Source organism: Nocardia cyriacigeorgica NBRC 100375 (assembly GCF_000308555.1).
In the GTDB taxonomy this organism is placed as follows: Bacteria; Actinomycetota; Actinomycetes; order Mycobacteriales; family Mycobacteriaceae; genus Nocardia; species Nocardia cyriacigeorgica.
The window spans coordinates 1-80,986 of record NZ_BAFY01000328.1 but is presented as its reverse complement, the minus strand read 5'-3'; the positions used below and the strand labels follow the sequence as shown (position 1 = coordinate 80,986).

Annotated in this window: 63 protein-coding genes, 3 pseudogenes and 1 riboswitch; of the genes and pseudogenes, 44 read left to right on the top strand and 22 right to left on the bottom strand. The window is 65.8% G+C overall.

Annotated features, from left to right (window positions below; all coding sequences use genetic code 11):
• The 18 genes and pseudogenes from sucB to RJ05_RS29065 form a co-directional block, all read left to right on the top strand.
• The coding region (sucB, locus tag RJ05_RS29135; RefSeq protein ID WP_036543550.1) for a 2-oxoglutarate dehydrogenase, E2 component, dihydrolipoamide succinyltransferase at positions 1-1,163 on the top strand (1,163 nt) is incomplete at its 5' end.
• Between the two features lie 15 nt (positions 1,164-1,178).
• On the top strand, positions 1,179-2,081 hold the full coding sequence (locus RJ05_RS29130; RefSeq protein ID WP_036543492.1) for a TIGR01777 family oxidoreductase: 903 nt from the start codon (positions 1,179-1,181) through the stop codon (positions 2,079-2,081).
• Positions 2,078-2,665 carry a GNAT family N-acetyltransferase gene (locus RJ05_RS29125; protein ID WP_036543489.1) on the top strand — a complete coding sequence of 196 codons (588 nt, stop codon included), beginning with the start codon at positions 2,078-2,080 and terminating at the stop codon, positions 2,663-2,665. The genes RJ05_RS29130 and RJ05_RS29125 overlap by 4 nt, the downstream gene beginning before the upstream one ends.
• 10 nt (positions 2,666-2,675) lie before the next feature.
• Positions 2,676-3,440 carry a lipoyl(octanoyl) transferase LipB gene (gene lipB, locus RJ05_RS29120; RefSeq protein ID WP_036543547.1) on the top strand — a complete coding sequence of 255 codons (765 nt, stop codon included), beginning with the start codon at positions 2,676-2,678 and terminating at the stop codon, positions 3,438-3,440.
• Positions 3,437-4,453, top strand: a complete 1,017-nt coding sequence (lipA, locus tag RJ05_RS29115; RefSeq protein WP_036543486.1) for a lipoyl synthase — start codon at positions 3,437-3,439, stop codon at positions 4,451-4,453. Before lipB ends, lipA begins: the two co-directional genes overlap by 4 nt.
• A gap of 185 nt (positions 4,454-4,638) precedes the next feature.
• Entirely contained in the window at positions 4,639-5,517 is an 879-nt protein-coding gene (locus tag RJ05_RS29110; RefSeq protein WP_036543484.1) for an ABC transporter ATP-binding protein, read from the top strand.
• The gene (locus RJ05_RS29105; protein WP_036543482.1) at positions 5,514-6,692 is read left to right on the top strand and encodes an ABC transporter permease; all 1,179 of its coding nucleotides are present in this window, start codon (positions 5,514-5,516) and stop codon (positions 6,690-6,692) included. The genes RJ05_RS29110 and RJ05_RS29105 overlap by 4 nt, the downstream gene beginning before the upstream one ends.
• A gap of 228 nt (positions 6,693-6,920) precedes the next feature.
• The gene (locus RJ05_RS32715) at positions 6,921-7,043 is read left to right on the top strand and encodes a hypothetical protein (RefSeq protein ID WP_255220980.1); all 123 of its coding nucleotides are present in this window, start codon (positions 6,921-6,923) and stop codon (positions 7,041-7,043) included.
• A 267-nt stretch (positions 7,044-7,310) separates the two neighbouring features.
• Positions 7,311-8,324, top strand: a complete 1,014-nt coding sequence (locus tag RJ05_RS29100) for an alpha/beta hydrolase (RefSeq protein WP_255220979.1) — start codon at positions 7,311-7,313, stop codon at positions 8,322-8,324.
• The gene (locus RJ05_RS29095; protein WP_036543478.1) at positions 8,324-9,736 is read left to right on the top strand and encodes a wax ester/triacylglycerol synthase family O-acyltransferase; all 1,413 of its coding nucleotides are present in this window, start codon (positions 8,324-8,326) and stop codon (positions 9,734-9,736) included. Before RJ05_RS29100 ends, RJ05_RS29095 begins: the two co-directional genes overlap by 1 nt.
• Before the next feature lie 150 nt (positions 9,737-9,886).
• Entirely contained in the window at positions 9,887-10,669 is a 783-nt protein-coding gene (locus RJ05_RS29090) for a coiled-coil domain-containing protein (RefSeq protein WP_036543476.1), read from the top strand.
• On the top strand, positions 10,666-11,751 hold the full coding sequence (locus tag RJ05_RS29085; RefSeq protein WP_036543473.1) for a hypothetical protein: 1,086 nt from the start codon (positions 10,666-10,668) through the stop codon (positions 11,749-11,751). The genes RJ05_RS29090 and RJ05_RS29085 overlap by 4 nt, the downstream gene beginning before the upstream one ends.
• On the top strand, positions 11,748-13,274 hold the full coding sequence (locus tag RJ05_RS29080) for a hypothetical protein (protein ID WP_036543470.1): 1,527 nt from the start codon (positions 11,748-11,750) through the stop codon (positions 13,272-13,274). The genes RJ05_RS29085 and RJ05_RS29080 overlap by 4 nt, the downstream gene beginning before the upstream one ends.
• A gap of 129 nt (positions 13,275-13,403) precedes the next feature.
• Positions 13,404-14,219 (top strand): AAA family ATPase, encoded by an 816-nt coding sequence (locus RJ05_RS32710; RefSeq protein ID WP_249040522.1) that lies wholly within the window; start codon positions 13,404-13,406, stop codon positions 14,217-14,219.
• Positions 14,144-14,698 carry an AAA domain-containing protein gene (locus RJ05_RS32705; protein WP_249040521.1) on the top strand — a complete coding sequence of 185 codons (555 nt, stop codon included), beginning with the start codon at positions 14,144-14,146 and terminating at the stop codon, positions 14,696-14,698. Before RJ05_RS32710 ends, RJ05_RS32705 begins: the two co-directional genes overlap by 76 nt.
• Before the next feature lie 45 nt (positions 14,699-14,743).
• A pseudogene (locus tag RJ05_RS33215) lies at positions 14,744-15,727 on the top strand (DUF8426 domain-containing protein); the annotation flags it as partial.
• Between the two features lie 112 nt (positions 15,728-15,839).
• Positions 15,840-16,823 carry an McrB family protein gene (locus RJ05_RS32055; protein WP_211357628.1) on the top strand — a complete coding sequence of 328 codons (984 nt, stop codon included), beginning with the start codon at positions 15,840-15,842 and terminating at the stop codon, positions 16,821-16,823.
• Positions 16,816-18,057 carry an McrC family protein gene (locus RJ05_RS29065; protein ID WP_036543468.1) on the top strand — a complete coding sequence of 414 codons (1,242 nt, stop codon included), beginning with the start codon at positions 16,816-16,818 and terminating at the stop codon, positions 18,055-18,057. Before RJ05_RS32055 ends, RJ05_RS29065 begins: the two co-directional genes overlap by 8 nt.
• Before the next feature lie 102 nt (positions 18,058-18,159).
• Here RJ05_RS29065 and RJ05_RS29060 read toward each other — a convergent pair whose 3' ends face one another.
• Complete coding sequence (locus RJ05_RS29060; protein ID WP_051017126.1) at positions 18,160-19,398, bottom strand: hypothetical protein; 1,239 nt, start codon at positions 19,396-19,398, stop codon at positions 18,160-18,162.
• A gap of 269 nt (positions 19,399-19,667) precedes the next feature.
• Between RJ05_RS29060 and RJ05_RS29055 the strand changes: the two genes are divergently transcribed.
• The 3 genes from RJ05_RS29055 to RJ05_RS29045 all read left to right on the top strand — a co-directional run bounded on the left by RJ05_RS29055 (position 19,668) and on the right by RJ05_RS29045 (position 23,636).
• Positions 19,668-20,051, top strand: coding sequence for a hypothetical protein (locus tag RJ05_RS29055; protein WP_036543466.1), 384 nt, complete (start codon positions 19,668-19,670; stop codon positions 20,049-20,051).
• 8 nt (positions 20,052-20,059) lie between these two features.
• Positions 20,060-21,286: a hypothetical protein gene (locus tag RJ05_RS29050; RefSeq protein WP_138445646.1), complete on the top strand. Its 1,227-nt coding sequence runs from the start codon at positions 20,060-20,062 to the stop codon at positions 21,284-21,286.
• 205 nt (positions 21,287-21,491) lie between these two features.
• Positions 21,492-23,636, top strand: a complete 2,145-nt coding sequence (locus tag RJ05_RS29045) for an AIPR family protein (RefSeq protein WP_036543538.1) — start codon at positions 21,492-21,494, stop codon at positions 23,634-23,636.
• A gap of 46 nt (positions 23,637-23,682) precedes the next feature.
• Here the strand turns inward: RJ05_RS29045 and RJ05_RS29040 are convergent, their stop codons facing one another.
• From RJ05_RS29040 to RJ05_RS29025, 5 genes are all read right to left on the bottom strand, one after another.
• A complete protein-coding gene (locus RJ05_RS29040; protein WP_211357627.1) occupies positions 23,683-25,227 on the bottom strand; it encodes a serine/threonine-protein kinase in 1,545 nt (514 codons plus the stop codon).
• 103 nt (positions 25,228-25,330) lie between these two features.
• Positions 25,331-28,498 carry a type I restriction endonuclease subunit R gene (locus tag RJ05_RS29035; protein ID WP_036543458.1) on the bottom strand — a complete coding sequence of 1,056 codons (3,168 nt, stop codon included), beginning with the start codon at positions 28,496-28,498 and terminating at the stop codon, positions 25,331-25,333.
• Between the two features lie 5 nt (positions 28,499-28,503).
• On the bottom strand, positions 28,504-29,436 hold the full coding sequence (locus RJ05_RS31230) for a restriction endonuclease subunit S (protein WP_162140664.1): 933 nt from the start codon (positions 29,434-29,436) through the stop codon (positions 28,504-28,506).
• 332 nt (positions 29,437-29,768) lie between these two features.
• Positions 29,769-31,760, bottom strand: coding sequence for a type I restriction-modification system subunit M (locus RJ05_RS29030; protein ID WP_036543455.1), 1,992 nt, complete (start codon positions 31,758-31,760; stop codon positions 29,769-29,771).
• Positions 31,757-33,760: an N-6 DNA methylase gene (locus RJ05_RS29025; protein WP_036543452.1), complete on the bottom strand. Its 2,004-nt coding sequence runs from the start codon at positions 33,758-33,760 to the stop codon at positions 31,757-31,759. The genes RJ05_RS29030 and RJ05_RS29025 overlap by 4 nt, the downstream gene beginning before the upstream one ends.
• Positions 33,761-33,931: 171 nt before the next feature.
• On the opposite strand from RJ05_RS29025, the gene RJ05_RS29020 reads away from it, so the two are divergent.
• The 6 genes from RJ05_RS29020 (at position 33,932) to RJ05_RS29010 (ending at position 38,212) form a co-directional block, all read left to right on the top strand.
• Positions 33,932-34,270 (top strand): hypothetical protein, encoded by a 339-nt coding sequence (locus tag RJ05_RS29020; RefSeq protein WP_036543449.1) that lies wholly within the window; start codon positions 33,932-33,934, stop codon positions 34,268-34,270.
• A gap of 12 nt (positions 34,271-34,282) precedes the next feature.
• Positions 34,283-34,417 carry a hypothetical protein gene (locus tag RJ05_RS32700; RefSeq protein WP_255220978.1) on the top strand — a complete coding sequence of 45 codons (135 nt, stop codon included), beginning with the start codon at positions 34,283-34,285 and terminating at the stop codon, positions 34,415-34,417.
• A 24-nt stretch (positions 34,418-34,441) separates the two neighbouring features.
• Positions 34,442-34,582, top strand: a complete 141-nt coding sequence (locus RJ05_RS31225) for a hypothetical protein (protein WP_156090879.1) — start codon at positions 34,442-34,444, stop codon at positions 34,580-34,582.
• A 43-nt stretch (positions 34,583-34,625) separates the two neighbouring features.
• Entirely contained in the window at positions 34,626-35,048 is a 423-nt protein-coding gene (locus RJ05_RS29680) for a DUF732 domain-containing protein (protein WP_051017124.1), read from the top strand.
• Positions 35,049-35,106: 58 nt separating this feature from the next.
• Positions 35,107-35,748: a DUF4352 domain-containing protein gene (locus tag RJ05_RS29015; protein ID WP_051017122.1), complete on the top strand. Its 642-nt coding sequence runs from the start codon at positions 35,107-35,109 to the stop codon at positions 35,746-35,748.
• 217 nt (positions 35,749-35,965) lie between these two features.
• Positions 35,966-38,212: a 3'-5' exonuclease gene (locus RJ05_RS29010; RefSeq protein WP_036543446.1), complete on the top strand. Its 2,247-nt coding sequence runs from the start codon at positions 35,966-35,968 to the stop codon at positions 38,210-38,212.
• A gap of 69 nt (positions 38,213-38,281) precedes the next feature.
• Here the strand turns inward: RJ05_RS29010 and RJ05_RS29005 are convergent, their stop codons facing one another.
• From RJ05_RS29005 to RJ05_RS32695, 3 genes are all read right to left on the bottom strand, one after another.
• The gene (locus RJ05_RS29005) at positions 38,282-43,234 is read right to left on the bottom strand and encodes a DEAD/DEAH box helicase family protein (RefSeq protein ID WP_036543445.1); all 4,953 of its coding nucleotides are present in this window, start codon (positions 43,232-43,234) and stop codon (positions 38,282-38,284) included.
• Positions 43,231-46,611 carry a hypothetical protein gene (locus RJ05_RS29000; RefSeq protein ID WP_051017120.1) on the bottom strand — a complete coding sequence of 1,127 codons (3,381 nt, stop codon included), beginning with the start codon at positions 46,609-46,611 and terminating at the stop codon, positions 43,231-43,233. The genes RJ05_RS29005 and RJ05_RS29000 overlap by 4 nt, the downstream gene beginning before the upstream one ends.
• 162 nt (positions 46,612-46,773) lie before the next feature.
• Positions 46,774-47,211 carry a hypothetical protein gene (locus RJ05_RS32695; RefSeq protein ID WP_249040520.1) on the bottom strand — a complete coding sequence of 146 codons (438 nt, stop codon included), beginning with the start codon at positions 47,209-47,211 and terminating at the stop codon, positions 46,774-46,776.
• Here RJ05_RS32695 and RJ05_RS33075 point away from each other — a divergent pair.
• Together RJ05_RS33075 and RJ05_RS28995 are read left to right on the top strand one after the other, a co-directional pair.
• Positions 47,113-47,436 (top strand): annotated as a pseudogene (locus RJ05_RS33075) (DEAD/DEAH box helicase family protein); the annotation flags it as partial. The gene RJ05_RS32695 and the pseudogene RJ05_RS33075 overlap by 99 nt on opposite strands.
• Positions 47,437-47,523: 87 nt before the next feature.
• A complete protein-coding gene (locus RJ05_RS28995) occupies positions 47,524-48,978 on the top strand; it encodes a DEAD/DEAH box helicase (protein ID WP_249040519.1) in 1,455 nt (484 codons plus the stop codon).
• Here the strand turns inward: RJ05_RS28995 and RJ05_RS32690 are convergent.
• Together RJ05_RS32690 and RJ05_RS33070 are read right to left on the bottom strand one after the other, a co-directional pair.
• Complete coding sequence (locus RJ05_RS32690) at positions 48,973-51,819, bottom strand: PDDEXK-like endonuclease domain-containing protein (RefSeq protein WP_255220981.1); 2,847 nt, start codon at positions 51,817-51,819, stop codon at positions 48,973-48,975. The two genes, RJ05_RS28995 and RJ05_RS32690, sit on opposite strands and share 6 nt — an antisense overlap.
• A 1,068-nt stretch (positions 51,820-52,887) precedes the next feature.
• Positions 52,888-53,487: pseudogene (locus tag RJ05_RS33070) on the bottom strand (AAA domain-containing protein); the annotation flags it as partial.
• A 978-nt stretch (positions 53,488-54,465) separates the two neighbouring features.
• On the opposite strand from RJ05_RS33070, the gene RJ05_RS28985 reads away from it, so the two are divergent.
• Entirely contained in the window at positions 54,466-55,992 is a 1,527-nt protein-coding gene (locus tag RJ05_RS28985; RefSeq protein WP_249040516.1) for an ATP-dependent nuclease, read from the top strand.
• On the opposite strand, the gene RJ05_RS31585 is transcribed toward RJ05_RS28985, so the two are convergent.
• Positions 55,946-56,827: a hypothetical protein gene (locus RJ05_RS31585; RefSeq protein ID WP_162140663.1), complete on the bottom strand. Its 882-nt coding sequence runs from the start codon at positions 56,825-56,827 to the stop codon at positions 55,946-55,948. The genes RJ05_RS28985 and RJ05_RS31585 overlap by 47 nt on opposite strands.
• Here RJ05_RS31585 and RJ05_RS28980 point away from each other — a divergent pair.
• A complete protein-coding gene (locus tag RJ05_RS28980; protein WP_081597616.1) occupies positions 56,810-58,360 on the top strand; it encodes a UvrD-helicase domain-containing protein in 1,551 nt (516 codons plus the stop codon). The two genes, RJ05_RS31585 and RJ05_RS28980, sit on opposite strands and share 18 nt — an antisense overlap.
• 26 nt (positions 58,361-58,386) lie before the next feature.
• Here RJ05_RS28980 and RJ05_RS28975 read toward each other — a convergent pair whose 3' ends face one another.
• From RJ05_RS28975 to RJ05_RS28965, 3 genes are all read right to left on the bottom strand, one after another.
• Positions 58,387-58,734, bottom strand: a complete 348-nt coding sequence (locus tag RJ05_RS28975; protein ID WP_051017115.1) for a hypothetical protein — start codon at positions 58,732-58,734, stop codon at positions 58,387-58,389.
• 208 nt (positions 58,735-58,942) lie between these two features.
• The gene (locus RJ05_RS28970; protein ID WP_036543523.1) at positions 58,943-59,146 is read right to left on the bottom strand and encodes a DUF397 domain-containing protein; all 204 of its coding nucleotides are present in this window, start codon (positions 59,144-59,146) and stop codon (positions 58,943-58,945) included.
• Positions 59,143-60,036, bottom strand: coding sequence for a helix-turn-helix domain-containing protein (locus RJ05_RS28965; protein WP_036543434.1), 894 nt, complete (start codon positions 60,034-60,036; stop codon positions 59,143-59,145). The genes RJ05_RS28970 and RJ05_RS28965 overlap by 4 nt, the downstream gene beginning before the upstream one ends.
• 125 nt (positions 60,037-60,161) lie before the next feature.
• On the opposite strand from RJ05_RS28965, the gene RJ05_RS28960 reads away from it, so the two are divergent.
• From RJ05_RS28960 to RJ05_RS28950, 3 genes are all read left to right on the top strand, one after another.
• Positions 60,162-60,800, top strand: a complete 639-nt coding sequence (locus RJ05_RS28960) for a DNA-directed RNA polymerase subunit beta (protein WP_249040515.1) — start codon at positions 60,162-60,164, stop codon at positions 60,798-60,800.
• Positions 60,797-60,997 carry a hypothetical protein gene (locus tag RJ05_RS28955; RefSeq protein ID WP_036543428.1) on the top strand — a complete coding sequence of 67 codons (201 nt, stop codon included), beginning with the start codon at positions 60,797-60,799 and terminating at the stop codon, positions 60,995-60,997. Before RJ05_RS28960 ends, RJ05_RS28955 begins: the two co-directional genes overlap by 4 nt.
• A gap of 171 nt (positions 60,998-61,168) precedes the next feature.
• Positions 61,169-61,363, top strand: coding sequence for a hypothetical protein (locus tag RJ05_RS28950; protein WP_036543520.1), 195 nt, complete (start codon positions 61,169-61,171; stop codon positions 61,361-61,363).
• 89 nt (positions 61,364-61,452) lie between these two features.
• On the opposite strand, the gene RJ05_RS28945 is transcribed toward RJ05_RS28950, so the two are convergent.
• The 4 genes from RJ05_RS28945 to RJ05_RS28930 form a co-directional block, all read right to left on the bottom strand.
• Positions 61,453-61,752, bottom strand: a complete 300-nt coding sequence (locus RJ05_RS28945) for an NIPSNAP family protein (protein WP_036543517.1) — start codon at positions 61,750-61,752, stop codon at positions 61,453-61,455.
• A gap of 249 nt (positions 61,753-62,001) precedes the next feature.
• Positions 62,002-62,745: a class I SAM-dependent methyltransferase gene (locus tag RJ05_RS28940; protein ID WP_036543514.1), complete on the bottom strand. Its 744-nt coding sequence runs from the start codon at positions 62,743-62,745 to the stop codon at positions 62,002-62,004.
• A gap of 124 nt (positions 62,746-62,869) precedes the next feature.
• Positions 62,870-64,138: a hypothetical protein gene (locus RJ05_RS28935; protein ID WP_051017113.1), complete on the bottom strand. Its 1,269-nt coding sequence runs from the start codon at positions 64,136-64,138 to the stop codon at positions 62,870-62,872.
• Positions 64,138-65,265 carry a hypothetical protein gene (locus RJ05_RS28930; protein WP_036543426.1) on the bottom strand — a complete coding sequence of 376 codons (1,128 nt, stop codon included), beginning with the start codon at positions 65,263-65,265 and terminating at the stop codon, positions 64,138-64,140. Before RJ05_RS28930 ends, RJ05_RS28935 begins: the two co-directional genes overlap by 1 nt.
• A 1-nt stretch (position 65,266) precedes the next feature.
• Here RJ05_RS28930 and RJ05_RS28925 point away from each other — a divergent pair, with 1 nt between their 5' ends.
• The 5 genes from RJ05_RS28925 (at position 65,267) to RJ05_RS28905 (ending at position 69,191) form a co-directional block, all read left to right on the top strand.
• Positions 65,267-65,923, top strand: coding sequence for a hypothetical protein (locus RJ05_RS28925; protein ID WP_249040514.1), 657 nt, complete (start codon positions 65,267-65,269; stop codon positions 65,921-65,923).
• A 76-nt stretch (positions 65,924-65,999) separates the two neighbouring features.
• The gene (locus tag RJ05_RS28920) at positions 66,000-66,314 is read left to right on the top strand and encodes an LSm family protein (RefSeq protein ID WP_036543423.1); all 315 of its coding nucleotides are present in this window, start codon (positions 66,000-66,002) and stop codon (positions 66,312-66,314) included.
• 432 nt (positions 66,315-66,746) lie between these two features.
• Positions 66,747-67,109 carry an NAD(P)-binding domain-containing protein gene (locus tag RJ05_RS32050; RefSeq protein ID WP_051017111.1) on the top strand — a complete coding sequence of 121 codons (363 nt, stop codon included), beginning with the start codon at positions 66,747-66,749 and terminating at the stop codon, positions 67,107-67,109.
• Complete coding sequence (locus RJ05_RS32045; protein ID WP_324191544.1) at positions 66,995-67,396, top strand: NAD(P)-binding domain-containing protein; 402 nt, start codon at positions 66,995-66,997, stop codon at positions 67,394-67,396. The genes RJ05_RS32050 and RJ05_RS32045 overlap by 115 nt, the downstream gene beginning before the upstream one ends.
• Positions 67,397-67,520: 124 nt before the next feature.
• A complete protein-coding gene (locus RJ05_RS28905; protein WP_234012299.1) occupies positions 67,521-69,191 on the top strand; it encodes a bifunctional metallophosphatase/5'-nucleotidase in 1,671 nt (556 codons plus the stop codon).
• A 185-nt stretch (positions 69,192-69,376) separates the two neighbouring features.
• On the opposite strand, the gene RJ05_RS28900 is transcribed toward RJ05_RS28905, so the two are convergent.
• Positions 69,377-70,072: a histidine phosphatase family protein gene (locus tag RJ05_RS28900; protein WP_234012300.1), complete on the bottom strand. Its 696-nt coding sequence runs from the start codon at positions 70,070-70,072 to the stop codon at positions 69,377-69,379.
• Between the two features lie 4 nt (positions 70,073-70,076).
• Positions 70,077-71,828: a UvrD-helicase domain-containing protein gene (locus tag RJ05_RS28895; protein ID WP_255220977.1), complete on the bottom strand. Its 1,752-nt coding sequence runs from the start codon at positions 71,826-71,828 to the stop codon at positions 70,077-70,079.
• Positions 71,829-72,805: 977 nt separating this feature from the next.
• Between RJ05_RS28895 and RJ05_RS33065 the strand changes: the two genes are divergently transcribed.
• From RJ05_RS33065 to RJ05_RS28875, 4 genes are all read left to right on the top strand, one after another.
• A complete protein-coding gene (locus tag RJ05_RS33065; RefSeq protein ID WP_036543412.1) occupies positions 72,806-73,129 on the top strand; it encodes an Rv3235 family protein in 324 nt (107 codons plus the stop codon).
• A 376-nt stretch (positions 73,130-73,505) separates the two neighbouring features.
• The gene (locus tag RJ05_RS28885) at positions 73,506-75,515 is read left to right on the top strand and encodes a UvrD-helicase domain-containing protein (RefSeq protein ID WP_051017109.1); all 2,010 of its coding nucleotides are present in this window, start codon (positions 73,506-73,508) and stop codon (positions 75,513-75,515) included.
• A 119-nt stretch (positions 75,516-75,634) separates the two neighbouring features.
• Positions 75,635-77,797, top strand: coding sequence for an elongation factor G-like protein EF-G2 (locus tag RJ05_RS28880; protein ID WP_036543410.1), 2,163 nt, complete (start codon positions 75,635-75,637; stop codon positions 77,795-77,797).
• 153 nt (positions 77,798-77,950) lie between these two features.
• Positions 77,951-78,126, top strand: a riboswitch (M-box (ykoK) riboswitch).
• 189 nt (positions 78,127-78,315) lie between these two features.
• The gene (locus RJ05_RS28875) at positions 78,316-79,026 is read left to right on the top strand and encodes an MgtC/SapB family protein (protein WP_036543407.1); all 711 of its coding nucleotides are present in this window, start codon (positions 78,316-78,318) and stop codon (positions 79,024-79,026) included.
• Between the two features lie 45 nt (positions 79,027-79,071).
• Here RJ05_RS28875 and RJ05_RS28870 read toward each other — a convergent pair whose 3' ends face one another.
• Positions 79,072-79,410, bottom strand: coding sequence for an ArsR/SmtB family transcription factor (locus tag RJ05_RS28870; RefSeq protein WP_036543402.1), 339 nt, complete (start codon positions 79,408-79,410; stop codon positions 79,072-79,074).
• Positions 79,411-79,489: 79 nt separating this feature from the next.
• Here RJ05_RS28870 and RJ05_RS28865 point away from each other — a divergent pair, with 79 nt between their 5' ends.
• Positions 79,490-80,710 carry an MFS transporter gene (locus RJ05_RS28865; protein WP_197731458.1) on the top strand — a complete coding sequence of 407 codons (1,221 nt, stop codon included), beginning with the start codon at positions 79,490-79,492 and terminating at the stop codon, positions 80,708-80,710.
• Positions 80,711-80,986: the final 276 nt, after the last annotated feature.

The window sequence follows — 80,986 nt, the reverse complement described above, 5'->3', positions numbered from 1 at the left end:
GCGGTTCGCCCGCCGCCACGCCGGCTCCGGCTCCCGCGCCGGCTCCTGAGCCCAAGCCCGAACCCAAGCCCGAGCCTGCGCCGGCCGCCGCTGCCCCGCAGCCCGCCCCGGCACCGGCTCCCGAGCCCAAGCCCGCACCGGCCCCGCAGCCCGCTCCGGCTCCGAAGCCCGCGCCCGCGCAGGCCCCGGCCGCGGCGGCACCTGCCCCGGCTGCCAACGGCGCCACGCCATATGTCACCCCGCTGGTGCGCAAGCTGGCCGAGGAGAACGGCGTCGACCTGTCCTCCCTCACCGGTTCCGGTGTCGGTGGCCGCATCCGCAAGCAGGACGTGCTCGCCGCCGCCGAGGCGAAGAAGGCCCCGGCGCCGGCCGCCGCCGCGCCCGCCAAGGCTGCCCCGGCCGCGAAGGCGCCGGCCGCCGCGAAACCGGAACTGGCCCACCTGCGTGGCACCACCCAGAAGGCCAACCGGATCCGCCAGATCACCGCGACCAAGACGCGGGAATCGTTGCAGACCACCGCGCAGCTGACCCAGGTCCACGAGGCCGACGTCACCAAGATCGCGGCCCTGCGGGCGCAGGCCAAGGCGGCGTTCAAGGAGCGCGAGGGCGTCAACCTGACGTTCCTGCCGTTCTTCGCCAAGGCCGTGGTCGAGGCGCTCGGTGTGCACCCGAATGTCAACGCCAGCTACGACGAAGGCTCCAAGGAGATCACCTACCACGCCGCGGTGCACCTGGGCATCGCCGTGGACACCGAGCAGGGCCTGCTCTCCCCGGTGATCCACAACGCCAGCGATCTGTCGCTGGCCGGGCTGGCGCGCGCCATCGCCGATATCGCCGATCGTGCCCGCAACGGTGGCCTCAAGCCCGACGAGCTGGCCGGTGGCACCTTCACCATCACCAACATCGGCAGCCAGGGCGCGCTGTTCGACACCCCGATCCTGGTTCCGCCGCAGGCGGCCATGCTCGGCACCGGCGCGATCGTCAAGCGCCCGGTCGTGGTCACCGATGAGACCGGCAACGAGTCGATCGGTGTCCGCTCGATGTGCTACCTGCCGCTGACCTACGATCACCGCCTCATCGACGGCGCCGACGCGGGTCGTTTCCTCACCACGATCCGGCACCGGCTCGAAGAGGCGGCGTTCGAGGCTGACCTCGGCCTGTAACCGGGAAGGTCACGCATGAAGGTCGTGATCGCCGGCTCGTCCGGATTGATCGGGACGGCGCTCGTCGCGGCATTGCGCCGCGACGGGCACCAGGTCGTCCGCTTGGTGCGCCGTCCGGCCGCCGCGGCGGACGAGTACGTCTGGGATCCCGCCCGTGCCGATCTGGACGAGCAGGCGTTGCGCGGCGCCGATGCCGTGGTGAATCTGTGCGGCGCGAGCATCGGCGGCCGCCGCTGGACCGGCAGCTACAAGCAGGAGCTGCGCGACAGCCGGATCACCCCGACCGACGTGCTGGCCGGCGCCATCGCCTCCGCCGGGGTGCCGGTGCTGATCAACGCCAGCGGCGTGCACATCTACGGCGGCGACACCGGCAACAAGGTGGTGGAGGAATCCACCCCGCCGGGAACCGGTTTCCTGGCCACCCTGTGCCGGGACTGGGAAGCCGCCACCCGGCCCGCCAGCGCCGCGGGCACCCGCACCGTGCTGTTGCGCAGCGCGGTGGTGCTGGCCCGCAACGGCGGCATGCTCGGCATGTTGAAGCCGCTCTACCAGCTCGGGCTGGGTGGGCGGCTCGGCAACGGCCGCCAATACACGCCGTGGATCTCGCTGGACGACGAGATCGGCGCGATCCTGTTCGCGCTGAACAACGACGCCGTCTCCGGGCCGATCAACTCCTGCGGTCCGGCGCCGGTCACCAATGCCGAGTTCAACCGCGCCCTCGGCCGTGCCGTGCACCGGCCGACCCCGATGGTCGTGCCCGCGTTCGCGCTGCGCGCGGTCCTCGGCGAATTCGCGCAGGAGGGAATCCTGCACGGCCCGCGTGCGATTCCCACCGTCCTGGAGGCGGCGGGCTATCAGTTCCAGCACCCCACCATCGGCGCGGCGCTCGCGGCCGCGGTGGGCGGTAATCATCGATGACGCTGGGCACCCGCTCCGACACTCTCATCCGGGACGCCACCGATGGTGATCTGCTGGCGATCCTCGACATCCACAACCGCGCCATCGCCGAAACCACCGCCATCTGGGACGAAGAACTCGTCGGCCTCGACGAACGACGAATCTGGCTGCGTGAACGCACCGGCGCCGGACGTCCGGTGCTGATCGCCGAAGTCGACGGCGAACTCGCCGGATACGCCAGCTACGGCAGCTGGCGGCCGAAGTCCGGATACCGGCACACCGTGGAGAATTCGGTGTACGTCGCCGACCGCTTCCACCGCCGCGGCATCGCCTCGGCGCTGCTGACCGAGCTGATCGCCCGGGCACGCGCCGCCGGTGACGTGCACGTCATGGTCGCGGCCATCGAAGCCGGCAACACCGGCTCGATCGCGCTGCACGAACGTTTCGGCTTCCGCACCGTCGGCGTGCTGCCCCAGGTCGGCATCAAGTTCGGCCGATGGCTCGACCTCACGCTGATGCAGCTGACGATCGGTCTGGGCGATCCCGCGTTGTGGCCGGCCGGCACCGACGACACGCCCGCGTCCGGCCCGCAGCGACTGGCGTAACGTCGTGATCGTGAACCACACGCGCTCCGTCACCCGGTCGGCTCGCTTCGACACCACACCCGTCGTCGTGGAGAACCTGGGGCTCATCGACTATCACCAGGCCTGGGATCGCCAACGCGAGCTGGCCGCTCAGCGCGCCGAGGGGCTCGGTGCCGACCATCTGCTGCTGCTGGAACACCCGTCGGTGTTCACCGCCGGCCGCCGCACCGAAGCCGAGGACCTGCCCATCGACGGCAGCCCGGTGGTCGAGGTGGATCGCGGCGGCAAGATCACCTGGCACGGGCCGGGCCAGCTGGTCGGCTACCCGATCATCCGGCTCGCCGAGCCCGTGGACGTCGTCGATTACGTGCGTCGCCTCGAAGAAGCATTGATCACCGTGTGCACCGGTCTCGGCGTCATCTGTGGCCGCGTCGAGGGCCGCTCCGGGGTCTGGCTGCCCGCCGCCGGCCCGCTCGCCGAACGCAAGATCGCCGCCATCGGCGTGCGCGTGCAGCGCGGGGTCGCCCTGCACGGCATCTCGCTCAACTGCAATTCCGGCATGGAAGGCTTCAGCGCGATCATTCCGTGCGGCATCCGCGACGCCGGTGTCACCACGCTCTCGCGTGAGCTGGGCCGCGACGTCACCGTCGACGAAGTACGCCCGCTGGTCGCCGAAGCGATTGTTGCCGCGTTGAACGGAGAAATTCCCGTTCAACCGCACGTTATCGAACATCTCACACCCGGGGATACGGCAGGCGCATCCGCCGATCCCACCGGCGTAAGGTCGAACTCGTGACCTCAGCACAAGCACCGGCAGGCCGAAAGCTGCTGCGCATCGAGGCGCGCAACGCGGAGACCCCGATCGAGCGCAAGCCCAAGTGGATCCGCACCCGCGCCACCATGGGCCCCGAATACTCCGAGCTCAAGGGCTTGGTGAAACGCGAAGGCCTGCACACCGTCTGCGAAGAAGCCGGTTGTCCGAACATCTTCGAATGCTGGGAAGACCGCGAAGCCACCTTCCTCATCGGCGGTGAACAGTGCACCCGCCGCTGCGATTTCTGCCAGATCGACACCGGCAAGCCCGCCGCGCTCGATCGGGACGAACCCCGCCGGGTCGCCGAGAGCGTGCAGGCCATGGGGCTGCGCTACTCCACCATCACCGGCGTCGCCCGCGACGACCTCGACGACGGCGGCGCCTGGCTCTACGCCGAAACCGTGCGCGCCATCAAGGCGCTCAACCCGAACACCGGCGTCGAACTACTGATCCCCGATTTCAACGCCAAGCCCGACCAGCTCGCCGAGGTCTTCTCCTCGCGCCCCGAGGTGCTGGCGCACAACCTGGAAACCGTGCCCCGCGTCTTCAAGCGCATCCGCCCGGCCTTCCGCTACGAGCGTTCGCTGGAAGTGCTCACCGCCGCCCGCGACGCCGGTCTGGTCACCAAGTCCAACCTGATCCTCGGCATGGGCGAGACCCCGGAAGAGGTCACCCAGGCCATGCGCGACTTGCACGAAGCCGGCTGCGACATCCTCACTATCACCCAATACCTGCGCCCCTCCCCCCGCCACCATCCGGTCGATCGCTGGGTGAAGCCGGAGGAGTTCGTGGAGCATTCGAAGGTGGCCGAGGAGATCGGTTTCGCCGGCGTCATGGCCGGGCCGCTGGTGCGTTCCTCGTACCGCGCCGGACGGCTGTACGCGCAGGCGATGGCGCACCACGGACGCGAGATCGCCCCGGCGATGGCACACCTCGCGGAGGAAGGTACGGCGTCGCAGGAAGCCAGCTCGGTGCTGGCCCGCTTCGGCAGCTGACCTCAGGCGCGCGTCGTCACCTATGGCCGTGGCAGTCAAGGCTTGTCGGCGGGCAGGCTCTCCGCCGCCACCTCCACCGGCACCCGCCCGGTCGCATTCCAGCGCCGGGCACACCGGATTCCACCCAGTACCCTCGAACTCGGAGTTCGTAGCGCCATCACCGGTCGACGAAGTGGGGATCCCAGATGCTGGAAGTCGCACACCTGGTGCGCAGATTCGGCGACAACACCGCCGTGGACGACGTCTCCTTCGCCGTCGCCCCGGGCACGATGTCCGGCTTCGTCGGCGCCAACGGCGCGGGCAAGACCACCACGATGCGCATGATCATGGGCGTCCTCGCCGCGCACGGCGGCGAGATCACCTGGAACGGCCGCCCGGTCACCGCAGATGACCGTCGTTCGTTCGGCTACATGCCGGAGGAACGCGGTCTCTACCCGAAACAACCGGTGCGCGATCAGCTCGTCTATCTCGCTCGCCTGCGCGGCCTTTCCGCATCGGAAGCCAGACAGCAAGCCGCTGATCTGCTGGAACGGTTCTCCCTCCAGGATCGCGGCACCGACAAACTCGAGTCGCTGTCCCTCGGCAATCAGCAGCGCGTCCAGATCGCGGCGGCCCTCATCGCCCATCCCACCGCGCTGATCCTCGACGAACCGTTCTCCGGCTTGGACCCGGTAGCCGTCGACTCCATGGCCGACCTGCTGGGACAGTACGCCGCCCGCGGCGTGCCGGTGCTGTTCTCTTCGCACCAACTCGACCTCGTGGAGCGGCTCTGCGACCACCTGGTGATCCTCGCGAAAGGCCGCGTCGTCGCGGATGGTTCGGCCGAGCAGCTGCGCGCCGCCGGCCCCGTCCGGCATCGGCTGCGGGTCAGCGGCGACACCGGCTGGCTGCATGAATTCGGCGGCGTGCGGGTCGTGGAGAGCAACGGTTCGACTGCCCTGCTGGAGCTGGACGGCATCACCACCGACGCGCTGCTCACCGAAGCCCTCACCCGCGGCTCGGTGCACGAATTGGCCGAGGTCCGACCGTCCGTTGCCGAGATCTTCCGCGAGGTGACCGCATGAGTACCGCTCCCCGACGCGCCTGGCGGATCGTCGCGCAGCGCGAGATCGCGGTGAAACTGCGTGACCGGAACTTCCTGATCTCGACCGTCATCACGATCGTGGCGATCGTGGCGTCGCTGGCCGTCAGCGGTTTCCTGACCAGCCGCACCGACAAGATCGAGGTGGCGATCCTCGATCCCGCCGCCGGTCAGGTCATCAGCACCGCCGACATCATCGCCGACCACGCCGACGCCGACGTCGACTTCACCGCACACCGCGTCGCCGACGAAGCCGCGCTCGAGCAGCAGGTGCGCGACGGCACGGTCGACGCCGGTTTGCTCGCCGTCCCCAGCGGCTGGCGACTGGTCGGCGACACCTCCGAGAACGACGACGTCAAGACCTACGTCACCGCCGCCGCGCAGCAGATCGCGTTGGAGCACAATGCCACCGCCGCCGGCGTCACCCTCGAACAACTCGCCCGCGGCAGCGCCGTCAGCTACGACCTGCTCGACGAAGCTGCCGTCGACGCCGGGCTCGCCACCATCGTCGCGTTCGTGTTCGCGTTCCTGTTCTACCTGTCGTCGATCCTGTTCGGCATGTCCATCGCGCAGAGCGTGGTGGAGGAGAAGCAGAACCGGATCGTCGAGATCCTGGCCAGCGCGATCCCGGTGCGCCAGTTGCTGATCGGCAAGGTCGCTGGCAATACCGTGCTGGCGTTCGCCCAGCTCACCCTGTTCGTCGTCGCCGGCCTGATCGGTTTGGCCGCCACCGGCCGGGCCGGGCAAGTCGGGCAGATCGCCGGTGCCGCCGGCTGGTTCGTCATCTTCTTCGTCGTCGGATTCCTGGCGCTGGCCGGGCTGTGGGCGGTCGCCGGATCGCTGGCCACCCGCAGCGAGGATCTCCAGTCCACGGCCACGCCGATGACCATGTTCGTCATGATCGTGTTGTTTGCTGGAATTTTCCTGTCTGGTACAGCGCGTGTCGTGGCGTCCTATGCGCCCATCGTGTCGATCGTTGCCATGCCCGCCCGGCTCGCCGAGGGAACCGCCGCCTGGTGGGAGCCGATCGTCGCGTTGGCCCTGATGGCGGTCGCCACCTACGGCATCGTGATCGTCGCGGAGAAGGTCTACCGCCGTTCCCTGATGCAGACCCAGCGCCGCCTCACCTTCCGCCAGGCCCTCGCCGTCGAGGACTGAATCCGCCGTCTGTGCCCCCAATTCATGGGGCGTGACCTGCTCTTCAGCTCGCTGAGCTGCCAGTACATCCCATGACCCGACAAAGTGTGAAACAACCCCTTGTCAACACAAACGGTCGCTTGCTATGTTGCCCACGTCACAGTAGAGACCTTTACGTGACCTACCTCTCGATTCGGTTCCGCATGCCCCGAGAGGTTTCGCACCAAGTCTCATAGAAGGAGATTCGCTATGGGTTCGCTCAGCGACCTGATCGGCGCAATGATTCCCGCGCTCGGCTCCGCCGTGGCCGGTGACGGCCTGCTCGACGTCTTCCTCGGCTCGCTCGAGGGCCTCAAGACCTTCATCGCCTGACCGCCAGGCATCTCACCCAACCGGGCCCACCGGGCTCGACCTGTACGAACGCTAGGAGAAGACCATGGGATCGCTCATCGACATTCTGGGCATGGGTACCGCGAGCCTCGGCGAGCACGGCACCAACATCGTGAACGCGCTGATCACCCTGAGCGGCGGCACGCCTGCCCCCGGCAAGTAATCCCCAGGCCACGATCCGGGGGCGCCCGCATACGCGGGTGTCCCCGATCTTCATGTGATCGGTAGTTGACGATGAACCTTGGCAGCATGCGCGGAATCACCTCGGCCGTATGCGCTTTCGCACTCATGTCGATGCCACTCGCCGTCGGCGGCACAACGGCGTCCGCCGCCCCGGGCGCGGTGGTTGTGAGCACCTCGGACGACGTCGGCCAGTTGGTCGAGATCAAAGTCTTCTCGCCGTCCATGCAACGCTCGATCGCGCTGAAAGTACTGCGCCCCAAAGACACGCACACTCCCGCGCCGACCCTGTACCTGCTCAACGGTGCCGGCGGCGGCGAGGACGCGGCCAACTGGTTCGGCCAGACCGATGCCGTCGAGTTCTTCGCCGACAAACACGTCAACGTCGTCATCCCGATGGAAGGCGCGTTCAGCTACTACACCGATTGGCTCGCACCCGACGAGGGCCTGGCCGAAACCCTGGAGAACAACGGCCGCAACATGTGGGCCACCTTCCTCACCAAAGAGCTTCCACCCGTAGTCGATTCGACTTTCGGCACCACCGGCGTCAACGCCCTCGCCGGCATCTCCATGGCAGGCACCTCCGTCCTCGACCTCACCATCCAGTCCCCCACCCTCTACCGCAGCGCCGCGGCCTACAGCGGCTGCGCGATGACCAGCGACCCCATCGGCCAGGCCTTCGTCAAAACCGTCATCGACATGGGCGGCGGCGAAGCCGAGAACATGTGGGGCCCCTTCGACAGCGACCAGTGGCGCGAACACGACCCCTACCTACAAGCCCACCGCCTGCCCGACATCCCCATGTACATCTCCAGCGGCAGCGGCTTCCCCGGCATCCACGACACCCTCGCCAACGCCCGCCTCGACAACGACACCCGCAAACTCCTCAACCAAACCCTCGTCGGCGGCACCATCGAGGCAGCCACCAACTTCTGCACCACCCGCCTGGCCCAGCGAACCGCCGAACTCGGCCGCACCAACATCACCTACAACATCCGCCCGATGGGCACCCACTCCTGGGGCTACTGGCAAGACGACCTGCACGACTCCTGGCCGATGATCGCCCAATCGATCGGGGCCTGATGAATCCCGTTCGCCCGCTCCGTTTCACCGCTGAACGGCTGCACCCCCGCGACGCGGTCTTCGTCTACGACGAAACCGACCGCCACCTGTCGAACATCGTCGCCGTCTACGCCTTCGACGCGTCCGACGCCGACCCTCTGACTACGGATCAGGTGCTCGATTGGGTCCAGGCCCGGCTGGGCCATGCCAAACTCTTCCACCGTCGGCTACAACGCCTCCCGCTGGATCTCGACCTCCCCTACTGGGTCCCCGATCCGATCCTCGACCTGCGCGACCATGTCACCCTCACTAATCCGGGCACGTGGTCCGATGTGCGCCATGCGATCGCCGAAATAACCTCCACCCGAATGGATCTCTCCCGTCCCCCGTGGGAAATCCACGTGATGGACCGAGTCCGCGAGGTTCCCGGCCTCGCTGGCGAAACCACCTTCGTAGTCCTGAAGTTCCACCACAGCGTCGGCGACGGCGTAGCCACCCGAGAACTCGAACTCAAACTCTTCGGCGACGCACCACTCCCACCACCCGCCCAACTAGACCCCCGCTGGCCCACCCCCACCACCGCCCTCAACACCGCCGACGCCCTCACCCTCGGCACCCTCCGCTTCGCGACCGGCCTGCACCGCACCCGCTCCACCGCCACCGAAACCCCCACCCACTCCATCGAACAACCCCTCCCCCACCGCCCCGCCACCGGCTTCAACCGCCCCATCCACCACCCCCTCACCTTCGACCTGGTCACCCTCCCCTTGGCGGAGGTCCTGAAAGCCAAAGCCAACAGCCCCACCCGCATCACCCTGAACGACCTGATGCTGGCGGCAATCTCCGGCGCCCTATCCACTTACCTGTCCGAAAAGGACGAACTCCCTACCGATTCCCTAGCCGCCATGGTCCCCATGTCCATGCGCCCCCTCACCACCTGGACCTCCGCCAACCAACTGGTCCAGATGTACGTCGACCTCCACACCGACATCCCCGACCCGGTCGAACGCCTTCAAGCAATCCGGGCATCCGCCACCGCGGAAAAGCACCGCAACTCCGCGCCGTCAACCCTCCGCACCGAATCACGAGTAGAAACCTCCCCCTCCTGGCTCCTCCGCCTCGCCGGCTGGGCCCGCGCGCAGCGCAGCTTCGAGGCCGCCGAAACCGTTCCGCTGGTCAACACCACCATCAGCAACGTCCCCCCGGTCGCCACCGCCCTCGAATTCTGCGGCCGGCCGGTCGTCCGAATCTTCGGCGTCCTTCCCACAATGGACGGTGACGGCCTACGCCACCTGATCACCTCACAGGGCGACGAGATCGTCATCTCCTTCAGCACGGACCCGACGACGATGCCCGACCCGGATCACTACGCTGCACTCCTGCTGGATTCGTTCCGCGCTCTCATCGCATCGTTCGCCGCTATCCAGCGGTAGTCCATCTCGCCCGATTTATGCGATCACGAAACAACCAGGCGAGTTCCACCGACATATCGAGCATGCTGCCGTGAGTGCGGCCCTCTCCCCAACACGCACAAATACTGGCAAATACTGGCATTTGCTGGAATCGCTGGATATAGTGCACCCGTGACCCTGTCAGCAGAACAGCTGGAGGCACAGATCGCGGCGTTGCGAGCCGAAGTCCGGCGCGCGGCAGCCACCGGCGATCGCGCCACGGCCCGACAACTGCGCGCCGAGCTACGGCGAGCCGAGGACTCTTGGGATGCAGTCGTTCTCGGCACCACGCCGGAGCCGCAACCTGTCGCCTCCACCGTGCCCGTGCGAGAACACGTGCACCGCGCGCTCACCCTGCTGTCGGTCCCGGCCGCGCCGAAGCTCGTCTTGGCCGTGCACGCGGGGTTCTTCTCGGGCGAGCTGGTGCCGGCCAGGTTGACCAGCCTGCGGCGCGACGAGGAACGCTCCTTCCGCACCGCGCCGTTCTCACGCCCGTACTACGTCTGCTCGGCACTCACAACCGATCTACTGGCCCCCGCACGGGGACTACTCGCGGTGAGCACCTGGCCGCTTGCCAAGCGGATGGTCGGGCCGCTGAGCCCGCGTGTCGATCTACTGACCGCCGCTATCCGCCTCGCCGAACACGTTGCTTCGCAACAGCACACCGCGGTGTCGGGCAAGCGTGTGCTCTGGCAGATTTCGACGTCGATACCCGGCATCAGCGGCGGGCCGGACCGTCTAGATCCCAGCGCCGTCATCGAGGCGGCTCGCGGTGAACTCGCAGTCCATCTCGATGAAGACTCCCGTCATCGTGCCGCGGCCGCCGAGCGCGCTGCCAGTCAGCTCGACGACGCGGCCGCGCAATTGTTCGGTGCGCGACTCGGCGTCGCCACCCGTCGTAGTGAGGCCGGATGACCACTCTCACAGCGAAACTCGACCAACTGCGCGGCACCGCACCGACTACCCGGCACAACGCCCGCACCATCGCGGCGTTGACGGCGAACCCTGGCTGCGCACGCCGCGCGCTGCTCGACGCCGCCGCCGTCGACAAGGCCGCGATCGCGCAGGCCCTCGGCCATCCACCGCGGTTCGGTCAGTCGCAGTTCGCCATCACTCGCGGCAATGCCTTCGAGGCGATGGTCAAGGCCAATGGTTGCGCCGAACTACTCGCCCTGCTGCGGGACAAGCTAGACCTCACACTTCCCGAGGTGGCCTACCACGATCTCGCGACCGTCGGCGACAACGCCGGCAACACGGTTCGCTACCAGCGCACTCGTCAGCTGCTGGCCGACGCCATCCGGTCCGGTCCGGGCACGTTGTTCGACCATCCGATGCTGCGCCTGGACATCGCGGGCGTCCCCGCCTACCTCGAGCCCGATGTGGTGGCGCTCCAGATCGAAGGCCAGTTCCACGTCGTGGAGATCAAATCCTTCCCGGTCGTGGACGGCCGCGCCGATCCCGTCCAGGTCGCCTCCGCGGCCCGGCAGTCCGCGGTCTACGTGCTGGCGCTGCGCGAGCTGATGACGGCGATCGGCGAGTCACCAGGTCTGGTCGCCGACACCGCGATCCTGGTGTGCACCAAAGACTTCAGCAACCGCCCCACGGCCGAGAAGGTGGATCTGCGCAAACAGCTCGCCGTCATCTCCCGCCAGCTTTCCCGGCTCACTGCCATCACCGCCCTCACCGACACGCTGCCACCGGATGCCACGTTCGAGCCCGGTGAGCACCTCGAGAGCACCCTGTCCGCCATTCCGGCCCGCTACGCGCCCGAATGCATGTCCACCTGCGACCTGGCGTTCGCGTGCCGCGCCGAAGCGCTGGCCGATGGCTCGGTCGATGTCCTCGGCCGTGGCGTCTGCGATGACGTCGGCGGCATCGACCAGATGGACACGGTTCTCGGCCTGGCCGCAGGAACTCTCACTCCGGGACCGGAGCACGCCGATATCGCCGAGAAACTGCGCATCGCGCACCGCCTGCGGTTGGAGATCGCCGGATGAGTGTGCTCACCGCCCTCGCCCGAATCGAGGCCGCGCAGGCGGGACGGGCCCAGCCCATCGCCGATGTCTGCCACGTCCACCTGTCCGACCGTCCACTGGTCATGGTTGCGTTGCGGCTGGCCGGGGAGGCTGCCGCACCGCTGGCCGTGCTCACCGGCACCGCACCTGATGACGTCGAATTCCTCATTGTTCCGCAGCCTCGCGACCGCGTGCTGCGCCTGCGTTTCATCGCGCAGCTCGCCGACCGTGTGCTGCCGTATATCTCGTCGTTCGCCGACGAATCCGACTCGTTCGAATTGGTGCCGATCAAGTCCCGCGGTGGAACCGAACAGCAGGCTGATGAGGACGCGCCCCAAGAGTGGAAGCGCTACAACGACGCCCCGCAACTGCTCGTACCCAACACCGGCGGCGTCGAATTCCTCCGCTTGCTCGGCCGCGCCGTCCGTTTCCAGCCCATCGAGGGCCCCAACGCCGTGCCCGAATCGGTGCCGCTGCTGGGCCGCTGGCTCACCTGGTTCGCCGACCGCGCCGAACATCCCGGTTCCAGCGCCCTACTGCCCCTGACGACCGTGCTCGCCATGCATTGGGCCACCGGCCAGTCCGCACTCGAAGACGCCAATCTCGCCGCCCTGCTCGGCTGGATCGCCCCACCCGACGGCCTCACCGGCCCACAGGCCGCCGCCCGCGCCGAGGACCCGCTGCGGTGCCCTCCCGCGGGTCCCGCCACCGACCCCGGCTTCGACAACGAGGAACTGGCCCCACTCATCGCCGCCTACGACAAGGCCGCTGGTGACGAAGCGAAAACCGTTGCCGTGCACCGGCTCGAAAGTGCGCTGCGGGCCCAACTCGAACCCACCTGGCAGCTCATGTGGCAGGGCATCGACTTACTCCGCGCGCTACGAGAAGGCGGGAGCGTCGCCCGTCGCTGGCTCAACGACCGCTCCGCCTTCTCCCGCTTCACCGCCGACATCCCCGAAGGGTTCCCGCAGGCCCGCCGCGATTCCGCCGTCCCGGCCGTGCGCCGCCTGCTCGACCGCGAACGCGCCCTCGACGTCTTCGAAGCCGAACGCGCCTTCGACGACCGGCGCGTCATGATCGAACGCCGCCTCGCCGGCGAAGCCTTCCGTGGCGAGGTGGTCGACAGCGAGCCAGACCGCATCGACACCAGCGGTTCCCGCCGCAAACTGCGCCCGCACATCCGGGTCCGAACCGACGACCCCTTCCGCGCTTCCCTTGACGAAACAGTGTTCAGCGTCGACCGGGTGAAACAGAAGGGCAAGGTCGTCGCCATCGAGGACGACAGCTTCGTACTCGAACTCGAAGGCGGCATGGGCCGAGCCCTCACCGCACCACCCGGTTCCGTCCCCGAAGTCGGCGAAGTCGTGAGTTTCGCCCGCTTCTCTCCCGCGAGCTTCAACGCACCGGCCAAACTGCCTGCGCGCGAAGAAACTCCGTGGACACACGGTGGGCCGCCGCCAGAGTACGTGCCGATTGCCGACGAGCCCGCCGAGGAGTGGTCATGAGGTGGTTCGCCGCGTTGCCGCTCGCCGCCGGCAACAAGCACTGTCCAGTGACGCCATTGTTCGGTGTCGGCTCTCCGATTCCCCGGCGCGGATCGTCGTCGCCCGCAGCTCACCGTCGGAGGCCCTAGCATGACCACCCCTGACCAGGTAGTCACCAACATCCTCGACGACCTGCGCGACCCACCTCACCGCGCCCTCGTCGTCGATTCCCCGCCCGGCGCGGGCAAATCCACCCTCGTCGTCCGCGCCGCCCGCCAACTCGCCGAAGACGACGCCCAAAAGATGATCGTCGCCCAAACCAACGAGCAGGTCGACGACCTCATCGACCGCCTCGCCACCGCCGACCCGGCCCTGCGCATCGGCCGCCTCTCCGCCGCCAATTACACCGAATCCGAACGCGTCCAACGCCCCAACGTCCGCATCGCCCAGAAGCACACCGACCTCACCGACCGCGCCATCGTCATCGGCACCGCCGCCAAATGGGCCACCGTCGACGACGGCACCTGGTCCTGGGCCATCGTCGACGAGGCCTACCAGATGCGCTCCGACATGCTGCTACGCATCGCCAACCGCTTCGACCGCGCACTGTTCGTAGGCGACCCCGGCCAACTCGACCCCTTCGCCACAGTCGACGTGGACCGCTGGGCCGGCCTGTCCTGGGACCCCACCATGAGCGCCGTCAGCGTCATGCTCGCCAACAACCCAGACCTCCCGGAACCCCACCGCCTCCCCGTCTCCTGGCGCCTGCCTGCCTCCGCGGCCTCCGTCGTCTCGGCCGCCTTCTACCCGTTCACCCCGTTCCGCGCCGGCACCGAGCCCGAGCAACGCCGCCTCGAATACGCGACCCGCGGCTCGACACGGCACTGGACGTGGCCGCCGAAACCGGCTGGGCCTGGTACGAACTCCCCGCCCGGCACACGCTGCGCACCGACCGCGAAGCGGTAGCCGCCATCACCGCCTTGGTCTGCCGTCTCCTGGAACGCGGCGCAACCGCCCACTCCGAACAGGGCACCCACGCGGTCACCTCCGAACGCATCGCCATCGGCACCGCCCACCGCGACCAAGCCGATGCCATCCGATCCGCCCTACGCGGCACGCCCGGCGAACCGATCACCGTCGACACCGCCAACCGACTCCAAGGCCGCGAGTACGACGTGACGATCGTCCTGCACCCCCTCTCCGGCCGCCGCGACGCCAGCGCCTTCCACCTCGAGGCCGGCCGGTTGTGCGTACTCACATCCCGGCACCGTCACGCGTGCATCGTCGTGGGCCGGGCCGGGATTCCCGAACTGCTGGATGCGCATCCGTCGGCGGAGCCGGTGCATCTCGGTGTGCCGGTGAAATTTCCGGATGGGTGGGAGGCGAATCAGTCGGTGTTGAGTCACCTTGCTGAGCATCGAATTTCCGTAGCACCTGTTCATTGATCGACTCACGTGTATTCATCGCTTTCGCCACATACAGAGGAACGCATGGACCTGGACACCGCCCTTGCCTCATTCGACCGCACCACGGTCGCCGAGCGAATTGCAGAGGGAGAGCAGCAACGCAAGCAGATTGTCGACCATTTCCCGCTGGAGCAATGGCCGACCATGCGCCTCGAACAGTACGCATTGGGCATCGACCGGACGGGAGAACCGACGTACTGCCGAATGCTCGAGTTCATCGCAACGGAATACGGCAGCCTGGGCGGCGGCAGCGCCGGAAAGCACATTATCTACCGACACAAGTCCGGCGAATGGCGATTGGCTGCGCAATTGGCCGGATTAGGCGTGAACGAGGCATGGGGACGCCTTCGCGGCGAGTTCGTCGCGGCCTTCGACGCTGCCGAACGGGAAGCCTTCGACGACATCGATGACCTCGATGTGCTCACCTCCGGCCAAGCCCTGGTGACCAAATCGCTGGCGGCCTATTACCCCCAGCATTTTCTTCCGATCTACTCCAGGCCACACCTGCGCGCTTTCATTTCCCTGTTGGGTGGCACGCCGGAACGGAACGCAACGGCGTGGCGGGCCAACAGGCATCTGTCTGTGCTCGTCAAGGACCATCCTGGGTTGAGCGAACTGACGTCCCGTGAAGTGGCACGGTTCCTCTACGCCTACTTCGACCCTCGCCCCAAGAGCCGAGTGGTATGGAAGATCGCGCCGGGCGAAAACGCCCGATACTGGCCGGATTGCTTGGCCGAAAACTACATCCGCGTCGGATGGGACGAGGTCGGGGATCTTGCCCAGTACACCAGCGACACTGAACTCAAGCAGGCGATCGACACTTACTGGCCTGATCGTCCCGGCGGCAACTTGGTCAAGGCCCGTAACCTCCTCGCTTTCCGCGACCTGGAGCCCGGTGATCGCATTGTGGCCAACCGCGGCAAGACCCACGTACTGGCCATCGGGACCGTTTCCGGCAGTTATTACTACAACGAGGACCTCCCCGAATATCGGCATATTGTCCCGGTCGACTGGGACACCTCGCTCAGCCAGGACCTTGCGGAACCGCAGAACGCTTGGGTGCCGACCTTCGCCAAGGTCCCCGAGAAGCTGTTTGCCCAGCTCACCGACCGTTTGGCTAATGGCGGTGGAGTACACGATCCGGTCCCAGCCGACCTACCGACCGAGATCATCCGCGTCCAGGAGGCATTGGCCAGGAAAGGCCAGGAAAGGCCAGGTCATCCTGTACGGCCCGCCCGGCACCGGCAAGACCCGGCTCGCGTTGCAGTCCGCGCTGGCCATGGACGGAGGAGCCGGATCCATCGGTACGGCCGCGCAGGAGTCCGCGATTGGAAACATGCTGCGTTCAGGTCGAGTGCAGCTGGTGACATTCCACCCCTCCTACGGCTACGAGGACTTCGTCGAAGGCTACAAACCAGTCGACGACCCCGCCGCCCACGGCCTGCGACTCGAACTCACCGACGGCCTGTTCCACAACCTCTGCACCGCCGCATCAGCGGCCCCTGACGAGGTGTTCCTGCTGATCATCGATGAGATCAATCGCGGTGACCTACCCCGCATCTTCGGCGAGCTCATCACCCTCCTCGAATCCGACAAACGCGGAATAGAGGTGCGCCTGCCGATCAGCAAACGCAGCTTCGCGGTGCCGAAGAATCTCCGCATCATCGGCACGATGAACACCGCCGACCGCAGCGTCAGCCACCTCGACGCCGCGATCCGCCGGCGCTTCGCCTTCGTCGATATCGGCCCAGACCCCGACATTCTCTCCGGTTCCGTCGGCCCGCTCGACCTCACCACGTTCTTGACGTCGCTGAACACCCGCGTCGCCGCCTGCCTCGACCCCGATCATCAGATCGGCCACGCCTACCTGCTCACCGACAGCGAGCCGGTCGCCACCGACGAAGAACTCGCCGCCGCCTTCTACCACGACATCGTTCCGCTGCTCGAGGACTACTGCGTCGGCCGAGTAGAGCTGCTGCGGGAACTGCTTGGCAACCTCGTAGACCGGAACACCGGCAGGCCCGCGCAGATCGCCGTAGCCGACCTGGCCGCGGAACTGGCCGCCGAGTTCACCGTGGCCACCAGCCGCAACGTCGATGCCTGACCGCACCGAAATCCGCGTCGCCGAATACGAATCGGTGTCGCTGGCTCTCGACCAACTCAGCGACATCGATCTCGACCGGCTCCGCACCCTGCACTCCCACCGCCGCTGCACTATCACCCCCGACCGCACCGGCTGGACCTTCACCGCAGGTGCCACAGTCGGTGTGCTCGCCCTCGACCGCATCCGCCTCATCATCACCCCGAAGGTGGCCTTCACCGGAGATTCCCTGCTGCGCTGGTTCTGCTACGCCACCGCCACCCCGGTACCCCACGACACCACCCTCCGCCGCTGGCAGCTCGACCGCCACGGCCTCCCCGACCTCGTCGCAGCAGCTCTGCTCGCCGAATGCCAAATCTTGCTCCGCGACGGCCTACGCCGCGACTACGTCCGCCACGACGTCATCGAACCGGTCCTGCGTGGCCGCCTCGACATCGTCGCCCAAGCCACCAAGCGCTACGGCATGCTCGACCAACTCCACAGCCGCACCTTCGACCGCGCCATCGACATCTGGGAAAACCAACTCTGCGGACTGGCCCTGCGAGCAGCCCGCACCGTGGTCTCCGACCCCCACCTGGCCCGCCAATTAGCCCAGACCGCAATCGAATTCCCGACCACCACCGCCGCGACTCGTGTCCTGCGAACCCTCGACCGCACCACCTACACCCGCCTGAACCGCCGCTACCGCACCGCCCACCTCTGGTCCGGCCTGATCCTGCGCGGCGGCGGCGTCACCGACCTCCTGGTGAACACCGGATCGAACGCCGAAACCCTGCTCTTGGACATGCCCGTCCTGTGGGAAGCGATAGTCCGCCGCCTGGTCAACGACGCCGCCCCCACCGGCGTGGACATCGTCCCCTCCACCGGCACCTCAGCGATCACCGTCCACGGCGACCTCTCCCCCCGCCCACCATTCCGCCCAGATGTCCTGCTGCAGCGCACCAACGGCATCCAAACACCCGAGCTGTACCCGATCGATGCAAAGTACAAGACCTACGCCGACCACACCGTGAGCACCGCCGACATCCACCAACTACTCACTTACACAGCCGGTTACGCCCCACCAGCCGCACCGGTGGCAGCCATCGTGCATCCCCATCCGACCGCGACATCTCAGCGCACAGTCCGCATCACCGGCAACCGACGCCATTTGGGCTCCGTGCACATACACGGCGTCGACACCGCCGCCTCCCCTGCCCGAGCTGCCGATGGAATCCGCGCGGCATTGTTCACGTGACCAGGTGGCTCATCCTGGCGCTCGTTCGCGGCCGTGAAGGCCCAAGCCGATACGACCGGGGATATCGCGACGCCCGGGAACTCTTCGCTCCCCCACCTCGTCTCAGGACTCACTGCGATCTTCAGCGGCGTCGACAACGGCTGGTTTCTTTGCGTCGGGATCGATCCACGCCACGATGCCGGCACCGCCGCGGGCAAGCTGGCGACGGCCCGAAGTCGCCAGCGCCGCCGCTTTTGCTTTCGCCGCGATCATTGCCTCGGCAATCGTCGCGTGGTCACGACCCTCCCAGGTGGCCAGCTGCAGGTTGCGGGCCTGAACGAACTGGTCGAGCATCGACTCCAGTTCCTGGCGGTGCTTGGTCAACGACCGGGAGACGAGCTTGTGATGTGCCTCGGAAGTCTTCAGCACCGCGTGGGTGGTCAGCAGCTCGCGCAGGCCGACTACCAGGTCGACGTCGGCACGATACTGCTCACGCAGAATATTCCGGGCGCTGGCGATGGTCTGCTCGAAGTGTTCCGGCTCGGTGACTCGCACCTGCTCGAGCCGCAGCCGCTGCCACAGGAACAACGATTTCTGTGCGACGACCAGCAGTTGCAGCGTTTCACCGAGCCGATTCTTACGGACCATCGCCTCGAGCTGCTCGGCACGCTTGCCGGGCCCGAGGCGACTGTCGAGGGTCTCGGCCTGCTTGATCGCATGCATCCGCAACCGCTCCACTCCGACTTCCAGATCCGGACCGAGGCCGGCCAGGGAGGACCAGTCGGTCGCCGTCAGCGCATCGCCGTCGGCCATCGCCCGAGCCTTCCGAGCCAGTACCCGATGATGGCCGTATATGTCGCCGAGCCGTTCGGCTGCTGCCAGCCGCAATACCTCGTCTACCTTGTCCTCTATCACGTCGAGGTGCTCGTGAATCTGGTCGAACTGCGCGGAGATCGCTGCTTCCACCGCCATCAGAGCCGCCATTTGCGGTGCGATGGCGGCAGCACCGGGTGCTGGGATCCTCGCATTCGAGCGGATCGTGCCGTTGCTATCACGCACCATCCGGTGATAGGTCACCGTAGTGCCCCGTGCACGACGGGCCGACTCGACCACGCTGGTCCCGACCAGGTATGCCGAACCAACCGCACGAGCGCCGAACAACCGCGGCGCGAGCGTCGTCACCGTCACGCCGGACTCAGCAGCCACCACCGGCAGCGAGAAACCCTCCTGCCGGGTGAACTCGGCAATCGCTTCCTCGGCCCCGACCAGTGCCGTACCGAATTCGTCCTCGATGACCACGAGATCCGCCGTTTGCCCCCCGGAGCCACCGTCGGTTGTCATCGGAGCCCGCTCTTCATCCATGCTCGGCCCTTCCTGAAGCCCACAGCCGACAGCTGGGGATCTCGATCGTCGTCTCGATCAGCATTGTGCCGCAAGCCTCCGACACCTGGGGCTATCGCAACCTGGCCGATTACCTGTGCACTCATACTTGTATCGACCTGACCATGCTGCAGCCCGCGTCCGGCAAGGGGATCCCCGACGTTTCCGGCGACGAACACAGCAAGTTCTCAGTACAAGACCTGCCGGGCGGAATACCATGAGCTACCACACAATCGAATCGAGGTGGGCACGTGGTAGATCCCGTTTCACTCGGCACCGCGGCAGCGATTCTGCTTGCCACCAAGTACGGCGAGGGACTGGCGCAGAGCGCCGCCGCCGGCTCCTGGTCCGCGATCGACCGGCTGCGTCAGCGAATAGCCGCCAAGTTCCGGGATGACGAACCGACCAGCGCAGCCATCGCACGACTGGCCAGCGAGCCGACCGACGCCGACAGGGAAATCGTCGCCGCACGGATCGAGGCCGCAAGCGTCGACGATGACGAATTCCGTTCGGAGGTCGACGAGCTCGTTGCGCTCGCTCGCGAGGACCGGAAGGTGGCCGACTTCATCTCGAACGCCTATGACAACGCGAAGGTCCTCAATATGCGGGACAATCGCGGCTCCATCTCGTTCTGACGAACGCCGTGTTCAGGTTCAAGGCTGTTGCGAGAGGCAACTCCAAGCAGATAAACATCTTCGGCGACAATCGAGGCGAGATCGACGCTACGACGATCAATCTGCTGTACGGATACGTCCAACCCAAGAATATTGCAATTATGGCGTTGGTCGCGGCCATCATTGCCGGCGGAATTATTTGGGGTATCACCAGGCCCTCGGGCAGCGTGGATTCACTGGCCGTAGCGCATGGGTCGGCGTCGACCGAGGGATGGGGACCTGACCGGATTACCTATAGCAATGGCGAGCGACCCGAATACAGTAAAGCACCGCAAACCCTCAACTCCGTCACCGATAACCCCATGCACGGGGACGAGCGCAACTTCTTCCAGATCCGGGAAGCCGGTGGCAATCACCATTGGGGCGATAGCGTCGAACTCCAGCCGGGCCGCGAATACGAGCTCTCGATTTTCTATGCGAACAACACCGCAGACAAAGCTATCGACTTCGTCCGCACCCGGGTGCAACATCCGAGGACGATCAAACACAAGGACGCGAAGGTTCACAAAGCCACCGCGTTTGTCACCGCCGCGCAGACTGTTCCGGCCGAGGTGTGGGACACCGTCGACCTGGTCAACAACACAAACGGCGACATCACGCTGTTGTACAAGGAAGGCTCAGCGCGGGTCACGGGCAATCGCGACCGGACACGTCCGGTCGAACCGTCGGAACTGTTCGGCGCGGGCACATTGGTGGGTGTAGCCGAGCAGCCGGGTACGATTCCGCCCGGCGGCGACGGTTTCGGCACAGTTGTCTTCACACTGAAATCTGTCGCACCTGGTTTCACATTCGAGTCTGCCGTACAACCCGGAACAACAGGAAATGACTTCCGTACGATCATCGAAGCACCACATGGAAGCCAGGTCCGGGTTCGGTTGACCTACTTCAACCACGGTACAACGGTGCAGCGGAAGGTCACACTGAAGGCGCTGTTCACCGAATCGGTCCAGTTCGTACCACACAGTGCGGTATTGATCAATGCCAACCATCGCAGCGGGGTACAGTTGAAGGACGGTATAGCGAACGGTGGTGTCCAAATCGGCGATTACAGCCCGAAGACCAACGCCGCACTGTACTTCACTGCCTTCGTGTACGGCCCACCATGCTCGCAGATAAGTCTGAAGTCGACCATCGCAACCCCAAATGGCGACAGCTACGACACCGTGCTGGTCAGAATCAGTGGCCAGAATTGTTGACCGATGCTCACGCATCGTTCGGCACGACCGAGCGGCGAACCGGTCTCGCAGAAACACCCTATCCGGTCTTCTGACCCCGCTATGCCGGCCAATTCCTGAACCGTTCGTCGCCCAAAAACGTTGCTGTTCAGGTACTCTGGCGTCACCCGGCAGAGGGCAAAATCCGGAGTATCGGCCGTTGTAACCCGTCCCAGAAAGGATGTGCGTGAGCAGCACCCCGCGTGGCGAGCACACCGACGTCCCCAGACAGGTGCGTCAAGTAGCCCGATTCCTTCGCAACACCTACATCGATCCCGGGCTGCTCGACCTCAGCGATCTCGATGACAAGCCGGAAGAAGAACGTTCACCCCGAGAGCTTTCCCGGGCATTGGCTGCGCAGGCTGTCCGCGTCGTCACGGGGTTCGGCCCTGAGCAGGCCGCGCAAACGGTGATCGACGGTGTGGCCGACCAGGGGATCGACGCACTTGCTGTCGTCGAAGGCCCCGACCCGCACATCTATCTCGTTCAGGCAAAGTGGAGCAAGACCGGACGTGCCCCGAGCGAACGGTCTGCCGTGCAGGAATTGCTACACGGGCTGCGTCTCATCGACGATGAGGACTACACGCCGTTCAATCCCCGTGGCCGGCACCTCGCCGAATACGCTGGGAAAGTAATGACCTCCGACGCGGTCTCGGTGACCCAGGTGATCGCGCTGATGCGAGCCGACGAGGTCACCCCGGGATTCCTGGATGCCATCGAACACGGGGAGAAGGAATTCAACCGGTATGGCGCGGTCCTGAACCACCGGATCATTCTGGCCCCCGAGATCTGGCAATCGGTGCGCGATGATCATTCGGCCGATCCGGTTGTCTTGTCGGTCGATCTCTTTCCGTGGTTCAGTATCGCGACGCCATACGAGTCCTATCAGGGAGTTGTCGACGCCGAGCAGGTTGCCCAATGGGTGGATGCCGGTTCGCACCTGTACAATCTGAACATTCGTAATCCGCTCGGTCGCACGTCGATCAACAACGGTTTGATCGAAACCCTCACCACCGAGCCGTCCGCCTTCTGGTATTTCAACAACGGCATCACGATCCTCTGCGATTCGGTGCAGAAGGCCCCTCAGTCGATGCGGAATCCGTACGGCCGTCCGCTTGCCCTCACCCTGCACAACGCCAGCGTCGTCAACGGAGCCCAAACCGTCCGGTCCATCGCGGAGGCGGTCGCCTGCGAACCTGATGCCGCCGCGGCACAAGTCGGTGTGCGCATCATCGTGACCGGCGAAGAGCAGGAATTCGCCAAGAAGACCACCCAGGCCACGAATCGCCAAAACCGGGTCGAGCAGCGTGATTTCATCGCACTGGAGTCGGTGCAGGCCGAAATCATGGCCGAGCTTCGCGCCGAACTCGGACTGGAATACGGTGTGCGGCGCGGGGAGCTCGACCCACCGCCGGAGACCGGCTGTTCGGTCGTGGAGGCGGCGTGCGCATTGGCCTGTGCCCATCCGGACAGCCAGTACGCGGCGCGCATCGCGACCGACCTCGATGTCCTGTGGGAACGCGGCCCGCAGGGCATCCATGACGCCCTGTTCCGCCCACGTCCGAGCGCCTACCTGCTGTGGAACGCGGTCAATGTGCTGCGGGAGGTACGCACCAGCCTGCACGCCTTGCGCTCTCGTTATGAGGGTCGTGCCATCGCACTCGCCGAGCATGGCGTCTACTTGCTCGCGCACCTCGTCTTCCGCAGTCTCGACACCGAGGCGATCAGCGAACCGGACCAGAACCTCACCTGGCTGGCAGGGGCTCGACAGCAAGTCCCGGAAATCGTCGGCCGCCTGCTGCCCGCCGTGGTGACGGCGATCGACGACCTGTACGGCGAACGCTCGCAAATACGCGCTGTCTGCGCCGATGTCGAGCGCAGTCGCGACGTGGTCGCGCGCGTCCTCGCGCCAAGCCCGGATCAGTCGGCGCCATCGGCGGGAAGCAAGTACAAGCGAACCCGCACGACCAAACGCCTGCGGCGCCCGACCGCGGTCTCGGTGTTGATCGACCGGAATGTCCTGCCCGAGGGCGAACCTCTGACGCTGGTCGCCGGCCATCCGTCCGAGGCCGAGGCGATGCGGGATTGGCTTGCCGAGGATCCTCAACGCGGGCGAGCGACGTGGGCTCTGCATCGGTTGAAGCCGATCCTGTGGGCCGTCGACGGCAAACAGTATTCGCCATCTGGCCTGGTCAGCCTGATGTGGGAGTGGGCAGGATGGGCGAATCGACCGGTCGCCAACCAGGGCACCCGGCGTTGGGTGACCTCGACCGGCGACACCTTGGCCGATCTGGCCTGGCGCGCGCTCGAGGAGCTCGAAGAGTCCGACTGATCGCGGCACGCGCCAGGGCTGCCAACCACCCGAAACCGCCGGACACTCAGAGTGCGGCCAGCAGCTCCCCCACCTCCACGGTGAAGGGATCTCGTGGTCCTTTGATCATCGTCAGATCCTCCAGCAGCGCTTGCAGCATCGCTCGGGCGGCCTCATGATCACCGATCTCGCGTTTCAGGTCGCCGATCTCGAAGCGCAGGTCCAGCGCGAGTTCACAGCCGCTGCCGTCGGCGGCGGTCACCTCGGCGAGCACCTCTTCGAGTTCGCCGAGACCGGCCTCGATCTCACCCAGCGCCATCCGCCCGCGGGCGGCGCCGGCGCGGCATTCCAGAGCAGAGCGGCTGAATCGGCCTTCGGCGCGCTGGTAAGCCGCGGCGAGCAGGTCGAATTCACGGCAGGCGCGGCGGTCTTCGCCGGCCAGTGCCCAAGCCGCCGCTACCTGCTTGCGCAGGGTGAGCACCTGGACGTTTTCCTTACCCAAGGCCGATGCGGCGCTATCGATCACAGCGTTCAGCGCGTCCGCAGCCTGGGCGTATCGCCCGCCCTCGAGTAGCGACCAGTAACGGCTCTCTGCATCGGATATCGCGGTCTGCAGGTGCTGCGCCGACATCGGAGCGGTGGGCGCCGAAGGCTGTGGGCGCAGCCGGGTGGGTTCGATCTGGCCAGTTTCCAGCGGGGCGTTCGGGCGCCGGAATATGCGTGTCGGATCGGGGAATCCGGGCAGGTAGAGCTCGGTGGGCGCCACAGGGGTACCTGGTCCGGGCAGGAACGGCAGGAGGCGCTCGTAGACGGTGAAGGCGTCGGCGGGGCGGCGCTGCGGGTCCTTCTGCACCAGATCGAGCACGAGCCGTTCGAACTCTGCCGGTACGTCAAGACCGAGTTGCCGAAGCGGCACCGGCGCCTGCTCGGTATGCGCCAGCATGATCGAGAACTCCGAGTCCGCCTCGAATAGCGGTCGTCCGCTGATCATTTCGTGAATCAGGCAGCCGAGGGCGTAGAGGTCGCTGAGCGGTGTGACTCGGCGGCCGTGGACCCGTTCGGGAGCCATGTAGCGCAGGGTGCCGATCTGCTGGCCGGTGACCGTCAGCTTCGGCGCCGAACTGTCGAGGATGGCGGCGATACCGAAGTCGATGACCTTCACCGCACCGTCGCGAGTGATCAGTACGTTCCCGGGTTTGAGATCGCGGTGGACGACCGGCAGCGCATGGGCGTACGAGAGCACGGTAGCGATCTGGGCCGCCACCGACGCCACCCAGGTCAGCGGTAGCGGGTGGTCCGGGTCGATGTAGTTCTGCAACGGAACACCGTCGATGAGCTCCATCACCAGGTACACCGTCTCGAACGACGCATCCAGCACGGCGTCGAACACCTGCGGCACACCGTGGTGCCGGATACGGGCGGTGACCCTGGCTTCACGGCGGAAGCGCTCGGTGAATTCCTCGGCTTGCTCCGCGGTGACCACCTGGTCCACGCGGATGGTTTTCACCGCGACTTCCCGGTCGAGCACGATGTCGTAGCCACGCCATACCGAGCCCATGCCGCCGGATGAGATCTGCTCGGTGAGCTCGTACCGGTTATCGATGCGCCGCACCCGCATGATCGTCCCCTGTTCCCCTACCCGACTATCGGCAGACTTCGCCGCGCCTGCGCCAGTTGCGACCCGGAAGGCAACCCCTCCGGACCACGGCACCCGGTCACGCTACGCCGTCCAGTCCGTGCTGTCGCCGGATCATCCGCCAGGCTGCCCGGCTCGCATGCCTGTTCAGCGTTTCCTTGAACGCCGGTTCGGAGCGGCTGAAGTACTTGTTCCCCAGGTCGGCGACAGTGTCGAAGTGTTCCATCATCTTGTCTTGGAACACCTCGACGAACTTGCCCTGGAATTCGTCTTCGCTCTGATTGGCAACGGCGGCGAGCTGGACTTCGGGATCTGCAAGCGCCTCCTGATACGGCTTGGCCAAGTCGCCCTCGTCGAATTCGGTGCCGAAGCGTTCGTTGAGCTGTTCGATCAGCTCGGACAGCAGTGACTTCTCCGGTTCCTTCGGCGCGGCAGCCGATTCACCGAATCCGGGCAGCGTGGCCGGGCCCTCCGAGGACAGGCCGAGATCGAGGTCCCCGATGTGCTGGACGCGGACGTGGCTCAGGTCCACCTGCCCGACGTCCACACCGCCGTCGCCACGCCGCGGCAGCACATTCAGCAGATGCTTGCCGTACAGGTGCAGCAGTTCGAGCTCGGCATCCCGGTACGGAACGATCTGGGCGAGGAATCCATACTTGCGCACGTAGTCACGCAGCTCAATGCGGAACTGTTCGGCGATGTCCGCATCCGCTTCTTCGTCGCTGTGCAGCAATCCAGCGAAGCGGTCGACCGCCGGATGCAGATGCCGGTACAGCTCGGCATGCAACTTTTGCCATTTCGCCTGCGATCCGGCGGCCTGTTGTTCAGCGGTCAGGTAGGCATCGGCGAATGCGCGCATCTCCGATTCGATGAGGATCGGTGCGGCCATGACCTTGGTCTGCGCGATATACAGCAGGTTCGGGTCGGTCGGCATCGTCTCGGCCAGTTCGTAATAGGGCCGGAACGATTCCTGGATGTCCTCGCCGTCATTGGCGAAGTCGAGGACGGCGAGATCGGACTGCGTCTTCAGTTCATGGGTGCGGTTGAGCCGCGACAAGGTCTGTACGGCAGCGATACCGTGCAGCTTCTTGTTCACGTACATGGTCGTGAGCAACGGCTGATCGAATCCGGTCTGATACTTCTCGGCGACCACCAGAATCCGGTACTCGCGTTGACCGGCACCACCGGACCGCGTCGCGAGATCGTCGGCGCGGGTGTAAGCGAATGCCTTCGGCAGCTGGGATTCGGGCAGGCCGCCGTTCTCCTTGGATTCGGTCGTCTCCTCGCCCTCGTAATCGAGAGGTCCCGAGAAGGCGACCAGCACACCGATATCCGGGTACTTCTTGTCGTACCCGATATCGGCCAGATGCCGCTTGATGGCCCGCGCCATCGCGACCGCGCTCTTGCGGGAATCGGTGACCACCATGGCTTTGGCGCGCCCACCAAGGAGATCGCGGGTGTGCTCGACGAAATGCTCCACGATCACCTGCGCCTGCTGCACGACCGTGGAGGGATGGGTGAGCGCGAACCGGGCCAGCATCGTCTTGGCCTTGGATTCGGGTACCTCACGGTCGGAGGGGTTCTCGTTGACCAGGCGATAGAACGTTTTGTAGGTGACGTAGTTGCGCAGCGGATCGAGGATGAACCCTTCCTCGATGGCCTGGCGCATCGAATAGGTGTGGAAGGGGCGGAAACGGTCGCCGTCGAGAGTTCCGAACGATTCGAGCGTCTTGGCTTTGGGCGTCGCGGTGAAGGCGAAATACGACAGGTTCGCTGCCTGAGCCCGTTCGGCGGCCTTGCGATCCAGAGGCTGTTCCAGCTTCAGCTCCGTCGCGCCGTCCTCTTCGTCGTCGGCATCGAGGCCGAGATCGCGCAGTGCGGCCCGCACAGCGGTCGCGGCGTCACCGGACTGTGAGGAATGTGCCTCGTCCACGATGATCGCGAACTTGCCGCCGCGCAGTTCGGTGGGATTGCGGCGCAGGAAATCCAGCAGCGCCGGGAACGTGTGGAGGGTGACGGTGATGATCTTGCCGGATTCTTGTGTGAGCGCCTTGGCCAGCTGTTCGGATTTCGCGCCCTGCTTGTCGTCGATCTTGACGACCAACCCGTGCACCCGCTCGAAACTACCGACCGTCTCGCTCAGCTGACTGTCCAGGTTGCGGCGGTCGGTGATGATGATGACCTTGTCGAACACAGGTGTCCCAGGCCTCAACCCGGCAGCGGGATCGAGGAGCGCCGGGTCTGCCGCGGTATGCAGATCAGTGAGCCGATGGGCGAGCCAGCCGATGGTATTCGACTTGCCCGATCCGGCCGACGCCATCACCAGATAGTTGTGCCCCGCCCCGTGCGTGGACGCATGCGCGGTGAGTTTCTTGACCACATCCCACTGGTGGTAGCGGGGGAAGATGATCGTGCGGCTACCTCGCCCGCCCGGCCCCTTCGATTCGTGGGTGTGCACGAACCGTTCCAGCAGATCCAGCCAGTTGTCCGGATGCCAGATCTGCTCCCACAGATACGCGGTCGCATGCTTGCCCTCGATGGTGGGCGCCGGGTTCCCCGCGCCGCCAGCCTTGCCCGGCCCCTCCGAACCGGTATTGAACGGCAGGAACCGCGTCTTCTTCCCCTTCAACTGGGTCGCCACGAAAACCAGATGCGGGTCGACCGCGAAATTCGCGATCACCCGCCGGGTGAAGATCAGCTCACTGGGATCGCGTTCACTGCGATACTGTTCCTTCGCGTGCTCCACCGTCTGCCCGGTCAGCGGATTCTTCAGCTCGGCCGTCGCCACCGGAATCCCATTGAGCAGCAAGGCCAGATCGAGCCGGTTCTTGGCGTCGGCTTGCTTCGTCGCGTACGGCAACTCGCGTACCACCGTCAGCCGATTGGCGCGGTAGTCCCGCAGATCATCCGGCGAGGTCACAAGATTCGGCTTGAAATACGCCAGCCGGATCCGCACCCCCCGATCCTTCACCCCCGACCGCAGGGTCTTGATCAACCCCTTGAGCCCGATCTGCTGATCCACCGCCCTGGCGAACCCCAGCTCGGCGGCACGCTGATCGCCGCCGTAGAAGGAGACCAGCTCATCCCACTCCTGCTGCTGGGTCGCACCGATGAAGGCGAGCAATTCGCCCAGATCCAAGCCGAGCTCGGGCTTGTACTCGTGCGGATTGCCTGCGAGCCAACCGTTGTCGAGCATGGCGGCGACGATGGAGTCGCCGAAGGTGAGTTCGTCATGGACCGGGCTCATTGCGGTTATACCCCCTGGGTTGTGTTTCGACCGCTGGCGGTTGATACGTCGAATTGGCCGGTTACGGCGGCGGTGATGAGGGCCTGGCGACGCTCGGATAGGATGTCCAGCATTCCAGCCAATAGTTCCCGCAGACTAGCGGACCTCGCGATCGAATCGCGTGTGATGCGAATAGCATCGTTACTATTTTCAGGCACAGGGATACGAAATCGACGAAGCTGCTCTCCAGTCAAGTGAGGTATAGTCGCCACGTTGCCTGTCGCTTCGAAAACACCGCAAGATTTTGCGTAGCGCAGCCAGTACATAAGCCATTCAACCGGCAAATTTGTTCGCGATCTCACACGATGCAACGACTTCTGAAAGTAGCATTCTTCTATCGATCCGTCCCACACTGCCGCCTCAGCAACGCCGGCGCCGCCCTCGCACACAAGAAGATCGCCAGATCGAAGTGAATAACGCAACACTTCTTCTGGCGAGAAATCCATGGTGGCGACATCGTTCAGGCTAATTCTGTACCATCCAACGTTGGCATTACGCAAATATGGCCGCTGATTGCGGCCGGCTGCGCGCTCCGCGTTGAGCATCTTCCCCAGCTCAGTGTCGTAATAGGCGTAAACGGGACCGATCGCCCAGCCCTCTGGTATCTCAGGTAGCCATTTCCAACCCGTTTTTCTCCTTCGACTCGCCTCGGTTCTTCCACCGAGCATCGCGCCAATTGTCGCGAGCTCGGACTCCTCGAGCAACGCCATCTGCCGTTTCCGAGCGGATTCAATTGTGCCGATGCGGGAGGTTTCGGCGTCGAGGAAGTCGGCGATGCGGCGCTGCTCGTCCAGTTCTGGAAGCTTGACAAGGATATCCCCAAGATCCTCTGCGTTGATCCTCGGAGTCCTCACGCCACCGTTATCCGAGCTACCGATGCCACGCAGCCGAGACGTCATCTCACCTACAAACCAGTGAGAACGGAATAGGTGGTGGGCAAACCGACTGTCCAGAGATTTTCCAGTTCTGATAACCAGGTAATCTGGGCTCACTAGTCCTGACTCAACGCTTTGGCCAACAGCACCGTGATACGCACTCATACGATTGAGGACGATGTCCCCTCTCGCACATACTTTGTAATTCCTCAGATCTTCAGCCCGCGACGGACCATCCACAATCGAGTCACGCCGCACCACTCCCAATCTCGACGAAACAGACAGCAATGGTAGCTCGCGGTCACCAGCTCGCTCGTCAACGGGCGTGTAGTGGAACTTTATGCGCGTAGGGATTGTCACCGCGTAACCTCCCCCAAAAGCTCCTGAATCTCCGCCTCCAACGCCTTCAACTCCGCATCGATTTCCTCCAGCGGCCGCGGCGGTGTGTATACGTAGAAATGCCGGGTGAACGGAATCTCGTACCCGATCTTCGTCCTGCTGTAATCGATCCAGGCATCGGGCACGTGCGGAAGCACCTCGCGGGCGAGGTATTCGTTGACGTCCTCGTCGAGCGGCACGTTCTCGTAGTCCCGCAGTTCGGCATCGGGCTCGGGCGAACCCTTGACGAGCTGCACCTCACCCTCAGGATCGCGCACGCCGAGGGCGTCGCGAAGGGCCTTGGCGAAGGGCGCGCCGGTGGGCCAGGGTTCGCCGGCGCCGGCCACGGCGTCCTTTAGCGCAGTGATGGCGTCGGTCTTGGTTTTCCAGGTGGAGCCGACGAGCGGGCGCAGCAGATTCGCGAAGACGGTGGTGTCGGTGTATTGCTTGCGAACCGGCGCCGAGGCGGCGAGCTGGTCGAGTGCTTCTTCGGTGAGTTCGAAGCGCAACCGCAACGGGCGTTCCACGGTGATGCGCTGGTATCCGAAATCGTTGTTGGCGAATACCTTTACCTTGCCATGCAGGGGATGGTCGGGGTCGGCAGCGATGTCGATGGCGTCGCGGTAGAGGCGGGTGACCTCGTCGATCTGCTCCTTGCCGACGTACTTGCGCTTGTCGCCAAGGGATTTGCGCATCTTCTGCCAATAGTCGCGCGCGTCGAGCAGCACCACTTTGCCCTCGTGCTCAGGGGACTTGCGGTTGCTGAGGATCCAGAAGTAGGTGGAGATACCGGTGTTGTAGAACAGCTGGTCCGGCAGGGCAACGATGGCTTCGAGCCAGTCGTTTTCGATGATCCAGCGGCGGATATTGGATTCGCCGGATTCGGCGGCGCCGGTGAACAGTGGGGAGCCATTGAAGACGATGGCGATGCGGCTGCCACCACCGTCGGGGCCGACGGGCTTCATCTTCGAGATCATGTGCTGCAGGAACAGCAGGGAGCCGTCATTGATGCGGGGCAACCCGGCGCCGAAACGGCCGGCGTCGCCGAGGTTTTTGTGCTCCCATTCGACGGCTTCCTTGACCTTCTTCCACTCCACCCCGAACGGCGGGTTGGCCAGCAGGTAGTCGGCGCGAAGATGCTTGTGGCCGTCGTCGCTGAAGGAGTTGCCGAAGACGATATTGTCCGGGTCCTGATCCTTGATCATCAGGTCCGAACGGCAGATGGCCCACGACTCAGGGTTCAACTCCTGACCGTAGACCTCGACGCGCGCATGCGGATTCAGGGCCTTGATGTGCTCCTCGGCCGCGCTGAGCATGCCGCCGGTGCCACAGGCGGGGTCGAGTACCTTGCGGGTGACGCCGGGCGTGCCGACCAGATCGGTATCGGGTGCGATCAGCAGGTTCACCATGAGCTCGATGACCTCACGCGGGGTGAAGTGCTCACCTGCGGTCTCATTGGACTGTTCCGCAAAACGCCGGATCAGTTCCTCGAACACGTAGCCCATGTTGTGGTTGGAGACGCGTTCGGGATGCAGATCCAGATCGGCGAACTTGCCGATCACCTGATACAGCAGGCCCGCGCCGTCGAGCCGCTTGATCTGCTGGGCGAATTCGTACTTCTCCAGCACCTCGCGGGCGTTATCGGAGAACCCGCCGACATAGTTGGTCATGTTCTTCGCCACCTGTCCCGGATCGGACAAGATGGACTTCAGTGTCAGCGGCGTGACGTTGTAGAAGCGCACACCGGAGGCCTTCTTCAGGAACGGATCCAGATCCAGGTCGCTGTCCTTACGTGCCTCTATCACCGCGCGCACCTTCTCCCGCGTCGGCTCCAGCACACACTCCAGCCTTCGCAGCACGGTGAACGGCAGGATCACCTTGCCGTAGTCGGACTGCTTGTAATCCCCACGCAGCAGATCGGCGACCGACCATGCGTGGTTGGCCAGCTCGGTGTGCTTATTGGTGTTCACTTCCTACCTTTCCGAGAGGTGGTTTCCGCGGTATCGGCGGAGTGTTGCTGCGGTTCGAGCGCGCCGACGGTGAGGCCGGCGGTGATCAATTCGGTCAGTCTGCCCGCGGTGGCGTCGGCGCGGCGGGCGGTTGTGCGTAATCGGTGCAACTGCCGGAAGGCCGCGCCATAGCGCTGTTGCTGGTCCATTGGCAGCAGTGGGATGCGCAGGCGGCCGGGAATGACCCGGATCGTGGTCGCGCCGACCATGGCGGCGGCATTGTCGGGTCCAGCGGCGAATCCGGCGAGGAACCAGGGATCGACGCGGGTCGGGTCCGGGCGCAGCAGGAAGACATTCGGCCCGAGCACCGCACCCGCATCGCCGGAGCCCGCGACCCGCGCGCCGAGCTGACCGTCGCGGGTGCCGCGCAACTGCGGGATCACCACATCACCGGCTTCGACCACGACCACCGAGCCCGACCACTCCGCATCGACGACCCCGGACGGCGGCGCGCCGGTAACGAGGTCGCGGCCAGTCAGCACCGGCCTGCCCAGATCGGATTCGGCCACCGGCCCGGCCTCCTCACGCGAACGGTGTGCGAGCACTCGCAGCGCGCCGCCCTTGTCGAGATCGGCGACCGTCGCGGTGCGCCACGCCCTCTCTTCGACGCCGGTCAGCTCCGGGAGCTCGTCGAACGCACCGCGCAGAGCCGCGATATCGCCCGCCAACTCGACCACCGTGGTCTCGACAGCGTCCACCGTCCGGGCAGCATCGACCGCCGCCCGGACATATCGTCCGGGCGTCAGGTCCACGTCCTCGTCGAGCACGTCCATCACCCGCACCACAGCCGCTACATCGGCGGTGGCGGCGGATTCGATATCACCGCGGTCGAATGCGCGCCAGGATTCGGTGATGGCCTCCGACAGCTCCTTCCACTCCCCCGCGTGATCGACCGCCGAATCGCGGGTGGTCGCGTCGATGAACAGCACGTCGGCGGCACCGCTGCCGTCGGGTCCGCGCAGCACCCATAGATGCAGGCCCAGGTGCCGCGGCGGGGCGGCACCCGCCGGTAGTCCGATGACCGCGCGCAGCGCACCCTGCCGCAACAACTCACCGCGGATCCGGCGGCCGGAGCCACGCGAGGCGACCGCCGGCGGTAGCAGCAGCACACCGGTTCCCCCTGGCCTCAGATGCGCCAGCGCATGCTGCACCCACGCCAGCTCCGACTCGCCCCGTGCGGGCACCCCGTATTTCCATCGGGGGTCGAGGGACAGTTCGTCGGTACCCCAATCACGCTGCTGGTACGGCGGATTGCTCAGGACCGCATCCACGTCCACGCCGGGGAACGCATCGGCGAGAAGGCTGTCGCCCGCGCGGACGGTGACCTCGGTGTCCGGGACATCGACCGATAACAGCATGGCGGCCCGCTGTGCCTGCACCGCGAGAACGTCCTGGCCGAAACACGCCTGAGCGCCGACCCGGGCGGCCGCGGCCAGCAGGCTCCCGCTACCGCACGCCGGATCCAGTACTCGACCGATGGCGCCATCCGCCCCGGGACGCGCCAGCTCCGCCATCAGATCCGCGACCGCATCCGGGGTGCGGTAGACGCCCGTCGTCGGACCTTCCTCCAGACCACGTTCGGCCAGCGCCTCCACCGTTTGCGCGATGCCCGCATCCGCCACCGCGGCCCGCATCGTCCGCAGGATCTCCGATTCGCCACGCGCGGACTTGCGCTCGCCCGCGGCGGCGAGCTCGTCCAGCAGCCTGGGAATGTCCTGCGGCGCCACCTGAGCACGGAGCAGGGTGCGCAATTCCCTCAGTGGCGAATCCGCCGATTCCACCCCGTGCTCACGCAACCAGCTGCGGACATCGCCGAGGTCGAACACCGGCCGCGACTCGCTGCCGCCCGCGGGAGGCGGGAAGTCGGGGTGGCGCCGGCGCCAGTTGCTCACGGTCGCTCGGGTGACACCGGCCAGCCGGGAAATCTCCGCGGCGGTGACCAGTGGGGCGGTGTCTGGCATACGCCTCCTCTCGTGTCCGGATAGCTTCGCCCGCCACGTCGTTAAAGTCAATCTTCGAAGTTTCGATTGACAATGTTTTCAGCGTCGTCCTACTGTTACATCGCACTCAGCGACGGCGGCCCGGTCGCCGCATCATCCATCCCGATCACGTTGTGTCACAGGAGGTTTGCCATGCGTCAGCACCGCAATCAGCTCGCCGACCGGGCACCGCACCGGGGCGCCAGGCGCCGGCTCGCCGCCCGCGGCCACCGGCCACTGCGCCTGCGGCACGGCAACGACCTGCGGGAACTGCCGCCGCTGCCACGCCGGTCCCGCTGCGAGGCGACCGGGAAGATCCGCTACTTCGACCCGGAGACCGCGGAGCTGGTGCTGGCGGGGATCGACCACACCGATCCCCGGCGGCGCGAACAGCGCACCTATCACTGCTCGCGCTGCGGTGGCTGGCACCTCACCAGCCAGCCACCGCGCAACGACCCCACCCCCGGCACCGGCCCGGCGCCGCTGCCCTGATCAGGGAGAACCATGTTCACTCGAACCCGACTCACCGCGACCGTCCTGACCGCCGCCGCCGCGGCAACCCTCGTCGGCGGCCTCGGCGCCGGCACCGCTGCGGCCGAAACCCACGTCCGCCACTACTCCGGCTACGACGCCGAATAGGCCTGCAATGCCGATAAGGCGGCCATGGGCAGCGTGCCCGGCGCGGTCGTGCTGTGCGACCGGCTCAACGGCGGCCGCTACCGGCTGTCGGTAGTCCCGCACGCCGAGATCCCGCTGCATCTGCTGACCCTGATGGCCACCGGCAGCTTCGACGGACTCTCCTGACCCGCTGACACTCGGCCTGCTCATCCCGCCCGGTCGGCCGTGATTGCCGCCGACCGGGCTCACCATTCAACCCACAGATTCGAGGTTCACCATTCGCAAGATCGCGCACTCCTTCGCCCTGCTGACCATCAGCGTCGCCCTCGTCGCGGGCGGCGCGCACACCGCCTCCGCCGCACCCGTCGACTCCGGATCCGCCAGCGGTAGCGCGGGCACCGGCAGCGCCGGACCGCAGCGCAGTGCCGCCGACCGCCAGTTCCTGCGCGACAGCTACTACGACGACGACAGCTACACCGTCCAGGACGCCGCCATCCGCCTGGCGCACAGCCAGTGCGGCTACCTCGACGCCTACGGCAACTCCGCGAGCAACCGCATCTATCTGGCCGAAAGCTCCAGCGACGCCGTCGATTACCCGTACACCTTCCTGCACGCCGCCATCGACGCGTACTGCCCGTGGCACCGCTACTGACCCGAATCCCGTCACCGCGCCCGGCACACCACCGGGCGCCCCAATCCGAGGAGTCACCGTGACCTACCCGTCCGGCCCCCAGCCCTACCCGCAACCGTTCCAGCCCCCGCAGCCGCCAAAACGCAAGATGCCCGTCTGGCCGTGGATCCTGATCGGCGCCGTCATCCTGCTGTGCGGCGGGTGCTTCGGAGTCCTCGGCGTCGCCGCCAACGATGCATCCGACAGCGACGCCACCTTCACCTCCGCCGCGAACCCGGAACCCGGAAAGCCCGGCGAACCCGGAAAACCTGCCGAAAAGGATTCCGACACCGCTCCCGCCGGCGCCTCAGTCCGCGACGGCAAGTTCGAATTCACCGTCACCGCGGTGGATCCCCCGATATCCACCATCGGCGACAACCCCTACATGCAGAAGACCGCGCAGGGCGAATACATCCTCGTGCACGTCACCGTCACCAACATCGGCGACCGCCCGCAGACCTACTTCAGCAGCAACCAGAAACTGTTCGACGACCAGGGCCGCCGATACGAAAACGACACCATGGCCGAAATCAACGTCAACGACCACCTCTCCACCCCGATCAACCCGGGCAACTCCGTCGACGTCACGATCGTCTTCGACGTCCCGGTCGGCACCGTGCCCGCCGCACTGGAACTTCACGATTCGATGTTCTCGGGCGGGGCGAAGGTCGCGCTGCGGTGAAGGCGAACAGACGGTTTTTCTTCGTCGGGCCCCGGTCGACCATGTTGTCCGCCGGGGCCGGCCTGCAGGCGCTCAGCCGGCCGAGCGCAGTGGCCGGTAACGAATCCACCTCGTACGGCGGTTCATTACGATGGACGGTCGGGCACGCGGGCGCACCGGGTACTTCTCCGCGGCGGCTCGGGGTGGCGCGGGATCTCAGGAGCGAAGGGGCGTAGCGATGACAAATGCGACGGTCGTATTGGCGGCCAACACCAAGTCGATGCCGAAGCTCGATGGCTCGATCAAGAACAAGGTCTACGACTTCTTCGAAAAGGTGCGGGCCGACCACACAGCACCCGGTCTGCATATCGAACCGATCAAAGGCGCCGTCGATACGCGGGTGCGCACCGGCCGCGTCGATCTGAACTTTCGCGCCATCATGTTCCGGATCGACGGCAAACTCGGTGACACCACCTATATCTACCTCGGCACCTGGAAGCACGACGTCGCCAACAAGCTGGCGCAGCAGTCGACACTGCGGGTCAACCCGGTCAACGGCGTACTCGAAGGAATCGTCGGTGAGTTGGACGGCCGCGACGATCGCAAGAAGCGGTCCAGGGTGCCCGACCCCACCGGCGCGCTGGCCGAGCTGGCTGTCCACTCCCCGGTCGGCTATCTGGCCCATGTCGGTTTCACAGCGGCGGAACTGACCGGACGGCTCGGTCTCGACCCGGACCTGGCCGAGCGGGCGCTGGCCGCCCCCGATCAGAACGGCGTCCTGGATGTCGCACAGTCGACCGATGTGATCTGGCAGCAGAACGCCCTGCTCGAGCTTTCGGTCGGACGCAGCATCGACGAGATCCGCGATACCCTCGGCTTCACCGAGCAGCCGGTCGACCAGAACCTCGACGACGACGAGCAGGTCCTCGCCGCCCTGGACCACCCGGCTACCAAGATGCAGTTCACCCTCGTCGACGACAACGACGAGCTACGCCGCGTCATCGAAGGCGGCGACTTCGCCGCGTGGCGTACGTTCCTGCATCCGAACCAGCGCAAGTTCGTCGAGAAAGATCAGCGTGGCGCGTTCCGCCTCTCCGGAGGCGCGGGGACCGGGAAGACCGTGGTCGCCCTGCATCGTGCCCGCCACCTCGCCCGGCTGAACCCCGGCGCGCGGATCGTACTCACCACCTTCAACAAGACGCTGGCACAGGATCTGCTCGCGAATCTGCGGTTGCTCGATCCGTCGATCACCATCGCGGACAAGCCGGGCGACCGGGGCGTCTATGTCGCCGGCCTGGACAAGCTGGCCGCCGCGGTCCTGCGGCAGGGCGGCGATCTGGGTCCGGCTCTGGAGTCGGTCTTCGGCGCGGGCGATACCACCCGGCGTCCTAGACGGGTTTACAACGACGACAATGCCTGGGCGGCAGCGGTCCGAGAGGCGAGCCCGTCGCTCGACCCGCGGTTGACTCACCCGTCGTTTCTGGCGGGCGAATATCTCGGTGTCGTGCTCGGCAACCGGATTACCACGCTCGAGCAGTACCTCAAGGTCCCGCGGGCGGGGCGGGGCGTGCGGCTGTCGCGGCCGCAGCGTTCGGCCATCTGGCAGGTGATCGAGCAGTATCGCAAGCAGAACCGCGCCAAGGGTGCGATGACGTTCCCGGAAGCGATGGCGGTCGCCGCCGCCCATCTGCGGTGCGGAATCGACACCGGCGCAGGGTATCTCGCCGATCATGTGATCGTCGACGAGGCCCAGGATCTGCACGCCACCCATTGGCAGCTGCTGCGGTCGCTGGTGGCGGATGGTCCGAACGACCTGTTCATCGCCGAGGATTCCCATCAGCGCATCTACGGCCAGCCGGTGGTGTTGCACCGGCTGGGCATCAATATCCGTGGCGGGCGGTCGAGCCGGCTCACCCTCAACTACCGGACCACCGCGCAGAACCTGCATTTCGCGGTGAGCATTCTCGAAGGCGCCGACTACCACGATTTGGAGGAAGGGGCGGAATCCACCGCCGGTTACACCTCCGCTCGGCTCGGTCCCCACCCGAGGCTGGTGGAATGCGATTCCAGTGCACAGGAATTGGATGCCGTGGTCGATCAGGTGGCCCGGTGGCTCGACAAGGATGAGATGAGCCCCGGCAGTATCGCGGTCCTGACTCGTGGTCACAAGGAACGCGACACTGTCGTCCGGACGCTCAATCAGCGCGGAATTGCCGCACAGGTGCTCGATGACGACCCGGCAACGCCCGATCATGTTCAGGTACTCACCATGCATCGCGCCAAAGGGATGGAATTCCGGTGCGTGATCCTGGCCGGTGTCGATCATGAGCATGTGCCGTTGCAAACGGTATTGCGCAACGTTCCCGAGGAGGAGCAGGCCGAGGCACATCAGCGGGAACGGTCCCTGCTGTATGTCGCGGCCAGTCGAGCCCGTGATCAGCTCGTCGTCACCTGGTCGGGTCAGCGCTCCACGCTCTTGCGCTGAACCGCTTACCTATCCGGTTGTACCGGCGCCCGCACATCGGTCCGGAACCCGTGCGGGCGCCGGTACGGCTCAGTGCCCGGCCAACAACGCGCCGAGCTGGTCGGCGTCGGCCCGCTCTACGGGCACCACGTGGTAGCCATCCGCCCCGAGTGCGGCGTCGCGCTCGGCGTCGAGGCCCTCCACCACCACTACCTTGGCGCCCGGCCAGGCGATCTCCACCGGCCAGTAGTACTTTCCAGCTTCGGTGCCGACCTCGGGTTCGGGCACGGGTCGTTTGGACAGCTCGGCGAGCAGGCGCCGTACCGCATCCGATACGAAGACCGCGTTATCGCCCCACTGTTCGGTGACCGGGGCGGCGGTGTCGACCAGCTCGAGCTGTTCGAAGACCTCCAGGGCACCGGTTCTCGTGAGCCGGTGATGGAAGCGTTCGTTGCGGAACGTCCGTAAGCAGCCGTAGCAGGAGGTTTCGATTCCGCATTCGCATCGATTCACCCGGTCGGCGGCAACCGGCAGGACGCGTTCGAGCTCCTGTGCGATCTGCTTGGCGGCACCGGCGCCCGCGGGGACCGTATCGAACAGCACGATGCTGCGCCGCCCGTCCGCACTCCACGACAATGTGCCATCGATATCGTCCCGGCTGATCTCCAACGCCTCGGAGGCGCCTTCGAGCAGGGCGTAGAGCATCGATAGCCACTTCGATTCCGAGTCCTTGTCGTAGCGGAAGAAATCGGAGAAGGTGAACTCGGCGACGTCGGTTTCGTAGCGATGCACCAGCGAGACGACCTGAAGTGGGCCGTCACAAGCCTTCCCGGTCGCCGGGCGGTGGTGCGGCTTCCCCCTCGTTCGTTCCTTGACAAACGGGTCCGCCCACCCGCACCAGTCGCAGAGCAAAAACCCTCCGCCCGTGCCCTCGCCGATGACGGCCAGCCGGGCCCGGGTGCCTGCCCGCGCGTACACCTCCACCCCGCCGGCCGATGACCACGGGAAGACATCGGAACTCTCACCGATGGATTCCACATAACTGGCGCCGAACCACGATCGCTGCGGTGGTTCCGAGCGCACGTCCTGCGGCACGCGGTCGGCGACGAAGCCGAATTCGGGCAGCACCGCCGTACGGATGGAACCGAAATCCTGCTGGCAATTCGGGCACACCGTCCCCGCCTCGAGGACGTGCCCGCATTCGAAGTGATTGCATTCCCGGCAGACCCGGTACTGCAATTGCTCGAGCTCACGTTTGGGCACCTTGTGCAGTCCTCGCGAGGTCCACAGCTTGCCGCCGGCCACCACTTGATTGCCCGGGGCATAGTCGTAGATGGCCTGGCTGAGGTCTCTGGACAGCTCGAGGCGGGCTCCGAGGTCACCTTCGCAGTGCGCGGTACGCAGCTCGACGGAATCGACCGGGAACCCATACTTGGGCAGGATGTTCTTGTTGGCGAGATAGCCCAGCAGCTCGCGGCCGCGAATGGTGTTGATCGTATTCTTCAGCTTCGAGCAGACCGAGTACTGCTGCGCCTCGGCCGCCTCGTCGAGCAACCGCTGAAAGGTCGCGATATCAGCGCGGATATCGCGTTCGGCGTCGGCGAGCGACGCACACAGCGCCTCCACCCATTCGTCAGCGTCGATGCCCAGCTCATGCGCTGTACGGGCGGGCAACACCGCACGCAGCGAGGCGCGAACCGCCGGTGGCACCGGGGTGAGGAACGCGCGCACCGCGGCTGCCGGGGAATCGCCCTCACCGTCGGTCGCAGCGAAAAACGATCCCGCATCTCGCCAGGTGCTGCCGTCGGTGTCGAAACGTTCACGCAGATAAGCCGCCAGGGCCACCGAATGCGCATGCCGGCGCCCGATACGGGAATTATCGATCGGGATCCGCGGGATGCGCATCCGGCCCGCGATCATCGACTCCGGCTTCTGGAACTTCGACAGATCATGGGAACTGCGTTTGGCATAGGTGACCACCAACGCTGCCGCGGCTGCGCGCCGACCGGCCCGCCCCGCCCGCTGGACATAATTCGCCGTCTTGGGCGGCATGTTCCGCAGCATGACCGATTGCAGTTCACCCACGTCGACGCCGAGCTCGAACGTCGTCGAGCACGACAGCACGTTGATCTGGCCGTCGACGAACTGGCGCTGCACCTCCGCTGCTTGATCGGCGACCCACTGCGCCGTGTGCTCGTGTGCCGACAGCGGCACCAGCTCCAAAGTGCGGTAGCTCGTTCGGTAGTGGTTGGTGTCGCGATCCAGATCGGGAATGGCGTATTCCTCCACCGTGCCGTCACAGGCACCGTGCGGACACAATTGCAGGATGTTGTGTGTGGTCAACCGACGGCAGGCCGAACAGCGGTACCACGTGCGCTCCGATCCGGGCAGAATGCGCAGGCAGGCCTGGTCGAGCCGATAGACGGTGCCCCCACCGGCACGATCGTTCTCCGCGGCGAAGAACGTATGGCAGGGACACGGTCGCAATAGGAATTCCCAGCACTTGTCGAGCACCGTCTCGGCTTCGACCGCGCTGCCCAGCGCCGCGAGCACCTTGCGCACCAGCAGGATTCGATTGTTGGTCGTTCCTGGCCGGTTTCCGGGACGCCAGCTGATAATCCTGCGCGCACGGTCGGAATTCATCGAGCGGATCCGAACGGTGATGTTGCGGGGCTCGAAGATCGTGTCTCGGATATCGACGCCGTCCAGCACGGTCATGGCACCCTGCAACCGGATCGTCTTCATCAATTCTTCGAGCAGACCCCAGAACTGATCGCCGGTCAATCCCAGCGCGGTGAACCCGCGCGGTACCTGCGCCTTGCGGCAGTGCACCAGCGTCACCGCCATCAGGCCGAGCCCCTCCAGTGACTGACGCTGATCCATCGACATGAGTTCGGCCATCACCCACGGATTCACTTCGCGCATCTTCGCGACGCGGGTTGCCTGCTCGTCGAAATGCCCTGCGGCCTGGGCGATTGCACGCGCGCCATCGGCCAGATCCTCGGCAGACAGTGGCTCACCGGCATTTCGGGGATCCTCGAGTGCCCGGAGCAGATACCGGCGGACCAGCATGCGGCCGTAGGTTGCGGCCAGATACGGCGCGGCGAACGCCGCCGACTGGCGTGAGTCCGAGAACATCAGCAGCTTCCGGCCGCCGCCGACGAAATCGGCGGATGCGTCATCGGCAGCCGGCAAATGCTGATACAACGCGGTGGTGATAACCGCAGGCGCGGCGTTGGTGTCGGTGCGCAACCTGCGGATCACCTGCGCGGAGCGAGCGCCGCATTCAGTGCAGGTGCTCATCACCCGCTGTGCGGCACGGTGCTCACGAACGTTCAATGCCGGTCCACCCGGACACCGCGGTGCGCAGCCCGACGCACCCCGACCGAGCGCACCGCACCCGGTGCACAGGATGCGCCGGCCGGTGCCGACATCAGTGCCCCGATCCGCCGCAAGGGTCGTTTCGTCCTCGTCTATGGTGTCGTCGGTGGCACCATCCGTCAGCACCAGCCATTTGACACTTGAATCCTGTTTGGCCGGCCGGAAGTAATGACGGCCTTCGACCGGGAAGAGCTCACCGGCCAGGTGCACGGCGCCACACCGTCCACAGGCACCGAACTCGAAGACCGCACGCCCGGTCTCCGGGTCGACCTCATGCCTGCTGAGCAATACTCGCGGTCCCTCGTCGGTGAAGCTGACGAACGCACCTTCGGTGGCGCGGACGAACAGGTGATAGCGCGCCGACAGTACGGGATTGTCGTCGCTGCCGAAGACCTTGGACCCGAGGGCTACCAACGCTTCCAACTTCGGCTTGGCCAACTGATCGCCGGGCCACAACTTGCCGGCCAGCGTAGCCACGTCCACCGGGCCCGCCAGTGCCGCGGCCTTGACATCGGCGATCCGGCGCTCCCGGTGCAATGCTTCGGCAAGGTCGGCACAACCGGATGCGGTGGTGATCCAGCCGAGGTCGGCCTCGGGGTCGGCGAGTTCGAGTAGCTTGTCGTCATCGATGGTCCAGGTCGGTGCGTCGCGGCGACGTAAGCGGGTGGCTGTCACCAAGTCCTGGCGACCGGGATCGTCGTCGACGAATTCGAAATCGGCATCGAAGAGCTTGCGAGCGAACGCGGTCGCCTCCCGGCCCTGATCCTGATCGGAAGTGCCCGACAGCGAAGCCGACGTGGCGATACATTGCACCGCACGATCGCGAGCGACGCGATCGCGCACTCGGCGCAGCAGCAAAGCCACCTCGCAGCCTTGCGCGCCGTCATAGACATGCGCCTCATCGAGCGCGATGAATCGCCAGTTGCCCGCATACTCGCCGTCGAAGAGTTCCATATCGTGCGGACGCAGGAGCAGATACTCGAGCATCGCGTAGTTGGTGAGCAAGATATGCGGTGGTGATTCGCGCATCTCCTCCCGGCTGAGCAGTTCGTTCGGCAGCCGTTCGGCACCCGGGTACGTGGTGTGAAAGGCTGATTCCGCGTCGGCCCGGCGTTCTTTGGTTTCGCCGGTGTATCGGCCGAAGGTGATGTCCGGGCTCGCCGACAGCAGATCGCGTAGTCGCTGGAGCTGGTCATTGGCCAACGCGTTCATCGGGTACAGCAGCAGTGCCCGCACGCCGGGGCCGAGCGTGCCTGCGGCACGCTGGGTGATGAGCTCGTTGAGGATCGGCAGCAGGAAGCTCTCGGTTTTGCCGGAACCGGTGCCGGTGCTGACGACCAGGTTGCGCCCGGCTACCGCTTTGCGTATCGCCACCTCCTGATGGCGATACAACGGCCGATCCAGCGACAGCGTGGCCTCGAACTCAACGAAGCCCGGATGCAGCACGCCCTCGGTCATGAGCTGGCGCAGCGAGGCTCCCGGCTCGTATGGCGGGGTGAGCTCGAGCAGCGGCCCCTTCGTCAGCAGAGACGTATCGTCGACCGCCTGGTCGAAGGCCGACGCCAGAGCCGGGTCGCGCGGCCCGATCAGCGTCTTCAGATACCGCCTGTAGGCTGCTTCGATATCGGCGGCGGCAGCCAAGGGATCGAGGCGGTCGGTCACGGCTGGACTCCGATCAGGTTGTCGTTCAGTTCAAAGCTTGCGAGCGCATCGGCGATGAGCACATCCGCGCCGACCATCGCTGGACAGAGTTCGGCCAGCCGCGCCCATGCCTCACGCGTCGAATCGGTCACAACCGAAGCGGGAAGCAGGCCGCGGGCGGTGAGCCGGGCCAGGGTTGCGAGCAGCAGCGATTGCAGCGACATCAGCAACCAGCGGTGCGTGGTGCAGTCGGCACCGTCGAGTACTTCGTTTCTGGCCCTGACGATGTCATGCACTCGCGGCGAAGCGCGCCATAACGGAGTGAACAGTCCGGCCGTGCCGCTGGCGAGCATCATGCAGCAGGGGTCGTTCTGCCAGACCATGCGTTGCGCGAATGCCTCGAACATGGCCGCCTGCCGAGTGCTGTCGTCCAGCAGCGCCTCCGGCACGATCTCGAGCTCTCGTTTCATCTCGTCGATCCGCTCTGGTTCGAGCGGATGCAGCACCACGCTCCCTGCCTCGAACACGCCTGTGCGCAGGCCTCTTCGGTTACCCATCAGCAGGTTCAGCAAAGTCTGGCCGCCCAGATTCCGCAGGCTGCCGACCAGCTCCCCGATCGCATCGGGAGACCGCATCTTCACCCAAGGCAGATCGGCAATATCCATGAGACACCCCAGCCACGGATTGGAATGTGCCGTGCCGAGCCGGATCGGTGAGCCGAAATCCTGTTCCACCAGGCCGGTTCGGATCAGCAATGCCGGAAAGGATTCCTGGGCGAGGGTGCTTCGTTCCAGCGCCTCCAGTGAGGACCGCGGATCCGCACGCAACACCCTGACCAGGCCTGCCTGGATTGCCCGCCCCGCATGATCGTCGTTCACCGGGCCGGCCAGCACCGTCCAGACATCGGTAAGTGCCGATGACCCGGCCGGCGGATCACCTCGCCCCGCCAGGAATCGCGACAGCTGTTCGCGCGCCGGATCTGGATCGGTCATCCATCCGGGCTGGTCGACATGAACAGCGGTGGAGTCCGGGTGTGCCGGCGTCGGCGTCACTGACCAGGGATCGTCGATGAAGACCTGAACTGTCAAAGGACCGGCGTCGATCAGATCCGCGGGCAGGTCGCCGTACCCATCAGGAGTAATCGGGACGAGCTCCGGTGGCCGCCAGGGCGCGGTATCGGCCCAGATGTAGGCGGCGAGATCGTCGGCGCCGCGCACCCCACAACATACGAGGCGGCCGCCGTCGACCGCGGCACCCGTGCACAGCAGCGGTGGCCGGATCACCGCAACGACGACGCGATGCGTTGTCGCATCGGCCGTATCGATCCGAGCCAGCAGCGCGGTGTGCTGCAACCGCCGGGCGGTATCGACGAATGCCCGGGTGGGCACGTGAAAGAGGTTTCCCCTGCTGACCTGCGGTTGCTCGATCTGGACGATCTCGCGGGCGTGGTCGGCCAGCACGATGTCCACCTCGACCTCACCCGGCACCCGTACCGCGACGACCGCGTGCTCGGCCAGGTCCTCCGGTGTCAGCACCGTCGCCGCGGTCTGCCAACGCGCCGGTGCACCGACCTTATCGACCCGCACAGCGATATGCGGCGGGCGCACCACCAGCCGCTCCTGCCTGGCACCGGATCGCACCCGGACCTCGGCTTCCCGGGTCGTTCTATCGAACTCGAGCACGTCCCGGTCCACCGTCAGGGGAGTCAGCGCGGCGAGCTCGGTTCGGCTCGGTGTGAGACCGTCACCGTCCGGCAGCCGGAATTCGACCCCATGGTCCACCGTCAGACCCTCGGCCAGGAACAAGGTGTGCCGCAGGTCCGCACCGAGCGGGCCACTGACAACCACGTCGAACAGTCCGAGCAACCCGGTATCGAGGCCCTCGAAAGGGTCGAGTTCGGTCGGCTCGTCCGATGACTCCCATTCATCATCGGCCAGCCAGTCACCGGTTTCGGACCTGCGTACCCGGGCCCGCCACACCGTAGGTCCGGCGCCGCTGCGGGGGAGCGCGACGGTCGGCCGTTCGCCGTACACCGGCAGGCCACTGCGCGTCATCACTCCGTCGACGGGCTCGGGGAGCTCCAGTTCCGCCGCGCCGGTCGGCCGGGTCTGCCGTGCCGGTCCAGGCTTGCCCCGCTCGGGCTTCAACCGCACTGCGTCGACATCGCGTAGGTCGCAGACCTGCGCCCGCCACTCTTCCCATCCGGATGGCGTGCATTCCTCCAGCACCGGTACCGGACGGCCCCTGCGCACATCCAGCAGCTCCGCCGCGCGCGGATAGACGACGATCACCTCATCGCGTGGCAGGAGCGAATGCGCGGAGATGTGGCGACCGGCGCTGTCGAACAGCAGCAGCGGGTTGTCCTTGTCGATCAGCGAGATCCGATGGTGAGCACCTGATTCGGGATGATCCAGCACGATCTGACGAACCCGGCGAAGCACATGTACCACCGTGGCAGGCTGGTCGTCCTCGTCGCCATATCCCCACTGACGTTCGGCATACACCTTCTGCGCATCACCATCGAAGGACACCAGCCACGGAGTTTCCGGACAATACGCCGGATATGGGATCCCGAGCACGATCGCATCGTCGATGCGTGAGTACGAAATCACCGGCCGCCGCTGCCGAGCCACCGCAGCCGGTTCGACCGTGGCGGATCCGAACGGACGCACCTTCAGCCGATCGATCAGTTCATCGAGCAGCAGATTCGGCAATCCGGTCGTCGACGTGTCCAGATCGAGGTCGTTGGCCGCCTCGGGATGGTCGAGCATATAGGCCGCGAAATCGATGATGCGGTCGATGATGTCCACCGCGACCTCGCCGACGTGCCGAAGAAAATTGCGCACCGGAACATCGAGCGGACCGAGCCGATATTCCATTCCCGGCTCGGTCAGCCACTCGAACACCGCGGCGCCGCTGGGATCGCGCCCGTGCGCAATATGATCTTCGATCACATCCACCAAATCGCCCAGACAATGCACCGGCACCCCGGCATGCACCGCCATCACCTGGACGTACTGCTGTTTCAGCTCCGGGAACTCCCGGAGACCGAACTTGCCGAGCAGGGGCTTGAGTTTGGCCCGTAACAGATTTTCGAACTCGGCATCGTGCTGGAGATCGAGTTCGGCCCAGAACGTGTCCCAGTATTTGTTCTGCTCGTAGGCGAGCGCCGCATGTCCGATGAGAGTGACCAATGTCAACGCCGGGAACCGATCGATGAGTCGCTCGACTCCGAATTGATGCCGGTATCGATGGATCAGCCGGCCGAACAGCTCCCTCGCCCGCTCGATATCTTCCGCGGGTAGATCGAGCTCGATGAACAGAGATACCCGGCGCAATGCGGTAGCGAGACGGAATTCCTCGTCTTCAGCCTGTTGCCACACGAACGACTCGGGCACCCACCGCCCCCTCACACCAATGCACCGATGCCACGGTGCCCACTCGACACGACAGCTCATCATCGCACCAGACCGGCACCGAGACAGCGAATCTCGGCGGCCGATCTGCCGCCCCCACCGTCATACCAGGGCGCTAGGCTCCAGAGCAGAACAGGCTGGGGATCAGGAGGTGCCGGAATGCAGGATCGACTGTTGCGTCGAATCGTCGAACTGCTCTCGGCACAGCCGTGGCTCACCGCATCCCAGCTCGCGGCAGCGATCGACGGTAAGACCGTGACCCGCAGCGACGTGAACAGCATCCTGCACCGCCACCGCGATGATCTGTTCGACAAAGACGACAGCCACACACCCCCGCGCTGGGCGCTGCGCAAGGGCGCGGCCCTCGGCCCGGTTGCGCAACCCGGCCCCGCTGTCCCGGCCGCACGGCCCGCTTCGATCGCAACGCCCGCATATGCCGGGCCACCGCTTCGTGATTGGCAACGTGCGGCCCTCGACGAATGGATCGCCGCCGGCCATCGCGCGATCATCGAGTCGGTGACCGGATCGGGCAAGACTCTGGTCGGTATCGCCGCGGCAGCACGCGCCGTCGACGCCGGGCACCGCGCAGTCGTCGTCGTATCCGGGACCGAGGAGCAACATCGCTGGTCACGGGCCTTACAGGCGGCCCTGCCCGGGCACCGGGTCGCGATAGCGGGCCTCGGCAAGGCGGCGGCAGCAGATGTCCTGGTAGGGACCGCGGCCTCGGTAGCCGCGGCACGGTTCGGCCAGGCCGGCGATACCCCGACCACCGTTATCGTCGATGACGTTCACAGTTACGGTCCCGGGACGTACGCCAAGGCACTCGCCGAGCACCATCTGTGGCGGCTGGGCCTGACCTCGGCACTCGAGCGCACCGACGATCTTGTCGACTCGGTGCTGATCCCCTACTTCGGCACGATCATCCCTGGCTGCGATTATTCGCGTGCGGTGGCCGACGGGTTCCTACCGAAGATCCGCCTGGTTCAGGTCGAGGTGCAGTTGACCGACAACGAGGCCGGCAGGCTGCACAAACTCGAGGCGGAGATCGAGCATGTCACCGACATGCTGGTCGGCAGTTACGGCGCACCCGACCCGCACGACAATGGTTTCGAGCCCTTCGTCCGGTCCCTGGCCGCCGGTCGCTACGCCGCGGCGCAATATGCCAAGAAGTATTTCAACGCCATGGCCGCGCATACGGCGCTGCTGGCTGAATGTCAGGCCAAGCTGGACCTGGTCCGTGCGATCCCCGGAGTACTACCGGCGAATTGCCAGGCGATCCTGTTCACCGATCGTGCCGCATCAGCCGGCCAGATTGCCCGGATACTCGAGGAGAGCGGGGTCCGTGCTGTCACCAGCGGTGCCGGTGCGGCAAGACCCGGCCGCGACGCTGTCGCCGTCGGTCTGCGCGAGGGCACGGTGCGCGCGCTGGTCGAATCACGGGCGCTGGACGAATCGCTCACCGTGCCCGCTGCACGACTGGGCGTGTTCTTGAGTTCGGCTCGCTCGACCAGGCAGATGGTTCAGCGCATGGGCCGGCTGATCAGACCGGACGCCGACCACCCGATCGTGTTCTTGGTTGCGGTTGTCCGAGGTACGCCGGAGGACCCCGGCCAAGGGTCCGCAGGGGCGCATCTGCGCCAGCTCTGGCACATTGCCGAGCGTGCGGCGAAGACCGATGAGACGCGAGCGATCGATGTCTTGCGCCGTATGCTTTGGCCGGATGAGCCTGCTGCGGCCACGCCGACACCGAGCACGGCGGCTGTGCCCAACTCCTCATCGACGGTTCCACCGGCACCGTCGGCCGCGCCTGTGCCCCTGGAGCCGCTACCGGTGGCAGCACCGGCGATGATCGCGGATTCTGTTGGTGTGCAGCAGGTTTCGCCCCCGCTGTCGGTGCCGACGACAGATTCTGCCTCAACGGCACCGCCCATCGGCGCCGCGTCCGCGCCGGATGCCGGCGATAGCGGCCTGTTCGACGATCTGGTCGGCGTGCTCCGCACTCAGGGAGGCATAGCCACTGCCGACGAGATCGGTGATCTCATCGGTCTCACCGATCCCGACGACATGCTCGCGGCCGTCAGCACCGCCGCCGACCGTGGTCACCTAGACTTCAGCCCAATCGAGGACGGGTCAGGCGAAGTGATTCTGTTGTCCGCCGATGTCGGCGGCACACAAGCGCAGCGTCGAGAAGCCGCCGCAGCGGTGGCTGAGTGGGCCGTACATGCCGACGATCCGATCAACGAATTCCACAACCTGATCGTGCGATTGGGCTCGCTCAGGGTCGCGCCGCACCGGTTGATCCAGATCGCGGCATTCCTACGTGGAACAACACCCGCCGCGCTGCTATGACCGTGCGGAGGCGAGTTCCGCGGATAGGTTTCGCGCCAACGGCCACACGAGCGCCAGTGCCGCGATAGCCCGATCAGTCAGTTGCGGATGACCAATATCCGCCGTGACGTTTTTCATCAGCGCCGCGCGGTCTTTCCAGCCGATGTGTTGTGCACAATGCGCCACCATCTCGGCCAGTTCCCTGGCCGGTATCTCCTCGATCGACCGCGCGCCCAGAGTTCGCCAGCGGGTCGCCGGTTGCTCGGGAAGCCGGTAGGCGAACCGGAGCGGATCATCGAAGCCGAGCGGGTCGTCGTGGCGGAGCTCGCCGGTTTCGACTGCCCGCCGCAACCCGTCGAGAACCGCCTTCTCCTGGGCGGCGACGTCGCCGTCGCGGTTCTCGCGCAGGTAGATCGCGACAATTCGGCCACCGGTGACAGGTCCTTCGACCCTTACCACGCTGGTCAGGTCGGCGATCAACCGGGAGTAGTCGTCCGCAACCGATGTCGTGGAGGCGAGCAATCCGGTGAAAGCCTGGTAATCGGTGATCGACGGTGTCGGTTCTTGCTCGAGTATCACTGTCACCGGACCATCGGCGACGTTCCCGTCCTGCACCGGCACCTCAGGTTCAACGATGACATCGCTGGTGCCGCCTACTGTGTGGATGACGCCCCCCATGGACGGCATCGCAGCATCGCTGACGGATGTGGCGCTTGCTGGTCGCGGCGGTGACTCCGGCAGATGCGAGAAGTCCGTGACTGGCGACGCGACCATTTCCGCTTCGACTGCGGCACGGTTGCTGCCTTCGCCGCCAGTCCCGTCGGCCGGCGATGCGGGACTGTCCTCCGACGATCCAGTATCTGCGCGTATCGGCTCATCGCCAGGCTCGGCGAATCGCCCCGCGGCCGCCGCCACGCTCCGGTCTTGGACGGGTTCCGCCGCCGGCTCCGGCTCCTCGGGCACCGGCGCGATGTTCAGCTCGTCGAGCAGCTGCCACAGCGATGCCAGACAAGTTTCGGGGTCGACGACGAACCTCGATTGACGGATCCGGAAGAAGGGCCATCCGCACCGTTCCAAGTCACGCTGTCGCGCGAGGTCCCGATGGAATTGTTCCGCGCCTTTCCACCAGTCGCCCTCGCATTCGATCGCGAGCTTGACATGATCACCGATAACAACCAGATCGACGTCGTATCCAGCCGCGTCGTAGTGTGCGCTCACTTGGTAACCCCGCTCGACCAGGCAGTTGTACACCTGCTGCTCGAACAGCGACTCGAACGGCGCGACCACCCGGTCCGCCGGCGCGGGCTGCGGCCGGCCCGACGCCACAACCCGATCGGACTGCTGAGTCTCGATGCAGTACTTCAACAGCTGGTACCGCATATCGTCGGGATTGGTCAACTGATCCAGCGTCACCGAGTGGAACAGCCAAAGTTGATCTCGCGCCCTGGACACCGCGACGTTGTACCGCTGCACGATCTGCTCCCGCGTCTGCGCGACGAGGCGGGTATCCGGGCCAGGCGCCTTCACCATCGACAGGAAAATGACATCGCGTTCGGCGCCCTGGAAATCGGCGGCGTCGCCGCAGCGCAGTTGCCGGCGCGCGATCTCCTCGGGTTGCAGTGCCTGCATCAGCCGGTCCCAGATCAGTTTCGCCTGCGCCTGGCCGAGCAGCGATATCACGCCGATGGACTTGCCCGCGTATTGCGGGTCTGCGACGCATTCGACTACTTGCTCGACAATGCGCTCGGCTTCGAGCACATTCACGTTGTTCTTGGTGCTGTCCGCGCCCGCCACGTAGACGGTCCGAATGGGGGGCAATCGGTCGGCGCCGTACAGGCGCACCGGTACCAGCCGGATACCCTGTGGTTCGTATGCGATCTTGTTGCAGAATTCGATGATCTCGGGGACGCATCGGCGATGCTCCACCAGTGGGAGACGGCCGGAAAACCGCATCACCGCCTCGTCGAACAGGCTGCGTTGGGGTATCTCGAACGACGCACGGTACCGATCGTTCGGCAGATATTGGGCCGCCAGGGCACGCAGCTGGTTCTCATCGACACCGACGGCGGCCGGCGATACCTGCCGATCGTCGCCGATGACGACGATCCGCGGCGCAAGATACTGCAGGAAGACAGCTTCCAGCCCGGCCTGCGACGCCTCGTCGACCACGACGACATCGAACATGTCCTGCTCGATATCGAGCTGTTCGACCACCCGGTAGATCGGCATGATCCAGGCCGGTACGGCCGGTCGGCACCGCGCCAGCGTCTGCTGGATAGCGGCCTTCCGCCGGACCGCGTGCTGGCCCTTGCCTTTACCCAGTTTGCGGACCAGCTGCACGTACTGGCGCAGATCTGATCGTGCGGTCAAGGTCAGTCGTCCGACCGCGCGCTCCCAGGACCGCGCGACAGCGAGCTCCGTGGCTTCGTCCCGCAGGGCGGACTCGACGCGGTCCAGGCGATGGAAGAGGTCGTTGATCTCCGTGTCGGCGTGATCAGTGAGCCAGGCAGCGACCCGCGCCCAATTCCAGGCCTGCGGCAGATCGGCGATCCGGCCGGCCCAGCGTTCGTCGCGTGGATCGGCCTCGATAGCATCCCGAAGTCGCGGCAGCGCACCCATCCGAGCATCGAGCTCGAGGCGCGCTCGGTACCGTTGCCGCAGGTCATCGAGTTCGGTCAGCCGGATGTAGGCAGCGCGATATCTGCTCAGATCGGAGTGCTCGATCGCGGAATAGAGCTCGCGAACGGTCGAGGTGCTGCGCGGATCGTGGTACGCCGCCCCCAGCTGCTGCTGTAGGCGGCGTATCGGTTCCTCGCTCGCCCGCTGCTCATCCATGGCGGCGACCGCATCGAAGGCGTCCACCAATGTGCGCACGGTCCGCGGTTCGGACCAGTCCGGCTCGTGCAGCCCGAACTGGTTGAGCTTGCGTCCGGCCTGCATGAGCTCAGCGCCGAATCGCAAGACCTGACCGAGCTGCGCCAGCCGGTCCCGGTGCCACGCCAGCCTCCCGCGTAACGGACCGCCCGTCGGTGGGGTCAGCCGTTCGAACCACACTGCGTCCAGCCGAGCGAGCAATCGAGATGCTTCGGCGTACTGCCAGAACATGTCGAGTTGTTCGGCCGAGGTGGGGATGCGCCCATCGACGCGCACGCGTTCGAACAACGGCGCGGCGTCCTTGACCACCCGCGGCGCTGTGAGCCCCATCTTCGGCGAGCCGTCGGCGTTCGTCTTGATCTCGCCGTGCGACCGGATGCGCGCCAGCAGCGCCTCCGCCAGCGAAACCAGCGGTCCCAGATCCTCCCCGGACACAACGACGTCGGTCATGCCGAGCTTTGCGACGCTTTGTTCCGCCGGGACCAGCAGCTGCCCGAGGTGTTCGGCCCGCGTGTGCCACTCGCCTGCACTGCCGGCGCGGATATCGGTGACGGCGGCGCGATACCAGGGGTCACGAGCCTGGGACAGGTCCGATCCCGTGTGATCCAGCCGGGCCACCAGCGCTCGGAGTTCGCTCCTGGTAGCAGGGGTGAGTTCGACGATTCGCCGCACCAGCTCCGTGCGGCCCACCTGGTCGTATTCCCGGCAGCGCTGCGTCGCGGCTCGATGCCGGGCGAACCATTGCTCGACATCTGCCGGTGGCACGATCTCGCCTACGGTGAGCAACGGCGGGGCGGCGACTTCCGGGTCCCGCAATGCATCGTCGGCCAGGAGCCGGCGCCATTGCTCGATGTCGGCGGGCGCGACCGGCAGCTGTTCGTCCGCACCCGGTGCCGCGAGCTCTGCCAGCCAGTCATACCGCGGCGCATCGTCGCGGTGCCGCAACACGATCTCGGTCAATGTCCCGGTGTAGCCGGCACACTCGTGATGGGCGACCTCACGTTCTCGCGACCGGAGCAAATGCTGCCTGATCTGCGCGCGCTCCTGGCGCAACGTGGCGATCCGCTGACCAGCCGCCTCGATCGTTCTCGCGGTCCGCGCCCGGTCCTGCTCGTGATCGCTCGCTGCGGTAGAGATCTTCTCCACCGCTGTCTCGAGATCGGTGAACGCATCGCGGGAGGTGCCGACCACCGCCACACACAGCGGTTTGATCTCTTCACGAAGCTTGCCGCGCACCTCCTCCAGCGCCCGGTCGGTCTGCGCGGTGACCAGGACCCGTTTACCCTGTGCCAGCAGATGAGTGATCAACGCGGCCGCGGTGTGGGTTTTCCCGGTACCCGGCGGGCCCTGCACGATCGTATGCGCGCTCGTATCGACATGCTCGAGGATGCTCAACTGCTTGGGGTTGAGCTGTATCGGCAGGAACGAGTCGGTGCCGTCCCGGACGATCGCGCCATCGTCGACAGTGGGCGTCCGCTCCGGAATGTAATCGGGATCGACCAGATTCCGGATGCCCTCGGGTACTTCGCGGCGTTGACGAATCTGCGCGCCAATGGTTTGCAGCACCCGTACGAGCCCGCGCCTGCCGCGCTGGCGCAGGATCAATGCGGGTGCGTAGGCAGCCAACGGCTGCGACGCCGGTGCCACGACCGCCATATCGTCCTGGTAGGTCGCCGCCGGATCGATACAGTGGATGACCCGGCGCACCAGGCTGGCAATTCCCGGCCGATCGAACGGGTCGATGCCGTCATCACGAGCGGAATCCTGGGCCGCACGCAGCAGGCCCGGCGCGGCGAGTTGAGTATTCTCCAGGAAATCCAACAGCTCGACAGCCAGACCGGAGGCACCGACCTCGGCGGATACGGTGATCGTGCCCGAATCGGTGTCGAAGTCGACCTTGACCGGCGCGGTGAGGACGTGCCGTCGCACTGCGCTGTGATTCCTCGGCTTCCAGCTGAGGCAACCCAGGCCGAGCACCGCCTCATGGGTCTCCGACGACCCACTCAGGGCCGTGTACATGTCGTAGAGGCTGTGGTAGAGCCTCGATGCCAGCAATTCACGGCGGGTCTGCGCCGCCCACAGCCGCCACGTTCGGATCCAGCTCTCGAACCGTTCCACCACGTCCGGGTGATCGACGATACTGAGCTCGCGCTCCCCGTCCACTCGTATTTCCCGCAGGTACGGCTCGTTCTCCGGATCATCGAGCCTGCCTGGCTGCAACCACCCCCGGATGGCCTGGTCAACCAGCTGAGGCGCTTGTTCCAGGCGGACCTTCTCGACAACCAGGAACGGTGCGCCAGCGGACTCCGGCTGATAACGAATGGCCTGGTGAATCGGGAGTTCCGACAACCAGATCACCGGACCGAGGCCGGCGACATCATGGGTTCGGGCAGTGCCGATATCTTGAACTCGGGTCAGGTACTCGAATAGGTTCGCCGCCCGATTCACCAAGCCCGGATCCCACGCCCCTATCGGCCCGTCACCCACGCCCCGCACCCACGCCTCCTCGCCAGCCGATAAGCACCGTCTCCGAAGCTATCGTGGCCGCGTTCGGTTCCGCTACACAGCAGCCTGCCCAGTAGACTTCCACGCGGCGGTACGAGACAGGACCTGTTCGCGGGCGACCGACATCCCGTGGACGCATTCAAGGGGTGGGAGGACAGGTTGTCCGAGTTCAAGAGCGAGATCCGCCGCAGCCAGATCGACGGTCTGGCGGCCAAGGTGACCAAACGAAGCTACCGCAAGTACCTCGAGCGGATAACGCTGCGGCGGGTGCGAGGATTCGTCGATTGCGAAGTGACCTTCGACTTCCCCGTGACAGCACTGGTCGGTCCCAACGGAGGCGGGAAGACAACCGTGCTCGGTGCGGCTGCCCTGGTCTATCGGAGCGTGCCACCGGGACGGTTCTTCGCCAAGAGCGGCAAATACGACTCGAGCATGCAGAATTGGTCGATCGAGTACGAGTTGATCGATCGCAGTCTCAACACTCGGTCTCCAGTCTCGCGCACCGCCAGCTTCAAACGGCTCAAGTGGAACCGCAATGCTGTCGAACGCGATGTCCGACTGTTCGGTGTGGACCGGACCCTGCCCGCTACCGAACGCCAGAACCTTCGAAAAGCAACAGCCGGATCGTTCCTCGCGGTCAAAGAAGAGCAGTTGCCCGTGGAAGTCACTGCGCATGCCGAGAAGATTCTCGGCAAACCGATCTCCGGGTACCAGCAGCTCTATCTCGATGCCGAGGACCGGGTCAGCATGTTCACCGGGCTGACACACCGCGGTGAGGCGTATTCGGAGTTTCACTTCGGAGCGGGTGAAGCGAGCATCATCCGGATGATCGCGGAGATCGAGGCTGCGCACGACAATGCGATCGTCTTCATCGAGGAGATCGAGAACGGCCTCCACCCCGTCGCGACCCAGCGAATCGTCGAGTACCTGATCGACGTCGCAGCACGAAAGTCGTGCCAAGTCATCTTCACGACGCACTCCAACGACGCGCTGGCACCTCTACCTCCGATCGCGATCTGGTCGGCACTGAGTGGCGAAGTGATCCAAGGCAAACCGGATGTGCGAGCGCTGCGTACCATCACCGGGCAGATCGACGCACAATTGGCGATCTTCGTCGAAGACTCTTTCGCCGAATCGATGGTCGCGACCGCGCTCCGCACCCATGGTGGTGTCGAAATGGACGCCGTCAAGATCCACGCGATGGGTGGTGCTTCACCGGCCGAGAAGATGACCGAGCATCACAATGCGAATCCGACGACCAACTTCCCCGCGATCTGTCTGCTCGACGGCGATCAAGCGGCCCGAGTCACCCCCGCCAAGCGCATTTATACACTTCCCGGCGTGGTGGCGCCGGAAGAGCATGTTTTCCATCGTGTTTTGCAACGTATTGACGAATTGGCGGCCAAACTCACTGTCGCGCTTCATCTCCCCGTTCACCGACAGGAGGAAGTGAAATCGGTGATCCAGCGGCGTGGACTGACCAACCGCGACCGGCACGTGATCTGGCAGCAAATCGGCGAAGATCTCGACTTCACCTCCAGCCACACCGTCTCCACCGCCTTCCTGGCAACCTGGGCGCAGGCCTATCCGGAGGAAGTGACTCAGATCGTCACGGCGCTCGGCGATCTGCTGCCCGTCCGGGGTGCAGGAACATAACCGGCGGTCGCGGACCGAGGGCGATCGCAGACCGCGTATCAGTGCCCGACGGTGGACCGGTTGCCCGATACGCGGACGGCAACCCGGCAGTTGACAATGTGTCGGGTGCGGCAGTAACGGTGGGAGGTGTGGTGACATGGCCGACATAGTCCTTGCCCGCATCACGGGCGCCCGGCAGCTCAGCACTGCCGCGAAATCCAAGATCTACGACTTTCTGGACCACATTCGCACCGCTAACGGCTCGGCTGCTTCCCAGGCCCTCGAGCAGGTCGACAACGCCCGCGACCACCGAGTCCGACTCGGCCGGATCGACAGCCACCACAGCGCCATCGTGTTCCGTATCGACCCGGCCGAAGGCAACACCACCTATATCTTCACCGGCGCGTGGAAGCACGAGGATGCACGAGCGGCCGCCCAGAACTCGATGCTTCGCGTCAACTCCGTGTCCGGTGTGCTCGAGTGTGTGATCGATGACAGCGGCGCCCGCGCGAGCACCGCCGCCCGCCTCGAGTACACCGGCCGCGACGTGGCTCCCGGGGCACAGCCACTCCCCTCGATCCTCGCCGGCTACGGACACACCGCCGGCGATCTCGTCGACAACCTCGGCCTCGATCGGGCGATCGCCGAGCGGGCGATCGCCGCCACCGACCACGCCACCCTCACCGATATCGCACACTCCGCCGGAATCGAAGCGGGCAGCTGGCAGCGGGAGGTTCTGCTGGAGCTGGCTGCAGGCGGATCGATCGACGAAATCCGCCGACGATACCACCTCGGTACCACAGGCGTAAACCACGCACTGGACGAAGAGCGCCGAATCGTGGCCGCGCTCGACCATCCGACCTCGAAGATGCACTTCGCCTACATCGGCGACGACACCCAGGAATTGCGCCGGGTCATCGAAGAGGGCGATTTCACAGCGTGGCGAACCTTTCTGCACCCTGTGCAGCGTCGCTACGCCGAACGGCACTACAACGGCGTTTTCAGACTGTACGGTGGTGCGGGCACGGGTAAGACCGTCGTGCTGATTCACCGCGCATACCGGCTCTGGAAGCGCAACCCGAACGCGCGAATCCTTCTGACAACGTTCAACACAGGGCTTGCGCAAGTGCTCGATCAGAACCTGCGAACACTCGATCCGGATGTCGCGCTTGCCTGCTCTGTCGGCGGTGCCGGAATCTATGTGCGCAGCATCGACAAGCTCGCCCACGATATCGTGAACCACGCTGACGACCTGGATACCTTGGTATCAGATGTGCTCGGGAGGCGTACCTCGGCGGCATTGCGCACCCGCGCTCGCGACCGCACGATCCACGATGCGTGGTCCAGGGCTTCGAAAGCCACCGGGCTCGACAAAGATCCAGATCAGCGAGTCGGGTCCGCCGAGTTCCTCGACAGCGAATACATCAATGTGTTTCTCGCTCGGCGAGTGCGTACAAAGGCCGACTATCTGCGAATACCGCGTCGCGGCCGGAAGGTTCGTTTGACTCGTGCGCAACGGGTCCGGATATGGCAGACCGTCGAGGAATTCCGCGAGATCTGCAGGCGTCGGCGCTTCGCCAGTTATCCAGAAGTCCTAGCGGTCGCAGCGGAGTGCCTGCGACTGCGTGCGGAGACAACTGCGGAAAGGATCGCTGATCACGTTCTGGTGGATGAAGGGCAAGATCTCGACGCCACACATTGGGCATTCCTCCGTGCTATGGCAGACGAGGGCCCGGACGACCTCTTCGTGGCGGAGGATCCACACCAACGGATCTTCACCGAGCCACTGTGCCTGAGCGATCTGGGTATCAACATCGTAGGACGATCGCGCAGGTTGACCTTGAACTACCGGACCACCGAGCAGACCTTGCGTTTCGCGGTGAACCTCCTGGCAGACGGGCCTTATCTCGACCTCGAAGGCGAGCTGGACTCGACCACCGGATACCGGTCGGCGCGCCTCGGACCGCCGCCGGTCATCCTGACGCTGCCTGCCTCCGAGGAGCTCGCGGCCATCGCGGCCCGGCTCCGGGAATGGCTGGCAGCAGGTCATGCACCGAATACGCTGGCGGTACTGACTCGTAGTCGTCAGCGCCGCAAGTTCGTGACACGGTATCTGTGCCGACACGGCATCGATGCTGCCGAATACGAAGAACACTCCATCGGTGCCGGATATGTCCCGGTGCTCACCATGCACCGCGCGAAGGGAATGGAGTTCTCGCGAGTCATCCTCACCGGAGTTGGGCCACAGTTCACCGCAACCATCGGGAAAGCCACCATCGAGCAGAGCGAGAACCCGAATGCGCTGTTGCGCGAAAGGTCGCTCCTCTACGTCTCCGCGAGCCGCGCCCGCGACGAGCTGGTGGTGATCCAGCGGACCGACACACCGTGAGCTGTGTTGTCTCCGGCTGCCGGAAATCAACCTCCAGCCGATCCCATCAGCACCAGGATCGGTGCGCCCTCCTGCAGGTATCCGGTGGCGTTCCCGCGCCACTCCGGTCCACTCCGCAGCGCCCGGTCGAGCTCGAGGCCGGACAGGTAGCGGCCCGGTGGGACTGCCTGCTGAATCTGCGATGTGAGCCTGGGGCTCGTCGGGGCCGGCGGCGGATCGTAGGTGTACCGAAGCCGGTCCGCATCGGCCGGGGTCAGCCTGATGACCGCTTCGATCCAATAGATCGTGGGGCCGGGTGCGCGCTCCGGCGCGTTACTCCACGTGACCCACTGTGCCGACTCGGGATTGCCGATGGCGGGGAAGTACTTCACCAACGGAGCAGTGTCGGTCCGAGTGTCGCCGTATCGGTTTGTCGCGGTTCCCTCCGACTGTGGATCCGTTCCCGGCATTGTGCAGGCGATCGGTGCGAACAGGACGCATGCCGCAACGGCACCGCGGACCAAGATTGTCGTCGCCCTCACTTGTGACCGCGCCGCTCTTCTTCGAATGCGATCCCGAGCCTGGCCGGCCCCCGACCAGGAGTCAGGCCGGCCCGAGTTCGCCGCGCCGGACAGCGGCGGTGAAACCACCCCAGGCCACCGGGGTGAAGACGAGGGCGGGGCCGGTGGGGTTCTTCGAGTCACGCACCCCGACACCCGCGTCCACATGAGCGACCTCGACGCACTCCTGGCTCCCCGAGCTGTGGCTGCTCTTGAACCAACGCGCTCCCGATAGATCAACGCTCACCGAACCCACTCCTCTGCTATTGCCTGGATGCACCGACGGCTCTCGGCCTCATCCAACGCGACACGCTGAATGTCAGCATACGCATCGCGGTACTGCTCGAACTCTGCACGCTTGTCCAGGTATAGCGCGCCGGTAAAGCCCTGGACGTAGATGACCGGTGGGTCGGTGAGGTTCGCCGTCGGGTGGTTCGGGAACTCCAGGATGACGAAGTGGCCGGTGACGACGCCCTTGTGCCGCCGGCCGTCAAGCGGCACGACGCGGATCGATACGTGGGGCAATTGGTCGGTCGCCAGCAGATGGTTCAGCTGGTCCGCCATGATCTGCGGCGACCCGATCCGGCGGCGAAGCACCGATTCGTCCAGCAACACGTTCAGCTCCAGTGGGTTCTCTCGGCTGTGCAGCCGCTCGAGCCGCCTCTTGTGCAGCTCCAGTCGAAGATCCACCTCCTCGGTTGTCATGCCGGGGAACTCTGCCCAGATCACCTCACGTCGGTAGTCCATGGTCTGCAGCAGGCCCGGCAGCAGCATCGTGTGGTACGAGCTGAAGCTCTTGGCGGCGTCTTCGAGGCCGACATACAGGTCGAAGTGTTTCGGGATCGCCTCCCCGAAGGCGTGCCACCAGCCCTTCGCGTGCGTCTCCTCAGTCAGGCCCAGCAGTACCTCGGTATCCCTGGCGTCCACCCGGTACATCTGCGCCAGATGGCTGATGAACAGCGGATTGATCTTCGTCGGCTGCCCGGTCTCCATCCTCCAGAACGTCTGCTTCGAGACGCCGATCGCTTGCCGGGCGGCCTCCACGGAGATCCCGGCGGCTATCCGCTTCTCACGGAGTAGTCCCGCGAGAATGCGACGGGGAAGCGTGGAGTTGGTCGTGGTCGAACTCGCGGTCATCGTGGTGCTCCGTAAGGGGTTGCGCGGACGATTCGGGTTCGTACTGGAACCAATTGTGACGGTGCTCGGGAACTTTCGCCGCCGGATCGCGAAAAATCCCTCAGGAATGTTCCCGACGGCTCTCGATGGTGGTCAACTGGATCTGCGCCCGGCAGGGAGACGCCCCGAAACCGTTCCGTAACTCCCGCTCTGGTGTGTCCGTCATCGCACCGGGCCGGGCGCTCCCATCAACCCCTCGAACTCCGAAGGTCCTTGCCATGGAGCATGTTCCATTCGGCGACACGCCACGCACTCGCTGCCAGTACTACCGCGACGTCTGCGGCCTGCCGGCATGGATTCACCCACCCGAACTCGGCCGCATTGTTCTACGAGCAGAGCAGGTTTGGGCGCTGATGATGCCAGCGGCCCTCGGGCTCGCCGTCAAATCCGACCTGGACCGCTGCCGCAACCACGACGCCGGCATCGGCGGCGGGCCGATCATCTCTCATGTCCGGTCGGGCCGTTGGAGTTTCCTCGTCGAGCCCGACATTCCCGACGAGACTGCCCTGTTCGCCGAGATGTTCCGCCTCAACGTATCCATCGTCCGAACCGGTGCCACCATCGCGCTCCCCTCCCCCAGCGACCGCGGCGAGCTCTTCCGCCGCTGGATCCACCTCCCGCCCTGCACCATCCGCCCATCCGGGCTGGCAGTCATCGACTCGATCCGCGCCTGTACCGCCCGCACCGGCTGGCGCAGCATCCCGACCTACGTGCCCGTCCGATGACGTCACCGGGCACGTTCGGGCTCTCCATCACCGAACACCGCCGCGTGCCGACGATGACCATCGAACTCGCCCACGCGGTCATGCAGCAGCACATCGAATGCCCGATCGCGGTCTGCCCGATCAAGCAACAAGCCAAAGCCCGCCTGGTAGCCGCGCACCGCATGGTGCCGGCCGACCGCCCGCATATGGGTTTCTAACCAGTACCCGGAGGTACACATGCTCGACGAACTGCCGCGACGTGAGCCCGGCCGAACCCGGATACCCGCACCGAGAGTCCGTCTGGGTTGCCAACCACCACCGAACCTCACCGAATTGACGCGCATTGCCGAGGCCTTGCGGAAGTGGCAGACCACAAACGGGAGGCCGCAGTGACCGACGATCACCGGGTCGCCCCGGACACCGCCCGCCTGTGCTTCCTGATGGCACGTGCCCGCCGCGCCGGGTACCAGCTGATTGCCGAGCCGAAACAACCCAACCGCTGGACTCTCGTGGACCTCGACGACGCTGAGCGGCTGTTCGAATCGGCTTCTCTCGGCGAGGTCGAGCGCTACCTGAGCGAATAGGCGTCCGATGCGTAGACGACATTGACGATCAGAACGCCTGAGGGCAAACGCTGAGCATCGGCGTCAGCGATCCTCGGGACTGGTCCTGCTCACTGAACAGCTTCTACCGCCCGGACATCCCGCGCAATCAGGTAGTCCGCGGGATCAAGTCCGAGCGCTTCTCGTCTCGGCGATGCCCAGTACCGCTTATTGGCTTCCTCGAACGTGTCATCACCCTCATAGGTGATCAGCCAGATGAACTGGCTACGTTCGTGATCGACCCAGGCACCACCGATCTCGAAGCCGAGTTCCAGGCGCAACGGAACCACCAGGTCTCGCCACTTGACCGCCCAATCGTCCAGGAGACCTTCGCGGATCGTGTATGTGCGCAACTGGGTTGTTCGTGGCATATCCGCTTCCTTCATCAGTGGCGTCGGGGCAGCTCGATGGCGTGGAAAACTTTTCAATAAGGAGAGTGAGTCTGTGTGCACCGCAGAGCAAATGCTCGTCCGCCAGCAGGAGGCCATCGCGTGGTTCGCCGATCGCAGACCGTTCCTGTGTGAGGACGCGATCGCCGAGGATACAAGCCGGTTCGCCACCGTTCGGGCTGATTCGCGAGATTTTCCGAAGGGCGCGCACCGGGTACGACGCAGGGCTCGCTAGGTGGCTTCCAGAACGAAAAACAGGAAGCTCAGGAACCTACCGGATGAGGACTTCGGCACAGTGTCGGGGAAGACGTCCCGAGCCTCCGGCGCCGGTGGTGGTTCGCTGACCACTGTTGTGCGGAAGCCGGCTGCGGTGAATGCGTCCGTCATCGCGTGCAGTGGCCGATGCCAGTAGGTGAGCACGGCTTTCTGACCGTCGAAGGTGTACTCCTCGGAGTGCTTGACGGTGGCGAAGTAGTCGGCGTCGGGATAGCCCAGCTTGAAGACGAAGGGATGGTTGACGGCCACGATCAGTCGACCGCCGGGCTTGAGTACGCGCCGCAATTCGGCCAGCGGCGCGGCCCAATCCTCCAGGTAGTGCAGCACCAGTGACGCGATGACGTCGTCGAAGGCGCCGTCGGGAAACGGAAGCGGGCCGGTGATATCGGCGACGTGTAGTGCGGCGTCCGCACCGAGGCGCCGCCGGGCCAACTCCACCATTTTGGCGCTGGAGTCGAAGCCGGTCACGATGGCGCCTCGGTCACGCAGCGCTGCGAATATCGGGCCGGAGCCGCAACCTGCGTCGAGGATCTGTCTACCGGCCACATCTCCGGCGAGCGTGATGATCGCAGGTCTCGCGTAATAGCCGTTGATGAGGTTGTTTTCGGTTTCGGCTGTGTAGCCCTCGGCGAAGCTGTCGTAGTCATTTTCCACGGGCACTTCGGGGGCCTTGACCGAACTCTCGGAAGCTGCGGGCATGCGCTCCATCCTGCCGACTAGCCGAAAAGCGTGCCATCTCTGCTGGTTACGGTATCTATCGGCGCTCGAAACCCATGCGTGGGCAGTCGCGGGCCGCCCACGTAGGGCCTGTGCCTGGGTACACTTACCCGTCGCTAACGTCGCCCAAGCGGGCCAACCAGGGCTTTATATCGAGCGGCTGCGAATTCGAACCCTCCCCGTCCTCCATCACCCGCGCCAACTCCACCGCTGTCACGAGCGACGACTGCGCCGTCGTCCTCGACATCAACTCATTCCACGAAGCCGCGCCGCTTGCGCCCCTTGACCTGGCGTCGCGCACCACGACCGCCGCCAGTCCAGCCGTCCTCAGCAGGACCGGCACGTTCACATGACGCACCGCCGCATACTTCTTGTCGCCGTCCAAGCTGAGAGCTCGGGCGACGGACTTGCCTATCGACGCGGCGCCCACCATCGAGTGAGCGGCGAGCAGGAGCTCGGCTCGGAGGGACTTCTGGGCTGGGTCCAGAGCTGTCGAGCCGGTGAGCTCGTAGGCGGCCGCGTGTGTGTGCAGCCGGATGATCACCTCGGTGCAGATCGCGGGTAATCCGGCGGACAGGATTCCGGAGCGCAGGTTGAGGCCGTTCCCGGTGGAGGTGCCCTGGTATGCCTGGTGGATGAGCTTTCTCAGCTCGCGGTCGTTCAGCTCGTAGAGCAGGGATGAGCCGGGCATGGGGAGGCCCATGGGGGTGACCATGTCGGCAGCCAGGTGTTTGAGCAGGACGATCAGGGCGTCGGCGACGTTGTCGAGGTCACCTCGGAAGCGACCGGAGACTCGGACGGTCGACTTTTTGCCGTCGGCCCAGCGGGTGCCGCGGAATTCGGCGTCCATGATCTGCCGGGTGGATTCGAAGATCCGGAACAGGTCGTGGCCGGCGGAGCGAACTCGATGAGCCTTGCCGCCGAAGCCCGGACCCATGTAATCGATGGGTAGCCGTTTGCCGGCCTTGTCCCATGTCCGGAGCAGTTTCGTTCGACCGAGCTTCTGGAGTTGCCCGAGAACGCCGGCGTCGACTCGGGTGTCGAACCACGTGGCGGTCATTCCGATCAGTCCGGCAACGCCGACCGCAGCGAGATCGGCTGTGCTCCATTCGCTTCGGGTGCTGCTTCGCCAGCGTTCGAACGCGGCTCGTTGTTCGGCGGTCAGCGCGGCGTCGAGGTCGATCTCGACCCAGCCGCGGTCGGCTCGGAGGCGGTCGTTTTCGTGGGTCAGTTGTTCGTAGCTTTGTGGGCAGGCGGTTTCCGGGACCGGGAGCGGGTCGACGTCGCGGCCGTCGAGCAGTGCGCGGAGGGTCGATTCGATGTCGTCGAGGCGACGGTTCTGGGTGTCGAAGTTGCGTTCGAGGTGCTCGTCCATCAAGCGTCGGCCTTGGCCGGGACGGCGTCGGGGTCATCGTCTTCGTCCGCGTCGGCGGGGAGATCGCTGGATTCGTCGGAGAGCCGGCCGACCACGATGTCGAGGGCAGTTTCGGCCAGTTGAGCTTCCTCGTACTGCTGGCGCAGGCGTTTGCGCAGTTCGCGGTTCTCGGCGGTGAGTCTGGCTTTGTCCTTGGACAATTCGCGGATTTCCTCGGCGAGCCGGTTGGTCAGGGTCGCGAGCTCGACGATGCGCTGCTGCAGGCTCTCGGCCACGCGGCGGGCCTTCTCGTCGTCTTCCTCGAAGATCATCCGGGTGACCAGGTCCAGTTTGATGGCGTCGGTGATGACCTGTCCTGCCGTCCGCTGCGACAGACGAGCGCCGGCCGCGCCGACGCTCGCGCCCGCTACTCCGCCCAATCCGGTCAGCAGCGCGGTGCCACCGGCGACACCGAAACCGCCGGCCGCGAGCGATCCGCCGCCGAGCGCCGCCAGGCCGGCGGAGGTCGCGGCGGCACCGGACAATCCCATGGCACCGCCGACGGCCGCCCCGATTGCGGGCGCAGCCCATCCCGCGGTGAGCAGTCCGGCACCGAGCCCGGCGACCGAGACGACCGCGACACGACCCCATTTGATGGAGGCCCGTCGCAGACGACGCATGATCGCTGCGGCTTCGCGCTCCATGACCGGCAGGTCGTCCTCACGCAGGCCCGGGAACATCGCCGAGGCGACCCGCAGCGACTGGCGACGCTCCTTCTCGACCCACTTGAGCTTGCCGTCTGCCCACGGCGAGAAGAGCAGCAATTCGATCATCAACAGGACGGCGCGCTTGCGGTCGGTGACGTGTCCGCAGAGCTCAGCGGGTGCGTTGAGCACTGCATCAACAGTGGTCGAACTTGCCTCCGCATAGGCACGGATCCACTGCGGCGCCGCATCGGTGAGCTGCCCGAGGAGCTCGACCGCTGACGACGCAGCCGCGTCGCGGGCCGCGATCTTGGCTTCGGGTACGCGCTTCTCCGCTGCGATGTCGCGGTCGAGCATCATGATTTGCAGGGCTGCGAGCAGGTAGGTTTCACCCTCATCGAGGTGCAGTTCGGCCGCGATGTCGTCGTCGTTGATCGTCGTCACAGTGGCACTGTCGGTTTCCGGGCTCGGTTCGTTAGGGGCCGACTTGCTGGAAACGATCGTGCCGCAACGTGCTCCGTCGATTGGCGTGGAGAGAGCGGCCGACAGGCAAGCTCGCGAGCGCCGTGACCGACACTCCGATCGCCGGGACGCGCACCTGCTCGACCATGATGAACACATGTCGGATTTGAAATGGGACGACGTCAAGAGTTTCTTCGATCCCGCTGTCATGGGTGCGCTACCGGACATCTACGTCCACGACACCAACATCGAGGACTGGCAGGCCGTGTTCGACCTGATCCGGTCGAGTGGCTGGGAGTGGGAGTTCCGGGTAGGCGATGAGGTGCGGCCGTTGCCGACGGCAGCCGAGGTGTTGGGGCGGGGTGGCGATGAGGAGGTCGTCAGCCTGCATGTTCGGGTGACCCCGGAGTTGCTGGCGATTTTTCGGCCGTGGTTCGAGTCGCAGGTCGAGTTCGATGTCGATCTACAGGAATTGCAGGGGCAGGGTGGGGTTGATGCGCTCGCCGGGTTTCTCGGCACAATCGGGCGCTTGCTGGGGAAGGAAGTGGTGATGCACGCCGAGGGGGACGTCGAGCATCCGGTGCTCGGGTACACGCCGGCGGAGGACCGGGTGGTGGTGATGGCTGATCCGGAGGACTGAGCGGTTTGGAGCACCGGCGCGGTGGGTGCGGATCTACACTGGTCGGGTGTTTGTTCGACGGCTGATCGCAGCGTCCATGTTCGCCACTCTGACCGCGTTCGGTGCGGGTGCCTGCACGATGCAGGGTGACGGGTACAAGAGTGAGTGCAAGGTCGAGGGCTGCGTTATCACATTCGAGCGCGGGGTCGACGCTGAGGCGAACGTCCTTGGGCTGAAGGTCAAGGTGGTCTCGGTGGAGGGGAATATGGTCACCCTCTCGGTGGGCGGGCAGGAAGTGTCTGTTCCGGTGGGTGAATCGGGGTCCGCCGAGGGGAACACGGTTACGGTGCGTGAGGTGACCGACTCGCAGGTGGTAGTTGAGATCTCTTCCGGGTTGCAGCCCGGAGGGTAACGGGCCGAGGCCTTAGGTCCGGACCTGCGGCCCGGACCCGGCCAGCCTGGAATCAGCTGTTCTCGCAGCCGATTCCGTTCCTGTCGCGGTCGAGGTCGTACTCATCCGGCCCGATCACCCGCACCCGCCCGGTGTACTCCGGTCCGTTCCCGCTCCCACCGGCACAGTCCACGTCGGAGGTGATCGGCACGCAAGGGTCATAGGACTCATGGCATCCCGGCCCCGGCTGAGCCGAAGCCTGCACCGGAACCGAAAGGACCAGCCCGACAGCAACAGCGGACGTCCCGAGAACAGCGGCGATTCTCATCTTGCTCCATTCACTTGTGAAACGTCGATGATTCTCTCATGGGATGGGTGGTGCCGGTGAGGCGGTCGATCACGGATGTAATTCGATTGCGCCGAGGTCCGGGGGGCTGTCACGATCGGGCCGTCATGGATACCTCAGCAATCGCCATCGGCGCCGGTCAGGCCGGTATCGCGGCCGCACTGGCGCTGCAGGACCGTGGGCTGCGCCCGCTGGTGCTGGAAGCCGGTGACGACACCGCGGGATCGTGGCCGCACTACTACGAAAGCCTTCGGCTGTTCACTCCGGCTCATCTCGATGGCCCGCCCGGACGGCCCTTCCCGGGCGACCCGAACCGTTACCCGACCCGCGACGAAGTCGCCGACTACGTGCGCCAGTGCGCGAAAGAGTTGACGGTACGCACCGGACAGCGGGTACACACGGTGACGCGCATCGACGGCGGATACCGCATACAGGCTACGGGGGCGCGGAATTCACTGCCTCGGTGGTGATCGCGGCATCCGGCATGTTCGGCAATCCGCACCGTCCGAACATTCCCGCACTGAATACCTACACCGGCAAGGTCATGCATAGTGCCGACTACCGGCCATCGGAAGCCTTTGCAGGACAGCGTGTTGTCGTGATCGGCTCAGGAAATTCGGCATTCCAGATCGCCGTGGAACTAGCATCACACGCGGAAGTCATCCTGGCGTCACGTACCTGCTGCGGTATGCGACCACCGAGCCGATTCCGGCTGATTCCCGGTTCTGGTGTCACGGCATCTCTGACCAACCGATGAGGGCGCCGGACTCGAGCATCGACACGAACAGTTCTGGCCGCGACAGCATTGTCGGGCGAGGGATGCTCCAGAATTCACCCCTCCGTCGCATTCCGGCCCACCGGATCTGGCACCGTCGGAACGCATGAGCGTCTGTCATCGCATCGTCGCCGTCTGCGCCGGACTGCTCAGTGTGAGCCTTCTTGCCGGTTGCGCCTCCGAGCCACCGGCTTCACCCGAGACGACCTCGCTGGTCTCGACGGACGATCTGCCTGAACCCGAGCCCGGCGAAGTGCACCTGTTCGGGTTCAACGATCTGCACGGGCACCTGCAACCGCCCGAAGGATCGAATGGGCAGATCGCGGGTCATGCCGCGGGCGGGGCCGCCTACCTGGCTACCCACCTCGCGAGGCTGCGGTCCGCCTACCCGGACAGTGCGGTGCTGCTGGCGGGTGACAATTTCGGGGCAAGTCCGCTGGTGTCGTCGCTGTTCCACGAGGAGCCGACGGTGACGTATCTCAACTCGTTGTGGCCTGCGGCGTCGGCGGTCGGGAACCACGAACTCGATGACGGCGTCATCGAACTGGCTCGGATGCAGCAGGGCGGATGCGCGCTCGACGGGTGCTCGCCCGGCGCGCCGTTCGCCGGGGCGGAGTTTCCGTATCTGGCGGCGAACATGACCAACAGTGAGGGCCGGCTGCCGCCTGGGCTTCGGCCGTGGACGATGGTCGAGGTCGGCGGGCACAAGATCGGTGTGGTGGGTGTCGTGACGCCCGAAACCGCGCAGATAGTTTTCCCGGAGGGCATTCGCGGCTACCGCTTCGGCGATCCGGCGGAGGCGATCAACCGTCATGTGCCGGACATGATCGGCGCGGGTGCCGAGGTCATCGTCGGGTTGGTGCACGACGGCGGGAAGCAGCAGGTGCCCGACGCCGATTACAACGGGTGCGCGAACATCACGCCGAACGTGCCCGAGTTGGCCAGGCGCACTGATCCTGCGGTGCGCGTGCTGTTCACCGCCCACAGTCACCAGTCTTACGTGTGCGAATTCGACGGGAAGGTCGTGACGCAGGCGGCGTCGTATGGGCGGCTGATCACCGATGTCACGCTGCGTTTCGGCGACGGTGGCGTCGACGTGCAGGCTGTCAACCGGGTGGTGACCCGGGATGTGGCGCCCGATCCGGCGACCGTCGAGCTGATCGACTTCTTCGCCGCCGAGGCCGCGCCGAGGGCCGAGCGGGTGGTGGGTACTGCCGCGCAGCCGCTGCCCAAATCGGCGGCGCCGAGCGGGGAATCGCCGTTGGGCAACCTGATCGCCGACGCCATGCTCACCGCCACCGCCGGGCCCGCGCAGGCCGTAGCGGCCGTCATGAACCCCGGCGGGGTGCGCGCCGACATCGGGGCGGGTCCGATCACATTCGGCGCCATCTACCAGTCGCAGCCGTTCGGCAATCAGGTGGTGACTGTCAGCCTGACCGGGCGGCAGATCGTGGACCTGCTGGAACAGCAGTGGAGCAAGCCGGACAAGCCGATCGTCCTGTCGGTGGCGGGCATCTCCTACGCCTACGACGATGCGGCGCCGGCCGGAAACAAGGTCGACAAAGGCAGTGTCCGCATCGGCGGCGAACCGTTGAACGAGGTTGCGGTGTATCGGGTGACGACGAACAACTTCCTCGCCTCCGGTGGTGATGGGTTCAGCGTGTTCACGCGTGGGACCGATCTGACCGTGGGACCCATGGATCTCGACGTATTGGAGGCCTACCTCAGCGGACGTGGTCCGGTCGCGCCACCGGCTGTCCGGGTCGAACAGCGTTGATCGGTCGGCAGCGGTGCTGACATACAACGCCTGAAGGTCACCGCGACATCGGTCGGGGTGATGGGTGCCATGGTCGTCGCGCCACGGCCATGCGTCTCGGCCGCACCGCACGACGCCGTCGGCCGGTTCACATCGTCTCCAAGCCGAAGATCAGGACCCGGATGGTCCAGGCGCCGATCGGACGCCTAGATCACCCGTTCGCCCCAGCGGATCAACTTCAGCCGTCCGCCATCCTGAATCCACTGGGAAACAGAGGCATTCGGGACCGGCGGCAGCTCGTCGGGCAATTCCGAACCCGGACCGGCGAAGATGCGGCGCAGCGCGGCGATGGTCGCGTCGTGGGCGACGATCAGGATCTGGGTTCGTGCGGCAAAGCCTTCGAGATCGTTGACGAGATCGCGTACGCGCAGGGTGACGTCGGCGAGCGACTCGCCGCCGGGTGGCCGGTAGAACCAATCCCCCAGTCGCGCTCGACGTTCGGCTTCTTCGGGCGCATCTCGCCGGATCGCTACGGGCGACCACAGCTCCAGCGCACCCATTTCGCGGTCGCGTAGGCGCTCGTCGACCACGACGACCGGATCATCGCCGGAACCGCGCGCGGCCTGCTCCATCGCCGCCCACGTCTGCCTCGTGCGCAGATACGGCGAGCACAGAACCAGCCGGGGACGGTCGCCGCCGAGCCGGGACCACCATTCGCCGAGTGTCGCCGCCTGCTGCCGGCCCAGCGGGGACAGCTCGATGGTCCAGTCCGGGACGCGTGGGCGGGTGTCGGCGTCCGGGTCGTCGGAGGCCGCGTTCACGGTGCTCTGGCCGTGCCTGACCGCCCAGACACCGCCGATTTCCGTCGGCCGGGCAAGCGGGTAGGCGGGCGCTTCGTGCACCGTGTCAGTCTGTCAGATACGCGACCCACAGGTAGTCGCGTGGACGGCTCACCGCCACCAATCGCTGACGGGCGAGCAGTTCCGCGCGGTCGCGGGCACCACCGGTGAGGTGGCCGGTGTCGAGGGGTTTGTCCGCGATATGGAAGACGGCGGCGAAATCCATGCCTTTGGCCCGGTAGACGGTGCCGACCTTGATGCAGTCGAGTTGGGTGCCGTCGTATTCCTCGAGCGAGAGCACCGCGAAGTTGGCCTGCTCCAGAACGTCTTGGAAGTGCTCGGCCTGCTTCCTGGTATTGACGATGACGGCGATATCGGTGGCCGGCAGGCCGGAGTCCTTGATGGCACGGACCAGCACGGTGTCGATTTCCGCGCGGCTGACGAATCGGTCTGTGGCCTCGCCGCCTGGCAGCACGGAGTCGCTGTCGCGCAGGACGAAGCCTTGGCCGCCGTCGAGATCGTCGACGCTGTTTCCCGCCTCGATCTGCTGGGTGTAGCGCAGGATCGCTTCTCGATTGCGGTAATTCCGGCGCAGGATGCGACCGCGGCCCTGCAGTGGGATTCCGGCATCGGAGATTCGCCAGCCACCGGCGTATACCTGCTGCTGCCCGTCGCCGACCATGAGCAGGTTCGCATCCGGGCCGCCGCCGGCGATCTGGTGCACCAGCCGCAGCTGCATCAGCGTGAAATCCTGGACCTCGTCGACGACGACCATGGCGTAATCTTCGGTGCTGTCCAATGGCCGGGCCCGCAGTTCATCGATGGCCTTGCGGATGATGTCGTTGAAATCGTCGGCGCCGCGGTTGGCCATACGTGCCTGGTACGGCCGATACAGGTGCTCCCACACATAATCCCGGCGGCTGCCGTGCAGTTGAATGCCGTCGCGGCCGGTGCGTTTGATCGCTTTGTACGCGTCGCGTGTCTCCAGTCCACGGCCTTTGATCGTGCGGTCCAGTTCGTCTTGCCAATACTGGTAGTCGGTGCCTTCGATCCGGCCGAGCACCTCGCGAGCCCGGCTCCAGGCGCGGGCGAAGGCGTCTTCACGAATGGTGGAGTCGAGGTAGTAGGGGACTTCGCGGCGTTTCAGGAAGTCGATCGTCCACGCGTGCAGGCCGATGAACTTCGCGCGGCCGCGCGCGTGCGGAGCCAGGTGGGCGAAGCTCTGCTCGTGATAGGCGGGCAAGGTTTTGACGAAGCTGGTGAACAGCAGCCGGCCGGGATTGTGTTTGGCGAAATGTGCCATTCGATGCAGCGCGACGACCGATTTCCCGGTGCCGGCCGGGCCGCTGAATCTGGCGGGGCCGTGGAAGTTCGCGTGCACCAGCGCGAGCTGCTCCGGGTCGAGGAACGTCATCCACTCGCGGAAAGGGCGCGCCAGTCCGTTCGCCCTCGCATCCTCTGCCAGTGACGTTTCGCCGAACAGGCCGTCGGCCGCCACCGCGTCGGCCGTGGGCGCGGACTCGGTGGAAATGCGCTGGTACCAGGTCAATCGGTCCGACACCGACAAGGCGATCTCGCGGGCACGACGCTTCGACAGTTTGGTCTCACCCGTGATGAGTGTTTCGCGGATGGTCGATTCGTCGACCGCGACGAACTGATCGTGCGCTTCCACCCTCGTTGCCGAGCTCATCAACAAGATGACGTCGAGCATGTGCGGGACGAACTGTTCACGGCCGAACAGCAAGTCCGCGAAGGCCTCCTCGGCATGTTTGCGGACTCGAGCCAGGTACGCGCGTGAGGGGACCACATCGGTGAACACCAGGGCGTATACACCTGTACGGCCTATCGCGAACCCTGACGCTCGTCCCTCGTTGTCGCCGGCGCGATCGACCAATAGGTGCCAATCGCGCTCGGACAACGGTACCGAGAGAAATCTCCGCTGGGCCGCCGTGAGCCGTGGCAGATCCGCGAGTTGGCGCTCGACCCACCGGCGTCTGCGCTCACGAGCAATGTCGGTCATGAGTGATCCCCTGCTTTCGGATGATGTTTGCATCCGAGGAGGAAGTTTACCGGAACCTTGCAGCTTCAACAGTGAAATCTGCTTCCGTTCAACATAATTGGTGAATGTTCTTGCAGATGTCGTTGCATTTGCTTCGCACGGTGTGATGCCCGGATCGGCGGGAACAGTCGACTGGGCCGGCGTCGAGCCACTGGCTCGAGGTCCTGCAATCCGCGCTGGGGTCGGCGCCGCGGCGGTGAGCACCGCGGGCGTGTTCGCGGAGACAGGTCTGGGGCCTGCCTGGCGGCACGCTCGTCGGCGGGTTCAGCACCTGATACTGCGCGGCCCAACCACGCCCCCGGCGTCGTTCACGGTGGCTACCCCGGTGGACCGACAGTGGCCGACGGGAAATTTCTTGGCCCCCTGTCGGCACGACACGCCGTCGGCGTCGAAAACGCCGTTACGACAGCGGGAATGCGAGGAATCCCGTGCTAAGCCTGGCGCACGGATTTCCTCGAATGCCATGCTGGTTTCAGCCGATCGCACTCCGGCGATCATCTGCGAGGGGGATACCGATGGATGAGTTCCGCATAGAACTGCTGCCTATTCCCATGTACGAACCTCCGGCGCGGCCATACGTGCCGGACGACTCGTGGGTACCGCTACCGGCGAGCCCGCAAGCGTTGCCGTGCCGGAGTCGCGTACGTCCTCGGACGGCGTCATCCACTCATCGAGAACCCGCAGGAATCCGCCGAGCGGCGTGCTCGGCGGCGAGGTCGAATCACGGCGGTGAGGCGTTGGAACAGGCTCGGCTGGCCGCCGAACGATCGCTGCGGGTGGCGCTGGAAGTTCTCGACCATCGGCGACCCGTCTCGCAACTGTCGGGGATTGCCGATGAACGCACGGTCGCGGCGGTCGGCACGTTGGTGCGGGCCGACCTCGTACCGAGCCGAGAGTTGGGCTCCGCCGTCCTGGCCGGACTACACGTGGAGATGATCGACGAGCAGACAGCGGAGATCTGCGCTCGATATCTGCGCGGCTCCCGTCGGCTGGCGCTCGCCGCCCGCATCGAACGTTCCGGTAGCCGAGACTGGCACCTGACCGCACTGCGGCTGAGCTGATCACACCGGGCACGGACCGGCCACACTGGCCGCCACGGCGATTGAACCCTGCGGCGCCTCAGCCGCAGCGGGCGAGGACGGACGTGGAGTTGACGGGCGTAGTGATCATAATGATCCCGGCCGATGCGGCGCGGGCGTGCGCTGTGCGGGAGACCGGTGCGACCTAACTAACCGCGACCACAGCCGCAGCGGATGGCGGCGGGCGGCTTCGACGGACGTGGCCCTCATCATGCCAGGGACGGTGCGGTGCGGGCGCCACGGATGGCGGCCTCCACGGGATGGTTACGTTCTGGTCTACGTTGTCGAATCACCCACGGCTGCAACAGATTAACCGTACCGTTGATTGCTGGAAGTCGAGCAGCAAGGGGGTTCTGCGATGACCAACAGCGATTCGAGGCGGACCAGGGTCTATCAGATACTTCGGCAGATCCCGGACCTCACCCCGCGGCATCGGAACTTTCTGAGCGTGCCGTTGAACGACGACGCTTGGCACGTCCTCGTGCATCGGGACCTACCCAACCATCCAGCGAGCGAGGCAGCCGCGATCCTGATCGGAAGCCGCGGAGTGCACCTGCTGGTCTTCGTCGAGCGCGGGCAGCGGTTCCTTCGCACCGACGAGATAGCCCGCAAGGCACGGCCGTTCGTCGCGGGCCTACACAATGACCGGCATTACCTCCTCGCTCACCGCATGCGCACGATCCTGCTGTTGCCCGACGACATCGAGGTCGCGGCATCCGGCCAGCACATATCGACCCGGCTGGCCGACTTCGCCGCGAACTTGTCGAGGCTGACACCGGATTTCAGTCCGGCACGAGCCAGGGCGATCGCGGACGAGGTCGAGTCGCGGGCGACGAACTATCGCCGGATACGCATGGACATCTCGCCGCCCGGCCCCACGGAGCCGGCATTGCTGGACCGGGCAGAGTTGGTGGCTCAACAGCGGGCGAAGGCTGTCGGCCGCCCACTCGACGATTGGACGACGTTTCGAGACCCGGAACTGATCGGTCTGATCAATCGGACCTTTCGCGGCCCGGCGCGGATCACTGGCCCTGCGGGCACCGGCAAGACGGTGGTCGCATTACACAGAATGGCCCGCCATCTCCGGCACAACAGCGGTTCGGCGCTGTACACGACCTTCGTGACAACCCTCGCGGCCAGTCAACGAACACACTTCCGACGCCTCGCCCGCGAGGTCAGCCATCGCGCCGAGTTCGTCGGACTACACGCATGGGCGAAACATCTCATAGAGAGTCGCCGGGGCCACATCAAGATCGAACCCAAGCGGACGGACCAAGCCTTCGAGCAGGCCTGGCGCCGCGCCGGAACGGCCCTCGCAGCCATCGATCCCCGCGCCGACTACTGGCGAACCGAAATCGATCGAGTCATCAAAGGGCGCGGTATCCCCGACCTTCCGCACTATTGGGAACACGATCGCACCGGCCGTAGCGGCGCCGATCTGGATCGAGACCAACGCGAACTCGTCTGGAACGAGCTCTACCTCCCCTACTGCGACATCCTCCGGGAACAGCGGATCTCCGACTTCAACGACCTGATTTCCCTCGCGCTCGACATGCTGAGTGAAAAGCCATATGAGAAGCCCTACGGCGTGGTCGTCGTCGACGAGGTTCAGGACATCACCCTCAATGGGCTGCGTCTGGCACATGCCATCGCCGGGGGCGGTGACGACGCACCGCTACTCCTGGTCGGCGACGGCCAGCAACAGGTGTACGAGGGCGGATGCCGACCAGCCGATGCCGGTATCGACGTGCGCGGGCGCACAGTGCTGCTTCGGGTGAACTATCGCAATCGAGAAGCGGTATTCCGCCGAGCGGCGACGGTCAACGCACTGAACACCCTCGGTCGGCTCGAAGGACTCCCCGGATGCGCGCTCAACGATGCGCGGTTCGTCTTACCGGACGGCGAAACCTTCGACTGGCAGGGCTCGGTCGACGAACTCGACGCCACGCTGGTCGCGGCCATCCGCGGATGCTCTGCCCCGTTAGCCGAACTCGCCGTCATCACCACGAGCCGTCAGCTAGCTGCCGCGGTCATCGACGGACTGCGGAAGGCCGGCATTCCCGCCACTCCCCTGGAGGACTACCGAGGCGAGCGCACCGGAGGCGTAAAAGTGGGCACCGTGCACCGGGCGAAGGGTCTCGAGTTCAGAGGAATCTTCTACGTCACCGAACCGCCCCGCCCCTTGACTCCAGGTTCCTCGGGAGCAGATCGGCAACGGTCCGAGCTCTGGGACCGGCAGACGATGGTCGCCATCACCAGGGCGCGCGACTTCGCCTGGGTCGGCTTCATCGCCCCTCGCGCGGCGGATCGACGCGATCACGGCCGCGATCTCGTCAACCGGGCGACAACGCTCGGACCGAGCGGATAGACCCGCCCATGACCTCGGCGAATTCGACTCCTGAACGGTTCGCCGGAACCGTGGACGCGAATACCTCGGCGGTGGGAAGCTCGATATAACCGCGTGTCGATTCCCGAGGACGGTGAGTCATGGTGGACAGAGCGAACGGGGTGGGGCGGCCGGAGGCCATCCGGAATGTGGTGCTGGTCGGGGGAAGCGGGTCGGGCAAGACGACGTTGGTGGAAGCGTTGGCGCTGGCCACCGGGTCGGTGAACCGGGCGGGGCGGGTGGAGGACGGGACGTCGCTGTCGGATTACGACGAAATCGAGCAACGTCAGCATCGGTCGGTGCAGTTGTCGGTGGTGCCGGTGCAGTGGGAGGGGGTGAAGATCAATCTGATCGATACGCCCGGATATGCGGATTTCGTTGGCGAGCTGCGGGCCGGGTTGCGGGCGGCGGATGCGGCGTTGTTCGTGGTGTCGGCGGCCGAAGGGGTCGAGGGGGTGGCCGGAGCAACGCGGGCGTTGTGGGAGGAATGCGCGAGTGTGGAGATGCCGCGGGCCATCGTGCTGACGCATCTGGATACCGCGCGCGCCGACTTCGACGAGATGACGCGGACCTGTCAGGCGCTGCTCGGCGGTGAATCGGCGGAGAACGTGCTGCCGCTGCACCTGCCGGTGTACGGGCCCGCCGCCGCGGATGGGCATCGACCGGCGACCGGGCTGATGGGGCTGCTGGAGCAGCGGATCGCCGACTACTCGACCGGGCGGCGCACCTGGAAGGAGCCCTCCGACGCGGAGCTGGAGATGATCGGGCCCGCCAGGGACCGGCTGATCGAGGGCATCATCGCCGAAAGCGAAGACGAAACGCTGATGGAGCGGTATCTGGGTGGCGAGACGATCGAGCTGAGCACCTTGATCGCCGACCTGGAGCGCGCGGTGGTGCGTGGCAGCTTCCATCCGGTGCTGTTCGCCGCACCGGCCGCCGAGGAAGGGTTGCAAGGGCTCGGCACCCTGGAGATGCTCGAGCTGATGACCGCCGGGTTCCCGACACCGGCCGAGCACGAGGTGTCGGCGGTGCATCTGGCGAACGGCTCGAAACCCACTCCCCTGCACTGTGATCCGTCCGGGGAGCTGGCGGCCGAGGTCATCCGGACGTCGTCGGATCCGTACGTGGGCCGGGTCTCGCTGGTGCGGGTGTTCTCCGGGACCCTGCACGCCGACGACACCGTGCACATCTGCGGGCACGGCTCGGGCACCGACCACGACGCCGACGAACGCGTCGGCGGGATCACCGCGCCGTTCGGTAAGCAGCAGCGGCCGCTGCGTGAAGCCGTCGCCGGCGATATCGCCTACGTCACCAAGCTCGGGCACGCCGAAACCGGCGATACCCTCTCCGGAACCGGCTCGCCGTTGCTGATCGAACCGTGGCAGATGCCGGAACCCTTACTGCCCATCGCGATTCGCGCGCACAGCAAGGCCGACGAGGACAAGCTGTCGCAGAGCCTGTCGCGGCTGGTGGCCGAGGATCCGGCGATCCGGGTGGAGAACAACGACCGCACCCATCAGCTGGTGCTGTGGTGTCTGGGCGAGGCGCATCGTGACGTCGCGCTGGAACGGCTGCGCACCCGGTTCGGCGTGCAGGTCGATACCGAGGAGCACAAGGTCGCGCTGCGGGAGACGTTCGGAGGCAAGGCGTCCGGGCGCGGCAGGCATGTGAAGCAGTCCGGCGGACACGGGCAGTACGCGGTGTGCGAGATCGAGGTGGAGCCACTGCCGGAGGGGTCGGGGATCGAGTTCGTCGACAAGGTGGTCGGCGGTGCGGTGCCGCGGCAGTTCATCAGCTCGGTGGAGAAGGGCGTGCGCGCGCAGGCCGCGCGTGGAGTGGCAACCGGATATCCACTGGTCGACGTCCGGGTCACGCTGCTCGACGGTAAGGCGCATTCGGTCGATTCCTCCGATGCCGCGTTCCAGACCGCCGGTGCGCTCGCCCTGCGCGAAGCCGCGGCCGCCGGCCGGATCGAGCTGCTGGAACCCATCGCGGAGGTGCGGGTCAAAGTGCCCGACGATTACCTCGGGGCCGCGCTCACCGACCTGTCGGTGCGCCGCGCCCGCATCCTCGGCACCGAACCGGCCGAGACCGGGAGAACCCTGATCCGAGCAGAGGTCCCGGAGCTGGAACTGTCCCGCTACGCCGTGGACCTGCGCTCGCTGACGCACGGTGTCGCGCACTTCAGCCGCGACTATCTGCGCCACGATCCGATGCCGGCCCAGCTGGCCGAACGGGTGCGGAAGGAGTCGGTGTCGGCCTGACGTCTCCCGAGCTCCTCGCGTGCTGGTAGCCCAGCTTCGCGAGCATCGGCGACCGTGGCGCTGGACCGTCCTGGTTCGAGCAGCTCGGCTGTTGTGACGGATGTCGCTGAACGGTTGCGATCGCAGTGCCCGAGGTGTTTACTACCCGACGCCAGGTGCCATCGTTCGCTGAGGCTCCTTCACGGAAACAGGCCGGCGACCCCGAACGTCGAGAGACGCCCCGGGTCAGGACAGGCCTCCCCGGCTTAAGGGGTGGTCCCGACCGGCTCCCGCCGCACGCAGGTGGGTCACGCCGTGGAGTGCCGAAGGTCTGACGAGGAGTGGTGCCCACCGGTGATCGACACCGGTCCACTCCCCCGGCGCAACGGAAGGGAGGTGGATGTCGTGCCCGACGGTAGTCATTTATGCCGCGTCACCATACAGCCACCACGCCGCCACCTGCGCCGTCCCGCGATCGGCTGAGCCTGCCGATCCGCCCTGCCGGCGCGAGGTGCGGCGCCGAGCGGAAGAGGTCTGTGATGACCACCATCGATATGCTGCTACGTCTCGGGACCGGAGTAGGGCTTGGTGCCCTGATCGGGATCGAACGCCAATACCGCGCCCGCATGGCCGGGCTACGCACCAACGCGCTGGTCGCCGGTGGTGCGACCTTGTTCGTGCTGTTGTCCGCCCATGGCTTCCACGGTGAGGTCGCCGACCCGACCCGGGTCGCGGCGCAAATCGTTTCCGGGATCGGCTTTCTCGGCGCGGGCGTCATCATCCGCGACGGGCTCAATGTGCGCGGGCTCAATACCGCCGCGACGCTGTGGTGCGCCGCCGCGGTCGGCGCACTCGCCGGGGCCGGCATGTACCTGACCGCCGCCGCGGGGACGCTGGCCGTGGTGGCCGTGAACATCGCATTGCGCGCCGCCGGCCGGGCCGTCGATCGTCGGCCCGAGGCGGGAGCCGAACGCCCAGCGCGGTACGTGTTCACCGCTGTCACCGACGACGCCAACGAACCGCATGTGCGTGCGCTACTCGTCCAGGCGTTGACCCGGACCGATTTCCGCCTGGTCGCGGTGTCGAGCGCCAATCGCGACACCACCGGGCAGGTAACGGTGCAGGCCGACTTGGTCGGCGATCAGCGCGACGACCGGGAAATGGAGTCGGCGGTGAGCCGGCTGAGCCTGGAACCAGCGGTTACCAGCGTCGGCTGGCGCATCGCCGGGATGGCCGAGGTACGCGCGTGAGGTGACGCCGCATCGGACGCGATGACCGGGAACACCGCGTTCTGGTCACTGATCGCCGGTGGCCGCGATGAGATCGAGCAGCCCGGGGAACCGTTCGTTCAGATCCTCGGTGCGGAGACGGCTGCGGCGTTCCAGTCCGTACTGCCGTTGATGGATCACGCCGGCCTCACGTAGGGCCTTGAAGTGGTGGGTGAGGCTCGACTTGGGGCGGTCGAAGCCGAACCAGCCGCACGGATGATCGAAGGCGTCGGACTCGAGCAGAAGCTTGCGGACGATGGTCATCCGCAGCGGCTCGGCCAGCGCCCCCATGACGCGTTCGAGGCGGATCTCTGCGATCGCGGGCTCCGGCAGCAGCGGGGGCAGTTCCTCTGACTCGTCGTGCATGCCGCCACTTTACCGGCTTGTACGAATTTTCTCGTACTGCTAGCTTCCAGTACGAGAAATTTCGTACAAGGAGGTTCCTGTGGTGGCGCTCGCGGCCGCGGCCGAAGACCGGGTCGGATCGAGATGGCAGCTCGCGCGGGCGGCCTGGGCAGTGACGGCAGTGTTCGCGCTGTCGAACTCCCCGACGCCGCTCTACGTGTTCTGGCAGCAGCAGATACGGTTCTCCTCGGCGACGCTCACCCTCGTGTTCGCCGCGTACATCGCGGGCCTGATCGGCGCACTGCTCGTCGCCGGGCGGGCCGCGGATACCTACGGCCGCAAGCGGGTGGTCGTCCCCGGAATCTTCATCGCCCTGGTGTCGGCGGCGCTCTTCATGGTCGCGAACACGGTCGCCGCGCTGATCGTGGCGCGGCTGCTGGTGGGCGTCGCGGTCGGCATTGTGGTCTCGGCGGGGATGGCCGCGATCGTCGACCTCGGTGGCGAAGGGCGGCGCGGCTCGACCTCGATGCTCGCGTCGGTCGCGATGGTGTTCGGCGCCGGGCTCGGGCCGCTCATGGGCGGTGCCGTCTATCAGGTGACCGACTCCCCTGTGCTGCCGGTGTTCACGGTGAACGTCACGCTGCTGATCGCGGCGCTGATCGGCTATGTGCGGCTCCCGCTGCCACGGCCGGCCCGGCAGCCGCATGCCGGCCCCGCCGGTTTTCCGTGGCCGCGCCTACCTTACGTCCCGAGCCGCAACCGTACCCATATCGCCAGCGGCGCAGCAGTTTTCGCGCCAGGCCTGACCGCCACGTCCTTCGTCCTGTCGCTCGGGCCGTCACTGCTGATCCTTGCGGTAGGCACTGCCTCGCCGCTGCTGGCCGGCGGTGCCGCGAGCCTGATGTTTCTCGCCGCGACCGGGTCGCAACTCGCCCTCACCGGACTCACCGTCGATCGTTTGTTCGCGCTCGGCGCCGCGAGCACCGTGTTCGCCATGGTGGGCGTCATCCTGACCGTCCTCACCGAAAGCCCGGTGCTATTCGTAGCCGCCGCCGTCCTCGCTGGCACCGGGCAGGGGCTGGGCCAACTGGGCGGGCTGCGTCTGATCGCCCAGCACGTCGAGACGCAGCGGCGAGCCGAAGCCAACGCGGCCCTCAACATCAGTGCCTACCTTCCGGCCGCGGTCCTCACCGTTGCCACCGGATACGCCGTCAGCGGATGGGGCATGCCCGCTGCGGCGACGGCGCTCGGGGGTGTCCTCGCCACGCTCGCGGTCGTGCTCGGAATCGCTGCGTATCAATGGAATTCGCAGCGTGTGTGACCGACGCGGTGCCAGGTAGCCGACATCGACCTGCTGTCGTCGGCGTTCGATCGGCAGCGGACGATGTCGGCGCGGCCTAGCGGCGGCGATCCCCCGCCCCAGTTCGGCGGCGGCTCGGATCGTTGTCACCGGCCAGCTCGCAGGGCGGCAGCGAATCCGATGACCAGGGCTCTCGACGTCACGCACGGGTCGGCCCCGCCCGGAGCATCCGGACGAGGCCGGTCCTTCTATCGCTACGCCGTCGCCCGGCGGATCGTGGCCCACGCACCGCCGATG

Excerpts from the sequence above, each read along its gene's own strand:
- RJ05_RS31585 (WP_162140663.1), bottom strand. The coding sequence starts at position 56,827 with ATGGTCGAGCGCGGCCACGATTCGGCGCTCTTCGTCCAGTGCGTGGTT.
- RJ05_RS28875 (WP_036543407.1), top strand. The coding sequence starts at position 78,316 with ATGACCACCATCGATATGCTGCTACGTCTCGGGACCGGAGTAGGGCTT.
- RJ05_RS28880 (WP_036543410.1), top strand. The coding sequence starts at position 75,635 with ATGGTGGACAGAGCGAACGGGGTGGGGCGGCCGGAGGCCATCCGGAAT.
- RJ05_RS29035 (WP_036543458.1), bottom strand. The coding sequence starts at position 28,498 with ATGAGCCCGGTCCATGACGAACTCACCTTCGGCGACTCCATCGTCGCC.
- RJ05_RS29130 (WP_036543492.1), top strand. The coding sequence starts at position 1,179 with ATGAAGGTCGTGATCGCCGGCTCGTCCGGATTGATCGGGACGGCGCTC.
- RJ05_RS29065 (WP_036543468.1), top strand. The coding sequence starts at position 16,816 with ATGCCTGACCGCACCGAAATCCGCGTCGCCGAATACGAATCGGTGTCG.
- RJ05_RS28960 (WP_249040515.1), top strand. The coding sequence starts at position 60,162 with ATGGTGGTCAACTGGATCTGCGCCCGGCAGGGAGACGCCCCGAAACCG.
- RJ05_RS32715 (WP_255220980.1), top strand. The coding sequence starts at position 6,921 with ATGGGTTCGCTCAGCGACCTGATCGGCGCAATGATTCCCGCGCTCGGC.
- RJ05_RS28965 (WP_036543434.1), bottom strand. The coding sequence starts at position 60,036 with ATGACCGCGAGTTCGACCACGACCAACTCCACGCTTCCCCGTCGCATT.
- RJ05_RS28885 (WP_051017109.1), top strand. The coding sequence starts at position 73,506 with ATGACCAACAGCGATTCGAGGCGGACCAGGGTCTATCAGATACTTCGG.
- RJ05_RS28920 (WP_036543423.1), top strand. The coding sequence starts at position 66,000 with ATGTTCGCCACTCTGACCGCGTTCGGTGCGGGTGCCTGCACGATGCAG.
- RJ05_RS29125 (WP_036543489.1), top strand. The coding sequence starts at position 2,078 with ATGACGCTGGGCACCCGCTCCGACACTCTCATCCGGGACGCCACCGAT.
- RJ05_RS28870 (WP_036543402.1), bottom strand. The coding sequence starts at position 79,410 with ATGCACGACGAGTCAGAGGAACTGCCCCCGCTGCTGCCGGAGCCCGCG.
- RJ05_RS31225 (WP_156090879.1), top strand. The coding sequence starts at position 34,442 with ATGGGCAGCGTGCCCGGCGCGGTCGTGCTGTGCGACCGGCTCAACGGC.
- RJ05_RS28940 (WP_036543514.1), bottom strand. The coding sequence starts at position 62,745 with ATGCCCGCAGCTTCCGAGAGTTCGGTCAAGGCCCCCGAAGTGCCCGTG.
- RJ05_RS28945 (WP_036543517.1), bottom strand. The coding sequence starts at position 61,752 with ATGCCACGAACAACCCAGTTGCGCACATACACGATCCGCGAAGGTCTC.
- RJ05_RS28905 (WP_234012299.1), top strand. The coding sequence starts at position 67,521 with ATGAGCGTCTGTCATCGCATCGTCGCCGTCTGCGCCGGACTGCTCAGT.
- RJ05_RS29105 (WP_036543482.1), top strand. The coding sequence starts at position 5,514 with ATGAGTACCGCTCCCCGACGCGCCTGGCGGATCGTCGCGCAGCGCGAG.
- RJ05_RS29010 (WP_036543446.1), top strand. The coding sequence starts at position 35,966 with ATGACAAATGCGACGGTCGTATTGGCGGCCAACACCAAGTCGATGCCG.
- RJ05_RS29085 (WP_036543473.1), top strand. The coding sequence starts at position 10,666 with ATGACCACTCTCACAGCGAAACTCGACCAACTGCGCGGCACCGCACCG.
- RJ05_RS28955 (WP_036543428.1), top strand. The coding sequence starts at position 60,797 with ATGACGTCACCGGGCACGTTCGGGCTCTCCATCACCGAACACCGCCGC.
- RJ05_RS31230 (WP_162140664.1), bottom strand. The coding sequence starts at position 29,436 with ATGACGTCTCGGCTGCGTGGCATCGGTAGCTCGGATAACGGTGGCGTG.
- RJ05_RS32055 (WP_211357628.1), top strand. The coding sequence starts at position 15,840 with ATGGCGGTGGAGTACACGATCCGGTCCCAGCCGACCTACCGACCGAGA.
- RJ05_RS29060 (WP_051017126.1), bottom strand. The coding sequence starts at position 19,398 with ATGGATGAAGAGCGGGCTCCGATGACAACCGACGGTGGCTCCGGGGGG.
- RJ05_RS29025 (WP_036543452.1), bottom strand. The coding sequence starts at position 33,760 with ATGCCAGACACCGCCCCACTGGTCACCGCCGCGGAGATTTCCCGGCTG.
- RJ05_RS32050 (WP_051017111.1), top strand. The coding sequence starts at position 66,747 with ATGGATACCTCAGCAATCGCCATCGGCGCCGGTCAGGCCGGTATCGCG.
- RJ05_RS29095 (WP_036543478.1), top strand. The coding sequence starts at position 8,324 with ATGAATCCCGTTCGCCCGCTCCGTTTCACCGCTGAACGGCTGCACCCC.
- RJ05_RS29080 (WP_036543470.1), top strand. The coding sequence starts at position 11,748 with ATGAGTGTGCTCACCGCCCTCGCCCGAATCGAGGCCGCGCAGGCGGGA.
- RJ05_RS29020 (WP_036543449.1), top strand. The coding sequence starts at position 33,932 with ATGCGTCAGCACCGCAATCAGCTCGCCGACCGGGCACCGCACCGGGGC.
- RJ05_RS32710 (WP_249040522.1), top strand. The coding sequence starts at position 13,404 with ATGACCACCCCTGACCAGGTAGTCACCAACATCCTCGACGACCTGCGC.
- RJ05_RS29100 (WP_255220979.1), top strand. The coding sequence starts at position 7,311 with ATGCGCGGAATCACCTCGGCCGTATGCGCTTTCGCACTCATGTCGATG.
- RJ05_RS29110 (WP_036543484.1), top strand. The coding sequence starts at position 4,639 with ATGCTGGAAGTCGCACACCTGGTGCGCAGATTCGGCGACAACACCGCC.
- RJ05_RS28935 (WP_051017113.1), bottom strand. The coding sequence starts at position 64,138 with ATGGACGAGCACCTCGAACGCAACTTCGACACCCAGAACCGTCGCCTC.
- RJ05_RS32700 (WP_255220978.1), top strand. The coding sequence starts at position 34,283 with ATGTTCACTCGAACCCGACTCACCGCGACCGTCCTGACCGCCGCCGCC.